The organism is Allobosea sp. 05L423 (genome assembly GCF_056397745.1).
The window spans coordinates 1-114321 of sequence record NZ_JBFTOA010000014.1; the positions used below are offsets into that span (position 1 = coordinate 1).

A 114321-nucleotide genomic window follows, 5' to 3' on the forward strand; every position below is an offset into this window, starting at 1 on the left:
GAAACGCCGACCTGCCCGGAGATCGCGTAGTCGGCCTCCGCGATGATCTCCTTCATGTGCTCGTCGCCGCGCGCGGTCCCATGCGTCAGCACAAAGCCATCAGGCAGCAGCGCACGCAGCCGGTCGGCCCGCTCGGGGCTGGTCATGTCGAGGAGGACGATGGTCTCGGGCATGGAAAGGTCCAGTCGAATGCTCAAGTCAGATGAGGAAAGGGGCAGTGCCGGGGCTTGGGGCAACGGTCGCCCCCTGCCCCGGAACGGCGACGCCGGGGCAGGACAGGGGATATCGGCGCGCTCCCGCGCCGGACATCAGCCCTTCTGCGCCAGCGCGTCGAGGACCATCTTGGTCGCGCCGGAGATGTCTCCGAGCTTCTCGCCGGCCTTCACGCGCTCCTGGTTGCGTTCACCACGCTCCTGCCGCGCGATGGCCGCGTCGGCGATCGCCTCGGCTTCGGCCCGCGGCAGCACCAGTACTCCGGATTCGTCGGCGAGGATGACGTCACCCGCCTTGACCGGCACGTTGCCGCAGGAAATCGGCAGGTTGAGTGTGCCACCGAGGTTGTAGAGCCTCGTGGTGATCGGCGACATGCCGCGGCACCACATCGGAAAATCGGAATCCTCGAGCTCGGCGAGATCGGTGCAGGGACCGTCGACGATCCCGCCGACCGCGCCGGCCGCCTTGGCCGCGACGGTGACGCCGCCGCCCCAGCAGGCATGCTTGTCGTCGCCGAGCCGGTCGACGACGAGGATGTCTCCGGGGCGCAACAGGCCGAGCGCGTGGTGCAGCAGGGTCGAATCCTGTCCCGGAATCGCCAGTGTCACGGCGGCGGCGGCGATGCGCTTGCCGCGCAGCAGCGGCTGGATGCCACGATCCATGAAACCCCAATGCTGCGAATGGCCGATGGTCGCGGTCTCGACCTTCTGCAGCTTTTCGACGAGCGCCGCCGGCAATTGCTCGGGCATGGGTTCGATGCGGTAGTCTGGCATGGATCTCTCCTATTTTCCGACGGCGCGGGCGACGCCGACGAGGCGTTCGACCACGAGGACGACGGCGAGCGTGGCGACGATGAGAACGACGGACAGAGCCGCGATCAGCGGATCGGTACGGCCTTCGACATAGCGGACCATCTCGACCGGCAGCGTCGAGGCGCGCGGCCCTGCGATGAAGAGCGAGATCACCGTCTCGTCGAAGGACAGCAGGAAGGACAGGCAAGCGCAGGCGATCAGCCCGGGCGTTGCCAGCGGCAACGTCACCCGGCGTACGACGCGCAAGGGCGAAGCTCCGAGCGTAGCAGCCGCCGCCTCGATATCATCAGGCAGGTTGGCGAGCGCGGTCGTCATCATGCGGATCACAAAGGGCACCGTCACCGTCATGTGGCCGAGGACGAGGCCAGGCAGCGTCGCCGTCAGCTTGAGGGGCGAGAAGAACAGCAGCAGCGCAAGGCCAGTGATCAGCGTCGGCAGCAGGAGCGGCGCCAGGAAAAAGCCGGTCAGCGCGTCCTTGCCGGCGAAGCGTCCTTTCGCGAGGGCGAGCGCCGCCGGCACACCGATCGCGAGCGAGAGCAGCGCCACGACCGCGGCGATCCGCACGCTCAGCCAGAGCGCCGCAAGCAGCGGCCCGTTGCCGGCGAGCTGCTGGTACCAGCGCAGCGAATAGCCGGAAGGCGGAAACAGGATGAAATTGTCCGCCGAGAAGGACAGCATGACGACGACGACGATCGGCGACAGGATCAGCACATAGACCAGCGCCGCGAAGCCGGAGAGAACGCGCCCTGCCCCGGTCATCGCTGCAGCCTCCGCGCCACCAGGTTGGACACAACGAGCAGGGCGAGCAGCAGGACGAGCGTGTAGATCGCCAGAACTGCCGCGACCGGCCAATTGGTGTTGGTCGTCGCCTGCTCGAAAATCTCGGTCGCCAGCACGAAGACCCGCCCGCCGCCGAGCAGCTTGGGCGTGATGTAGGCCGACATCGACAGCACGAAACCAAGCCCCGCCGCGAGCGCGATCGCCGGCAGGCTGAGCGGCAGGGTGACGCGCCAGAAGGTGCGGAACGGCGAGGCGCCGAGCGAGCGCGCGGCTTCCTCCAGCGTGCGGTCGAGCCGGCCAAAGCCGGCGAGCAGCGCCAGGATCATATAGGGCATGATGCTTTCGGCGAGGCCGATGGTGACGCCGGTCCAGTTGAATACGAGCTTCAGCGGCGTCGCGATCAGCCCCAGCGATTGCAGCGTGGTGTTGACCAGCCCGCGATCGCCGAGAATGGCGAGCCAGCCGAAGACGCGCACCACGCCGGAGACCAGCATGGGCATGATCGCGACGACCGCCAGCAGGCCGCGAAAGCGAGAGTCCGTCCTGAACAGGAAGAGCGAAACGGGATAGGCGAGGCACAACGCGATCAGCGTCGACACCGCCGAGAGCCAGAGCGAATTCAGCGTCAGTTCGAAGGTGAAGCTGTCATGGAAGGTTGCGCGCCAGGTTTCCAGCGACCAGGCCTCGACCATTGCGCCGGTCGGCCCGACCTCGTTGAAGGCGTTGCGGAACAGCCCGAGCGATGGCCAGACATAGATGACGAGAACGAACAGTGTCGCAGGGATCAGGAGCAGCGGCAGGCGCCGCGAGGCTGTCATGATGCCTCGCAGGCGAAGATGCGGCTCTCTCTGCGCGGCCAGACGACCGCCACCGCGGCGCCTTCGGTGGGAGCCGCGGTTCCAGACGGCATCTCGACCGTAAGTTGGCCGCCACCACCTTCGACAAGCACCTCGACATGGTCGCCCACATAGACGCTGCGAAGCACGCGCCCGGTCAATCGCGCCATGCCTTCCCCGCCGGGCTCGGAAGCCGGCGCGATCCGCATGCGCTGTGGCCTGACGAAGAGATCGGCATTTTCAGCCGCTTCCACCGGCACGGCCTGTCCCCATACGGTTGCCCGCCCCTGCGCGTCGCGCTGGATCGGCAGCACGTTGGCGCGCCCGACGAATTCCGCGACGAAGCGCGTCGCAGGCCGCTCGTAGATATCCTCGGCGCTGCCGATCTGCGCGATGCGGCCGCGATGCATCACGGCGATGCGGTCGCACATCGTCAGCGCCTCGACCTGATCATGCGTGACGAACAGCGTGGTGATGCCGAGCGAGCGCTGGATCGAGCGGATCTCGTGCCGCATCGCGTCGCGCAGCTTGGCGTCGAGATTGGACAGGGATTCGTCGAGCAGGAGGACGGAAGGCCGGATCACCAGCGCCCGCGCCAGCGCGACACGCTGCTGCTGGCCGCCCGACAGTTCCTTGGGACGGCGCTGGCCGAGCCCGGCAAGCCTGACGAGCGCCAGCGCCTCGTCGACACGCCTGACGATCTCCGGCTTGGCAACGCCCCGCTCCTCCAGCCCGAAGGCGATGTTGCGGGCCACCGACAGATGCGGGAACAGCGCATAGGACTGGAAGACATAACCCATGTTGCGCCGGTGCGGCGGCAACCGGGTAATCTCGGTGCTGTCGAGCGAGATCGCGCCCTGATCGGGCGCGACGAGGCCGGCGAGCATGCGCAAGGTGGTCGTCTTGCCGCAACCGGAGGGCCCGAGCAGCGCGACGGACTCGCCCTGCTCCACCGACAGCGACACGTCGTCCACGGCGACGGAGTTGCCGTAGCGCTTCTGCAGGCGGGAGAGTTCGAGATAGCTCATCGCAAACCGCTCAGCGCGCCGCCGCGATGACCTCGCGCCGCCAGCGATTGTTCCACTGGTCGCGCAGCTTCAGGATCTCGTTCCAGTCGACCGGGATCATGCGCGCGCGATTTTCCGGCGAGGCGGCCGTGCGTGCCAGGGCCTTGGCTTCGATCTCGGCCTTGCCGTTGGTCGGCGCATAGAACATCCGCTCGGTGAACGCCTTCTGCGCGGCCTGCGACAGGGCATGCGCCACGAAGGCTGCGGCTGCCGCCCTGTTCTTCGAGCCGGCGGTCAGGTTGATCGTGTTGACCTGGAAGACCGAGCCTTCCGGCGGGAGCAATGCGTTGATCTTGCCGCCGGTCTGGTCGGAATAGAGCTGGGCGCGGGCATTCCATCCGGTCGCCACCTTCGCCACGCCGTTGAGGATCAGCGAATAGCCGTCGGGATTGGGATCGAAGGTGCTCACGCCCGGTGCGAGCTCCTTGAGCTTCTTCATCGCGGCATCGATGGATTTGCGATAGTCGCCGCCTTCCATCTTCTCGGTCATCGCCGTCAGCGCCAGCCCCTGGATGTTCGGCGGCGCGGCGAGCGCGATCTGGCCCTTGAGATCAGGGCGCCAGAGATCGGCGAGCTTGGCGAGCTGCGGCTTCAAGGCTGCATCCTGCACGATGACGAGGTGGTCGAAGGTGACGGCAGGGCCGTACTCGCCGCCGGCGGCGCGGGCCTCCGGCAACAGCTCGTTGAGTACCGGGAACTCGGCGGGGGTCAGCTTCTCGAACAGCCCCTCGATGTTGCCGATGCTGGAGGTGGTGACGTCCATGATCGCCACGTCGGTCTGCGGATCGGCCTTCTGCGCCCGCACGCTGCCGACCATCTGGGCCGAGGTGCCCCCGGGCACGTAGTTCACCTTGACGCCGGGATGCGCTTGCAGAAACGGCTCGATCACCGCCTTGGTATAGTTGTCCTGGAAGATGCCGGAATAGGACATCAACGTGATCTGCCCCGACAGCGTCTGCGCCCTCGGGATGGCAGGCGCTGCGATGGTGGCGAGGCCGGATTGGACGACGAGACGGCGGGTGATCATCAGAACCTCCTGCTGGAGCGCCGCCCCGGCCGAGCGCCGGAGCAGCGGGCTGCGGTGGTGGGCGTGCCGCCGCTCAGGCCGGAACCTTGGCGGCGAAATGGGCGACGAAGCGGGAGACGATCTCGCTCAGCTTTTCGGCGAGCTTGGCTCCGGTCTCGGGCGAGCACAGCTTCGGATCGCCCTTGCCGACGCCGTCATGATAGACCTCGTCGTATTCGTGCGGCACTCCGACCTCGGCCCCTTCAAAGCTGGCGGTGCCGAGCCCGGTGAAGGGCAGATCGAGCACGGGATCGCGCTTCAGCGCCTTGCCAGCCGGCACGAAGTCGGGACGCATCAGTTCCGGGAAGAGATGCAGGCCGAGACTGGTCAGCGGATCGGCGCCATGGCCGGAGACCTTCGCCGACATCTCGGCGCCGACGATGCCCGGCAGCATGCCGTAGGCGATACGCCAGAGATAGAGGCTCGGCAGCACGATGCGCTCGCGCTGGTAGAGTTCGCGCGCGACCTCCGAGATCGGCCCGACATTGCCGCCATGGCCGTTGATGACGATGATCCGTGTCAGGCCGTTGCGATGCAGCGAGTCGACCATCTCGGCGATCACCGCCGTCAGCGTCGCCTGCGAGATCGCGATGCCGCCGATCATCGGCCCGAACCAGTCGGCGCCGCCATAGGGCAGCACCGGGGCGACAAGCGTCCGGACACCGGCCTTGCTCGCCTGGAGCGCGGCGAGCTCCGCGATCTTCTCGGCGAGCAGATAGTCGCCCATCGGGGCGTGGGGCCCCTGGTCCTCATGGCTGCCCATCGGCAGCAGGATCACCGGGTTGGACTTGAGCAGCTCACGCGCCTCCCCGCCGGTGATGGTGCCCATATGGACGAGAGGTTCGGTCTTGGCGGCCATGGCGAGGTCCTTCTCTTGAATTCGGTTGGTGTTCAGCGTTCCGCCGTGCGCGGATCGAGGATGTCGCGCAGCGCGTCGCAGAGCAGGTTCATCGCGAGGATGGTCAGCGTCAGCACGGCGCAGGGCCAGAGCAGCAGCAGCGGGGCCTGCTCCATCGTCGAGCGCGCCCCGCGGATCATCAGCCCCCAGGACGGCGCGGGCGGTACGACGCCGAGCCCGAGAAACGAAAGGCCGCTCTCGATCACCACCGCGGCCGCGACGGCGAGCGAGAACTGCACGAGCAACGGCCCCGCGATGTTGGGCAGCACGGTTCGGAACAGCAGATGCGTGGAGCTGGCGCCGAGCGCCCGCGTCGCCTCGACATAGTCGCGCCCCTTCACCGCCAGCACCTCGGCATAGGTCACGCGCGCAAAGCCGGGCAGATAGAGCACCGACAGGACCAGGATCAGCGTCGCGGCTCCCGGGCCGAGCAGCGTCACGACCAGCAGCGCCAGCAGCACCGGCGGAAAGCACATGATGATCTCGACGCTGCGCACCGTCAGGAACGCCCCCCAGCTCCTCGCCCATCCGCCGATCAGCCCCAGCGTGATGCCGACGAGCCCGGCTGCCAGCGCCGAGGCGAAGGCGACGGAAAGGCTGGTGCGCGCACCCCAGATCAGCCGCGAGAGCACGTCGCGGCCGAACTCGTCGCGGCCGAGCCAGGATCCGGTCATCGGTCCAGCCAGCCGGTTCGCGACGTCCTGTCGGATCGGATCGGGCAGCGGCAGCAGCGGCGCGGCAAGCGCGATCAGGACGATCAGCGCGACGCAGCCACCCGGCAGAGCCAGCTTTGTCAGGCCACGCCGTCTCATGCCGCCTGCACCCGCGGATCGATCGCCGCATGCAGCAGCTCGACGAGGAGGTTGATCAGCAGAAACAGCACCGAAATCGTCAGGATGATGCCGACGACCATCGGGTAATCGCGTCCTTCGACGGCCCGCAGCAGCGGCGTCGACAGCCCGGGCCAGTTGAAGACGTATTCGACGAGCACGGTGCCGCCGAGCAGCGTGCCCATCTGCAGGCCCAGCACGGTGACGACCGGGTTCAGCGCGTTGCGCAGCACATGCACGACCAGCACCCGCCGCGGCGACAGGCCCTTGGCGCGGGCTGTGCGGACATAGTCATGGGCGAGCGCATCGAGCGTCGCCGCCCGCGTCATCCGGAACAGGACGGCGGCGAGCCCCTTGGCGATGGCGATCGCCGGCAGGGTGAGGAGCTTGAGATGCTGCGCCGGGTCCTGCGCGAAGGGCACGTAGCCGCCCGCCGGCATCAGCCGCAGCATCTGCGCCAGCACGAGCACCAGCAGCGTGCCGACGACGAAGACCGGCACCGCCAGGAGCAGCGCCGTCATCCAGGAGGCGATGCGATCGAACGCTCCGCCGCGATGAACCGCGGCGTAGACCCCCGCGGGAACTCCGATCACGACCGCGATCAGTGCTCCTGCCAGGATCAACTCCAATGTGCGCGGCAGCCTGAGCGCGATTTCCTGCACCACCGGATAGTCGTCGACCAGCGAGGCGCCGAGATCGCCGCGCGCCAGGCCGCCGAGGAAATGGCCGTATTGCGCCAGCAGGGGCCGATCGAGCCCGAGCTTCTCGCGCAGCTCCGCCACCGAAGCCGGATCAGGCACGACGCCGGCCGTCGACAGCAGAAGCTCCGCCGGATCGCCCGGCACCATGTGAAGCGCCAGGAAGACGATCGTCGCCACCAGCCAGGCCGTCAGCAAGGTCAGGATCAATCGCCGTCCGAGCCAGGCCGCGCTCATCCGAAATAGGTCTCCTCGAGCATGTTGCCGGAGGAGTTGGAGAGCGCGCCGGGCAGGTTGGTGAACCCCTGCACGCTCTTGTCCATCCCGTAGCCCTGCTGCCGCCAGGCGAGGCCGACCAGCGGCACCTCCTCCAATGCGGCGCGCTGCATCTCCTTGTAGATGTCGATGCGCTTAGCCTGGTCGAACTCAGCCCGCCCCGCGGCGAGCGCAGCGATCGTGCGCGGCGCGTCCACCTTGAAGGAGCGGCCATGCGAGGGCGAGAGCGAGGTATCGAGCACGACGGTCAGCCCATCCGGGTCGTTGTTGTCGGAGGAGACGCCATGGATCGCCATGTCGTACTGCCCGCGCGAGCCGCGGCTCACCCGCGTCGACCAGTCCGGCAACTGCAGCTCCGCCTGGATCCCGATCGCCGCGAGATATTGCTGGACGATCTCGGCAGTATCCTTGTGCATGCCGAACTGAGCCGTGGCGAGGAGCGTCGTCTGGAAGCCGTTGGCGAAGCCCGCCTCGGCCAGCAGGGCCTTGGCGCGCGCCGGATCGTAGTTCCAGCCATGCGCCAGCTCCTTGTCGTACCAGGGCGTGCCCTCGGCGATCGGCAGCCCCTCGAGCGGCTTGCCGCGGCCGAAGAAGGCGACCTTGACGATGTCCTCGCGCTTCACCGCATGGGCCACGGCCCGGCGCACGCGCGGGTCGTTGAAGGGCGGCTTCGTGCCGTTGAACAGCACGTCCATGAACGGCCCTTCCTGATTGTCGAGCTTGAGCCGCGGATCGGCTTCGACCGCCGCCATCGACTGCCAGGGCACATACTCGATCATGTCGACATCGCCCGAGATCAGCGCCGCATTGCGCAGGTTCTCGTCGGCGTAGACGACGAACTTGATGCTCTTGAGCTTCGGGATGCCCGGCTTGTAGAACTTGTCGAAGGCGGCGAGCTCGAGCGAAGTGCCGCGCTCCTGCCCGACGAGGCGGTAGGGGCCGGCACCGATCGGCTCGTTCGGGCTCGACTTCCGCCAGATCACGAAGGTGTTGTAGTTGGCAAACCAGCTCGGCAGCGTCGCCTGCGGCCCTTTGGTGACGAGGCGGATCGTCTGCGGATCCGGAATCTCGATCCGCTCGACCAGCTGGAACTGCGCCCGCATATAGGCGGTCGATTTCTCGCCGGCGATCTGCTCGATCGACCACTTCACGTCGTCGGCCGTGACCGGCTCGCCGTTGTGGAAGACGCAGCCCTTGCGCAGCTTGAAGACCCAGGCGCCTTCCGCATCGCGCGACCAGGATTCCGCCAGCTCGCCGCGGAGCTCGCCCTTGGGGTCATAAGAGACGAGGCTGCGGTGGATCAGCATCTTCACAGTGCCCGCCGAGGCACCGGTCGAAACCCATGGCTGCAGATTGGGCGGGAAGGCGGAGAGCCCGTAGCGAATGATGCCGGAGGAGCGCTGGGCGCGTGCAGGACTGCTCAGGAAGGGCGAGGCCAGGAGTGGAACAGCAAGGCCACCACCAAGGACGGAACGGCGAGAGATGGTCATCGGCTGATCCTCTGCTGCTATGTCCAATGGCCCGCCGGACTATCCCGGCTCGTGACCTGGAAAGGGGACGAGTGGCGGAACCGCTCGGGCACGAGCAATTGCCGCGCCAGCGTTCCCGGCAGGCCGGACGAGGCCGAAATCTCGATCCGGAATCCGGCTTTGCAGCATCGTGAGAGGCAGCGCGGTCATAAGGTTCCCCGGCACGGCTTCGGCGCTTGGTCGCTCGATCCATGCTCTTGATGCGTCATGTATACGTGGCGGATTTTTTGCTGTCTACTGCCGACCTGCCCTATGCTGCACAGAATGAGGGCACCGACGATGAAGATGATCGAGCCAGATGAAACGACTGCCGCGCGCAGCAAGCCGACCCGCGAGCGGGTCTATCTCTATGTGCGGGAGCAGATCCTGCGCGGCCGCTTCCCCGGCGCCTCCTTTGTCGAGGAGGAGGAGATCTCCTCGGCGCTCGGCGTTTCGCGTACGCCGGTCCGCGAAGCCTTCCATCGTCTCGAAGCCGAGAGATTCATCGACCTGCTCCCGCGCCGCGGCGCGCTCGTCCGGCAGGTGACGGCGCAGGAACTGCTCGATCTCTACGAAGCCCGGCGCATGATCGAAGGACACGCGATCAGCCGCATCTGCCGGGAGGAGATTCCATTGCCTGCCGACATGCAGGCCATTCTCGACGAACTCGAACGCATGCCGCAGGACGATTATTTCAATCGGGTCGAGCTGAACCGCCAGTTCCATTTCATCATGGTCGCCGCCGTCGGCAACATCGTGCTCTCTGAACTCTATCAGTCGCTGGGCGCACGCCAGCAGCGCGTCGCGATGACCGCGATCCATACCGACCCCAGCCGCATCGCGCGCATCAGCAAGGAACATCACGCCCTCATCGCGGCGCTGGCCGAATGGGACGAGGAGAAGGCCCTCGCCATTCTGGAGCAGCATTTGCGGCCGATCGTCGGCGTGATCTCGCGCCTGCCGGATTGAGCCGCCCCCCCTCCGGCGCACCATCCGGGTGCGGCCGGAGAGCGGGGGCCACCCGTAATCGTCTGCTGCGGGACAGCTCGGCGCGGGTCGCCTCGCTACATCCGCGCCGACTGCGTCACCGGCCGGGTGATGACGCCGCTGCGCCGAGCGCGCGGCCCCTGATCCTCGACTACATTCGCGGCAAGCACGCACGGCTCTGCAACGTGATCCCGACGCTCGAGGACGGAACGCTGCCAGCACAGCAATTCCCGGATGGCACCTTCGCCACTGGCAATCACGGGCACGCCGCCAAGCCGCACTGCGGTCGCTGCCGAGCATATCGCTTACGCATTCCATGCAACAATTATATGAAGATAAAACGCACCTTAATTCAGATATGTTTTCATTTTCAAACCATTTTCTTTTCAAATACTTTCGTGATTTCAGGAACTGCGCGAAAATGCCATAATTATAATGTTGACATGAGATAATCTGTACTCAGAATATTGCGATGCAAGAAAAGCTGAGTTTGCGATTTTCTGACGCATGGTGGGCGCTATCTTGAACGAGTCATTGTCTGCGACCATTCATCGACTTCCGCGTCGCAATCGCTATGTGATTGCCGCGATCAGCGACCAGGATGCTCTCGCAGCCTCTCCGCTCCGCGATCTTCTCGTGTTTGTCGATCCGGAGTCTGACGCCGAAGAGCTGCGGGGCACGTTTCCGCTCATCGGCGTCGCGATTTCCGATGCTGGGAACAACGCACTGCGGGCCGCGCTCAAGCGGCTTCGCAAAGTGGGTTCCCTGCCCGATGTCCCCGTCGTCCGGTTGCAGGAAGCAGCGCTCGCGTCGGACGCGGAGCTCGTGGTGCAGGTGCTCGAAGGCGGCCTCGGGCGCCTGTCGCGCCATATGGCGAGCGCCAACACCGAGCTCGCGGCGCTACGGCGGGAGCGGGAGGCGCTCTTCGAAAATTATCGCGCTCTCGAGAACGCGTTTCATGTCCGCAATTGGGACACGGTCTCGGAGGTGTTCGGCCACGGACCGTACATCGACGCCAAGGACCAGGGGCTCGCAGCCTTGCTGTGCGAATCAGAGATCGTGCAGCTCTTCCCGATTTCGAGCTATGCGGTATCCGGCTTCGCTCTGCATTTTCGTGAAGTCCCGACGGACAAGACCGGCCGGCTCATCGTAACCCTCGATTACGTGGAGAGCAGCGAGGGGATCGCGGAATGGTTCATTCCTTATGCCAGTGTCACGCAGGGCTGGAACTTCTTCTCCTTGCCCAAGGCGTGTGACGGCAGCCCCCGCACGCTGCGGCTCAGAATCTCTGCCAGCGGCGGGCTGCCGCCCGAACTCTCTCTCGGCCACGTCATCACCAACGAGCGCTACGCCGCCCAGGCGCGGGCGCCGCATGCCGACCTCGACATGCGCCCTCTCGCCCTGCGGATTTTCACCGGGCTCCCGGGCGTCCGTCCCACCGCCCTGCCGAATGTCTTCGCGCCGTCCACGGTGATCTCCGGGCGGAAGGTCGAGGACTATCGACTCCCGGTCGAGTTGCTGCGCGCCGTCACCAATGTCTCGGCGAGCCCGATCGAGCCGAGCTTTCAGACTGTGCGCTTTCTCGAGCTCGAGGATGCGATCGGCTGCCATCCGCTCAGCGAGGGCATCACGGCCGGCGCCGTTCGTCGCGTCGTAGCGCCGGGCACGGCGCGCATCTCGGCGCGCGCCGTGATCGATCATCCCGAAGGCAAGCCCGCCACGGTCGGGCTGATGCTCGTCCCCTTGTCGGCGAATATCCGAAAGGAAATCGCGGCTCTCGCCGATGGCCGCGCATTGCCGCCCACGGCGTTCTTCAGCGGATGGATGGAAATCACGGCCGCGCAGCCGGTAGACATCAACTTCATGCTGGAAGCGCCGGCGCCGCGCACGATGGACCTGGTCGTCCTGAGCAAGGCTGCAACCAATTCGGTCGATTTCGCCTGGCTCAAGGTCTTCAATTTCCGACTGGTAAAGTATCTGGAGAACAGCCCGGCCCGGGAGGTCGCCAATGCGTGACGAGCCTCAGGATCTGGTCGCCATCGCCGTGCCGCTCTACGGCCATGCTGCGCTCGTGATCGAGGCGTTGGAATCCGCCTTAGCTTCGGTAACGGACTGCCGCCTCGCAATCGTGGTTTCGGTCGATGGCGACCCGCAGCATGAGGTGTTCGACCAGCTCACCCTCCATGCCGCGGCGCATCCGGAGGTCCATGTGATCTTCGGCGAGAATGCCGGCCCGGGCGGCGCCCGCAATCGTGCGATCGACTACATCCTCGAAGAGTTGCCGGAGACCAAGGCGGTCTATTTTCTCGACGCCGATAATCGCGTCCTGCCGAACACGGTCGAAACCCTCTATCGCCGGCTGAGGGCAAGCAAGGCTGGCTGGGTCTACACGAATATCGATACGTTCTCGGTCAATTGGCGGGCGCATTACGGTGACAGTTATTCGCGCCTGATTCACTGCATCAGCGACAATATCTGCGACACCGGCTCGATGATCTCGATCGACGTCTTCAGCAGCGGTGTCCGCTTCGAAGAAGATCGCCAGAACGGCTTCGAGGATTGGGAGTTCTGGCTTTCGGCCGTCGAAGGAGGCTTCGTTGGCGAGCCTTGCCATGACACCGCGTTCGAATACCGCCTGCGCGCGGAAAGCCGCTTCAAGGAGGCGAACCGCGACCGCTCGGCCTCGATGAGTTTCCTCCGCCGGCGGCACAAGGCGCTGTTCCGCCGGCCAACCCTGGTCGGCTTCGAGCATGAGGAAGCGCCGCGCTATGCTCTGATCCGCAGCGGCGAGGGTATGCTCGACGTCTTCACGGATCCGACGCTGCCACCCGGGCAGATGGGCTTCGACGAAGCGGTGCGGGCCTTCTGGGGCAATGCCGGCGAGCCCGACAATGTCCATTTCCCGCCCTTCATCGCCGCCAGCAGCAGCGAGACGCTCAAGCTCCTCGCCCGTTCGCGGCTCCTGCCGAACGTTCTCTGCCATCTCGAGACGTTTGCCGAACGGTGCAATGTCGTCTTCGTGGAGCTCTGCAACGTCGCTTCGCAGCGGAGCATCGAGTGGGAAATCCTCCCGTCCGGCGCTCAGCGCGGCGCAGCGGATCTGACCTTCGTCTCGACCGATCTGATCAGGAGCGTCATCAACGACGACGCGCTCGATTGGTTCTCATCGATTGGCCGCGAACAGGCGTGGCCGACATCGGCACGCCTCAAAGTCAGCTTCCCCTTCCCCAAGGCGCGGCAGCGCCGCTCGCTGATCCGGCCCGAGCAGGCGCTGCTCAATCTCGTCAGCGCGCTCACGACAAGCCCGCTGCGGCAGACAGCGTCGACGCGCTGGACATGGCGCCCCCGCCGGCTGCCTGCCCTGTCCGAGCTTTACAAGCTGCTCAGAACCGAGCTCGGCGGCTCCCCCGTGCTGCCGCTGGCGCACCATGCGGCAGCGCGTCGGACGGCAGCCGTGCTGGTGCCGAACGCCTCGTTCGGCGGAGCCGAAAAGGTCGCCTATGCGGCCGGACGGGAACTTAGGCAGAACGGCTTCGAGACCCATCTTTTCGTGCTCGGCTCCGGGCGGATGGAGGTGCTCGACGAGTTCGACCAAGCGTTCGACCATCTCCATTTCTGGAAGGACGGCGTGCCGGCCTGGGGCGCGAGCGGCCATTTCCTCGGTCAGGATTTCATCACCGACGAGCACGCCCTCGACTGGGCCGGGTTGAAGGGGCTGCTCTCGGGCTTCGACCTGATCGTCAACAACCATGTTATGGCGGCCCATCCGCTGATGGCGCAGTTCCGCTCTGCCGGAACCCGCACGGCCTGCTATCTCCATGTCGTCGATGAGACGGCGCTCAGGCGCCCGGCCGGGCAGCCCTATGCAGCCATCGCCTTCGAGCATGCTTACGACGCCTTCCTGACCTGCTCGGAACAATTGAAGAGCTATCTGCACAGTTTCGGCGTCCCCTTCGGCAAGATCTTCGCCGTGCCGAATGCGGCAAGCTTCTCCATCGACGCAAAGCTGCGGGCTCAGGTGACCGAGGCGCGCAAAGCCGGGCGCGGAAGCGATCCGCTCCGCCTGCTCTATATGGGCCGGCTCGATCGGCAGAAGGGCATCGACCGGCTGCACGGCACGCTCGTCCGGCTCAAGGAGCGGGATATCGCCTTCGAGGCCCGGGCCGTCGGCGGCGAGATCCTCTCCGACGACCCTAGCTCGTCCTGGATGACGCGCTTGCGCGATATCGACGTCGAGGTCGCACCGCCGGTCTTCGCCGCCAAGGATATCGCGGCTCATCTGGCTTGGGCCGACATACTGGTGATGCCGTCGCGCTGGGAGGGGGCTCCGCTGATGATCGCAGAGGCGCAGCAGCTCGGCTGCGTCCCGATGGCGACCGCAGTCGGCGCAGTCGAGGAATTGGTCGTCGACGGCCAGGACGGCGTGCTGATCGCGAACGCGGCCGACGCCCAGATCGTGGTCGAGATGGCCCGGACGATCGCCATACTCGCGCGGGACCGCGCAACGCTTGGCCGCTTGGCCGAAGGCGCGCTCGCGACGGCGGCGCAACGCTCCTGGAGCGCGTCCTTCGCCGATTTCATCGCCTGGAGCGACGCTATCGAACCCGCGGCCCCCGTCCGGCGCAACACCGCTTCGGGCGAGCCCACTGGTGACGTGTCCATGGCGGAGGCCGCTCTCTCCGCCCGTGCCGTCGCGTGACGATCAACGGAAGATCCTGAAGCCATGCCCCCCAGAATCCTTGTCACCGGCATACCGAGCCATCTCACCCGCCACATTCAGAAGGCAGAAGGCGCCCAAGTCTTCTATTCGGAGAAGCAGCCGCAGCCCGAGAGCAAGGAGGCCTTCCTCCGCGAGCTCAAAAACATCAGCAATACCGGGAACTACCTGATCGGCGAAGGCGCGCTGCGGGCGCTGTCGCCGAACGCGACGCATATCCCGTTCTGGCATCTGTGGAACGCCGTCAATAACGGCACCGGCCTCGACACGATCAACGATCGCTTCGATATCTGCGTCTTCACCTGCGCCAACCTGCTGCGCAAGGGCCTTTCGGCCGATGCCGAGGCGCTCGTGCTCTCGAAGCTCGACATGCCGGTCGTGATGCTCGGCATCGGAATCCAGAACCGGCCCGATCTCGAACAGTCCTTGCCCGAGGGGACGCAGCGCCTGCTGAAAGTCCTGAAGGAAAGGGAGCACTATTTCCTGACGCGCGGCGAGGAGACCGCTGCCTTCCTCAAGGACCAGGGCTTTTCCTTCGTCAGGCCGGTCGGCTGTCCCTCGCTCTATTTCATGCCGGCCAATGTACGGCGTGCGCTGCGCCGGCTGCCGGAGGTGAAGGTCGGCGAATGCCGCACGGTCTTCACCGGATATATGGGCGCCGAGCTCAACACGATCGGTGACATGAACGCGCTGTCTTCGAACGACGGGCGCTCATCCTATGTGGTGCAAGACGAGCTGCTGCATTTCGATATTCAGGTCGAGCCGGATGCGGATGGCCGCGTCTACGATTCCGCCTCGGGCGGAGTGATCGGGGACCTGACCTTCAAGGGCTCGGACGAGCTGAAGAAGAAGATCAACGTCCATGCCTTCTTCGACACCAACCAATGGCGGGCCTGGACCTCGTCGATGGACTTCGCCTTCGGCCGGCGCTTCCACGGCAACGTCATCGCGCTGCAGGCCGGCGTTCCCAGCCTGATCGTGGCGGTCGACGACCGCATGCGCGAGATGCTGAACTTTTCCGGGCTGCCCAAGCTCGAAGCCGCCGATTTCAACAACGCCAATGATCGCGCGGCCTTCGTCGCCGATCACCTCGCCGCGATGAACATTCCGCAGGTCATCGAGACCTATTCCGAGCGTGAGCACAATTTCCGCTCGGTCTTGAACGAGATCGGCATCGCCTGATGCCGTGTATGGCAAATCGGGACTTAAGGGCAGACTGACATGCGGATCATGGTCACGGGCATACCATCCTACCTGATGCGGACCGTCGAGAGCGCATCGGGAGCGACCGTCAGGCACCGCCCGTATTTCGAGACGGTGCGGACCAAAACGGACCTGATCGACCAGGTCAAGAAGATCGCCAACACCGGCAACTACCTGATCGGGGAAGGTGCCGCTCACAGCGTGCGCGGCCACGACGTAACCTACGTGCCGTTCTGGCATCTGGCGAACAACGTCAATTCGCCGGAAACCTACGAGAAGCTGAACCAGAGCTTCGATCTGTGCTTGTTCGCCTCGGCCAACCTGCTGCGGCCGGGCTATGCGGCGACGACCGAGTCCTTCGTGTTCGAGCGGCTCAACATGCCGATCGTGGTCATGGGTATTGGCATCCAGAAGAAGGAGAACCTCCAGGACGCACTGCCCGAAGGCACGCGCCGCTTCCTCAACGTGCTCAAGAAGAAGGAAAGCTTCTTTCTGACGCGGGGCCATTTCACGGCCGATTTCCTCAAGGCCGAGGGCTTGAAATACGTCCGCCCGACCGGCTGTCCGTCATTGTATTACGAGCCGGCCGCGATGAAGCGCTCGCTCAGCCACCTCGCCGATCCCGATCTCGCCGATTCCCAGAAGATCGCCTTCGGCGGCTATCTCGGCAGCGTGCCGGACACCATCGTCGATGCCCATGCCCTGCTGCGGCAGGACAGCGTCGCGAGCTATGTCATTCAGGACGAGATCACCGTCTACAACCTCAACATCCTCGCCGACGAGACCGGCGACGCCTACGACCAGGCCGCTGGCCGCATCATAGCCAGGACCGAGTACAAGCATTCCGAGAAATGGCAGCGGAACTGCGAGTTCCGCGTCTTCTTCGACACGCATAAGTGGCGCAGCTGGGTATCGGGACAGGATTTCTGCTTCGGCCGCCGCTTCCACGGTTCGATCATCGGCATGCAGGCCGGCGTGCCGGCGCTGATGATCGCGGTCGACGACCGCATGCGCGAGATGCTCGATTTCGTGGGCTTCCCCTATATCGAGGCGTCCGTCTGGAATCGCGAAGCGAAGAAGAAGGCCTTCCTGCAGGATTTCCTTTCCAAGATCGACGTGCCGGCTGCGATCCATCGCTACGCGGCCTGCGAGGAGAACTTCTACGCGGCGCTCAAGGATATCGGGATCCGCTGATGGCAGGAGGCGCGCGCGAAGCCATGCGGCGAAGCCGGCACGCCGGACGGCCGGCGCTGCTGCCCCGCCTGATCCCCTTCGTCGCGGCGTCGGGCCTGGCGGCGGCGGCTGCTCTCGCCGCGCCCGCCACCGCCCCCACGCAGTTCGGCGTCAACCGCGTCAATCTCGCTTGGCTCGATGCCGCCGGCCGCGAGAAGGTGCTGGATCAGATCGCGCAGAGCGGCATCCGCGCGGTGCGGCTTTCTCTCACGAATCCGATGGACGCCAGCATCGACGCCGTCCGGCTTGCCCATCAGAAGGGCCTCGCCATCCTGCTCGAGATTTCGCTCAACAACGCCGCCCTCTATCCCGAAGGAACGAAGCCGCGCTCCGGCCGCGGCCGCATCTGGGACATGTATCGCCTCTCCGACGTCTCGCCGGAGCTCTTCCGGGCGGCCCTGGGCGATGCCCTGCAACGGATCGATCGGCTCGGCGTCGCTCTCCTCGCCGTCGAACCCGGCAACGAGATCAATTGGGGCGCCTATAACGGCGATCTGGAGATCAGGCCCGAAGCCAATACGCGCACGGCCCGCTCGCTCCAGGATCTGGCGGATCCGGATGCGGTCGCACGCGGCGCGGCGAATTACGTCCAACTGCTGAAGGTCACCCGCGCGGAACTGGCGAAGACGAAGCTCAGTGCCGGCGCCAAGGTCGTCTCGGCCGGCCTCTCGGACATCCCGCCGGAGCATGCCGACCGGCGCGGCATCGATAGCATCGACCCGGCGAGCTTCACCGCGCTGATGCGCGAGCATGGGCTCGATCAGGCCGCCGATGGCTATGGCATCCATGTCTATCCCGGCGGCGATGGCTCGCCCGCCGCCCGCGAGCAGCATGTCGAGCAGGCCCTTTCGATCTGCCGCTCGCGCCCGGCGGAGGGCAAGCCCTGCTGGGTCACCGAATGGGGCTTCGCCAACACCGCAAAGACCTGCCCGGCAGACGACAGCCGCCGCGAGCGCCTGGTCAAGGCGACCCGCGAGCGCTTCGCGGACCTTATGCGCGCGGGGCGGATCGCGGCCGCCTTCTATTTCGACTGGGACGCGACCACCTATGGCATCTGGCGCTGCGGCGAACTTTCTTCCGCCGGCCGGGCCGCGGTGACGCCGTGACGCTGAAAACCCTGATCATCGGCGGTTCCAATACCGTCATGCAGCCCGGCTACCTGTCCTCGCTCTTGTCGGTCATGGCGCGGCGCGGCGTGGCGCTCGACATCGTCGCGGATCTCTCGGTCGGCGGCACGACCAGCGCCTTCGGCCTCCACCAGCTCAAGCTGCATGAGCAGGAGCTCGCCGATTGCGACCTGCTGCTCATCGAATATGCGCTCAATGACGCCTTCGTCTATGGCGACGAGCGGCGCCCGTTTCGGCACTGGGCCCGCTTTTACGAGGGCCTCATCCGCTTCGCCCGCGAGCGCAACCCCAAGCTCAGGATCGCCACCCTCATCTTCGGCGCCCGCAACGGTTCGTTCCTGACGTCCGTGCCCGCGATCGACGCGGGGATCGCCTATATCTCGCGCTGGTACGGGACGATCTGCATCGATGTCTCGCAGTTGCTGATGCAGCGCCTCGGGCGCGATGTCGTCGGCCATGCGAGCTTCTACTCCGATCAGGGCCATTATGCCCGGCCGGTGGCGACGACCATCGTCGCCAACCTGATCGCCGACGAGCTGGAGCAGGCCCTCGCCGCCCCTCAACGCCCCGCAGCGCTGCCGCCCGCGATCGATCCCGAGCATTTCGCCAACGCCCGCGCGTTCGATGGCGCCTGGCTGGCCAAGCGGCTCGGACGGCCCGTCGTCGAATATGCCAACCGCCGCTTCTCGGTGGCAGCCGTGGATCTCGGGCGGGACCGGCTCCGTTTCGACATCGACAAGGGCATGCTGCTCGCATTGAGCTATGTCTGCGAGCCTCGCATCCCGCCGCTTGATCTGCAGGCCGGTGACGAGATGCACCGCGCCGCGCTGCTCAAGGGCGGCGTGCGCGACGGCACCTACAAGTTCCTGGTCTCGATGCTCAGCTTCGAGTTTTTATATGGTCCAACGCTTCTCGACATGCAGCAGACGCGCGCGCTGACACTCTCCGGAGGGACCGCCGCCGCCGGGCACAAATTGCATGTGCCCAAAGACAGCGTTCGGCACGAAACCCTTCCAGCAGAGCCGGCCCTCCCCATTACCGGCATTCTCTTCACCGGAAACCTCAAGACCTGCGCCATCGAGAGATACGGCGCACAGCAGCCATCGACGGCCGACGGGCTTGCCGAGGCCGCGACGGCATAGAGGTGCCGGCCCGCACAGGCGTGCTGCGGCCGAGGCACACCCTGGTTAGGCCCGCATAGAGCGCCAGGCGCGAGTTGGAGATGACGAGGAGGCTCCAGGTCGCGCAGAAGACAAGCCCGTTCGCGCGCCTCGTTGCGGCCAATCATGCGACCATCTGGGACAAATCGGCTAACACTCCGACGACCGCGGAAAGTCGGCACGGCGGCTGTCCTCGCGGCAGCCCTCCATCCGCCGCAGGTGACCGGCCTAAGCCGGAGTTCCTGCCGCTTCGCTCTCTATCGCGCCGGAAGGGACGCGTAATAGGCAGCGAGAGCGGCGATTTCGGCCGTGGACAGCTCGCGAGCCATGTAGCGCATTTCCTTATGAGCGCGCTTGCCCGACTTGAAGGCCAATATCTGATTGAACAAGTAGCGTTCATTCTGCCCCGCCAGGTGAGGCACCTCGATATCTCGCGCGATACCATCTTCGCCATGGCATGCGGCACATTGCTCGATGGCGAACTGCCTCGGCTCCGAAAGCGCAGGACTGGCGACAAGGAGCGCAGTCAAAGACAAGCGAATGATCAAGTTCCAAGCTCCCGGCCTACGCGCCTGACGACGCCGCTGTGGTCAACTGTTCCGCCATCGCAATTGCCCGCGACCGAGCTTCCGGCGTCATCATCGGGGCAGGCCACAGCACCTGCACCCGCGGCGGAAGTGGTGGCTCATCATTCAGCCAATCGTGAACGCGGCTGATCCGGCCATTGCAGAACTGCTGCGCAAACCGGTCCGGCGCCAAGTTCACCTGCCGGAGCCCATAGCGAAACTGCTCACCGGTTATGTGCGCCGCCTTTGCCTTCGACGGCGATAGCTGAAATTTGGGGGCCATGTCTTGTGCTTAGCCTGTGTACCGCGTTTCCAGCAGGTCGATATCCCGGATCATCTTCTGGGCGGCCTCTTCGTGCAGTTCGCGACGGCGCGACAATCGGTAGATTTCGGCGCGTTCAGCGCGAAGCCCCGCCACTCTCAGCTTTCTCTCGATGGCCTCCAGGCGGCGACCATGAAAAGTTCCTTCGATATTTTTCGGGCGCCCTTCGATCCTTTGTCGATAAGTCTCCATCACGCGTAATGCGCCCTCCGTGTAGAGGTCAGCATCCGAGCGCCCGGCCGCCATTTCATGCTGGGCCCGCTCGATGGCTTTGATGGCCGCACGCGCCGCTCTGTCGCGGGCTTGGTCGATTTCCTCCTGATCGAAATCTTCGGCGGGAAGTTTGAGGTTTCTGAGGAGCGGGGGCAGCACGATGCTGGCCACGACCAGCGAAACCACGATAACCCCGGCGGCCAGGAAGATCGCGAGTTCTCTTGCCGGAAAGGGCGAGCCGTCGCGGAGGGCAAACGGCAACGTCATCACACCGGCGAGCGTGATAGCCCCGCGCACACCTGCAAGCGATGTCGCCGCGATTATGCGCCAGCCAACCAGAGGGATGGGCTCGCCTTTTCGCGAGGCCCTGAACATCGTGAAGCGAAGTGAGACCCAGACCCAGACGAAACGCAACACGCAAAGCGCCAGGCTGATCGCCAGAACGTAGCCTGCCAGCAGCAACGGTTGGTGGTGGCCGGCAGCTCGCACGGCGCTCACGGCTCCATTCAGAATTCCGGGCATCTGCTCCCCGAGCAGAACGAAGATCACGCCGTTGGCCGCGAACTGGATCATGTCCCAGACGGCCGCGCGTCGGATGCGGGTGACAGCGAGCGCCTGCCCGGTTCCTTCGATGAAACTCATCGTGATACCGGCCGCGACCACCGCCAGAATGCCGGAACAGTGGAAATGCTCGGCGACGAGATAAGCGCCGAAAGGGATGAGCACGCTGATCAGTATCTGCGAACTCGTGTCCTCGCCGACCCTGCTCGTGATCCATTGCTTGGCAGCGGAGACGGCCCAGGTAAGGCCGACGCCGATCAAAACCCCGCCAAGAGCGAGCCACACGAAAGTCGCGAGCGCCTCTTGCAGCGAGAACGTGCCGGTCAACACTGCCGCCACGGCAAAGCGCATGCAAACCAGGCCCGAGGCATCGTTGAGCAGTGCTTCGCCTTCCAGGATATGCATCAGCCGCTTCGGAATACGGGTGCGCGACGCAATCGCGGTGACTGCGATGGGATCGGTCGGTGAGACGATTGCGGCCAGGGCGAACGCCACGGCAAGGGGCATCGCAGGAATGAGCCAGTGGATCAGGAGGCCCACGCCCAATACCGTGAACAGCACGAGCCCGAGCGCGAGCTCAAGGATCACTCGCCTGTCGCGAACCAGATGCGCTTTCGGAATGCGCCAGCCGTCCAGAAAGAGGAGCGGCGGCAGGAAAAGGACGAAGAACAGATCCGGATCGAGATAAACGGTCGGCACGACCGACACGGCAATCACCGCACCGAGTCCGATTTGGACGAGCGGCAAAGGCAGCTTTGTCCAGCGAGCAAGGGAGCCGCTGATCACAACGGCTGCAAGCAAGGTCAGAACGGTAACGACAGGTTCCATGACTCGGCGCGCTTTAGACAATCATCAAGCGCCGGACCTTATCCCGGCCTCACACCACGGCGATAGCTCCGGTCGCACGCGTCGCAAGCGCATAGGCCTTTCGTAGCAACGGGCTTGACTGACGCTACGGCCGACAGGCCAAAGGTGGCCGAGCAAGGCGGGATCCGAAATGTCGAGAATTGCGAACGCGCCACTACGCGCGAAGGTGATGAGCGCGCAGGATGCGGCGGCACTCATCCAGAGCGGCATGACCCTGGGATTGAGCGGCTTCACGGGCTCAGGCTATCCGAAGGCGGTGCCGCTAGCGCTCGCCGAACGCATCGAAGCCGCGCACCGCGCTGGCCAGCCGTTCCGTGTCCGCGTCTGGACCGGAGCCTCGACCGGCCCCGAGCTCGACGGCGCTCTGGCCAAGGCCGACGGGATCGAGTTCCGCCTGCCCTACAATTCCGATCCCATCGCGCGCGAGAAGATCAACCGCGGCGAGATGGAGTATTTCGACATGCATCTCTCCCAGGTCGCGCCGATGGCCTGGCAAGGCTTCCTTGGGCCGCTCGACGTCGCGGTGATCGAGGTCTCCGGCATCCGACCGGACGGCTCCCTGATCCCCTCCTCCTCGATCGGCAACAACAAGACCTGGCTCGACAGGGCCGACAAGGTCATCCTCGAGGTCAATCGCTGGCAGAGCGCCGAGCTCGAAGGCATGCACGACATCTACTACGGCACGGCCCTGCCGCCGCACCGCGTGCCGATCCCGCTGGTGAAGCCGCAGGACCGGATCGGCGAGGCCTATCTGCGCTGCGATTCCAACAAGATCGTCGCGATCGTCGAGACCGAATCGCCCGACCGCAACCTGCCCTATGCACCGCCGGACGAGACGGCCAGCGCCATCGCCGGCCACCTCATCGAGTTCCTGCGCCACGAGGTCGCCCGGGGCCGGCTGCCCGCCTCGCTGCTGCCGCTGCAGTCCGGCGTCGGCAACATCACCAATGCCGTGCTCTCCGGCCTGCTCGATGCGCCCTTCGAGAACCTCACCGCCTATACCGAAGTCATCCAGGACGGCATGATCGACCTGATCGACGCCGGCAAGCTCGTGCTGGCGTCGGCGACCGCCTTTTCGGTCAGCCCGGAGGCGGCAGCGAAGCTCAATGCCGGCATGGCGCGCTACCGCGACAAGATGATCCTGCGGCCGCAGGAGATCAGCAACCACCCCGAACTAGTGCGCCGGCTCGGCTGCATCGCCATGAACGGGCTGATCGAGGCCGACATCTACGGCAACGTCAATTCGACCCATATCATGGGCTCGCGCATCCAGAACGGCATCGGTGGCTCCGGCGATTTCGCGCGCAACGCCTTCGTCTCGATCTTCATGACCCCGTCGACAGCCAAGGGTGGCGCGATCTCGGCCATCGTCCCGCAGGCGAGCCATGTCGACCACATCACTCAGGACGTGCAGGTGATCGTGACCGAGCAGGGCCTGGCCGATCTGCGTGGCCTCAGTCCGAAGCAGCGCGCCCGCACGATCATCGCCAACTGCGCTCATCCGGGCTACCGGCCCGCGCTGGAAGATTATTTCCGCCGAGCCCAGGCCGGATCCTACGGTCAGCAGTCGCCCTGCCTGCCCGGCGAAGCGCTGTCCTGGCACCAGCGCTTCATCGAAACGGGCAGCATGCGGGGCTGAGCAGCAGATTTGGAACTCCCGAAGCCCGGCATGCCGGGAGATCCACGGTCATCGTCAGTTTTGGCGTTGCCAGCTGCATCCGATATTGGCCCAGAAAGCGGACTCAGGGGCGACCGAAAGAGAGCTCTCCGCTCGGCGTAGGCTTTCATCCCCTCCCGAAAAAGACCCCGTGCCGCTCGTTTACGGGTCGTCGGGCGATGACGGATGCTTTCGCACACTTCCAGACGGTTTCCTGTCATCGGGAGCCTGACCGGCGCTGAGGACTTCTCCAAGCTTCGGTTCACCTTGACGCAAATCAAGGGAAAACGCTGCCCCGCAAGTTATGAGGGATGTCGAAAGGGCATCCCGATCATGGTTCACGCCAAAGACCTGCCATCCAGCTTCCGCCATGTGCGACTGCTCCTCGCGCGGGAAAAGGGCCATCCTTCCGGCGAGGAGGATCAAGGGTACGATCTCCTGGTTCCGCTGGACGACGAAAATCGTCTCGATCCGGTGGAGTGGAAAAATCATCAAACGGCATGTCGGGTGCGCCGGTTCGACGAGGGCCAGGAAGAAAAAATCGGTCGATTGCGGCGCAAGCCCGGCGGCCAATGGTATTTCGACTACGAAGCAGGAGAAAGCGACGACGAACTCGGCTTTCGTCTTGGCGAAGAACGTTTCCTGATCGGTGAGTACATCTCAATCGGCAGACGGCCGGATTACCATGTCTATCGGGTTGTTCGCGTCGAAAAGCCATAAAGCACCGTCCAGACCCTTCACGTATGCGGCCTCGCGTGAGGCATGCCAGTGATTTGCCCCGTCGGTCTGGAGCGCATGGGGAAACTTACGGAGAACAGGACATTGTCAAACACGCCGCACACACTTCGCGATGAATTTCCCGACCAGATGGATGCGATCCACGCCCTGAAGGTGAGCAGCCCGGAACTCTTGCGGATTCTGGAAGAGTACGACGAAGTGAACGACCAGATTCATCGGGCCGAGACCCGGATTGCAGCGCTCAGCGAGGACGCCGAAGCGGCGCTACGTAAAGAGCGGCTGCCCCTCAAGGACAGGATTGCCGACGCTCTGAACAAGGCAAGATAGGACCCACCGACCGGACAGCCTCGCTCTGAGGCGAGGCTGTCTGTTTCTGCCGTCCTGCGGCGACGGGGGCTGCCGACCGGCACTCCAGAGCCCGCGGCCATCGAGGCGGTGACGCCCGTCGTGCAAGAAATAGCCAAGGTCAGCGGAGCCGCCGGTTCAGCTCGAAGCCGGCTGAGCCTTGCCCGTGGCAGCGGCCTTTCGTCCCTTCAGCGCAGTCAAGATCTGCCAGCCGGTGAACAGCGCCAGCAGCGACAGCAGCGTTGCACTGATCGGATGCTCGAAGAAGGTCAGGAAGCTGCCGCGGCTCAGCAGCATCGAGCGTCTGAAGTACTCTTCCAGCATCGGCCCCAGGATGAAGCCGAGCATCAGCGGCGCAGGGTCGAAGGAGAGCCGCATCATGATGTAGCCGATCAGGCCGAAGGCCGCCGTCGTGTAGATGTCGTGGAGGCTGTTGTTGATGCTGAAGGTGCCGATGCAGCAGAAGAAGAGGATCGACGGGAACAGCACATTATAGGGAATCTTGAAGACGGAGAGCCAGAACCGCACCAGCGGCACGTTGAGCAAGAGCAGGAAGCAGTTGCCGATCCACATGCTCGCGACGAGCCCCCAGAACAGGTCGGGGTGCTTGGCGATCATGTTCGGGCCGGGCTGGATGCCCTTGATGATGAAGGCCGCCATCATCAGCGCCATCACCGCATTCTCGGGGATGCCGATGCTCATCAGCGGAATGAAGCTCGTGCGGGCGGCGGCTTCATCGGCCGCAGCCTGCCCGGCGACACCCTCGATCGCGCCCGAACCGATCTCGTCCCTGTATTTGCTCACCTTCTTGTCGAGGCCGTAAGCGGCGAATTGCGCGATCACCGGACCTCCGCCCGGCAAGATGCCGAGAAAGGAGCCGACGATGCTGCCGCGCAGCGCGCTCGGAATGATGCGCTTGAACTCAGGCCAGGTCGGCATCAGCTTGATCTTGCCGTTGAACGGCGTGCGCTCCTCTTTCGCATCGAGATTCTTGGTGATCTCGGCGATGCCGAAACAGCCGAGCGCCAGGCTGACCAGGCTGACGCCATCGATCAGCGAGGGCAGGCCCATGGTGAAGCGCTCCATGCCGGTTTCGAGGTCAGTGCCGACCTGCCCGAGCAGCACGCCGACCAGGCACATCGCCAGGCCGTTCAGCAGGCTGCCGGTGGTGACGAAGCTGACGCAGACGAAACCGAACAGCATCAACGCACAGTAATCGGTCGGGCCGAATTGCAGGGCGACGCTGCCGAGCAGCGGCGCAAGCGACGCCAGGACCACGATCGCGACGGTGCCGCCGATGAAGCTGGAGACGCCGGCCGTGAAGAGCGCGAGCCCCGTCTTGCCCTTCAGTGTCATCTGGTAGCCGTCGATGCAGGCCACGATGCTGGAGGCGTGCGGGATCTTCATCGTGATGGCGCTGACGCTGTCGCCATATTGCGCGCCGTAATAGATGCCGGCGAGCATGATCAGCGCTCCGCCGGTCGGGATCGAGTAGGTCAGCGGCAGCAGCAGGCTGATCGTCGCCAGCGGACCCAGGCCCGGCAGCAGGCCAACGAGCGTGCCGACGACGCAGCCGATGGCGCAGTAGAGCAGGTTTTCCGGGGTGAGCGCGTGGCTGAAGCCAAAGGCGAGGTTCTGGAGGACTTCCATCAGATCAATCTCAGATTCAGGCCGAGGAAGCGCTGGAAGACATAGGCCACCACGATCAGGCCGAGCGCGATCTTGATGTTGCGCATCCAGGAGTAGGTCGTCCCCGCGAGGCCGGCGACGAAGACCAGCACGATGATCCCGGCGATGGCGTTCACATATTCGGAGGCGATCACGAAGCCGACGAGGCTCGCCATGATCAGGGCGATGTTCTTCGGATTGAATTGCAGAGGCACCGGCTCGGAGAAGCGCGCCTGCAGGATGATGGCCCCGGCGATGATCAGCAAGGGCACGCAGATCAGAAGCGGAAACAGGCCGGGGCCGGCATGGGCCAGGTCACCAATGGGATATCGCAGTGCGTTCGAGGCGAAGAACAGCACCAGCGCAGCGAGGAAGAGGCCTCGCGCCACATTCTGGTTGAGCATTCGTTGGCCTACTCATGGTTTATGTCGTATCTTTATTAATTCGAAGGAACCAATCTGGCAACGGGCACGACGCCCTGCGTCAAAAGAATTTTCCGAGCCGGCTTCGCGCGCCCTCCGGCCGTGCCCTGCGGGCCAGAAACCGCGTGATGCCCACGATCAAATAGAGGAGGTTTCAGCCGGCGCAGCCCCCCGCGCAGAGCTGTTCGCGAAGGCGGCGCGGGCCCTACGACGACGGCTGTGAGGCATAGACTAAAGGATGATGAAAGACTCAGTGCAGACGGGCGCGCAGATATTTCATCATGACGGCAATCGGGCGCTCAGATCCGATCTAATCCATTAAATCGGGAGGATAACGATGCACCTGACCCGTCGCGGGTTTACGACCGTTCTCGCCGGTACCATTGCCGCCCCGGCCGTCATGCGGACCGCCTACGCCCAGGGCGCCACCGTCAAGCTCGGCATGGTCGTGCCGATGACCGGCGCCGCCGCCGAGTCCGGCTCTTTCGCCCAGACCGGCGCCAAGATCGCGCTCGAACAGGTCAACAAGGCCGGCGGCGTGCTCGGCAAGCCGCTCGAACTGATCTTCGAGGACGACCAGACCACCAATCCCGGCGCGGTCCTCGCCTTCTCCAAGCTCGCCAGCCAGCCCGACATCGTCGCCTTCCTCGGCTCGATCCGCTCCACGCAGATGCATGCGATGGCGCCCGACATGCTGAAGATCGGCAAGCCCGTCGGCTTCGGCGGCACCGACCCGAACCTGACCAAGCTCGGCAATCCCTGGCTCTTCCGCTTTCGGCCGAACGATTCCTATTCGGGCAAGGTGATCGCGCAGTTCGGCGCCAAGGAACTCGGCAAGAAGAAATGGGCGATCGTTCATTCGACCGACGCCTTCGGCACCGCCGGTGGAAAGGCCCTTGCCGATGCCCTGCCCGACAATGGCGCCACGCTCGCCCTCGACCAGGGCTACGCCAACCAGAGCCAGGATTTCACGCCGGTGGTTCTGGCGGTGCGGCAGTCGGGCGCCGATATCCTCGGCACCTATTTCACCTTCGAGACCGACCTCGGCATCTTCGCCCGGCAATTGCGCCAACTCGGCGTCAACATTCCCTGGGTCGGCTCGCCCTCGATCGTCAACGTCTCGGCGCTCAAGCTCGCCGGCCCGGCGCTCTACAACACCTATGGCGTCGCCGATTACGCCGAGGATTCGAGCGACGCCTCGAAGGCCTTCGGCAAGGCCTATCGCGACGTCCGCAAGGTCGCACCCGACAACCAGTCGTCCTGGACCTATGACGCCGTCACCTGCCTGGCCATGGCGATGAACAAGGCGGGCTCGACCGAACCCAACAAGGTGCGCGAGGCCATGCTGGCCATCCGCAGCCACAAGGGTGCCGAAGGCGAATACAACTTCGACAAGAACGGCGACGGCCTGCACGGCTACAACATCGTCAAGAACGAGAAGGGCGAGATCAAGTTCGACAAGCGGATCGACTTCCCGCCGAACCTGGGCTGATCCACGCCGGGCGCGCCGGCCTTCCGCTCGGCGGAGGCCGGCAATCGTGCCGGGGCTCGGCATGCCCCGCACGGCCTGAAGCGCCCGGCGCATCTCGTACCACGCCTTTTGCGGTGAACGGCCCGGCCGTTCACCCCGAAGGACCGATCGGCTCCACGCAAGCGCGGTAGACAGATGGATCTCGTTCTTCAGCTTCTTTTCACCGGGATCGGCATCGGCTCGGTCTATGCGCTCGTCGCGCTCGGCTTCGTCCTGATCTTCCGCGCCACCAATGTCGTGAACTTCGCGCAGGGCGAGTTCTCCATGGTGGCGGCCTTCCTGATGGTGGTCTTCTCGGTCAAGATCGGCCTGCCCTACTGGATCGCCTTTATCGTCGCGCTGATCGGCATGGCGGCACTCGGCGCGGTCTTCAATCTCGCGGTCTATTATCCGTTGCGCCACCGCACCTATCTGCCGGTCATCATCTCGACGATCGGCGCCTCGATCTTCATGGCCAACACCACGCTCGCCATCCACGGGCCGGAGCCGGAGGTGCTGTCGGGCTGGTTCGACACGCCGGGCTTCATGCTCGGCCCGGTCTATCTCGACAACCAGTACGTCCTGATCATCGTCGTGACCGCGCTCCTGGTCGTGCTGCAATACTGGTTCTTTGAGCACACCCTGCTCGGCAAGAAATTGCAGGCGACCTCGCAGGACAAGGAGATGGCCTCGCTGCTCGGGATCCCCGTCGCCGTGATGATCATGATCACCTTCGTCTATTCGGCGGTGATCGGCGGCATCGCCGGCATCCTCGTGGCGCCGGTGCTCTTCGTCTCGATCGGCATGGGCGCGACCATCGCGCTCAAAGCCTTCGCCGCCACGATCATCGGCGGGTTCGGCGACGTCACGGGCGCGATCATCGGCGGCCTCGCGCTCGGCGTCATCGAGACCTTCGGCGCCGCCTATATCTCGGTGCCCTACAAGGACGGCTTCGCCTTCCTGGTGCTGATCGCCTTCCTGATTTTCCGGCCGCAAGGCATCTTCGGCGAGCGCGTGGCGGAAAAAGCATGAGCACGACCGAAACCACCGCCACCACCGGGGATGCCCGGCCACGCCTGCGCTGGGGTATCCCGGCCTACATCCTGCTCGTCCTGGCTGCGATCGTTCTCGCCATCGCCCTGCCCAAGACCGGCTATGTGCTCAACATCTCGCTGCAGGCGACGACCTATGCCATCGCGGTCCTCGGCCTGACGATCGTGCTGGGCCTGTGCGGCCAGATCAATCTGGCGCAGGCCGCCTTCTTCGGGCTCGGCGCCTATGCGGTCGGCCTCGGCCAGACCGATTACGGCCTGAATTTCTGGATCTGCCTGTTGATCGGCACAGGCATCGCCGCTGTCTTCGGCGCATTGCTCGGCGCCTCGACGCTGCGGCTCGGCGGCCATTACCTCGCGATGGTGACGATCTCCTTCCAACAGATCGTCACCCTCGTCCTGATCAACTGGATCCCGGTCACCAAGGGGCCCGACGGCGTGCGCGCCATCCCGCGCCCGCCTCTCTTCACCGATGGCTCGGTCTATCTCGCGCTGTGCATCGCGGTACTCGCCGGCCTCGGCTTCCTGGTCTGGCGTCTGCGCGATACCCGCCTCGGCCGCGCCATGCGCGCGGTGCGCGACAACGAGCTCGCCGCCGGCGTCGCCGGCATCGACGTCTACCGTACCAAGGTCACAGCCTTCGCTCTGTCCGCCATCCTCGGCGGCATCGGTGGTGGTCTCTTCGCCGGCGGCTTCGCCTATGTCAGCCCGGACCAGTTCTCCTTCGCGGAATCGGTCGTGTTCCTGACCATGGTGTTGCTTGGCGGCGTCGCCTCGCCGATTGGCGCCGTCATCGGCACGGGCCTGCTGATCCTGATCCCGGAATGGCTGCGCTTCCTCAAGAGCATCCCCGGCCTCTACCTCGCAATCTATGGCGCGGCCGTGATCCTGATCGTGCTGTTCATGCCGGACGGCATCTGGGGCTTCCTGCGCGGCCAGCTCGACCGCTTCAAGCGCGCCGTTCTGCCGGGCCGCTCGGGCCAGACTCTCCAGTTGTCGGGGGGCGGCGAAGGCACCGAGACCGTCATGGAGGTGCGCGGCCTCTCCAAGCATTTCGGCGGCCTGAAGGCGGTCGACGAGGTCGATCTCACCATCAAGCGTGGCGGCGTCCATGCGCTGATCGGTCCAAACGGCTCCGGCAAGACCACGACGCTGAACGTCCTCTCCGGTCTTTACCGGGCGACCGCCGGGACCATCAAGCTCAACGGGCAGGACATCACCGACCTGCCGCCACATGCCCGCACCAAGGCCGGGCTCGGCCGAACCTTCCAGAATATCCGGCTCTGGCGTTCGATGACGGCGCTGGAAAACGTCATGGTCGGCGCCGAGCGTCCCGGAAATCCGGTCGGGAACGATCCTGCCGCCGCGATGGCGCGGGCACGCGCCGCGCTCGCCTTCGTCGATCTGGAGGACCGAGCCGGCGAAATCGTGGCGAGCTTCTCCTATGGCCATCAGCGGGCGGTCGAGATCGCCCGGGCGCTGGCCGGTGATCCGGTCCTGCTCCTGCTCGACGAACCGGGGGCGGGCCTCAACTCCTCGGAGAAGGTCGAGCTGCGCAACCTGCTCAAGCGCATCTCGGCCCGCGGCCTCACCATCCTGATCATCGACCATGACATGACGCTGGTGAGCGAGGTCGCCCAGCACATCACCGTGCTGAACTTCGGCCGCCGCATCGCCGACGGCTATTCCGCCGATGTGCTGAAGCATCCCGACGTAATCGCGGCCTATCTCGGAACGGCTCCCGATGTCCCTGCTTGAACTCAAATCCCTCATCGTCCGCTATGGCGAGATCGAAGCCGTCGACGGCATCTCGCTGGTCGTCGAGGCCGGCGAGGTCGTGACCCTGCTCGGCTCCAACGGCGCCGGCAAATCGACCACGCTGCGAGCCATTTCCGGCCTCGCAAAGCCGGCCTCGGGCGATATCCTCTTCGACGGGCAATCGATCGTGGGCCTCAAGCCCGAGGAGATCGTGCGCCGCGGCATCGCTCATGTGCCGGAGGGGCGCCGCGTCTTTCCGGGCCTGAGCGTGCGCGAGAACATCATGCTCGGCGCCTCGAACCGGCGCGGGCTGAAGACCGCGGAGATCAAGCGCGAGGCGGACGAGATGTTCGACCTCTTCCCGGACATCCGCCGCTTCGCCAACGCGCTCGGCTGGACGCTTTCTGGCGGCCAGCAGCAGATGGTCGCGGTTGCGCGGGGGCTGATGGCGAAGCCGCGCATCCTGCTGCTCGACGAGCCTTCGCTCGGCCTGGCCCCTGTCATCGTCCAGGCGGTCTTCGCGATCATCGCCGAGATCAGGCGGCGGGGGACGACCGTGCTGCTGGTCGAGCAGAACGCCCGGATGGGCCTCTCTGTCGCCGATCGCGGCTATGTGCTGGAAACCGGCAAGCTCGTGCTCTCCGGCACACCGGAACAGCTCTGGTCGAACGAGGAAATCCGCGCAGCCTATCTCGGCGGACGCACCGCGGCGGCCTGACGGCCCGCGGGAGGATCCATCGTAAACTGAGCGTGCAGTGGTGCCTGAGGCCGACGGCTCCGGCAGGCGGCAATCCCGCTGGAGGCTCGGTGTCAGGTCGGATTTCGCTCAGGCGCGGGAGCTGGGGTGCTGTAAGAATCCTGTAAGCGCAAAGTGCTCCAATGCCTCTCATCGGGTCGGGCAAAGAGTCTGCCGGACCGAAGGAGGAAATCTGACGATGACTAACGACACCGAACCGTCCGTTGCCCTGACCGATGCCKAGCTCGACACCGTTGCAGGCGCTGGCATCGCGAGCCAAACCGCCAAGGGCGTCGGCCTCATCGTTGGCGGCGTTTTTGTCACCGTCACAGGTGCAGCCATCCGCAATGACGGTGTCGCAGGTCACGGTCGCGACATGTTGGTCGAAGGAATTGGTCAGCTGACTGCTGCCGGGAAAAGCAGCTGACCGTGCAGGGCGCGAGGGGGCCCGATCAGCCGTTGCCGGCGAAGGCGCCTCCGCTCCCTGAGAGCAATTCATCGACGCCATACTTCTGCAGGATGGGATCGCACAGCGTCATGAAACGCCACCTATCCGCTCGAAGCTGATCGTATGCCGCAAAGGGTCAGCGGATGTGAGGCGGACCAGGATCCTGTCACCCGGCTTGTCGCCTTGCCCACGAACGCGCGCGGTCACGGGCACTTCGCAGAGCTGGATCCGCAGACCATGATCATCCATGTCGGTCACCAAAGCTTCGAACGACAGTCCCTCACTGCCCTGAAGCACCAAGGCTTCGGCTAGACTCACGACGGCCCGCTCGACTTGCCCGTCGCGGGCATCGGCCCGTCCCATCACGGCAGGCAGTGCCTCGAACGCGGCCGTCACCGCGGCCGGCACCGGTCGTCCGTTTGCTACCGCCAGGGCGGCGCGGATCACGTAGCGGTCAGCGAGGCGGCGCAGCGGCGCCGTGGCATGCGTATAGGTCGCCGCCATAGGCGCGTGCCAGGGCCGCACGCCTTCGCGATAGGGAACATAGCTCGCGCCGCCGCTGGCCCTGCGCACCGCCAGCATGAAGGCGGCATGGCTGCTGTCGGCGGGGTTCAGCGCCCTTTCGAACTGCACGAGTGTTGCTGTTTCCGGCCAATGCAGCCCCAGGGCCCGCGCGGTTTGGCGCAGGCGCAGGACGGCCTGCTGATCCGGGTCGGGCATGACCCGGAAAAGTCCGGTCCGGGCCGCCAGAAGCGCGTCCGCGATGGCGAGATTGCTGGCCAGCGACAGGGCCGCGTTATGGTCCTCGGCCAGTAGGCGCGGGCGGAAGAGCAACTGAAAATGGCCGCCTTCCACAGCCGCAACCTCCTGCTCGGGCGGATCCACGCGCGCCGCGCCGCGTCGGCTCTCGGCGGCTTCAATGCGGCGCGCCAGCTCGGCAAAATCGGGGGGCAGATCCGCGTCGCGGACACTGTCGTAGGCGAGTTTGGCGGTGTTGCGAACGATGGCGCGTTCGGCTCCGTCGAGATGAACGTTCCCGTCCGGGTCGATCCTGGTCGTGAAGATCACCGCCGGCCTGGGACCGGCGGGCAACAGGCTGGCCGCCCCCTCGGCGAGAATCGGCGGATAGAGCCCGGCCTTGCCGTCCGGCAGGTAGAGCGTCGTTCCGCGCTGCCAAGCTTCCTGGTCGACGACGTCGCCGTCGTCGACAAACCAGGCGACGTCGGCGATGGCGTAGTGGAGCAGCAGGTCGGCGCCGCTGCGCTCGACGGCGAAGGCCTGGTCGAGATCCGTTGATGTGGCGGGATCGAGCGTGACGAAGCGCCGATCGGTGCGGTCGACATGTTCGGTCGGCGCTCGCCGCGCCGCAACCTCCGCCGCCGCAAGGACGTCCGGCGGGAAATGCTCCGGCACGCCGAATTGCTGGCGTATCGCCGCGAGTCCGCCGATCAGCGCATTGGTGGAGTCGATGAGCGTCTTCATCGTTGGCTGCCGTGCCTCTGCCTTCAGTTCGGCTGGCCGCGAACGCGCCGGCACGATGACTCGCGAAATGCGATGAACACACTTGCACAGGCTTGGCATTCAGTGACAGCGGCCTGTCAAGTCGATCTCGCGCCCTGCCGGAGCGTTCCGCTCCAGCGCTCTTGTTGCGGCAGTAACGGGCTCGGGATCGGTAAGGTCGGTGTAAGGCAGCCCGGCCTAATGTCCGCTCACGAGAAGAGCCGATCGGGAGCCGGTCGGATGGATCGAGAGAGGACGAAGCCAATGACCAAGCAGGACCTGAACAACATCGCCCTGACCGACGAGGAGCTCGAAGCAGCTGCCGGCGGCGCGGGCCAGTGGGTGGCCCCCTCTCGCGGCTCCTGGTGGGTCTGGAAGGAGAGTGCGTCCTCCGTTTCAGGAGACGCCTCCTCCTTCCATCAACAGTCCAGCAGCTCGACCGGCACGGTGCGCAGTGAGCTCGCCGGAGGCAAGACGAACTTCTACAAGTTCGACGGCACCAAGGAGATCCTCGTCGGCAGTCGCTGACATATCGCGGGGACGTTTCATGATCGCCCGGTTCCGCGAGGAGCCGGGCGATTGCCGTACCGGGCGGGCAATGCCGCCGCTTCAGCCGGCCGGCGGTAGCCTGACGATGAAGGCGGTGCCTTGGCCGTCCGCCGATCGCAGAGTGATCGAGCCGCCATTCGCCTCTGCGACGCGCTGGACGATCGCCATGCCGAGCCCCGCGCCGGAACCGTCGCTGCGCTGACGTCGCCAGAAGCGCTTGAAGATATGCTCGTGGAGCTCTTGCGGAATGCCTGGCCCGTCATCCTTCACGGTCAGAATTCCATCGGCGCCGATCGCGACGTCGATCGAGGTACCTGGCGGCGTATGGCGGATCGCGTTTTCGATCAGGTTGCGCAACATGTGCCAAACGTCTTGCTCATGGGCGAGCACGAGCAGCGAGGATGTCCGCTCCGGCTCGGTCAGGCCAAGAATCTGCCCTTTCCGGATCGCCTCGATCGCGAGATCGCCGACGACTTCGCGTGCGACCGCCAGAAGATCCGTCTCGCCGCCCGTGGCGTCCGGCCGGTCGAGCTTGGCCATTTCCAGCAGTTGCCCGACGATCCGTCCCATCCGTCGCGCATCATCGAGCAGGGCAGCACGAGACTCGGATGTCGGCAGGTTCTGCAGGCGCGCGTCGAGCACGGTCAGCGGCGTGCGCAGCTCATGCGCCGCGTCGGCGGTAAATTCCTTCTGTAGCTGGTAGCTCCTTTCGACGCGTGCGAGCGCGGCGTTGAAGGCGTCTGCCAGCGGCAGGATTTCGGAGGGCAGGTTCGTGGTCGAGAGGCGCGCTTCAGCGCGTACCGCATCGAGCGCTTGCACCTGTCGCTTGACCTCGAGCACCGGCTGAAAAAAGCACCGCACCACCAGCGCGTTTAGCAGCAGCAGCAGGCCCAGCAACGGCAACGTGATGAACAGGGAGTTGCGCAAGAAATTGTGCAGCACATCGTCATGGATTACGTCCTCCTGACTGAGATTCCAGCCGAGCAGGATCCACAATGGGCGGTCTGCCACGGTCACGGGGAAGCTGACGGCCCGATACTGACGCCCATCCAGAGACAGGGAAGAGAAAGCTTCGCCATCGCTGCGGGCAAGCCCTCCGAGCAGCCGCTCTGCGAAGGGCGATGACGAAACCAGCTTTGCTCCCGACCCGTCAGCGACGACGTACCCGAATTCACCAGCCTCGCCCTCACGCGAAAAGCGGCTAGCCGACAGCGAAACCCCTCCGAATTGCGTGGTCTCCAGCGCTTCGGCGATCAGCCTCGCGCGGTCGGCGAGCACCTTGCGCTCGAAAAAGGCGGCTCGCTCTTGCAGCATCGTGTTGATGACGACCGGCACGGCCACCGCCGCCAGGCAGAGAAGCGCGGCCTGGAGCAGGAATATCCGCGAGAGCAGGCTCCGACCGAGGCGCCTCATGCCGAGGCCGTCAGCACATAGCCGACGCCGCGCACCGTCGTGATCGTCACTGCCGCCTGCCCGTCCTGCAGCCGCTTGCGGAGCCGGTGAATATAGACCTCGACCGCATTGGAGCCGAAATCGTCGTCAAGGCCGAAGAGGTGATCCTCGACGCTGCTCTTGGGCACCACCTTGTCGGCGCGCCGCATCAGCAGCTCAAGCAACTGCGCCTCGCGCGCCGAGAGCGAGACGGGGCGATCGTCCACGCGCGCTTGCTTGGCATGCGTGTCATAGGCGAGGTTGCCAACGGTGAGCTGCGCGCCCAGTAGCGCGCCCGGTCGGCGCAGCAGTGCTGCGATACGCGCCTTCAGCTCCTCGAAGGCGAAAGGCTTGGCGAGATAGTCGTCAGCACCGAGCTCCAGCCCCTTGACCCGCTCCTCCATCGCGCCGCGCGCGCTGAGGATGAGCACAGGCAAGGGCTGTTGCTTGCCGCGCACATGGCGCAGCACCTTGAGGCCGTCGCCGTCCGGCAGGCCGAGATCGAGGATCATCGCCGCGTAGCTGCGCGAATCCAGCACCGCGATCGCGTCGTCGACGCAATCGACGCGGTCGAGCCCGTAGCCACTCGCCTCGAGATGGCTGCCGACCAAGCCGGCGAGTTCGTCATTGTCTTCAATCAGCAGCAGTCTCATGGCCCTGGCCTTGATGGAAATGGGCTTCGGGAAGGGCGCAGATCACGTCACCTGGCGGCGGATCAGCCCGGCAAACACGCCGCCGGCGGCCGCCAGCGTCTCGTAGTCGCCGTGTTCGACGACGCGACCTTCCGACAGCACATAGATTCGGTCCGCGTACCGCACCGTGCTCAGCCGGTGCGCCACCACCACCCGCGTGACATTCATCCGCGCCAGCGTTTCCATGACATGGGCCTGCGCGGCGTTGTCGAGCGCGCTCGTCGCCTCATCCAGCAGCATGATCCGCGGCCGTCTCGCGATCGCGCGGGCGAGTAGGAGCCGCTGGCGCTGTCCGCCGGACAGCGTCGCGCCGGCATCGTCGACATAAGTGTGCAGCCCCATCGGCATCGCCGCGATGTCGGGGCCGAGGCCGGCGCGTTTCGCCGCTTCCCAGGCCTCCTCGAGGCTCAACGGAGCGGCACCTGCGATGTTGTGGTAGAGGCTGCCGGCCTCGATGCGGCTGTGTTGCAGCACCACGCCGAGCTGGCGCCGGACGGCACCTCGGTCGAGGTCGCGCAGATCGTGGCCGTCGAGCAGCACCGACCCGCTGTCCGGCTCGTCGAAGCCGAGCAGCAGCCGCAGCAGCGAGGATTTTCCGGAACCGGATGGGCCGACCAGCGCGACGAAGGCGCCGGCCGGAATGCTCAACGAGACATCGCTGAGCGCGGTCTGGCCGCCGGGATAGCTGAAGCTCACGCGGGACGCCTCGATCTCGCCTTGCAGCGTTCCGGGATCGAGACTGCCCGCGCTGTCCTCGGTCGGCTCCGCCAGGATCGGCCGCGCGCGCTCCCACAGCGGCAGCACCGTGGCCAGCGCGGGGATGAGGCCGGCAAGCGAGAGGATGGCGGAGACGAACTGGCCGGACACGCCGGAATAGGTGACGTAGTCCCCAAGTGACATCTTGACGCCGCCGAAGCCGACGAGCCCGATCAGCGCCGCCATGACGAGGATGTTCCAGCCCGCGCCGAAGGCGGTGACCGCGCTGCCGACGACGTTGGCACGGAAGTTCACCGCCTGGTCCACCGCGAAGAGATGTGTCCAACGCGCCAGGAAGCGGTTCTCGGCGGCGGCGACACGCAGTTTCGCGATACCCTGGAAGATCTGCACGGTGAGCGTCTGCATCGCCCCGCCATTGGCGAGCGCGCGCCGCTGCAGCCGCAGCTCGAACAGCGCCATGCCGAGCAGGATCACCAGCTGGACCGCGCAGATGGCGAGGGCGAGCAGGGCGGGCTTCAGCCCGTAGCTCAGGAGCACGACGAGATTGACGGAGGAGAACAGCACGCCGATCAGCGCCGTGATGCTGGCGACGCCCACGGTCCGGCGGATCTGGTTCACCGCATCCGCGCGCAGGGCAAGATCGCCGGCCCCATAGCGGCGGAAGAAGCCGGGCGGCAGCCGCAGCAGGCGGCTCCACAGCGCACCTTCGACGGCGGAGCCGAGCACGGATTCGACGCGCAGCACTGCAAGGCCGCGCACCAGCTCGAAACCCATCACCCCGAAGGCGACCGCGACCATCGTCAGGATGAGCTGCAGAATCTCGCTGCGCACCCCGTCCGGAATGACCGATTGCACAAGCATGCCGGAAAGGAACGGCGTCGCCATCGCGAGCAGCCCGGCGGCGAGGCTCGCCAGCGCGATCAGCGCCATCTCCCCGCGCACGATCGCGAAGACGAAGGCGGCGAGCGCCCGGCCGGGACGCTCCTCGCTGCCGGTAAAGCCGCGATAGAGCACATGGGCATGCGCAGCCAGCGAACCCGCGACGCTTTCATCGAGCCGGATGTGCTCGCCGCTGCCCGGGCGGACCATCCGCCAGCCGCTGCGCGCCGGAAGAAGCGCGACGGGCGTGCCGTCGCGCAGTTGCCCGATCATCGCCTCGCCCGCTTTGCGCCACCAGCCTTCCTGCAGCCGCAGCTCGCGCGACCTCAGCCCGGCCTTCGCGCTGTAGAGCGCCAGTGCGTCGCCATCCGCGCCAGCGGCACGGATGCGGCCGAAATCCGCCGGAAGCCTGACGCCCATCGCCTTGGCGACGGTTCTGATCGCGGCCGCGAGCGGCGGTTCCAGCCCCGGGCGGTCTTGTCGCGCGCCCCGTGCTCCGTGCCCGGCGAGCCTCGACATCGCCGCCGAGATTGCGGCAGCGTCCGCGTCCGCGGCGGCCGCAACATGCCGGCCAAGCGCCTCCATCCTGGCGCCGCACCAGGCCTGCAGCAGCCGGCCGAGAACGGCGTTGAAGCCAGCGAGCGCGGCAGCGAGCGAGCCCCCGCGTGCCATCGTGAAGCTGTCCGCCACCAGAATCTCGCTCGCGTTCTCGGCGTGAAGCGGTGCGCTGCGCAACACCGGCACCGGAAGATCATCCGGACCGGAGCTCCGCCCCCACATGTTCAAGCAGGCGCCCGCCTGCACATGGCACCAGAGCACGGCCTGCTGACCTTGGGGCAAGGCAGCTTCGCCCGCCGCCAGGCTCTTCAGGCCCGGCTCCAACCGCTGCGATGGCGGCAATTCGCCCGGAACGCCGGCATGCGCGACCTGCCCGGGAACGTCGGCGAAATGCCGTGCGCGTTCGGCGATCGCGGCGACCCAGGCCTCGGCGCAGCGCGCGAAGTCATCGGGCCGGCCCATCAGGGCCTGCAGGGAAATCGTCTCCACGGAGGTGCCGTCCTGCGGGATCAGGACGAGGCGCGTCCCCTTCCCCGCGATGCCGAAGGCCGCGGCGCCCGCGCCGAGCGTCGCGACATGGCGCAGGCTGCCGGCCTGGTCCTTCTGCTCGACGAAGAGCTCGGCTCCTGTACCGGCGAGCCGGTAGGCGAAGCCTTCCTCGCAGCCGATGCGCGCGGCCGGCCGGCTTGCGGAGGCGAAGGTTGCGCTTCGGGTCAGCTCACTCTGCACGGACCAGCTCCGCGTAACGGCCGCCGGCCAAGATCAGCGTCTGATGCGTGCCGCGCTCCACGACGACCCCGCGGTCGAGCACGATGATCTCGTCGCAGTCCCGCACCGTGCTCAGCCGGTGCGAGACCACGAGGGCGCTGACGCCGCGCCGGCGCAGATTGGCGAAGACCTCTGCCTCGGTCACGGGATCGAGCGCCGAGGTTGCCTCGTCGAGGATCAGGATGGCCGGATCGGTCGCGAGCGCGCGGGCGAGTTCCAGACGCTGGCGCTGGCCGCCGGAGAAGTTCAGCCCGCCCTCGGCGACGGTCGCGCCATACTGGCCGCGCCGGCGCACGATCTCCTCGTGAACGCCGGCATCGCGTGCGGCAGTGATGATGCGGGCATCGTCGAGCGAGCCGTCCCAGAGCGCGATGTTGTCGCGGACCGTACCCTCGAACAGCACGACATCCTGCTCGACATAGCTCAGCGAGCCGGCCAGCACGCGGCGCGGAACATCGCCGGCAGGCGTTCCATCGAAGAGGATGGTTCCCGCCGCCGGATGCAGCAGCCCGGCGACCAGCCGCGCCAGGGTCGACTTGCCGCTGCCTGAGCCGCCGACCACGGCGACCCATTGGCCGGGGGCGATGGTGAGGTCGAGCTTGTCGAGCAGCCCCGCCTGGCCGGGATAAGCGAAGCCGAGCCCGCGGATGTCGATGCCGCCGGAGAGCCGGCCGTGCTGCACCGGCCAGCCGGCCGCGATCTCCGCATCCCGCTGCAGGCGGGCTGCAGGCGCGTGGCGCATCGTGTCCTGCACGCGCTCCAGGTCCCCGCGCAGCTCCTGCAGCCCGGCCACCGCGCCGACCAGCGACTGGACCGGGGTGTGGAAGGCCTGGAGCACCGCCAGAAACGCGATCAGCGTGCCGACGGTCATCTCGCCGTCCATCACCTTCAGCGCGCCCCAGCCGAGCAGCGCCGCATAGGACAGGCCCTTGATCGCCGAAGGCGCGAGAGTGAGGAAGAGCGTGGAACGCTCCAGCTCCTGCATCATGTTGAGCAATTGGGCCTGCGCGCCCATCAACCGCGCGAAGAAGGCGTCCTCGGCACCGGAGGCCTTGATCGTCTCGATCGACTGGATGCCGCCGAGCGCGACGCTGGCCATTCGCGAGCGCTGCACCACCACCCGCCGGACGCCCTCGACGCGGATGCGGGTGATGAAGGCAATCGCAGCGACATCCGCCGCCGCGAAAGCGAAGCAAGCCAGCGCCATCGGCACGTCGTAGACCATCATGATCGCGGCGCTGATCAGCGCGCCCATGATGCTGAACAGCGCCGAGGAGATCGAAACCACCGCGCTGTGCGACAGGCGTCGCGCAGCCTCCATCCGAGAGGCGATGTCACCGACATGGCGCTGCGCAAAGAAGCCGATCGGCAGCCGCAGCATATGCGCCATCAGGCCGATGGCCGATTCCGTGCCCCGCCGCCGCTGCAGCCGCGCCAGCACCAGCCCGTGCAGCCAGGACAGCAGAATCGAGAGTAGCGCCGAGCCGAGCAGCGCCGTCAGCAGTGGGCGCAGCCAGCTGGTCGCGTGCTGGACCATTATGTTGTCGGCGAAGATCTTGCCGGCCGCGGGCACGAAGATCGGCGGCAGCACGTTGCAGAGCGCGATGATGCCGAGGAAGCTCAGCGCCGCTCGGGTCTCGCCGCCCTTTGGCAGCAGCGCACGCAGCAGGCTCGGCCGCTCGCCCGCGGGCCGGAACGCCGGGGTGGGCGCGAAGGTCAGCAGGATCCCGGTGAAGGCGCCGTCGAATTCCGACACATCGACGCTGCGCCGGCCATAGGCCGGGTCGTTGATCTGGACGCGTCCGCGCGAGACGCCCTCGATCACGACGAAATGGTTCATCTGCCAGAAGGCGATGGCCGGAAAACGGTGCTGCGCCAGCGCCACGGGTTCCACGCGCCAGCCCTTGGCCTCCATGCCGAAACCGCGCGCCGCCCGCAGAAGCGAGGCGGCCGTGGCGCCGTCGCGGGTGACCTGGCAGGCCTCGCGCAGCCGCTCCAGCGGCAGCCAGAGCCCGTGATAGGCCAGCACCATGCCGAGCGCCGCCGCGCCGCACTCGACCGCTTCCATCTGCAGGATGGTGGGCACGCGGCGGGGCCGGCCCGCGCTCGGCAGGGTCGGCGCGGCGGCGGCCGTTGTGGCGCTCTCAGCCATGGTCGATCGCGCTCATAACCCGGTCCAGCGGCGGAGCGCCGGAATGACCAGGGTGATCGGCGGTGCGCGCCGCACCGTAACGTTCGCGTTGAACAGCAGCCCGCTGCTGAGCGGGATCTCCTGTCCGCGCCGGGACGTCCAGGCATAGCCTCCGGTCTCTCCCGGGATGGTCTCGAGCGTCGCTCGCACTTCGAAGGGGGCGCCGTTGCGTGCCATCTGCCGTGCGAGATCCGGATTGCCGAGCCTCTCGGCGATCTCGGCCTGCCCCTCCGGCTGCGGCGACACCGAGACGACCTTGCCGACGACCATGCCGTATTCCTCGCGCGGCGCGATCGACGGCGAGATCCTCACTTCCATGCCGGGCGTCAGACGCTTGCCCATGTCGCCGGGCACGAAGAACAGGGCCTCCAGCCGCTCGCCACCGGTCTCCAGCGTCATGATGCGCTGCCCGGCCGCGACCAGGGCATTCATCGTCACGGGCACCAGCGCGACCATGCCGTCGCGCGGCGCCCGGATCTCGTCGGCGAGCTTGCGGCTCAACCTGGCCTGTTCGAGCTGTCCCCTGAGGTCGAGGATCTGGCGCTGGCTCGCCTCCAGCTCCTGGTCGCGCGTTCCGCCCAGCGCGAGGATCGCGCCGTTCAGCGCAGCCAGCTCCGATTGGGTGCGCGACAGGCTCGAGCGTGCCCCAAAGAGCCGCTCGCGCGCTTCCTGCACGCGATCTGTCGTGCCGGCGCCGCGCGAGAACAGCATCTCGCGATTGGCCAGCGTCGCCTCGGCCTCGGCGATCCGCTGGCGGGTCAGGTCGGCGGCCTCGTCCAGCTCCTCGCGCCGGCGCTGCTGCGCGGCCGTCTCGGCCGCGATGCGAACCTCGTAGCGCTGGGTGATGGCGGTGCGATGGTCCTCGGCCTGGTCGATGCGCCGCTCCAGATCGGCGATGCGGGCATCCTCCTCCGGCGTCGTCAGCGAGGCCACGATCTGGTCGGCCGTGACCTTCTGGCCTGCCGGCACAAGGCCGTCGATCCAGCCCGCTTTCGGGGCATTGAGCCCGATGAAGACGCCGCCGCCACGCACGAAGATGCCCGGGCCTTCCACGGTCTCACGATAATGCGCGAGGCAGGCCCAAACGACGACGGCGACGCAGAGCGCGAGGCACAGCAGGCCGGCAATCCACTCGACGCGGCCGACCACACGCAGCGGCGCGTGGAAATCCTCCGGCCTGTCGAGCTGCTGCAGGGACTGTTGCCGGAACAAGCTTCCGGTGCCCCGCTGCGTCGCCGGGGCTGGCTGAACCTCTGACATCCGCAGCGATCCTGAACTCTCTTTTTCCGGGCCAGCTAAGCCGGCCAAATGTTGAACATTCGCAAATGCCGGCCGTATTTCTGCCGGCGAAAACCGCTGTCAGGTTGATGTAAGCGGCCCTCGCTAGGGTCTCTCATCGAAACGGCGGGCACCGAGCCCCTGGAAGCGGAGAGATCAGATGAATACCCGGCAGAACGGCATCGCCCTGAACGACGACGCCCTCGAGGCGATCGCCGGTGGCGGCCTGAAGAACGCCCTCACCTTCGGCATGGCCGGCTCGCAGACGGGCGTCCTGGGCGGCGGCGTGGTTGGCGGCCCGGTCGGAGCGCTGATCGGTGGCGTGATCGGTGGCGTCGGTGGCCTCATCGGCGGCGCTCTGAGCAAGGACGATCCGAAGGGCGACATCCACGTCATGTACTGAGCGGCAAAGCCGCGCGTACCCGGCCCGCATCCCGCGCGGCCTCACGGAACTGCCGCCCGACGGCGTGCAAGCGAATCCGGGGCCGCCTGCGCTCCCGCGCCGCCGGAAAGGCAGATCGCAGCAGCGCCCGCCGCGACGCTGGCGAAGAACAGACGTCGCGAGGCTCTTCTCAGTATCGTCGCAGCTCGCCCTCCACTCGGCGGTGGGCAGGGCCACGATGCCGGGCCCCACCTGCCTCGCAGTTTCTCGGGTGCTCCACATCCGGGGACTAGAAACGCCAGGCCAGGCGGGCCGAACCGGTGTGGGACAGGAAGTCCCGGCCAGTCTGCGCCTGGTACTCACCCGTAAACTCCAGCCCCGTCCCGGAGCTGATCTGCAGGCCCAGGCCAAGGTCCACGAGCTTGTCCGGGATGCGCGACCGGCTCTCGAAGGTCCCGATCTCGATCGGCGCTCCAACCAGACTGGCGCGCGTCGTGAAGTGATCCGAAGAGAGGAGCGTGAAACCGACGCTGGCATAGGGCCGCGCCCAGTAGCCGGAGGCGATCTCGAAGCGGCTGCCGATCTCGATGTTCGGGTTGAACGCGAAGACGGTTTTCCGCTGGCTGAGGACACTCAGATCGAGTCCTGCCGCGCCATATTCCTGGAAGGAGGGCGTCCGCAGATGGAGCGCGTCCACGTCGAGATACGGACGGACATACCAGTTCGCGAACGGCAGCTCGTAGGCAGCGCGGAACCGCGCTCCGAGCGCCTCGACATGCGACTGGCTCATCGCCACCGCCGTGGAGGAGCTGATCGTCATCGCGCGCAGGTTCTGCTGCTCCGTCTTTCCGGCGGTCGCGGAGACCGCGAACAGCCAGTTCCCGAGTTGACGCTTGACCGCGATGGACGCGTCGTAGCTGTCGGTCTTGCTTCCCGTGATGCCGTCCGCATCATCCAGCTCGCCGCGGGTGAAGGACGCGGTGGCACCGACGAACCAGCCAGGCGCGAATTCCTTCTGCGCGCCCATCCGGTAGCTGGTCTGCCGCTGACGGTAGCCGCCTTCATCCTGAGAAGGCGACATCCGCGAATAGCCGCCGCTGATCCGCCCCCAGACGCACTCGCCTTCGCGCATGAGCATCGTCGCGCTCTCGAAGGCGGGGCAGCTCATGGCCGCCCGCATCGCCAGCCGAGCATCCTTGATCTTGGTGTTGGTCACATATTGCGTCGGCTCGAGCGAGAGCTCATCGAGCGCCGCGCCATACTGCGCTGGCGATGCGATGCCCAGGAAGCGCGGGAAGACGGTGGCCTGCGCGCTCGATGCGGCATTCCAGGCGGCTTGCAAATGCCGGGCGGCCTCCCCCTGGTCGCGGGTGAGTGTCACGCCCTCCGGATTGTCGAACCTCGCCCTCGGCGAAAGCGTGATGCTGCTTGCGTCGCGTGCGACGGACCAGAACATGGGTATGCCGTTTCCCTGCGGCCCGGCGATGGCGGGCAGGCCGGAAATGCCCCCCGTCGCGGAGATGATCCGATAGTCGCCCGGCAGGAGCCACGAGACGTTCGGTTCGATCGTCCCTGCAAGGCCGGCCTTGCCCTCGATCTGGACGCGCCCGTTCTTCAGCCCGTTGTTGGTGGCGGGGTTCATGAAGTTCACGATCATCCGGCCGCTGGCGGCCTGGTCGAAATCGCCGACCACGCGGGCAGCGCCACCAATGCCGAAGATGCCTTCGTTCACGAAGCTTCCGCCCTGGCCGACGTTCACATAGCCCGAGCTCGCGATGGTGTAGCGGCCGCCGAGCTTGTTGATGAACTTGTCGCTGGCGAGCTTGTCCGCAGGTGCGAGATCGACGGAACCGATGATTTCGCCCTCGTTCTCCACCCGGTCGGCGTTGACCGAGCCGATGATCGCCTTGTCGGAGATCGCGCTGAGGTGAGAGCCGCTCTTCAGGACAATCTTGTTCTCGCTGCCGCCGCCGTCGATCCGAATGCCTGCGCCCTGGCCCGAGCCTCCGATGATCGTTCCTTCGTGGACGATGCTGATCACACCGCCGCGACGGCTGCGGTCGAGCGTTCCGTCGGTCTTCTGAACGCCGCTTTGCAGGAAGATACCGTAGGCATCCTCGCCGAAAGCCAGAATCTGGCCGCGCGTGTCGAGGTTTATGGTCTCACCCGCGCCGACGGCCCGCGACCGCGTCTTGCCGTCATCCTTGACGAGGCCGGCCTTGCCGTTGACGTCGTAGGTCCAGCCACCGCCGCCGCCCAAGCTCTGGGCGAAGATGGCATGCGCGGCCTTGCCGCTCGTCGCCAGCGTGAACGAGCTCTCCGAATCGGCCATCCTGATGGAGATCTTGCCGCCGTTTCCGCTCGCCGCTGAATCCCTGACGAACTCGGCTTTGAGGCCGGGCGGCGCCTCATAGCCAACCCCGCTGTAACCGCCGCCGCCGCCGATCGACTGCAGGAAGACGGCGTGCGCCCCGGCCCCCTCCGTTCTGACGGATGCATTCGCGCCAAGCGTGAGCTCGATCTTGCCGCCCGCGCCACCGGCCCCGCCTTCGCCACCCATTTTCGTGGTCTGCTCGAGGAAGCCGCTGTTCGAAGCATCCGCGCTGAAGCCGCCTCCCCCACCGATGCTCTGCGCGAAGATGCCGAAAGCACCCATCCCATGCGTGGTGATCTTGCCAAAATGCGACAGTTCGACAGTGCCGCCGCCACCGCCCGCACCGCCCTTGCCGCCATACGCCAAAGTCGAGGTCGGCATGGGCAGAACGGTGGTCGAAACATCCTCCTCGCCGCCGCCGGCGAACGTACCGTCGCCCTTGATGATCCCGGCTTTTCTCAGCAGCTCATAAGTCAGGTCGAGCACTTCCTTCTCATCCGCGTCGGCGGCCAGGACCGATGAGGAGGTCGGGTCGGGACGGCTGAAGATGAAGGCGCCACCGCCGCCGCCGACGCTCTGAGCCACGACGCCGTGCGCCTCGCGGCCGCTTGTCTCGATATTGCCGGAATTGACGACCTTCACGCCGCCGCCGGGCGAGCTCTGCCCGGCGTCGCCGCCCATCCTCACATTGCTGGATATGGAGATCGAGTTTCCGCTCGCAGCGAGGGCCCCGGCGCCGCCGCCGCCGCCAACACTTTGAGCGAAAACGGCGATCGAACCGGCGCCAGCCGTCGCGATATCGCCGACGTTCGTGACCGAGACCTCGCCTCCCCGGCCGCCCTTTCCACCATCCGCACCGAACGCAAAAGTGGCATTGATATTGTTGTTGCCAGTAGCCACGCCGCTGCCGCCGCGGCCGCCGCCGCCGCCGATCGACTGCGCGAAGATGCCCCAGCTGTTGTCGGCCCGGGTCAGAATCTGGCCGAAATTCTCGACCTTGACGGTGCCGCCGTCGCCCGCCGTGCCGCCGGAGCCCCCGAAGGCGAGCGTCAGATCCACGTTCGGCAGCTCGACCTTCGACTTGGAACTGGCCTCCTTGTAGGCCGTCTTCAGTTCGGCCTTGAGTTTCTGGAGAGCGATGCCCGCAGCGATGAATCCGCCGGCTTTGACCGCGCGTTCGAGACGGCCCTCTTCCTTCTCAAAGATGGCGTTGATGACCTTGAGCACGTTCTTCGCATAGCCGATCCGCGTCTGCACCGGGCCCTTCTTGTCGAAGAACTTGTAGTCCTCGATTGCCTTTTTTTCACTGGGATCGCCAATCGCGTCGACGATCAGCCCGTCGATCTTGAGGAGATCGTCGACAATCTGCAGCACGAATTGCCCCGGCTTGTCGCCGAGTTCCGGAGCCTTCTTCGTCGTGCCGCTGAAGCTTCCGCCGTTGCCGCCACCGCCACCGACGCTTTGCGCGAAGATGCCGACCGTGCCGGCCCCGCCCAATTCGATGCGCGCGCCGTCCGCGTTGACCACGGCGACGTCGCCGCCCTTGCCGCCGGCTCCGCCACTGCCACCGATGGTCAGTTTACCGCTTAGCGTCCCCTTGCCGCTGGCCATGTAGCCGGCGCCGTTGCCGCCGCCGCCGCCGACGCTTTGGGCGAAAATCCCGAACGAGTTCTTGCCCGAAGCGGAAATGACACCGTGGTTCTCGACCGTCACGGCCCCGCCGACGCCGCCATCGCCGCCTGAGCCTCCCACTGCGATTCGAGCCGTGATCGAATCCGCGAGCGGAAGCGCCTCACTCGCGACGCTCTTGGCGATCTCGTTCCAGGACAGGCCCGGCGCGGCCATCGCCGAGCCACTGCCGCCATTGCCGCCACCGCCTCCGACGCTCTGCGCGATGATTCCGGTGGCAAAATCGCCGAGGGTGCGAACCGCGCCGTAATTGCGGACGGTGACCGCACTGCCGTTGCCGCCGCCGCCGCCGGAGCCGCCGACGGATACGGCGAGCCCGATGTTGAGGTAACCGCTGAGCATGTCGGCGGCCGTGGTCGCCGTACCGCCGGAACCGCCGCCCCCGCCGACGCTCATGGCCTCGATGCCGGTCGCGTCATTGCCGAAGGTCGAAATCGCGGTGCGGTTGTTGACGACGACCTCGTCGCCCCTGCCGCCCTTGCCACCCTTGCCGCCGACCGCGAAGCTCAGCGATACCGCAGGCAGGTCGGGTGGCGCGACCGCCAGGGCATAGCTGGAGGCATTGCCGGCATTGCCGCCGCCGCCGCCGACGCTCTTCGCCTGGATACCCAGGGCGGCGCGCCCGGTCGTAGAGATGATCGATTCATTGTCGACGACGACCCTGCCACCGTCGCCGCCATCGCCGCCTGCGCCCCCCACGGCGATCGACAGGCTCGCGACCACGCCGGCCGACGCAGCCTTCGCCGCACCTCCGACACCGCCGCCGCCGCCGACGCTCATTGCGATCACGCCGGTGGCGCCCGCACCGGTCGTGCTGATGGAGGGAGCCCTGGTGGGGTTGAAATCAAAGTCGGTGAAAGCGCCGGGAGAGCCCGAGACGACGACCTCGGCGCCGTTCCCGCCGCCGCCGCCATGCCCTCCCACGGCGATGCTGACACCAAAGCCCAGCGACTGTGACGACGAACCAGCGCCGCCACCGCCGCCGATGCTCTGCGCGAGCATGCCGTAGGCTTCCTTCCCGCTCGTCGAAATCGCCCCGAGATTGACAGCCCTGACGTTGCCGCCGTCGCCACCCGTGCCGCCATCGCCGCCCGAGCCGAAGAATGTGGAGCCACCCTGGCCGCCACCTGCGCCGCTCACGCCGGGCTTGATCTGCCCAAGCTGGAACGCCCCCGTCGCGTTGCCGCCTCCGACGCTCTGGACGACCATCGCGGTGGCCCCGAGCCCGTGGGTGTCCATGGTCCCATAGTTCGTGGCGTGAGCCTCGCCGCCGGCACCGGCCTTGCCGCCGTCACCGCCTCCGAACACGCCGCCGCCACCCTTGCCGCCGGTCCCTCCGAGCGACTGGGCCACAAGTCCAAACGAGTACTGGCCCCAGGTCGTTATCGTGCCGAGCTGCGAGACGCCAACACGGCCACCCTTGCCGCCCATGCCTCCCGGCTGGCCGCCGCTGTGATCCTGGTCGCCGCCATGCCCGCCGATGCTCTGCGCGAGGATGCCGGCCGAACTGGCACCGTTGACCGTGACCGTGCCCCGGTTCAGGACCTCGACCGTGCCGCCCCCGCCGCCATTGCTCGTATACGGACTGGAATAGAAGGCATTTCCGCGCTGCGAGCCCGCGCCGCCGAGCGACTCAGCGATAATGCCGGTTGAGCTCACGCCGTTGGTGACAATCGAGCCGGCGCGACCGATCTCGACGAAAACGGATCCGCCGGCGCCACCGGTCAGATCCGCGATACGGCCCTTCGTCGTTCCGCCACTCCCGGCATTGCCGCCGAGCGAACGGGCCCACACTCCAGCATAGTGCGAACCTCGCGTTTCGAGCGCGTTACGCAGGTCGAGGCTAACGGGTCCGCCGGCCCCGCCGCGTCCCATCGCCTCATTGGAAAGGCCGCCGTTCCCGCCCTGCGAATAGAGGATCAGAAGACCCGTGCCGCCCGCCCCCGCCCAGCGAGCATCCCGATGGAACCAGGGGTTGCCCCCCGACGTCGGCAGCGGCGGCCCGTTCTGATCGCCCGAACCGGCCAGCGATCCGGTCTGAATCACCGATACCGTGCCGCCTCGACCGCCATCAGCGCCATGAACATCGACAAAGGCCTGGGAAGGCCCCCCACCACCCAGCCCGCCGGTCGACCCAATGATGACCGCGCTTCCCTGGGCCGGGGCTGCGGTCGAGGAGAACGCGTTCTCGAGAAAAATGCCGGGCCCGTCCTCGCCCTTTGTCGCCTCTCGGTCGACGCTCAGCCAGCCGGCCTTGCCATCGATGCCGTCCGCCCCCCTGAGCATGCGCCTGTCGATCGAGACTTTTTCATGGGCCTGCTGAGCTGCCGCAGGCCCTGCCAACATCATCGGCAGAACGAACGGAGCCCAGCTGACACCGTAAAGGAAAGGTCGATCGAACCTCGCGCGAGCGGAAGCCGAACCTGCGCGTGTCTGATGACGGAGCTCGGACTTCACGACCATTCCCTTTGGAACGCAGCGGCGCTCGAAGTCAGGACGGATCGTCTCGACAGCCTCACCGATGGCGGACACACTCTTCGCTTGCGCCCCGCCCAGGGAATCCTGGGCCGGCTTCCTCGCGGCCCAGTTGCCGCGGCGAATCGCGCACGCCAGCAAAGGCTTACGGGTCGCACTGTTTCCGGGATAGAAACGAATAGGAACGCCCTGGAGCGATTTGGAACGGTTTGAAACGAAAACCGTCGCCAAATCATCACGCGCGCAGAAATACGATCGGTTTGCGCTCGTCCGCCTATGGTCGCCGCGAAACAATCACTTTTGTTAGACCGCCGTATGGGCTCGGCCTCGCCAATACTTACCTAAGGTAATCTATTGAGCGAGCGGAACGATCAGCCGCACCGTTGTTCCACTCCCCTCGGTACTTTCGATCGCCACGCGACCATTATGCGCCGCGACTATGCGTTGAACCAGGGAGAGGCCGAGCCCGGAACCGTCGATGCTGCTGGCATTCGAGCCGCGGACTGCTCGTTCCATGATGCGATCGATGTCGTTGACGGGGATTCCAATTCCACCGTCGGTGACAGCAATCTCGCCTTCATCGCCCGCTGCGCGGCAGCCCAGGATCACGCGCGGCCGATCTCCCGAGTTCGAGAATTTGACGGCGTTTTCCAGCAGGTTGATGATCGCGATCCCAAGCATCGGCATGTCCGCCATCAGATATGCTCTTTCCGCTTGCGGATCGATTTCAGTGATGATGTCGGCGGGAAAAAGATCCTGTGCCCGGAAGGCGGCGGATGAAACGACGTCGCACAAGAGAGTACACGCAAACTGAGGTGCGAAGCTGGGGCCCTGAAGGCGGCTGCGGCTCAGATTGAGCTCCAAGGTTTCGACCAGCCTGATAATACCGCGCCGAACGCGATCGAGCCTTTGGCGGTTGTCGATGTCGTCCTGCGGCAGGCTAAGACCGATGCTATCGACGTTGGACCGAATTGCCGCCAGCGGCGTGCGGTATTGATGTGAGATCACCTCCAGAAACTGCACTTGCTGGGCTTGCGATTCCAATTCGGTCTTGAGTGCATCCTCGGCGACTCGCTTTGCATCAGCGAGTTCGACCGTCCGCTCCCTCACCATGGCATTGGCGCGCTGTTCTGCAGCCTGCGCGGCGACGAGGGCTTCTTTGCTCATCGAGCGATTCATCGCCTCTGCGGCACGCAGGCGGACTGCCAGCGAGGCTGTCAGCAGAAGCGTTTGGATGAGGCAACTGACCGTGTAGCTGTGGGCTAGCCAGTTGGGCAGCAACCAATAGCCCGCGCGCTGCGTGACCGTCGCTACCAATCCGATCCAAACGATCAAGTAGGCGACGGCGCGCAGCACGGTCCCGGCATCGTCTCGGCGCATCTCCCTAAGGCCGAAGAGCATCGCCAGCGTGGCCAGGGCGAGAATAAAAAGACTGCCGTATGGAGCGAAACTCAGATTGGCATCGAAAGCGACGAAGATGATGCCGACGAAGCCGACGATAGAACCGCCAAGGAAGATGCGATGCAGCCAGGGGCTTCGCGCTCGCATTTCCAGGATGCTGCTTGCGGCCAATGGCGCAACCACGAGGCCGAGCCAAGCCGCACCTCCGGTGAAAAGATCGTTGCCGTTGCCACCGTCCGGGAAGAATAAAAGCCGCGAAAACCCGAGATTACCGACGTAAACCAACATCGCGGCAAAGGTGGAAAAGGCCAGCAGGAGATACGATGCCTTGCGCTCAAAATGATAAAACACCAATTGTATCAAGATCATCACCCCCATCCCTCCGAACCAGAGGGCCGCAGCAAAGCTGATGAGCGTGACGCGATACGTATGGCGAGCCGCGGAATAGAGCGCTGCCGAGATGTTGAGCGAGGAATTGACGCTCGCAATGCGCACGTAAACGATACCCTCTCGGTCTGCGCGCAGATTGAGGGGCACGACATTATCCAGCCCGGACACTTCGTCCGACGGGAACGGTCGGTGGTCGCCCATAGCGTAGTGCGTGAAATCGTCGACCTCGGGCTCGCCAGCGGCGTCCGCCACATGGACATCGATGAGGTCCACGAAATTCGGAGTTAGCGAAAGGAGCGCCTGTCCGCTCAGGGCATTCGGAATCCGGATGCGCAGCCAGGCCGCGTCGCGAACGTAGCCGAGGTTGACCCCGCTCCCTCGCACCGGCTTGAAGCGTTCGCCGGCGGCCAAAATATCCTTGAGCGCCATGTCTCGAGAGGGGTCGATGAGTACGGAGATGCGCCCGTCAAGCGGCAGCTCGTCCACGAGCCCGTTGGTCGCGAGCTCCTGCTCATGCGGACCGTTTTCGTGAGTCGATCCCGGCCGGGCCGAATTGGCTAGCAGGGTGATTGAAGCAATCAGAAGAACGACAATCAGCCCCCACCAGCGGTTCGCAAATTTAGCCAAGTCGTTCCCTCGGACTTCATCCACCGGTTCCGGCGGTATAAACACATTGTCGATTCGAGCACCGCGTCGTGCTTACCCGAGTCGTGACAAAAGCTGCTATGCCGCGAGAGATCGATTTGCCGCCTGAGAAGCTGGATCCCCCGATCCACGTTCTCCTTGTCGAGGATGACAATGACCTGCGCGCCGGATTGGCGGACTACCTTCGACTGAGCGGATTGAAGGTCGCAGAAGCCTCTTCGGGAATTGCTTTCTACAAGGCACTTCGGGCGGATCGCTTCGATGTGGCGATTATCGATATCAATTTGCCCGATACGAGCGGCTTCGAGCTCGCCCGCGATGCGGCTGATGAAGCGAACATGGGTGTTGTCATTCTAACGGCGCGTGCGGGGCGCGATGACCGTGTCAGGGGGTACGGAGAAGGTGCCGACCTATATTTGACGAAGCCGGTTGACGGGGAAGAACTCGTACTCGCCGTCCTCAACCTCGCCAGACGAGCACGAGCGATGGGGTCTCCGCGATCGTCTCTGGATCATCCAGCCTCATCTTTGCGCTCGGATTCGGCGTGGAGACTGGATGCAATGCGACAAGCGCTCTTGCACCCGAATGGCGCGCGACTGGCTCTCTCAGGACGCGAGATGATTCTCGTTGAGACGCTGGCACGCGCCGAAGGGGCTACGGTGTCGCGAAAGGAGCTTGCTCAGGGCCTGGGCTACGCCGAGGCGAATAGCGAAAGCCGTAGTCTGGACGCAGTGGTGCGGCGGCTTCGTCAAAAAGCCCAAGATGCAGGAGTCGAGCTTCCCCTCAAGGCGGTACATGCTGTTGGATTCCGGTTCGCCGCGCAGCTGACATTGATCTGAGTTCGGGATACGGGCGTTTCATGCGGCCGGCCCCGACCTCCGCCGGCGGTTGCGATAGCGATGGTCTTTCGAGAGGCGCTCTGCTGTGAACATTCTATACGACGGGCCGCAGCACGCAGGCGTGACGGTTTTGTTGGCTCACGGGGCCGGAGCTCCGATGGATTCTCCATCGATGGCGGCAGCCGCTGCCGCCTTGGCCAACCAAGATTTGCGCGTGGCACGCTTCGAGTTCGAATACATGGCTAGCCGCCGGATTGCATCGACGCGGAAGCCGCCGCCGCGCGCCGAGAAATTGATCCCGGAGTACCTCGCGGCCGTCGACGCCTTAAAGGCGGATGGGAAGCTGGTCATCGGGGGCAAATCGATGGGCGGCCGTGTTGCGAGCATGATCGCCGACGACCTCTATTCCGCCGGCACCATCAAGGGTCTGCTTTGCCTCGGGTATCCGTTCCATCCCCCGGGCAAGTCAGAGCAGCTCCGGACCAACCATCTCGCGGAACTCGCCACGCCGACCCTGATCGTGCAGGGGACACGCGATGTGTTTGGCGGCCGTGACGAGGTTGAAGGTTACTCGCTCTCGTCGCAGATCAGCCTGCTCTGGCTGGAGGATGGCGATCACGACCTGAAGCCACGCAAGGGCTCTGGCTTCTCGCAACTTGATCACTTCGCCACCATGGCCACCGCGGTCTCACGCTGGGCAATGGACCTCTGAGGTCTCTGCCGACTGAGGCAGCTCGACGTCGGATCCCTCAGACTGTCGCGGGTCCGCCTGTGCCGCCGCAACATGCCCCGATTTGGCCTCCTGCAGGGGCCTCTCGGATCGGCGGGCATGGCGCATCGCCACAGGAACAGAAGACACAGCCATCGGCTGTTGATCATGCCGCTCGCCCGTGCAATCCCGCTCTGAAGCGGCTAACGGACGACATCCTTGAGGGCGACGATTGCCTCGTTGACCTCATTGCCAATCTCATTCTTGATGCCGGTAAATGTGCCGACGACAGCTCCGAGGGCAGCGCCTGCGTATGAGCCGGCAGTGCCAGCCACATTGTCGCCAACGTCACGGCCCTTCAGAAAGCTGCTCTCGACAGAGTGGCCGAGCCTCGCCAGACCATCCACCACGCTGTACCCGCCGTTCACGTCTTCCAACGTCTCGTCGTTCAGCGGGACGTTATCTGGCTCCGCGCTCATCAACCTGCTCCTGCTCAAAGGGCAAAGCCCGTCGGTTCGGTGAGCAAGGTGTAGGCTGGCTGGCTTACAGAACGCTTACGCGCATGACGCGTGTTTTGGGCGGGAACCGGCATCGATCCGTCCAGCTAGGACTGTCCGACGCCGGGCGGCGAGCCAAAGTCCGAAACTCTTCACAAACTGGAAGCGGACATTCAACGCATCGGCATGCCAGCGTGGTCCTGCCGTTGAGGCGCCCCGTCCAAAATCGGGACGCCCCGCGTGCCGACGTTCAGGACGCCCCCATGGCTATCGCGTCAGCCAGGGCCACGACCTCTGACCTACCAGCTCGGGTGGCGCTCCGATGGTCTCGCCCGATGGCGCCACGGGATCGCCCGTGCAGGCGCGGCCGCTCCTGACGACCCAGTGACCCGCCTCCTGCTTCAGCCATAATTCGGTCTGGAGATCGTCGCCCTCGATACAGCCGACGCGCTTGCCATTCCGGTAGCGAGGCATCAGCACCGCCCAGGCGAAACCGGCCGCGACCTTCAACGTGACCACCTCGAAGACGATGTGCGGTGCGTCCTTGCCGAACAGGACGCGAGCAGCGTCGAGGATCGCCTTGCGCTCGGGCGAGCCCTGGGGTGGGGTTCTGACATCGCGGGCTGCGATCCGGGGCAGCTTGGGATAATCCTCGGCGCGGAGAACCTCGTCTATCTGCGCCTGGGACAAATCCCGCTCCGTCGCGCAGAGCGTCGAACCGACCGAGGTTTGGTTCAGCCAGCGGCGCTCATCCTCGCTCCAGTAGAACACGAGCTGCACGCCCGACCCGGCAAGGTTCTCTCCTGCGCAATTCGCCGTGTTCCAGCCGGACATGTCGCCGGAGGCATCGAGAGGCTGGAAGCGGATGTAGGCCAGCCCGCCGACGGAACGGATCGGCGGGAAGAAGCGGCGCTGGAAATCGAGGATCCTGACGGGCCCGATGCCATCCTTCACCAGATTGGACTGCTGATAGCGCCAGATGTCGAGCAACTGCTCGGCGCTTGCCTCGCGATCCCTGGGAAATTCGAAGGCGTGGGCAGGGGCTGTGGCGAGCAGCCCGGCCACCAAACACCGTGCCGTCAAGGACATGCGCCGACCCGCTCGCCCCTGATCGACATGGCCAATGCCGGCGTCTCGGGACGGGTCACGGTGATCGTTCCCTCATAGGACGAGCCCCGATAGGTCGTCCGCGAGGTCGTGACGACCGCCCCGGCGCAAGTCGCTGTGAAATCGACCTGCATTCCCTCTGTGCGAACCTCCCCGATCGCGCAGCCCTGCCAGGCCGGGTCGACCTCCAGCACCTTGCGTATGGCGCTGGCGGAGCCGTTCATGGACTGCGCCTCCTGGGTTGTGACACAGCGCGGCCCCGTAACCCGCCCCTTCTTGCCGCCGATGAACGCGGTCGATTGCCATAGGCCGGGCTCGAAGCGCTCGCCGGCATAGGCACCTTGCACCAGAAGGAGAAGGGAGAAGGCCGCAAAGGCTCGTTTCACGACGAATCCCTCAGCGTTTCACGAGTTCGACGCGACGGTTCCTGGACCGGCCGGGCTCGTCATCATTGGAAGCGAGGGGCGCCGCCATGCCCGCGCCGAAGGGCAGCAAGCGCTCGGTGGCCACGCCATGGGTCCTCGTCAAAACATCGGCGACCGCCCTGGCGCGCCGCTCCGAAAGATTGCGATTGTAGTCAAACGCACCCCTGCCGTCGGTGTGGCCGGTGACGACCAGTCGCAGGGACGGCTGCGCTTGCAGGAGCTTCGCGATCTCGCGCAGCGTCGGCGTCGATTCCGGTTTCACCTCAGCCTTATCGAAGTCAAACTGAATGCCATAGAGCGCGACGCGCCCACCGCTCTCCAGCCCGGCCTGCATCTGCCCGGCATCGATGAAGGCAATCTGGTCGCCTTGCATCGGCTTGCTTTCCACGACACGCAACGCGATATGCGTGGCGCCCAGACCCTTGCCGACCAGAAGTGCGACATGCACGTCACCCGAGGCGCGGCTCAGCCTGGCAAGACGATATGTCAGCGCCTGGCCGTAGTTGCCGTTGCGACGGCTGTCGTCGAGATAACCGCCAAGCTGGTAGAAGCCGCTGTCGCCTGAGACGCATTCGCGATCGGCGCAGGACAACAAGGTCTCGAACCCTTTTGCCTTCAGACTCTCGGCAAAATTCGCGTCGATCTCCAATGCCGAGCGGTCGGCCGGTCCGCGATAGACGATACCGAAGCTCCTGCCTTCCTGGCGCGTGCGCAGATCCTCGGGCAACGCCGTCGACCAGTCGAAGCGCCGTGGTACGGGCTTCGCCAGGAGATCGACGCGGTCGAAATCCGAGCTTTGGTAGACGATGATCTCCGAGCCCTTGTAACGCCCGACAAGCGGATGGTCGGCGGAGCCCGGAGCGTCCTTGGCCATGGCGGAGGACAAAAGCGGGATTACGAGACAAAGCAGAACCCCGAATGCGAGATGTCTCGCCATGCGCGGTAGGGATGAGCCGTTTGGCATGGCAAGTCTCTGCAGGTGAAAATCGGGAGGAGCTCTGTGTCGGAGCTTTACTCCCGCCTTCCGCTACGGAACATTCCCTGGGCGGGGAGGATTTTGTCACCGCGCCCGCCAGCGGAGCCCACGACATTCGCCGATGCCGAGACTGAACAAGCGCAAATGGCATGAACTCGATCTTCTGTGCCGGAGCGGAGCAGGGATCGCGGCGATCGCGCCGATGGCATGCCGGCTTCTGCGCGAGTTCGTTGGTGCCGATGCCGGGGCACTGTTCTGGATGGATGAGACTGGTCTGCCGGAGGGCTTCTTCCACGAGGATTCGCCAGCGAGTGCGCGCGATCTCTTCGTCAACGAATTCGAACGTCTGTTTCTGGGGCCGGAGGAGCTGAACGTCGCGGCGCTCGCCCATATGAAGGGCTCGGATGCTGGGCATCTGCTGGCGCCGCCGGCCTCCTATTATCGATCGAACACCTTCAACCTGCTGGTGCGCGCCAGCGGCCATCGGCATGCGCTCGACCTGCGGATCGACCATCAGGGCCGCCCGCGCGTGATCGTCCTGCTGTTCCGGACCGGTGCATACCCGTTCGACGAGGAGAACCTCGCCACGCTGAGGCTTGCCTCAGCGCCGCTCCGGCGCGCGCTGTCGGGAAACGGACGCGCAGCGCAATGGGAGCCGACTCCCCTCAAGGGGCATGCGCTGGTCGACGCCTCGGGCCAGACCCTCCTGATGATGAGCGAGGCCGCACAGCAGATACTGCAGAAGACGAATTCGGTCGGGCAGGATATCCAGCTCGAGGGGCCGATCACCACGCCGCCGCGGTTCATGCGGCATCTGTGCTCCGACATAGCGGCAGGACGCGAGGCGCGCGGCTTCGTCGCGATCCCGGACGGCCGGCTGGTCATCACCCCCGAACAGCTTCACACGCCCGTCGGAGGCCGCAGCGCGATCCTGATGACCATGCAGATCGAGCGGCCGCGCAATTTGCGACTTGTCGAGCGCCTGCTGGACCTCGCGCTGTCGCCGAAGCAGCGCGGAATTATGCTGGAGGCGGCGCTCGGCCATGCCCGTTCCGAGGTCGCCGCGCGCACCGGCACGGGCACCGAGGCCATGAAGAAGCACCTCGGCGCGATCTACCAGGCGACCGGGGCTCATTCCTGGGACGCGATGGCACGTCTCCTGGATTGATAGCCCGGACGCTGACTGCCATGCCGGAGACGGTGCCGAGAGGCCGGACGGAAAGCCGCGCCGCCCGAATCTGATTCCGAACTTTCGCCCCGGACCGGCGTTGCTAGCTTGCCCATATTCGCGGGGGGGGCCGTCGCCGGGAGAATGCGTATGCGGATCGCGCAGGTTGCGCCGCTATCGGAGGCGGTTCCACCCCGATTGTACGGGGGCACGGAAAGGGTGGCCTCGTGGCTCACAGAGGAACTCGTCCGACAGGGACATGATGTCACCCTGTTTGCCTCAGCCGATTCCCAAACCTCCGCCGAGCTGGTTGCATGTTGTCCGAAGGGCTTGCGGCTGGCAGGCATTCGCGATCACACGGCCAGCCATCTCGCCATGCTCGCCAGGGTCCGTGAGCGGGAGGCGTCATTCGACGTCATCCACTTCCACCTCGATCTGCTTCAGCATGCGATGTTCTCGGACCTGGCTCACAAATGCGTGACGACGTTGCATGGCCGCCTCGATCTGCCCGATTTCCTGCCTGTCTATCAGGCCTTTCCGCGGATGCCGTTGATTTCGATTTCCCAGGGGCAGCGGAAGCCGATGCCCGCCGCGGTCAACTGGCTGGCAACGGTGCATCACGGCCTAGGGCCGGGTCTATGCCCGTTCGATGCGAGGGGAGGAGACTATCTCGCCTTTCTCGGGCGGATCACGCCTGAGAAGCGACCGGACCGAGCGATCGAGATCGCCAAACGTGCGGGGATGGCCCTCAAGATCGCGGCGAAGGTCGATTCGGTCGATGAGGACTATTTCCGGAAGCGGATCGAGCCACTGCTCGACGATCCGTCGATCGAGTTCCTCGGCGAGATCGACGAGGCGCAGAAGAGCGCATTGCTCGGCGGTGCCCGGGCGCTGCTATTTCCGATCGACTGGCCGGAGCCGTTCGGCCTGGTCATGATCGAAGCGATGTCGGCGGGAACGCCCGTCATCGCCTGGCGCAACGGCTCCGTGCCCGAAATCGTAGAGGAAGGCGTGTCGGGGTTCATCGTCGACACCATCGCCGACGCCGTTGCCGCCTGCCAACGCAGTATCACCCTGGATCGCCGTCGCGTACGGGCTCATTTCAACAGTCATTTTACTGCCGCTCGGATGGCCCGCGATTATCTCGCGGCATTCGATCGCTTGCTGACGTCCCCACGTAATTATCGCGGGGCCGCAGAATAGACGCAGAGACGTGAACCAATCGCCTGAACGAGCCCCATGACCTCCGACGACGGGGAGCTTCGGATGCATGAACAGAATACTGTCCCAAGGCAGCCCGAAATAGCGGCGCCGCATGAGGCCGACAGGCTTCTTGATGCGCATCCATCCCTCGTCGAGCGTCCGCTTCGCACCTTGAAATCCGGAGACGCCTTCGCGGTTCTGGATAGCTACGGCGACATCGGGATTACCCCGAACACGTCCGAGGGGCTGTTCTGCAACGACACCAGGCATCTTTCGCGGCTGCAACTGTTCTTCGAGGACAAGCGCCCCTTGATCCTTTGCTCCGTGATCCAGGACGACAATATCGCCCTGACGGTAGACCTCGCCAATCCGGAAGTTACGCGAAGGGACGGCTCAACCGTCATCCCGCGTGACGCGATCGCAATTGAACGGACGACATTCCTCTGGAACGCGGTGTGCTTTGAACGCGTCGGATTGCGCAACTTTGATCGGATTCCACATGAATTCTCGATGTCGTTGTCTTTCGAAGCCGATTTTCGCGACCTCTTCGAAGTCCGCGGGATGAAGCGCGCCCGTCGGGGCGAGACGGAGATCCAGATCGATTCAGGAGCCGCGCGCTTCGCTTATCGTGGTCTGGACGACAGGGTGAGACGAACGGTCCTGCGTTTCAAACCAGAACCGTACCATGTGACGAACGGGTTCGCCTCGTTCCGATTCCGCTTGGAGCCTGGCGAGCGAACCTCGCTCCTTGTCACCATCGCCTGTGATCTCATCGATGATCCGGAACGGCAGGTTCATCCCTTCAGCTGCGCCTCCGGCGTACCGCCCCAGGATTTCTCCAAGGCCTATCAGGATGCCCGCCGTGGCCTTCGCGCGCTCACGGCCAACATATCCAAGGTGGGATCGTCGAACGCCCCCTTTACGGATCTGATCAACCGATCGACCTCGGACCTGTACACGCTCATGACCCGCGGGATCGATGGGCTTTATCCCTATGCCGGCATTCCATGGTTCTCAACGATGTTCGGCCGCGATGGGATCATCACCGCCATGATGCTGTTGTGGGCCGATCCGACCGTAGCGCAGGGTGTCCTGCTGCAATTGGCGCGAGCACAAGCCGTGGTCAGCGACCCCACCGCCGATGCGCAGCCGGGCAAGATTCTGCACGAACGACGAAGCGGAGAGATGGCCAATCTCGGCGAGGTGCCGTTCAGGTTCTACTATGGCTCGGTAGACGCCACTCCGCTGTTCGTCATGCTTGCGGGCCAGTATTTCGATCGGACTGGTGACCTCGCCATGATCGAACGGCTCTGGGATAACATCGAGGCTGCGCTCCTGTGGTGCGAGACGTTTGGGGATCGCGATGGAGACGGATTCGTCGAGTATTTTCGCGAAACGGAAAGCGGGCTGACCAACCAAGGCTGGAAGGACAGTCACGATTCGATTTCCCATGCCGATGGATCCCTGGCGCGAGGCCCGATCGCTCTCGTCGAAGTGCAGGCCTATGTCTATGCTGCCAAACGGGCCGGAGCGACCATGGCTCGCGCCCTCGGGTTCTGGGATCGCGCCGACGAACTGGAGCAGCAAGCGTCAATTCTGCAGGAACGCTTCGATCGCGCCTTCTGGTGTGAAGAGATCGGCTCCTACGCGCTGGCTCTCGACGGCGACAAGCGCCCCTGTCGGGTTCGCTCTTCGAACGCCGGACATGCCCTGTTTGGGGGCATCGCCTTTCCCGAACGCGCCGCGCGAGTCGCTCGCACCCTGATGAGCGAAGGGAGTTTCAGTGGCTGGGGCATCCGGACACTGAATGTGGGGGAAACACGCTATAATCCGATGTCGTATCACAATGGCTCGGTTTGGCCGCACGACAACGCCTTGATCGCGATCGGCTTTGGCAGCTACGGCTTCAAGTTCGAGGCGGCACGATTATTCGAAGCCCTCGCCAATGTGGCGACGTATCAGGAACAACAGCGCTTGCCGGAGCTGTTCTGTGGCTTCCTTAGGAAGCCGCGACGCGGACCCACCGCCTATCCCGTGGCCTGCTCGCCTCAGGCCTGGGCCGCAGCGGCTCCCTTCGCCATGTTGGCGGCTTGCCTCGGACTGCAACTTCCGGCGGGGGCAAACGAGATCAAGCTGGTCGATCCTGTTCTGCCATCATTCCTGGATGACGTGATCATTCGCGGCCTGACGCTGGGTTCTTCGCAATTCGATCTGCGCGTGCATCGCCACCAAAGCGACGTCACGATCAACATCCTGAAGCGCTGGAACGACAGCAACGCACAGGTAACGATGATAAAGACTAAGTAATTACTTTTGATTCCGGTGCCTATACCTGCATATCCATCGCGCTCCTGACGGCAATTATAGCTTGGCTTATTGACTTTAATCTACAATAAACCTTGATATAATCCAATAGAGCGACAGATAAAAATGTCCGGGAGACTTGAATGGAAATCCCGAAATTTAGTGTGCTGATCGCAAACTATAATAATGCGCGCTTGATTCAACAAGCGCTCGATAGCATCAAAGCGCAAACGGTTCAAAATTATGAAGTTATCGTTGTCGATGATGGATCTACAGATGGCAGCCATTCTGTTATCGAATTGGCGAAATTGAGCTTCGGTGGAAAGCTGAGGCACTCATTTCAGGACAATCGCGGTGTCGCGAGCGCAAGGAACGCTGCCTTGAAGATGTGCTCTGGGGAATATATCACATTTTTAGATCCAGATGATTATTGGCATGATCGGCGACTTCAGATTCATGAGTATGTATTGGATCGAAACCCGAATATTGGATTTTGCTGCAGTGACTTTGAGTTGCTTTATGAAGATGGCCGTTCTGAGCGTCATTTCGACAAATGGTTGGTGTTTCCGGATTTCCCCTTCGAGCGGGAAATCCCGCGAGAGGACGCGCTGCGATGGCTTCTGCGTGTCAATTTTGTAGGAACAAATGGCGCGACAATTCGAAGAAGCTGCGTTGAAAACGTCGGTCTATTTAAAGAAAATTATAGGCAATCTGAAGATTATGATTATTGGCTTAGATGCGCAGCGAACTCGGAATTTTATGTAATCCCGCAAGTTCTTCATACATACAGAATTCACCGAGGCGGATTAACCAATAATTATCTTGAAAATTGCGAATATAGTCAACGTGCCGTCCAGGAATGCGCAAAAGCTTATAGCGAATTCATACGATATCACGGCCTGCAACACGCGGTTAAAAGATCGATCTCGCGGAGATGGTATGAGATCGGCAATTTGAATTTCGAAAATGGATACCTGGGAAAAGCCTATGGATCGTATTTTGCCGGGTTGCAATCGGATATGTCAGTTTCAAATATTCTAGATTTTCTATCGGTCACATGCCGTAAGACGATCAGGCTTGCTGCGTTTGGTATTTGTTAAATGCGGCGTTTTGACTGTCGCCCCGAATGGGCCGGCGCATGCCCCTAGCTTGTTCCAACTGAGCGAGCGTCAGATGGCTTGGACATCGCCGTTCTTTCCCCTGGCACACGACGTGTCGATGGCCAGCGGGTTGTGAGCAAGATCTTGGCGATATCAATGTCGAGGGTCTCGATGGCCATCGCCGCTCGCCTCCGGTTGACAAGCCCTCAGCCTGCAAGGGGTAGAGAGAGCCGCCCCTACCATTAGCTGGCGCAAGGAGTTCTGTGGCCTGAAGAGTGGCCGGGTGAGCCGCATCCCCCAGCTCCGACGAGCCCTGCTGGCGTGATACCCATCGAACGATCTTGTGGGCCGCATCGCCACCGCGGTCAGCGCGTGCCCGGCTTGGCCGAAGCAAGCCGGGCAAATTGGAATGCAAGACAAAGAAGCTTAACTCGCCGAAGCCAGCCGCTCCCCTTCTGGCATGACGCCTGTCAGCCTGCCCGACGCATTGGCTCGCCGTTAAGCCGCGCTGCCATCTGACCGGCCATCCGACGCAATCCGACCGTCTTGTCTTCAGTTCGGAAGCTGGCGACGAGCTGGTTGAGCCGATCGATCTGATCACTGAGCGACGTTGCGCTCGCCGCACTTTCCTCTGCCAGGGCAGCATTTTGCTGCGTCATCTCGTCCATATGCGCGACGGTCTGGCTCATCTCGTCGATGCCATTCGCTTGTTCGTTCGACGCAGCCGATATGTCTGACACCGTTGCCGACACCTTGCGCGAGGCGTCCACGATGTGGCTGAGAACCTCACCGGCAGAGCGAACGAGCTCGACGCCCTGCTGGACCTCGCCAGCCGATTCCACGATCAATGCGGAAATGTCCTTCGCGGCTTCGCTGGACCTTTGTGCAAGCGTCCGAACCTCGGAAGCGACGACGGCAAACCCCTTGCCGGCATCGCCCGCACGCGCGGCTTCAACCGCGGCATTGAGCGCTAGAAGGTTCGTCTGGAAGGCAATCTCATCGATGACGGAAGTGATGTCTGAAATCTTGCGCGACGCCAATTCGATCCGGTTCATGGCGTCGACAGCATCATGGACAATGGCTCCGCCCCTTTCCGCTACTGTCATGGCCTCCTCGGCCATAGCAACTGCCTGACGCGAGGCGTGAGCCGAAGCTTTAACTGAAGCCGCGAGCTGCTCGGTAGTCGCGGCCGTCTCCTCAAGCGAGGAAGCCTGCTCTTCCGTTCTTTTCGACAGATCATCGGCGCCGATGTTGATCTCACGCGCCGCGGTGCCGACATCGACCGAAGTCGCTTGGATCGTTATGACCGTCTCCGCAAGACCGTCGATCGCGCGATTGAAATCGTTGCGCAGTTTTTCGTATTCGTCGGCGACCTCATCGGTGAGGCGACAGGTCAGGTCGCCTGCAGCCAAACGATCCAATCCTTCAGCCAACATCATGACGATCTGCTGCTGCTGCCGGGCGAACTCCATGCGCTCGGCCTCCGTGCGGTGACGTTCGGCCTCGTGCGCGTTGCGCTGCGCCTGCGCAGCTTGATCACGATCCAGCTTCTCCGATTCCATCCGGCGCATTTCGAGGCCGTTGCTTTTGAAGACCATGACTGCACGCGCCATGTCGCCGACCTCATCTTTGCGGTCGCCTCCCACGATTTCAGCCTCGAATTGCCCTTGCGCCAACTCGGCCATCGCAGCCTTCAGCCGCTGGAGAGGGCCGGTAATCGTTTTTGCAGCGAGGGCAACGGCGCCGAGAACGCCCAACAAGAGACCTGCGCCAGCTGTGATGAGCATGATCATCGTGGCCCGACTGCTTTCGGCAGCCAGTTCGGCCGAGCGACGATCGGTCTGTTGAAGCACACGCGTGTTGAGGTCTGAAATCGCGTTCACCAGATTCCGCAGTTTGCCGTCGAGCGTATCCATGACGGCAAGCGCCTTCTCGTTCTGGTCGCTTTCACCAAACGCAATAGCTTGTTTTACCGAGCCCTCCAGAGCGCGCGCATCGGCGGTGATACGTTCGATCGCGTCTTTTTCTGCGGGCAGAGCGATCTCTGCCTCTCTTAGAAAGGCGAGAACTTGCGAATATGAAGCGCTACCATCAGCCTTCGCAACTGCAATGCTCGGGGACCCCAGCGGATAGGCGATGATCTTGTAGGTCTGGGCGATCAGATTATTGGCGGCATGTGAGGCGCGCGCGGTTGCAAGGATGCCTTTGGGCCGCGTCTGCAGCATCTCTTCGTAATTTGCCTTGACGCTCATCAGCTGGACGCTGCCAAAGATTGAGACGCCGAGGCCAACGAGACTGGCGAACAAGACGGCCACCCCGATCTTGGTTCGGATTTTGATGTTACTGAATTTCATAGGGCGGCCCTGCAACGGGGAGAGGTGCAACGACAACTCGCATGCGCCCAGCATCACTAACGACACGCTAAAATTTTGATCGATTCTAAATTGCGTAGCCTTATGAAATCGCTGCGAAACTTGTAGTTGTGCAGCAGAGCAGATGCGATCATTTGGATCGACATCGGCAGGTCCCGAGTGAGCGGTCCAGGACCTGGTCCGGGCGGCGCGCCATTTTTCGGGCATCCTGCGCCTAGAGAAAGACGGATCTCATGTCGCGGAGCCGATTTAGCCGGCCGCCGGGCTGTGACGCGGCGGATCTGATCATCTTCTGGGCGAAGGCCGGGGGAATGCCGGTTTAGGGCCGACGAGGCGGCCTGGTTCAACGAGCGACGGCTGCTCGAGCGCCCCGGCAACATCCTGCTGGCCGAAGCCGAGGAACGCTACTGCGCGATGGCGGGCGAACCAGCGATGGCAGCATGGCTCAAACGAAATGGGCTCGGGAAATCCCGGGGCGATTCATCCGAGGAAACCGGGGCGGTTCAGAGCGTCGTTTGAGGCATCATCGCCCGGCGATCCGCCCGACAATCGCTGAAACCGATCGCGGAAGCGCGGCAGCGCCTCGGGGTTAACCAGACGGGGCGGAACCTTCCCTGTGAAGATATCGATCCATTGCTGCGCTGCCGCATGAGCCATGGTCCAATTCGATTCCTGCGTCATGGCGGCGATGTGCGGATTGGCGATCACGTTGTCGAACTGCATCAACGGGTGCGATGGCGGTGGAGGCTCATCGAGAAAGACATCGAGACCCGCCCCAGCAAGTTTGCCGGCTGAAAGCGCCCGCGCCAGGTCGTCTTCGCGATGGATGCCGCCGCGCGCCGTGTTGATGAAGAACGCGGTCGGTTTCATCATCTCGAATTCGCGCGTGCCGATACTTCCCAGCGTGGCCGACGTGCGCGGGCAGTGCACCGAGATGAAATCCGATTTGGCGAAGATCTGGTCGCGTGACGCCGGCACTGCACCGCGAGCGACGATCTCATTATCCGGCAAGTTCGGGTCGTAGGCGAGTACCTGCATATTGAAGCCGTAGCGGCAGATGCTGGCGGTAATTCTGCCAATCTGGCCCAGCCCGACGATCCCGACGATCTTGTTCTCTAGATTGTTCCCCAGCAGCGCGAAGCGGTCGGCATTTGGCCTGGACCGTACGAGTCGGTCACCGGCTGTGATCCGTTTCGACAGCGCCAGCATCAGGCCGAGGGCATGCTCTGCAACCGCACGCGCATTCGTGCCCGTTTGGTTGCAGACGAGGACGCCGGCCGCCGTGCAGGCTTCGACATCGATCACATCATAGCCCGCGCCTGTCGAGCTGACGGCCAGCAGGTTCGGGCATCGAGCCAGCAAGCTCGCATCGGCGAACCAGGGTTCTCGGAGTTCTACGCGCGAGGAGATCTGATACCCATGCGCGCTCGCCAAGGAGGCTCGGTTCAGATCTTCTGCATCGTCATATCGCAAGCGTTCGAGTTCAACGGAGGGATGTTGAGAGAACACGGCGTCTGCGGCTGAGTCGTCTGTCCAGCGTTCGAAGAAAGCAAGTCTGGGAGTCTGGAGCATCAACGGTCGCTATGAGCTGGCAAGTTGTTGATAGAGTACAACGAAAATCTATCGTCGTGGGCATTTTATGTCTATACGAATATGGATACTTCGAGGAGCGGAGGTCGCTCGGGCGATACGTTTGAGGGAGACAGTGAGCTTTGAGCAGTCAGGCGGCGATCGGCGAAGATGCTCAGGCGCGTTCCCAGATCCGATCCGGGAGTGATATCGCCGAGGCGGCTGCGGAAGTGGGTACGCTCGGCCAGCGCATCCATGCCGATCTCGAGGCGAAAATCCTGTCCGGGGAATGGCCGCCCGGTCACAGGTTGCCCTACGAGCACGAGCTGATGGCCCAGTATGGGTGTGCCCGAATGACGGTGAACCGTGCCATGACGGCCCTTGCGAGCGCAGGGCTGATCGAACGTCGGCGCCGGGCCGGGTCCTTCGTAGCTAAGCCGCGGATGCACTCGGCGATCCTGCAAATTCCTGACCTTGCAGCCGAGATCCGTTCGCGCGGGGCGACCTACAGCTATGAATTGATCTCGCGCAAGCGGCGAAAGGCAGCGAAGCGCGACACGGATCGGACGGCTTTTGCGCTCGGGACGCCGTTGATCGAACTGAGCTGTCGCCATCTCGCCGATGCAAATCCGCTTGTTTATGAGGAACGGCTGATCTCCGTGGAGATGGTGCCCGAGGCGGAGCATGTGTCTTTCGAAACCGTTCCGCCTGGCTCGTGGATGCTCGAGCATGTGCCCTGGACAGAGGCAGAGCACCGAATCTCAGCGCTAAATGCCGATGAGAGCCAGGCAGAGGCGCTGTCGATCCAGCCTGGCGAGGCTTGTCTGTGCGTCGAGCGCCGGACCTGGCGCTCGGGAAAGGCCGTCACCTTCGTGCGGCAGATCTTCGTGGGCACTCGGTACGATCTTGTCGCGCGTTTCAGCCCACGCTGAGGCTCATCCCTAGGCCTCGTCGCAGCCCTGTCGCTTCAGGATCGCATCGACCCAACTCCGGTCGACCTCGCCCGACGCGATCTCGGCCAGGAGCTCCGCTTCCTTCTTGCGGATACCTGTGACCGTTGCGAAGACCTCGTCCAGACTGTCGTGGGGGACGGCAACGAGCCCGTCCTCGTCGCCCAGCATGAGATCGCCCGGGGCAACAACCATGCCGCCAATCGCGATCGGCACATTGATCTCGCCTGGCCCGTCCTTGTAGGGGCCACGATGGGTCACACCCGCCGCGTAGACCGGGAAGGGGCCGGCGCCGATGACGGCGCTATCACGGATGGCCCCGTTGATGACGATGCCGCCGAAGCCCCGTAGCCGCGCATATCCCAGCATGATCTCGCCGAACAGTGCGTTGGTCAGATCGCCGCCGGCATCGACGACGATGACGTCGCCGGGCTCGGCTATGTTCATCGCCTTGTGCAGCATCAGATTGTCGCCTGGACGCGCAAGCACTGTCACTGCAGGTCCGATCAATCGGCCGCCGGCATGGTAGGGCCGCAAGCTTGTGCCGCCATGGCGCATGCGCCCCATGGCATCGCTGGCATGGGCGACGGCGACGTCGCCAAAGCGCGCGAGATTGTCGGCGGACAGACGAGGGCCACGCGGGTGGACCCGGAAACCGATGGGCATGGTAAAGCCTTGCGAGAATGCGTTCGGGGGGACGGGGCTAGAAGTCGTTGCGCTCGTGATAGGTCTGCAGGAACTGCTGGATACGCGGCTCGCTGGCTGCGTGAAGAATTTGTTGCGGCGTGCCGACCTGGACAATTCGGCCACCGTCTAGGAACGCGATCTTGTCAGCCACCTTTGCGGCGAAACCGATCTCGTGGGTGACCACGACCATGGTCATGCCTTCTTCCGCCAGGTCGCGCATGACCTGCAAAACTTCGCCGACGAGTTCGGGATCCAAGGCGGATGTCGGTTCGTCGAACAGCATGACCTGCGGATCCATCGCCAGCGCACGTGCGATCCCGACGCGCTGCTGCTGCCCCCCCGACAGGGCGGAGGGATAGTTCTGGGCCTTGGCTGCCAGGCCGACGCGCGCCAGCATGGCCTGCGCCTTCCCGGTTGCATCCGCCTGCGTGAGCCCGCGCACCCGCACGAGCGGCTCAGCGACGTTCTGCAAGGCGGTCATATGCGGCCAGAGATTGAACTGCTGGAAGACCATGCCGATCTGCTGGCGCATCGCTCGCAGGCGGCTTGCCTTCATCAGCTCCCGACGACCACCCGATTCGGTGAAGCCGATCGGCTGGCCGTCGATCTTGATCAGGCCCGCCGTATAGCTTTCGAGCATGTTGATGCAGCGCAGCAGCGTGCTCTTGCCCGAGCCGCTCGGACCGATCAGGCAGACCACCTCGGAGCGCTCGACGGTGAGATCGACAGCCTTCAGGACTTCGAGCGTCCCGAAGCTCTTCGATACACCCGACATTTCGATCATCGGTGTGCTCATCAAACTCTCGCCGCTCCAAGATGCCGTGTCACGCGCCGTTCAAGGAAGCGGCCGAGCGTGGAAAGGATTGCGATGATGGCCCAGTAGCAGAGCGCCAGGGCCAGTATCGCCTCAAAGGCGGCAAAGGTCTCGACCGCCATCTTTTGTATCTGAAAGGTAAGTTCGGCGACCGTGATGATCGAGAGGACCGCCGTTTCCTTGCAGATGATCAGAATCATGTTGACCAAAGGCGGCGTCGCCGAGACCAGCGCCTGCGGCAACACGATCCGCACCATGATCCAGGCCGGATGCATCCCGAGGCTGGCCGCCGCCTCGACATGACCGCGCGGGACGCCCGCCAAGGCGCCGCGGAATATCTCTGCGATATAGGCACTGCCATGGAGGCTTAACGCCAGGACACCGGCTGCCACGGGCTCGAGCACGAGGCCGATGGAGGGACCGCCGGCGTAGATCAGGAAGATTTGCACCAGCAGCGGCGTGCCGCGGAATATCTCGACATATCCCCGCAGCACGATCTGCAGAAGCCGCGATGGGATCTGCCGCAGGAGCGCCACCAACAGGCCGAGTACGCTCGCGCCGATCGAGCTCAGAATCCAGCACAGCAGGGTCAACTTGAGGCCGGTAACGAAATTGGGGCCGTAGGTCCGGAGCAGTTCGAGATCCATTCTCAGCCCCTGACGAAGCGCCGCTCGAGCAGATGGCCGGCAGACGAAATGGCAATGCTCAACACAAGATAGATTGCTCCGGCCGCGAGGTAGAACTCCATCGGCCTGAACGTACTGGCAGCGAAGGTCTGGCTCGTGCGCGTCAGTTCGGCCAGCCCCACGACGGAGATCAGCGAGGACGCCTTGAGCAGCAGGATCAGTTCATTGATCATGGCCGGCGTCGAGATCCGCAGCACCTGCGGCAACAGGATCGAACGCCAAAGATCGACGGGCGTGAAGCCCAAGGCGTGTGCCGCCTCGGATTGCCCGACCGGAATCGCATTGAGAGAGCCGCGCAGGATTTCGGCGATATAGGCGGCCCCGACAAGGCCCAGAGCGAGCACGGCCGAAGTCGTGCCCGACAAATTGATCCCCGCAAATGGCAGGAAATTGTAGAACAGCAGCAGTTGCACGAGGAGCGGCACACCCCGAAAGAAGCTCAGATAAAGCCGCGCAAACCCCGACAGCAGTCGCGAGCGTGAACTGTGCAGTAGATAGATCAGCAACCCGATGACGCTGCCGAGCGCCATCCCGAGCACGGAAATGGTCAGCGTGACGCCTGTCCCCTTGAGCAGGAAGGGGAACGCATCAATGACGGCTTGCACGCCGACCATGTCCGGTTACCTCGCTCGTGTCAGGCGTCAGAGAGCCGGCTCGGGCAACGTCGATGGAAGCTGCTCGGTGCGGCCGAACCACTTCATTTGAATGGCTGCCACGCGGCCGTCCGAGACCATCTTGGCGAGCGCCTTGTTCACGGCCTCGGTCAGGGAGGCGTCCTCGGGACCCTGGCGCATCACCCAGCAATAATAGGTCGGCGTGCCAAAACCGGGATTCACAACCTCGAGCGCGTCGGGACGCTTGGTAGCTGCATACGCAACGTTGGGGGTCGATGTCGCGGCGGCGGCGAGACGGCCCGATGCTACGTCCGCGAAGGCCTGAGTCGTGTCGCTGTATTCGCGGATATCGATCGGCGTCGGCAGCGTCTTGGAGAAGGCGTCGAGCTGCTTCATCGACGAGCTCGCCTTGATGGTGCCGACCGGCTTGCCGGCCAGATCCTCCGGCTTGGAGACAGCAGTGTTGCCCTTCTTCTTGATGAAGGCGTTGCCGGAATAGGCGAAGGGTGTCGAGAAGGCGTAGCGCTTGACCCGCTCCTTGGTGGCGTTGACCGGGGCGCCGACAAAGTCGAACCTCTTGGCTTCGAGACCCGGCAGGATGCTCGTCCAGGGCAGATCGACATACTCGACCTTGACGCCGATTTCCTTGCCGATCTCGTCGAGCAGGTCCTTGTTCACTCCGGTGTACTGGCCGTTCTCCATGAAGTCGAAGGGCGGAAACTGCATCTCGGTGACGACGACGAGTTTGCCCTCCGACTTGATGCGCTCAAGGGTGTCGGCCTGCGCGGCGGTCAGAGCCGCCGCCAGCATGGAGCCCGCCAGCAGCAAGCGGCCAAGGCCGCCGTTAATCCGTAGAAGTGATCCCGTCATGTCTGATCCCCTTTTTTGGTTTGTGATTGGTCTTGGTCGCGTCAGGCTCGATCGCCGGACGTGGAGGAGGCCGGTCTGCTCAAGGCTGCAGCCCGGTCGATGAGGCGTCTGGCCCGTTCGACAACGGGCCGGTCGATCATCGTTCCGTCGAGTGCCGCGGCTCCACCGCCAAGCGCGGTCTGAGCGTCGAAGGCCGCGACAACCCGCTTTGCTCGCTCGGTCTCTTGCTCCGTCGGAGAGAAGGCGGCGTTCAAGAGCGGGACCTGCGATGGGTGGATGCAAGGCGCCCCCTGATATCCAAACCGCCGCGAGCGCTCCAGCGTCAGACGCAGCGCGTCGAGGTCCCGATAATCCGCGAGCGTCCCGATGAAGCCGAGCGGTGCGATCCCCGCGGCTTTCGCAGCAAAGACGATCAGCTGCTTTGGGTGGAGCAGCGTCTCCGCTGTCGGCTCGATCCCGGCGGCGTTGGCGAAGTCCTCATCCCCGAGGCTGAGAGCCACAACGCGTGGATGGGCTCCTGCAATCTCCGCGGCCCTGAAAAGCGCCCCCGGGTCCTCGATCAGCGCAACGATGCCAATAGCGCCGGCGGCGAGGCCGCGCTCGGCTTCCAGCTCCGCGATGATCTCGGCTACCACCACGATATCGACTGCGCATGTCACCTTCGGCAGCACGATGGCCTTGACGCCGGCCATGATAGCAGCCTCGAGATCCCGGACCAGCAACCGCCAGTTACGGTTGACCCTGACAAGGATATCGGGACCGCCCTGCGCGGCGACTGCTGCAATGGCGCCGGCCAGCGCGCTGCGGGCGGCGGCTTTCTCGCCGAGGGGGATAGAGTCTTCCAGATCGAGAATCACCGCATCGGCGCCGCGTCCTCCGGCTCCGGCCACGAAACGCTGCGACGTCACGGGGACATAAAGCAGGGAGCGCCAGGCGGGAGAGACGGGGGCCATGTTCAGCTTGCCCGTGCCGCACCGGAGGCGATCATTGCGTCGATCGCAGCAGGCTCCAGGCCGATTTCCGTAAGCGCTTCCCATGTGTGTTCGCCGAGCTGGGGCGCCGGCATGCGCAGCGCCCCAGGCGTCCCCGAGAGGCGCGGCGCGATGTTGTGCATGGCGAGCGTGCCGAGTTCGGCATCGGGAACCTCGATCAATGTGCCACGCTGCTGAACATGGGGGTCGGCCAGAACCTGATCGACCTCGTAGACCGGCGCGACGGTGATCTCCTTCTCGCGGAAGAAGGAGAGCGCGTCATCGAGGCTCATCTTTCCGATGAAGTCGGCGATTGGCTCCTCGCAGGCATCGGCATTGGCGAGGCGCGATGAGTTCGTCGCAAACCGCGGATCGTCGATCATATCCTCGCGGCCGATGACCCGGAACAGGCGCTCGGCCATGCTCTTCATGGGCGCCGACAGCGACACCCAGCGGCCGTCGGCGGTGCGGAAGACGTTACGCGGCGCAGTGATTTCGGAGCGGCTGCCGTTGCGAGGCGGCACACGGCCGGTCTGGCGGTAGCTCTCGGCTTCCGGCCCGAGCAAAGTGATGACGGATTCGAGCAGGCTGAGATCGACGACCTGCCCTGGCGCACCCGCTTCCTGAGCCCGGACGGCGACCATCGTCGCGAAGGAACCATAGACGCCCGTGACGATGTCGGCGGTCGCCAGAGGCGGCAGGATCGGCGGCCGGTCGTCGAATCCGAGCCTGGCGGCAAGGCCCGACATACCCTCGACCAGGGTGCCGTAGCCGGGGTAGTCGCGATAGGGGCCATCCTGGCCGTAGCCCGAGACCCGAACGATAATCAGCGCCGGATTGATCGCCAGCAACTGCTCCGGCGAGAGATCCATCTTCTCAAGAGTGCCCGGACGGTAATTCTCGATGAAGACATGCGCGGTCTTGATCAGCGCCGTAAGCGCGTCGCGAGCTGCCGGCTGCCTGAGATTGAGCGCAAGGCTGCGCTTGTTTCGGGAATAAACCTTCCAGAACAACGGATGTCCGTTGACGAGCCAGTCGCGCAGGGCATCGCCGCCCTCGGTGCTTTCGACCTTGAGTACGTCGGCACCGAAATCCGCCAGCTGCAGACTTAGCACGTTTCCTGCAACCAAACGCGATAGATCGAGCACGCGCAGGCCAACCAGCGGGCCAGCCGCATCAGGTCGAAATTGGCGAGTCTGGATCATAGCGTCCCTTCGCATCTTCGACCTTCATATTGCAGATGCGAAAACATATGTCTATACGAAAGTGACGAATTAAGTTGGATCGCCTGTCATGGCGATCTCTTGTGCGGGGATAAATGCTGCGATGTCGGAGCTGCCCAAATCGGTTCGCCTCACGGAAGTCGGCCCCCGCGACGGCTTGCAGATCGAAGCCCGCATCCTAACGGTCGACGAGAAACTCGCGCTGATCGATGCGCTGGCCGCCGCCGGGTTGAGCGAGATCGAGGTCGGCTCCTTCGTCAACCCCAAGGCGGTGCCGCAGATGGCGACAACCGGCGAGCTCTTCCGGCGGTTGGTCAAGCGGCCCGGCACGTCCTATCGCGGCTTGTGGCTGAACCGCCGCGGCCTGGAGCAGGCGATCGCGACACCTCAGATCGACTTGCACGGCAAGCTTACGATCACCGCCAGCGAAACCTTCATCAGGCGCAACACCAACCGCTCGATCGACGAGGCTTTTGTCGAGATGGCCGCGTGGCTGCCGCTCTATCGGGAGGTTGGGGTGACCGACTGTTCACTGGGCGTCATGACGGCATTCGGCTGCACCTTCGAAGGTGACATCCCGGCTCAGACGAGCATCGCCCTGATCGCCCGCGCTCGCGATATCGTCGCCGACGGCGGCGTCAGGCTGACCGCGCTTGATCTCGCCGACACCACCGGCTGGGGAAACCCGCTGCTCGTACAGAGGCTGGTGGGCGGCATTCGCGAACGCTGGCCGGAACTGGCGATCAAGCTGCATCTTCACGATACCCGCGGGCTCGGCATCGCCAATGCGATTGCCGGCCTGCAGATGGGCGTCGCCGAATTCGACGGCTCGATCGGTGGGCTCGGCGGCTGCCCCTTCGCCGGATTGCGCGGAGCTGCGGGCAATGTCTGCACCGAGGATCTCGCCTTCGCCTGCGAGGAGCTCGGCATTGCCACCGGCATCGACCTCAACCAGCTCTGCGAAGCTGCGCGGCTGGCACAATCCCTGGTCGGTCGCGAGTTGCCCGGAAAGGTCTTCAGGGCCGGGCACAGACGCGCGAACTCGCAGTAAAGGCGCGCTTCAACGATCCCGTTCCTGCCATCGCTCTCCTAGGATGTCGTATCAGATGCCCGATTCCTTCATGGTCAATCCGAATATCCTAAGGGTCTCGCCTTACAATGCCGGGCTGAGCACCGCGGCGGCACGTCAGGCGAGCGGCAGGCAGGACATCGCCCGTCTCGCCAGCAACGAGAATCCATATGGCTGCTCACCGCTGGTCGTCGATGTGATCGCAGCCGCGGCGATTGAACCCTGGCGATACGCGGACCCGGCTTGCACGGCACTGCGCGGCGCATTGGGAGCCAGCCTGGATATCGCGACGGACCGCATCCTGGTCGGGAACGGTTCAGAGGAGCTGATCGCTGCAATCTGCCGCATGGCGCTCCGGCCCGCCGATGAGGTCGTCACGGTCGCGCCGAGTTTCGGCCTTCACGAGATCGAGCCGGTGGCCGCCGGCGCTTGTGTCCATAAGATCGCGATGACGGCCAGGCTGGACTTCGACTACGACGCGCTCGAACGAGCAATCGCACGCGGCCCGCGCATCGTTTTCCTGAGTTCGCCCTGGAACCCGGTAGGGACCGCACTCGACGCACAGCGCTTTCAGCGCCTTGTTGACGTGACCGGCCCGCAGACCCTGCTCGTGCTCGACGAAGCCTATGTCGAGTTCGTGTCGCCGGAGGCGGCGTTCGACAGCATCGCCATGCTGGACAAGGCAGCGGTGAACTATGTCGTGCTGCGCACCTTTTCCAAAGCCTATGGGCTGGCAGGATTGAGAGTCGGCTATGGGATCTTCTCCGACCCCAGGCTTGCCGGCCTCGCCGCTCGTGCCAAGACGCCTTTCAACGTCAACACCGCAGCCCAACATGCAGCGGTCGCAGCCCTCGCCGACGAGGCGTGGATGAAGGACGCTGCGGCGATGATTGTGGAGCAGCGCTTGATCATGGAACAGGCGTTGCTGGATGCAGGGTACAGGCCCGCTTCATCGGAGGCCAATTTCGTGTTTTTCGATTGCTGCGAGAACGCGGCTTCTCTCGCAGAACGCCTCCTGAAGGTCGGGATTATCGTGAAGCCATGGCGCGAGCCTGGCTTCGAAACGTTCATGCGTGTCTCTGTTGGACTGCCTGCGGAAAACCAGTTCGCTTTGGAGGCGATACGAAGCGTTCGCAGGCTGTGATCCACCCCCGTTGAATGGGGCCCCCTGCTGCATGTCTTGAAGCAGAGGGGAGGACCGGAATGCCGACGATCCGCGAGGACGTCGGCGACGTGCTGCTTGGCGATGTTGTCGCTGCCTGGGTCGAAGACCTGATGGAGGGCCGGGCAGTCGCGGCTACAAGGCCGCAAACGATCGCCGCCTGGCGCTGGAAAACGCACTTGAGCCGGCGGTCGAGGGTGATCGGATCGCGAAAGATCCGCTCCTGAAGGTGAAGAGCTGGCGCATCTGCGCGCAGCGCCGAGCTGGCGGTAACCGGCGCGAGCGACGCCGAGATCATGGCTCAGATCGAGCAGGCGCAGGGAAAGGCTGCCCGGATCCATCTATCGCCGGCAGACTGAACGGCGCAGGCTCGCTGACGACGGCCACGCGAAAGTCGACAACGTGATCAACGTTCCGGCCAAGCGGAAAGCGCAGAACAATGCGTAAATGGAAGGTGGTAAGCCGCCCTATGAACGGCGCTCTCTGGAGAGAGCTAAGTGATGGCGCGCCCGAAAGGATTCGAACCTCTGACCCTCAGATTCGTAGTCTGATGCTCTATCCAGCTGAGCTACGGGCGCGTCTCAGAACGTCAAGACGCTAGCGCGTCTGGCCTGATGAAGGCGGAGATAAAGGCTTCGTTTCGTCTTGGCAACCTCAAAATCGCCGAGACCGTCGAATTCTTCGCGGCTGTGGATAGCACGCGATCGCGCGTCGTTACGGTTGTGGTGCAAGCGGGGTAGAGCGCCGTCGTGGCGCTTTCCCGCGCTGCGCGTCACCTCTCTTGGGCAGCTTCTCGGCCATGCCGTACAAGCGCTCCCGGCGATCAAGCTCTCCCCAGATATCGGCCGGCTCAATGCCGAGGGCGGTCCAGAGCACGGTCAGATTGTAGATCAGGTCGGCGCTTTCGAGGATGGCGGCCTGGCGATTGCCCTGCAGCGCCTCCAGGCTCAGCTCGACAGCCTCTTCCGCAACCTTCTTGGCCATCTTGGGCAGGCCGTCGGCAAAAAGCTTGGCCGTGCGCGAGGTCGTAGGATCGCGAAGGCGCGAATCCAGGACGGCAGCATGGAGACGGCGCAGCGAATCGGACATTCAGGAAGGATTCGGCTGCCAGATGAGAGTTTGATGACAATCCCACCGGGGCACTTCGAGGCCCGATGCAGTTACAGCTGCCCTGCACCCGGACGGGCGCAGGGCAAGATGGCTGCCGAGACGTCGCTACTCTGTCAGTAAGAGGCCCGGCGCACCGCACGCGAGACGGAAGGACCGGTGACCGCACCGGCCGCACCGCCCACCACGGCCCCGACCGGACCGGCGACGACCGCACCGGTGCCGGCGCCGACCGCCGCGCCGCCGATGCGCTGCTCGACGGTGTTGCCGCAGGCGCCGAGCGTCAGCGCCGCAGCAAAAAGGGTCAGGATCGATAGGCGCATGTTCAAGTCCTCCGGATCAGGGGGCCGGGTGATTCCCGGCCGCGCTGCCGTCAAAGCAGGCACAGTCGGGCTTTTGCATGGCCGAGAGCTTCCGGAGCCGTGTTCGGACTTGCGGTCCGCGGAAAAATCCGTATACAGCCGGCATCGTATCAGTCGCACCATGGTCATGGGCGGCGAGGGCTCCCAAGCATCGGCCCGAAAAGTGGACCCCGGTTTTCGGGATAGCCGATGCTGCCAGAACCCGCGTCGCAGGCTGAAGGTTTTTGACCGGCGCGTTCGCGAGGACGGGTCGATGGAGTTGAGACAATGAAGATCCGCAATTCGCTGAAGTCGCTCCGCGCGCGCCATCGCGACAACCAGCTGGTGCGCCGCAAGGGCCGCGTCTACATCATCAACAAGGTCCAGAAGCGCTTCAAGGCGCGTCAGGGCTGAGCTTCTGCGCGACCTGGTCGCGCAGGGCCTGACCGGACTTTGCAAGGCGGGGCGCCAACCGGCGCGCCCGCTTTTTGCGTTGCGTGCTCGCCTCTGCGTGATTTGACCTGCGGGGCTCGGCGGCTACACTCCCCCACATGAAGCGCTTTTCCTCGCCTTCCGTCCTTGCCCTGGGGCTGGCCTTAGCGGGCGGCCTTGGGGCGAGCGCGGTCGTTGCTCAAACGACCGGCTCGCCGCGGCCCGGCGCAGTCGCGCCGTCCGACAAGGCCGATAATCCCGCTACGCCTTCAGCCCCGCAGCGCAGTCCGGCCGCGACACTCGACCGGCTGTTCGAGCGCCTTCATGACGCCGCGACGCAGGAAGAGGCCGAGGGTGTAGCCCGGCTGATCCAGCGTCGCTGGGCACGCTCCGGCTCCGATACGGCCGACCTCTTGATGAGTCGCGCGCAGCAGGCCTTGCAGGACAAGCAGACGGAACTCGCGATCGAATTGCTCGACCGCATCATCAGCTTGCAGCCGAACTGGGCCGAGGCCTGGAACCAGCGCGCCAACGCGCTTTATCTCGCCGGCGATTCGATCCGCTCGATGATCGATATCGGCGAGACGCTGAAGCGCGAGCCGCGCCATTACGGCGCAATGATGGGCCTGGGCATGATCCTGCGCCAGCAGGGCGACGACAAGGGCGCCATGATCGCCTTCCGCAAGGCACTGGCACTCTATCCGCAGTTCGATGCGGTGAAGAAGGCGGTGGACTCGCTCAAGAGCGAGGTCGACGGTCGCGACGCCTGACGCCCGGCGAGCCCGCCCTCCCCTCGCGGCTCATGCCTTCGCGACATGCTCCTGGCCGATGAAGGCGATGCGGACCATGTTGGTCGCACCAGGAGTGCCGAAGGGCACGCCGGCAACGACGATGATCCGGTCGCCGAGCTTGGCATAATGCTCGCGCACCGCGAATTTGCAGGCGCGGAAAGCCATGTCGTCGGCGTCGCTGGCGTCCTTGGTGACGATGGCGTGCACGCCCCAGACCAACGTGAGACGGCGCGCCGTGGCGCGGTTCGGCGTCAGTGCGATCACGGTCGAATTCGGGCGCTCCCGGGCGATGCGGAAGGCTGTGGAGCCGGATGAGGTCCAGGCGCAGACCGCCTTGAGGTGCAGGGTCTCGGCGATCTCGTGGGCGGCCTTGGCGATGGCGTCCGCGCCGGTGGCCTCGGGCTCGGCGCGCTGCGCCTCCAGGATCGAGCGGTAGACCGTCTCGCCTTCGACCTCCTCGGCAATGCGGTTCATCATCGTCACGGCCTCGACCGGGTACTGGCCGGCGGCGCTCTCGGCCGAGAGCATCACGGCGTCCGCGCCCTCGAAGACCGCGGTCGCGACGTCCGAGACCTCGGCGCGGGTCGGCACCGGGCTGGTGATCATGCTCTCCAGCATCTGCGTAGCGACCACCACAGGCTTGCCCTTGCGCCGCGCCATGCGGATCATCCGCTTCTGCGTGCCCGGCACTTTCTCGAGCGGCATCTCGACGCCCAAATCGCCGCGCGCGACCATGATGGCATCCGAGGCCTCGATGATCTCCTCCAGCCGCAATACGGCCTGAGGCTTCTCGATCTTGGCCAGCGCCAGCGCCCGGCCACGCACGATCTTGCGCAGCTCCGCCATGTCCTCGGGACGCTGCACGAAGGAAAGCGCGATCCAGTCGACGCCGACCTCGGCCGCGACCTCGGCGTCGGCCCGGTCCTTCTCGGTCATCGCCGAGACGGGGATGGTGGTGTCGGGCAGGCTGACGCCCTTGCGCGACGACAGGCGCCCGCCGACCGTGACGCGCGTGACGGCTTCCTTTTGCGAGGCCCTCTCCACGACAAGGCGCAGCTTGCCGTCATCGAGGATGAGGTTGTGGCCGGGCTCGAGCGCGCTCAGGATCTCGGGATGGGGCAGCTGGACGCGCTTGGCATCACCCGGCGCAGCGTCTGAATCGAGGGTGAAGATCGCTCCCTTTTCCAGCATCACACCGCCATCGCCGCCGAACTGGCCGACGCGCAGCTTGGGGCCCTGCAGATCGACAAGGATGCCGACCGGGCGCCGGAACTTGGTTTCCAGCCCGCGCAGCATCGCCACCTTCTCCGCCAGCGTCTCGCGCTGGGTGTGGCTCATATTGATGCGGAAGACATCGACGCCAGCCTCGAACAGCTTGGCGCACATCTCCTCGCTGGAGGAGGCGGGTCCGAGGGTGGCGATGATCTTGATCCGGCGTTCGCGCTTCATTGTCAGTCCCCGTAAGGCCGGGCCGTTTCCGCCCGGGCCTGTCAGCACCCGTGAATTCATCCGCGGGCCGGGCCGCCTGCGCGCTCTGCGGCGCTGGTCGCCCGTCTCCGCCTTCCCCAACCGGCCGACAAGGCCGGCTTCAATCATTGTCGCCGCAGCATCCCGTTCCGGTGTTCCCGTCAGGGGCGCGGCGATGCGGCTCCGCCTGTATCGGTGAGTTGGATCGTCCAGCTCTTCTGCTCGCCGGTATCGACTTCGAAGAAGCCGGCGCGGTCATAACCGCGAGCCAGGCAGTCCTCGATGCCGCGAATCGTGAATTCCTTGTTGCGGACGCACATGACGGATTTGCCGGTCCATTCGCCGCCTTTGTCGTAATCGAGAGCGTGGACGTAGTAGAAGCGCGCCGCCAGCGTGCCACGCAACAGCGTCTCGCAGCCGCGCGGGCTGATGTTCCACCAGCCCTCAGTCGTCCAGCCCTGCGCGTCACGGTAGCCGATCGCGACGCCGATGCGGCTCGAGGTCGTGTTGCACATGCGCAAATCGGCCTTGGCCGGCAAGGCGCTTGCGACGAAGGCGGCGGCGCAGCAGGCCGCCAGAAGGACCACTCGCTGGTTCAGGAGAAATCTCACGGCTCGATCAGGATTACGCGGCAGTCGTTGACATTGGTGAGCGTCGGTCCCGGCTGCAGCAAATCGCCCAGCGCTTCGAAGAAGCCGGTCGAGTCGTTGTCGGCGAGGGATCGGGCGGGATCAAGGCCGATTTCGGCCGCGCGCACCAAAGTTTGCGGGTCGATGAACGCGCCCGCAGGGTCGCTCGCCTCACCGCCGCCGCCATCGGTGCCGTCGGTATCGCCCGAGAGCGCGACAATGCCGGGCTCGCCGGCCAGCGCGATCGCCAGCGCCAGGGCATATTCCTGATTGGGACCGCCGCGGCCGGAGCCGCGCAGCGTCACGGTGAGCTCGCCGCCGGAGAGGATCGCGGCACGCCTGCCCTCGCGCTTCAGCCGCCGCGCTAGCTCCGCATGGCCCGCAGCAACCTCGCGGGCCTCGCCTTCCACGTCCGGGCCGAGATCATGGACCTCGTAGCCCGCCGCCTCGGCGGTGGCGCGAGCGGCCGCAAGCGCGTCGGCCGGACGGGCGATGATACGGAATTCGCTGTTCGCGAAGGCAGAATGGCCGGGCTTCGGCGTCTCGTTGGCGGCGTCGTCGAGCAGGGCTCGGGCGGCGGGCGGCAGGTCGAGCCCGTAGCGGGCGACGATGGCGCGGGCCTGCTCCGTCGTGGAGGGATCGGCGACGGTCGGCCCCGAGGCGATAGCGGTCGGCTCGTCGCCGGGCACGTCGGAGATTGCGAGCGTCAGCACCTTGGCAGGCGCGGCCGCCAAGGCAAGCCGGCCACCCTTGATCCGCGACAGGCGCTTGCGGACGATGTTCATCTCGCCGATCGGGGCGCCGGAGCGCAGCAGCGCCCTGTTGACCGCCTGCTTCTCGGCGAGCGCAAGCCTGCCTGCCGGGGCGACCCAATTGGCTGAACCGCCGCCGGAGAGCAGGACCAGGACGAGATCATCCGCCGTCGCGGAAGCGGCGAGCGCCAGGGCCTGTTCGGCGCTGTCGATGCTGCCCTGATCGGGCACCGGGTGGCCGGCCGCCACCATGGGAATGCGGCGCGTCGGCGTCGTATAGCCGTGGCGGGCGACCGCGTGGCCGAGAAGACGCTCGGGCGGAAAGCCGCCATCGAGATAGTGAGCTTCGGCAAGAGCGGTCATGCTGCCCGCAGCCTTTCCGGCAGCGAGCAGGATCAGGCGGCCAGTCGCCGGGGCGGGCGGAAGATGCTGCGGCAGGCATCCGGACGGATGAGCCCGCGAAACGGCGGCATCGTAGATCTTTCGCGCCGTCTCCCGCAGCTTCGCTGTCTCGGTCACAGGACTGTGCACGTTGCTCATTTCCACCCGGCGCTGCCGCTAGCCACAGCAGTTCTCTTGATCCTTCTTAGGTGCCGCGAAGGTCGGCGTCATCTGTCTTATGGCGATTAAGTCATACTTTTCTTCGGCGGTATCTCCGGATGGAATTGCGGCATCACAGCTGTTGAGGGCCGGGCGTTTGCGGCTTGACGCCCTGCCCCAATCCGGGCGAACGCTGCCCGCCGAATTTTCATACCCCGGAAGGATATCAGATGGACGATCCGGTTCAGGGCGATCAGCTCAAGAGCATTGTCGAGCGCATCGAGCGGCTCGAGGAAGAGAAGAAGACGATCGCCGACGACATCAAGGAGGTCTATGCCGAGGCCAAGGGCAACGGCTACGACGTCAAGGTGCTGCGCAAGGTCGTGGCGCTGCGCAAGCGCGATCTCGAAGAGCGCAAGGAGGAAGAGGCGATCCTCGACCTCTATCTCCAGGCAGTCGGCGAGACGGTCTGAGCCGGGGCGGCTGCGGACCGCGGCGAGCGGTCCTCAGCGGTTCCTATCCTTGCGCCAGGCGGCGAAGTCGATCTTCGTTTGCTCCTCCGTCGCGGGATAGAGGCCGAGAATCGAGCGGCCCTTCATCACCTCCTCGGTGACGAAATCCTCGAAGGCGGTCATCTCGACCGCCTCATCCGCCACCTCGTCGGCGAGATGAACCGGGATGACCACGACGCCCTCGCCATCGCCGAGCACGACGTCCCCCGGCCAGACAGCGACATCGCCGCAGCCGATCGGCACGTTGATGTCTACAGCCTGATGCAGCGTCAGGTTGGTCGGCGCCGCCGGCCGGTTATGATAGGCCGGGATGGGCAGCTGCGCGATCTCCGGGGAATCGCGGAAGCCGCCATCGGTGACGACACCGGCAACGCCCCGCTTCATGAGCCGCGAGACGAGGATGCCGCCCGCCGAGGCGGCACGCGCATCCTTGCGGCTATCGATCACCATCACCGCATCGGGCGGACAATCCTCGACTGCCTTGCGCTGCGGATGCGCCCGGTCCTGGAACACCGAGAGCGGATTCAGATCCTCGCGCGCCGGAATGTAGCGAAGCGTGAAGGCTTCGCCGACCATCGTGCCGGTATCCTGGCTCAACGGCCGGACATCCTGGATGAACTGGTTGCGGAAGCCGCGCTTGAAGAGGGCCGTGCAGACCGTGGCGACGGAGACGGCGCGGAGCTTGTTGCGTGTTTCCGGCTTGAGCTTGGACATCAGTTCATTCCCGAAGAGATGCGCCGCCCACTCGCGGCATCGACGCCCGAGTCGAAAGCGGTCCGGCGCCGGTTGCAGCACACTTCGACCAAACGCCTATAACTTGTAAAATAAGTTGTAAAGTAGCATCCTGAAAATGCATACCGGCTCTTGCCCGGCGGGAGTGCGATTGACGCGATGAAAAATGGCCCGCGGCGAAGACAATGAGCACCGGCAAGCTTGGCGACCGCGTCTACGAGTACATCCTGAGTCAGATCATGACCGGGGATTTCGCCGTAGCCGCTCGGCTGCCCTCCGAGAGCGAACTCGCCGAGCGCCTGGCCGTCTCCCGCCCGATCGTTCGCGAAGCGCTGGGCCGGCTGCGCGACGACGGCCTGATCGAATCGCGGCGCGGATCGGGCTCCTATGTCCTGCGCAGGCCAGCGCCCGATGTGCGTAGCTTTGCGCCGATCAACAGCATCGCCGACATCCAGCGCTGCTTCGTCTTCCGGATTGCCGTGGAAGGGGAAGCCGCCGCGCTGGCAGCGAAGATGTGCGACGAGGACGGCTTCCTGAAACTGCGCCACGCCTTCATCGCACTGGAGATCGTCGGCGAGCAGGGACGGCTCGGCGTCGAGGAGGACATCACCTTCCATCGCGCCGTCGCTGAGACGACCGGCAACCACTTCTTCGTGACGACGCTCAACGCGCTGCACGAGCAGATCGCCACGGGCATCAGCCTGAACCGCAACCTCTCGCTGATCCAGCCACGGTCGCGCCTGCTGACCGTCCAGCGCGAGCACAAGGCCATCCTCGATGCGATTGAGAGCCGCGACGAGGCTGCCGCTCGCCGGGCCATGCAAGTCCATCTCGAAAACGCGCGCAAGCGCGTCTTCGAAGGAAGCTAGCCCCCTCCGGTTCCTCCGGCCGCCCGCCGCGGCACGGCAACAGGCGCCGAAACGCATCTGGTTCTTCCCTCGCGGAGAAGGCGCAAGACGGGCCCCGGCTTCCGGGCTCCGGGTGACCCAACGCAACTATGCTGCTGCCACCTGACTGGGGTAGTATCCCGCCGCTCCAGATGAATGGACGATGTTGGAAGGAGAGAATGCCTTGCGCTTCTTGCCCTTCGCTTCGACCGAGGCAGGTGCCCGCGTCAACCGGCGCAACGTCCTCGCTCTTGCGGGCGGGGCGGCGGTGTGGGCCAGCCCGGCGCGGCCTCAGCAACCCGCAATGCCGCTGCTGGGCTATCTCGGTTCGGAAACCCCGGATCGCTACGCCAGCCGTCTTGTGGCCTTTCGCGCTGGGCTGGCCGAAGCTGGCTATGTCGAAGGGCGCAACGTCACGATCGATTTTCGATGGGCGGAAGGCGAGTACAAGCGCCTGCCGGCGCTCGCGCAAGATCTGGTCGGTCGCCAGGCGAACGTGATCGTCGCGCCGGGCGGCGCAGAGGTCGCGCTCGCGGCAAAATCGGCGACGGCCACGATCCCGGTTGTATTTGAGCTGGGCGGCGATCCCGTGGCACTCGGTTTGGTGGAAAGCCTGTCCCGTCCTGGCGGCAACCTCACCGGCGTCTCGAGCCTCAGCGTCGAAGTTTCGCGCAAGCGCCTGGAGTTCATGGCGGAGCTGCTCCCGAACGCCAGGCTCTTCGCCATCGCCGTCAACCCGGCCAGCCCGACCTCGAGCTCGCAATCGGCGAACCTCAACAGTGCAGCGGGCAGCCTGGGATTGGCTCTGCATCTGCTCAAGGCCAGCACGGAACAGGAATTTGACGCGCTCTTCGCCGGTGCGGCTCAAGCCGGTGCTGGCGGGCTCGTCTTCACCTCCGACCCCTATTTCGCTTACCGCAGCCCGCAGCTCGCCGCGCTCGCCGCCGCCCACGGCATCCCCGCGATCACCCAATCCCGCGACTTTCCCGTAGCCGGCGGATTGATGAGCTACGGCGGCGATTTCGAGCAGTCGCACCGTCACACGGGGGTCTATGCTGGCCGTATCCTCAAGGGGGCGAAGCCTTCGGAGCTGCCGGTCCAGCGCGTCACCAAGGTCGAGATGTTCATCAACCTGAAGGCGGCGAACGCCCTCCATCTGTCGATCCCCCCTTCGCTTCTGAGCAGCGCCGACTTCGTGATCGAATAACCCCGGCCGGTGAGCCGCCGAGCGAGCCAACGCGATGTCCAACCAGCCAGCGGCGCCGCGAAGATCGTTGTTCTGGAAGTACTTCCTTGCCCTGTTCGCTGCCGTCGTCGTGCCGTTGCTTTTTGCAGGAAGCGTCGAAGCATGGTTCGGCTATCGCGACCAGCGCACCGGGCTGAGCGATGTTCTCGATGCCGAGGCCCGAGGAGCCGCGTCCAGAATTCAGGATTTCATCGAGGGCATCCGCGATCAGCTCGGATGGGCGGTGCTGCTGCCCTGGCCCGACAGCGCGGATGAGAAGCGTAAGCTCGACGCCTACCTCGTGCTTCGCCAGGTGCCGGCCATCGAGAGCCTCAGCCTTGTCGACGCCGCCGGCCGGGAACGGCTGTTCCTGTCTCGCATCGGCCTCAACAGGGTCGAGAGCGGCAAAGACCAATCCGGGAATCCGGCCGTTGCGGGAGCGCGCTCGCATCGTGCCTGGTTCGGCCCGGTCACGTTTCAACGCGGCTCCGAACCCTTCATGACCATCGCGGTTGCCGGAAATCGCCCGACCGCGGGCGTCGCGATGGCCGAAGTCAATCTCAAATTCATCTGGGACGTGATCTCGGCGATACGCGTCGGGCGTACGGGGGAAGCCTTCGTGCTCGACCAGCCGGGCCGCCTCATCGCTCACCCGGACATCAGCCTGGTCCTGCGAGCCGATGAAACCGCCGCGAAGCCATTGCGGGACCTGCGAGCCTCCATCCTGACCCGCCCGGGGGAAGCGATCGCCGGCCGGGACGTCACGGGAGGCAGAGTGCTCGCCGCGATGGCGCCGATATCCGGCGTCGACTGGAGCGTCGTCGTCAAGCAACCCGTCGTCGAGGCCTTCGGCCCGATCTACGCTGCCCTGTGGCGCACCATGGCTCTGCTCATTGCCGGCGCAGGCCTCGCCGCCATGCTCGCCTACTGGCTCACCCAACGCATGGTCGAACCCATCGTCCTTCTGGAAGATGGCGTGGGCCGCATCGGCGCCGGACATTTCGAGCATCGGATTCACCTTGCGACGGGCGATGAGTTCGAACGGCTGGCGACCCGTTTCAACGAGATGGCGAGCGAGCTGGCGGTCTCGCAGGAACGCTCGGAGCGGATCAACCGCCTGAAGCGCTTTCTGGCCCCGCAGGTGGCAGAACTCGTGGAACGCACCGGCGACGATCACCTGCTCGACGGGCGGCGCGTCGACGTGGTCGTCGCCTTCTGCGATCTGCGCGGGTTCACCGCCTTCTCTGCCCGTGCGGAGCCCGAAACCGTCATCGGCATGCTCGGCCAATACTACACCGCTCTCGAAAAGGTGGTCAGCAGCCACGGCGCCACGCTGACGAACTTCTCCGGCGACGGCGCGATGGTGCTGTTCAATGCGCCGGTGCCCTGTGACGATCCCGCACTGGGCGCTCTGGAAATGGCGAGGGATATGCAGCTCGGCGTGCACGAGCTGTTGGCAAGCCGGCACAGCCTCGATCATCGACTCGGATTCGGCGTGGGCCTTGCAATGGGCCCGGCGACCGTCGGCCGGATCGGCTCGGAAGGCCGCCTCGACTATACCGCGATCGGCAATGTCGTGAACCTCGCCTCGCGCCTGTGTTCGATCGCGGATGATTTCGAGGTTCTTTGTGATCGCGCCGCGGCTCAAGCGGTGGGTTCGCGCCTGCCGCTTGTCGCTCTGGAGGCGCGTGTCCTGAAAGGATACGATCAGCCCGTTGCGGTCTATTCCCTCGTCATCGCCGGAAGAGCGTAGAACCGCTCAGGCGCTGTCGCGGCTGGGCTTGGCTGCCGCGATCTTCGCAAGCCTGCGAAACGCATCGATATCGAGGATCGTTAGACGTTCGCGCCCAAGCTCGATAACGCCCATCCGCTTCCAGCTCTGGAGCTGGCGGTTCACGGTTTCGCGCGTAATCCGGCTGAGGGACGCCAATTCGTCCTGCGTCGCGTGCACCTCCGCGCCGTAGTCGATCGCGAGCGTGAGGATGCGCCGGGCCAGCCGGGTCGCCGCAGGCAGGAAGGTTGTCTCCTCCATGCGCCGCAGGACGTCGCGCAGCCGCGCGCAAAGAAGCTCGATCAATTGCAACGAAATCGTGGGGTCGGTCGAAAGCAGCTTCATAAAATCCCGGCGGGGCAAAAAGAACATCTCCGTATCCTCCATGGCAACCGCATCCGCCGTTCGCGAGCGACCATCGAGAAGAGCGATTTCACCAAAGATGTCGCCGCCTCCGAGCAGATTGACCGTCATCTGCTGCCCCAGATCATTCGTTGTGCCGATGCGGATCAGGCCGCGACGGATCGCATAGAGGCCGTCGCCCGGATCGCCCTTCAGGAACAGGACCTCTCGCGCCGCCAGATGCCGAGGGCGACAGATGAGCGCGATCTCATCCAGCGTTCCCGGAAGCAAACCCGCGAAGAACGGGTTCACAGCCAGGAGGCTCGCGATGCGAAGAGGCCTATCGTTCATCTGGCGCCCCCCGACATTCGGGTTTCCGGAGCAGCCTGAGGCTATGTGATTCAGCGCACAGAACCTGCAGCGTGAACGGTAGAGAACTCCGTCGCCAAAGGCCGCCGCGACCGCATCCCGCGACCTCGGTGAGAGCCCGACCGAACGGAGCTCAATTGTGCACGACGCTCTGAACCTTTCTCATGCACTCTCAAGCCTAGCAGCTCAGGCTTCGCTGCGCGACCGGACGGCAGAAGTGTCGCCGGCGCCGCCGCCGGCACGCGCCGCCTCAGGTCTGCTTCGTTGGCTGATCCCGGCCCATATCCTATGGCGCAGCGAAGCTGATACGGCCCCTCTCGACGAACACACGTTGAGCGACATCGGGCTGTCTCGGATGGACATGCTCTACAGCGACCCGAAGAAATAGGTCGCAGGCGGCTCATGCCCGCGGTTCCCAGAGGTCGAATGGGCGCTCTTCCAGCCCGGCCCGGAACCTCATCTCGACAGATCGCTCCGCATCGGAAGACAACCGCCAGCGTTTTCGCTTCATGACCCAGGCACCGGTTCGGCAATGCTTGCGGTGGACCTCGCACCGCTCTCATGCCAGCATCCGGGGAGGCTTGATCCATCGTGGTGATCCCGGCCCTTACAGGGCCGGCTTCAGGTGTGAGAGCTTCTGCGAAGATGCAACGTCGTCTGGCCGCCATTCTCTCAGCCGACGTGGTCGGCTACATGCGCCTGAGCGAGGCGGCGGAAGAACCGACGCATCAACGGCTGATGAGCCTGCGCGCCGGCCTGATCGACCCTTGCGTGCGCGAGCATGACGGACAGATCGTCAAGAACACGGGCGACGGATTTCTGGCGACGTTCGATAGCGCGCCCGTGGCAGCCCGTTGCGCCCTGTCTCTCCAGCAGGCGCTTGCGGCAGCAACCGTCGATCAGCCCGCGTCCCTGCGGATCGCATTTCGGATGGGCATTCATCTTGCCGACGTCATCTTCGAGAACGACGACATCTTCGGGGATGGCGTCAATGTCGCGGCCCGGCTGCAATCCTACGCAGAACAGGGTGGGGTCATCGTTTCGGAGGCTGTTTTCGAGCAGCTCGACGTAGCGGAGAGGACGCAGGGCTCCGATATGGGTGAGATCTTCCTGCGCAATCACGAGCGGCCGGTGCGGGTCTTCGCTCTTCGTCCCGAGCCGGGGCATGCTCCCGTACGCAAGATCGGCGAGAGCCACGCCGGGACAGACGCAAGGGCCTCGATTGCCGTCCTGCCGTTCCGCATGAACGGCGCCCGATCGAACAAAGCCTCCATCGCCGATGGTGTGGTCGACTCGATCATTCAGTCGCTGTCGGGCCTCAAGGAACTGTTCGTCATATCGCGCGGGTCGACGCTGGAATTTGGCCGGCAGCGGATCGACCCGGTCACAGTCGGGCGCAAGCTCGGCGTCCGCTACGTCATGGACGGCACCGTCTCGCTGTCCCACAGCCGCGTACGCATCAGCACCGAGCTCATCGCCAACGAGAACGGGGCGGTGGTCAGCGCCGATCACTACGACGGCCAGGTCAACGAGCTGTTCGACCTCCAGGACCGGATCGCACTGGAACTTGTCAGAACTGTCGCGCCCCATGTCCGGGAACGCGAGCTGCGGCGTGCCTTGCGTCAGCACCCGCAGAACATGACCGCCTATGACCTGCTGCTCCAGGCGCTGGACCTGCTCTACAAGATGGACGCCGACAGCTTTGCCCGTGCGCGCGGGCTGCTGCAGCAGGCCATGGCGCTGGACCCGTCCTACGCGCCGCCCTTCACCTACACGGCTCTCTGGCATGTCTTCCGCGTCGGCGAACTCGGCTCGCCCGACCCGGATGGCGATGCGCAGGCAGCGGTCGATCGGGCGCGCGCAGCCATCGAGCGCGACGGAAACGACCCGCTCGCGCTCGCGATCTACGGCCATGTCCAGGCCTACTTCCTGCGCGACGCGATCACCGCACAGCGCTTCCTCGACCGGGCGATCGAGGCCGGGCCGAGCGTGGCGATGGCCTGGACGATGAGCAGCGCCGCACGCGGTTTCGCCGGCGACGGCCCATTGGCCGTCGAGCACGGCGAGACGGGACAGCGTCTCGCCCCCGCCGATCCCTACCGCTTCTGGCATGAGGGCATCCTGGCTCAGGCGCACTACATCAATCGCGACTACGATCAAGCGGTCGGTTGGGCGCGCAGTGCTGTTGCGCATAATCCCTCGATCCGCTTTACTTTACGTACGCTTGCCGCAAGCCTGGTCGCAGCAGGCCGCTCCAGGGAGGCAGCAAGCGCGGCTGATCGCCTTCTCTTGCTCCAGCCCGATTTTAGACTGACACCCTATGCGCCGCGCTGCCCGTTCGCTCCGCCTATTCTGGAGAAATGGATCGGGCACTTACGGGAAGCAGGCCTGCCTGACTGAGCCGACGCCTAACGAGTTTGCCGTAACAGCAACCGTGCGGGGTTCATGCGATGACCGGCAATACGGGCAATACCGGGAACACGGGTAATACCGGCAACACCGGAAACGCGGGCATCAGCGGCGACGCCGGCAACTGGTTCGTGCCCGACAGGGCGGATTTTCCGTTCTCGATGGAATCGACGGCGGCGGGCGGGCGGATCCGGGACCTCAAGAAATCGGTCCATATCCGGCTGGACCCGACGTCCGGACCGGTGAAAAAAGTCCTTTTCACAAATGCTGCCACCGGCGGGGAGCCGGCGACCTTCGCGGATCGCAACTGGGCCGCGCAATGGTATGCCTTCCGGGTGCTGACGGAGTTCGCCGCGACGAGCTGGAACACCGACCAGTTGAACAACGCCCTGGCGGACATCCTGATCGGCTTGAACGGCACGGAAGGGACGGAGACCAGGCAGGCGCGGGAGATCAAGAACCTGCTCGCAGCCGCGCGCGACGAGCGCGCATCGGCGCTGGGCGAAATCCTCGCGCAGGATGGCGAGTTCATCACCACCTTCATGGAAGCGCTGACGATGACGCCGGCCTCCCATCCGCGGACCTTCCGGGTCCTGCACATCGCCAGCCTGGTCGCGTCTTTCAGTGCCCTCTACTACAAGCAGGTTTTCCAGCGCCCGCGTCCATCCTGGGAATGCCCGGCGCTGATGCCCCCGATCCCCGTCCCCGGACATTCATCCTATCCCAGCGGCCATGCCACCCAGGCACATCTCATGGCGGCCTGCATGGAGCACATGTTGAAGATCGTGACTCCGGCATTGCCGCAGGCTGACCAGACCGCCGCGAAAGAAACGCTCATGGCCCTCGCGCGGCGCGTCGCGCGCAATCGCGAGATCGCCGGACTGCATTATCCGAGCGATTCCGCTGCCGGGGCGGCCCTGGCATTGGCGGCTTTCGCCAAATTGTCGAAACACACCGGCACGGGGCAAAACGCAGCTCATTACACGCTTAAATCATTCGGCGAGGCCGTGACGAAGGCCGCCGCCGAATGGAAAGCTGAGTGAGGAGGCGGCAATGGCCAGCCGCTCGCCCCACGGCACGACCAAGCCCCGCCCCCGGAACGGCGCCATCGCGCCCTATCCATTGCCACCGGAGACCTTCAATCCCGCGCATGCGAGCGACGAGGATTTGCAGCGGTTTGGCCTGCCTACCCCGGCGGAATTCAGGGGCAATCCGGCGGCCGCGGCATTTCGCCTGGCTTTCCTGCATCCGCGGCCGAACGCTCCGCCCTTGCAGTTCCTCAGCGTGCTGAAAGCCGCCGATGTGGCTCCGCCCACGGGCATCGTCCGCGTTGCCGCACAAGCCTCCTGGCCGATGCAGAAGAGCATGAACTGGTCGGGCGGTTATGTGACGCCCCGTGACGGCCGCAGTCTCGTCTCCGTCATGGCGAACTGGACTGTGCCCGCGGTCTCCGCGCCGCCCGGCGGAACGGAGCCGGAATACCAGAGTTCGACGTGGATCGGTCTCGACGGGCAGAAGCTCTATCTCGATTCCTCCCTCCCCCAGATCGGGACGCGGCAGCGCTGGCTTACGGGGCCCGCGCCGCATGCCGAGTATTTGAGCTGGTTCCAATGGTGGGCGCGGGGGCAGGATCTCCCGATTCAGGAGCTCGCACTACCTATCGATCCCTATGACGAGATCAGCGCGCTCGTCACCGTGCTCGACGAGACGACGGTGCGCTGCAATCTGAAGAATGTCAGCAAGGGCATCATCCTGCAGGCCTTCGACGCATCGGCGCCAGCGGGTTTGCGCATCAGCGGCGCCAGCGCCGAGTGGATCATGGAACGGCCAAGTCCGATGGGATCGGATGGGTGGGAACCCTACGCCTTTCCCATCTACACGCCTTTCGCCTTCACCCGTTGCGTGGCCGAATCTGCGGAGCCGGAGAAGCCCGATTTGTGGGAACACGACCTCGACAGCACGCGGCTGATCCGGATGTACGAAATCGACCGCAATCCGACGAGCGTCCGAACGATCTCGACCGCCCGCCGCATCCTGGAGCCGCCACAGCGCCTCGAACTGACCCGCGTCGCGCCCTGAGCCGGAGCCCGGACCACTTGCGCGGCGGACGGCGGCAACTACGCCGGTAGAGATAGCAACGCCTCCACCTCCGCAGCAGTCGGCAAGACCGCACCCCGGCGCGTGACCGAAAGCGCCGCCGCGGCGCTCGCATAGTTCAGCAGTTCGCGAACGGACGCGATATCGAGTTCGGCCAGTGCCGCCGGATGCAGCCGGCCGGTTTGCGCGAGCCGCGCCAGCAGCGCCGCGTGGAAGGCATCCCCAGCGCCGACCGTGTCGCAAACCGTGACGAGCCGCCCAGGCACGGAGATCCGTCCGGCAGCCGAGAAGGCCATTGCCCCTCGCTCCCCCTCGGTGATGACGACCAGTTGCGCGCCGAGATCGAGCCAATAGGCGGCGGCTTCGGCGATGGTGATCTGCCCATCCCAGGCGATCCGCACATCTTCCTCGCTGGCCTTGATCAGGTTCGCGGCGCGATAGAAGCGTTCGGCCGCCGCACGCCAGCCCGCCAGCCCGCCGAGCGCCGTCGGTCGCAAATTGGGGTCGACGCTGATGAACCGCCTGCCCTTCTCGCGCTCGGCCAGCGCGGCGAGGCTCGACCCCACCGGCTCGGCCGCCATGGTGTAGGACCCGAAAGCCAGTGCCTCGACGGCCCCGGGAAGCGTCGCAGGCAGATCGGACGGCAGCAGCGAGCGATCCGCGGCACCCTCGCCATGGAAGCTGTAGCTGGGCTGGCCGCTCTCGTTCGTCGCGATGACGGAGAGCGTGCTGAGCCGGTCCGTCCGGACCAGATAACGGCGATCGACTCCTTCCCGCGCCAGGATATCGGCCAGCAGCGAACCGAACGCGTCGCGCGAAATGCCTCCGAGGAATCCGGTTTCGACGCCGAGCCGCGCGAGCCCGATCACGACATTGAACGGTGAACCACCGGGAACCGCCCGCGCCGGCATCTCGCCACGCTCGGGCGCATCGACGAACAGGTCGATCAGTGCCTCGCCACAGACCAGAATCATGATGTTTCCTCAAATGCGACCTGCCGCAATCTACAGCACCTTTGAGAGTGAGAAGCTGAAAGTCGACGCCATGCGCCGCGCGGCACCTTGGTCTCTCTTGACGGCCGCCCCCAATTGCGGCGCTGATGATCGGGTCATTTCGCACACGCCTTCACGCGCTATTCCGGGACCCCTCCGGCGGCATGGCGCAGCCCGCTTTGACGCATCTCTGCCAGATCGAGACGATAAAGCACAAAACTCCGGGCAATCGGACAAGACGGCCCGGTGATGCCGTTGCAGATTGCAGCGCGTCAGGCGCTGCCGATCCGACGACTGGCATCGCGAAGAAATTCGATGGAGCCGATTGCGCCGGCACCGTCGACGCAAGGACCATGTTTGGCACACTGAAGGAGACTGACATGCCATTCGTCACAACCAAGGACGGGGTCGAGATCTTCTATAAGGATTGGGGACCGAAAGACGCCCAGGCCATCATGTTCCACCATGGCTGGCCGCTCTCCTCGGATGACTGGGACGGGCAACTGCTCTTCTTCCTGTCGAAGGGCTATCGCGTCGTCGCGCATGACCGCCGCGGCCATGGCCGCTCCTCCCAGGTCTGGGAGGGGCATGACATGGATCACTATGCGGCGGATGCCTCGGCGGTCGCGCAGCATCTCGATCTCAGGAACGCGGTCCATATCGGCCATTCCACCGGCGGCGGCGAGGTTGCACGCTATGTCGCCAGGCATGGCGAGCCGCAGGGGCGCGTCGCCAAGGCGGTGCTCGTCAGCGCCGTGCCGCCTCTGATGGTCAAGACCGACAACAACCCCGGCGGCCTGCCGCTGGAGGTTTTCGACGGCTTCCGCAAGGCGCTCGCCGACAACCGGGCACAGTTCTTCCTCGACGTCCCAACCGGCCCCTTCTACGGCTTCAACCGGCCGGGCGCGAAGGTCGATCAGGGCGTCATCCGGAACTGGTGGCGCCAGGGCATGGAGGGCAGCGCCAAGGCCCATTACGACGGGATCAAGGCCTTCTCCGAGACCGATCAGACCGAGGATCTCAAGGCAATCAGCGTGCCGGCCCTCGTCCTGCATGGCGAGGACGACCAGATCGTGCCGATCGGCGCCGCCGCGCACGAGTCGATCAAGCACCTCAAGAACGGCAAGCTGAAGACCTATCCGGGCTTCAGCCACGGCATGCTGACCGTGAATGCCGACGTGCTCAACGCCGATCTGCTTGCCTTCGTGCAGAGCTGACACCGAGCCTGCGGCTGGTCGATCTCGGCCCGCCGCAGGCCGGCACCGGCAAGCCTCGCCGTGCTTCAGTCTGCGGTATCTTCACGGGCCTCCCGGCGGCCCCGGAAAAGGCGCCACAACGAACGCCCGATAGGCTTGGACGTGAGATGGGCTCCAGCGGGGCGGCGTTCGAGCGTGATCTTCTGTTCGTGATAGTCTTCCAGCCCCGGGCGGTGCCCGACGCTGATGAGCGTCGCATCGGCCAGTTCGCCGTCGAACAGCCCGAGCAGCACTTCCTGGCTCTCCTCGTCGAGCGCGGACGTCGCCTCGTCCATGACGATGATGTCAGGCTTCTGGATCAGCAGGCGCGCAAAGGCGACGCGCTGGCGCTCTCCCCCCGAAAGGATGCGGTCCCAATCGTCTTCCTCGTCGAGCCGCCTGGAGAGATAGCCTAGGCCACAGCGCTGCAGCGCTCCGGTCATCGTCTCTTCGTCGACCGGGCGCTCCGAAGCCGGGTAGAGCAGGATCGAGCGCAACGTCCCGCGCGGCAGATACGGCTTTTGCGGGACGAAGGCGATCGATTGCCCTGCGGGCACGCGGATCGAGCCTGATCCCCAGGGCCAGAGCCCGGCCAATGCCCGGATGATCGTGCTCTTGCCGGAGCCGCTCTCCCCGACGATCAGAACCTTCGCACCGCGCTCGATGGCGACAGTCGCATCCGCGACGACGATACGGCCATTGCTATGGGCCAGCGACAAATTCTCGATATGGATCGCCTCGTCCTCGCTCTCCCCGAGTTCGATCTGCGTATCCGCCTCCATGATCGTGCCGACATCGAGCGCCTGCAGCTCCTCGACCAGTTCGTCGACGCGCGTGACGGAGGCGAACCACTCCGCCAGCCTGACGAAATTGTCGACGAACCAGATTAGCGCCGCCTGAACCGCACTGAAGGCCGCCACGACCTGCACGACCGCGCCGAGCGTCACGGATCCCGCCAGGAATTTGGGCGCGATGAGCAGAAGCGGCACGATCGGGAACAAGGCTCCGTTGGTATTGAGCACGAGGGCGATGATGCCTTGCTGGCGGATGATCCCGAGCCAGGCGGTGACGACGCGCCGATAGTTCTGGCCGGCCGTGCTCAACTCGTCGGCATCGCCGCGGATCAGCGCGATGCTTTCGGCATTCTCGCGCAGCCGTGTCATCTCGGCCCGGAACTGGGCTTCCATCTCGTTCTTGTGCGAGACGAGACCCACGAGCGGCCTGCCGTTCAGATAGGCCGCGAGCGAGGCGATCGCCGCATAGAGCACGGCAGCGAAGGCCATATAGCTCGGAATCACGACCGTGACGGTTCCCAGCGTCACCTCGGCCGAGCCCGCGACCTGCCAGAGGATGGCGGCGAAGGTCGCCGCCGTGATGAAGGCGCTGATCAGCCCGATCGCCAACTCGACCAGTGGCTCGATCGAGAGGCGAACATCCTCGGCGATCCTGTATTCCGGCGCCGTCAGCTTCTTGGTCAGGAACCCCAGGCGGTAATAGCGCTGATCGGCGATCCACCAGCCCGAGACGCGCCGGGTCAGATTCTCGCGCCAGCGCGTCTGGAGCAGCATGCGGCAGACCACAAGTCCCGACACCGACAGGGTCGATGCCACGACCAGAAGAGGCAGCCATCCCGTCGCCGACCATACGCCCGGGACGTCGCGCTTCTCGAGCGCATCGAAGAACAGGCGGTTCCATTCGTTAATGCCGACCGCGCTCGCCGTTTGCGCGGCAATGAAGAGCAGTACGGCGGCCGTCAGCCCCCAGGCCCGCCAGCGCGTCTCCCGGTCGCTCCAGTAGCGGAGGGCGACCCGAAAGAACTGGCGCATGCGTGAACGCTGGGAGGGAGGCGGAGCGTCGGTCATCTGCTGTCCCGCCCCGCGGAGGTCACGAACAATGTTTGGCGGCAAGGCGGGCGCGTTATCGCTCAAGCCCAATGCGCAAAGGGAGCGTCCTTGCAGCGGCGCAGGCGCGTTCTGCCCGGCGTCTCGAACGTCTCGCCATCGACGCGCGCAAGCGATGTTCCGTCGAGGAGGGTAAAGCGCGCGATCCCGTTTGCGTCAGACCACACCGCGACGACATATCGGTTCCCGTCGGAATCCTGGCATCGTTCATATCGCGCCGGAGTGACGCGGACGTCCGAACGGCGCAATTCCATCGCTCTCGAAGGCATGTCGAAACTTCTCCCGCTGCCTGCCTAAACGGTGAAGCCGCAGGCGGGGTTCCATGCCGGATGGTCGGAGCCGGTCGGTCGCGATGGAGCGAAATGAGGACCGGCGGCCGCGCATGCCTGCACCGGCAAGCTTGATCGCGCGTCTTCGAGCCGCGCGGCTTCAGCGTCCTTCCGGCTTTTCCAGCACTTCGGCCATGGCCTGATAGCCGCGCGCCCTGGCGTGCCGCAGCGGCGTGACGCCCTGCCCGTCCGCGATGGAGCGATCTGCTCCCGCGGCGAGCAGAGCACGGGCCGTCTCGACATGGCGTGGCCCGCCCGTCGCCCAGCACCACCGACTCCATCAGAGCGGTCCAGCCGAGATTGTTGATATGGTCGAGCGGCGCCCCGGCCTCGATCAGCGCGCGAACGACGCGATCATGGCCGAGATGCGCGGCCGCGATCAGCGCCGTGCCGTCATAGCGGCTGGTGATGAGCTTGGCCGAAGAGCCGGACGCCAGCAGCGCCTTCACCATCGGCACGTCGTCGCGCACCGCCGCGATCGTCACCGCGTCATAGCGCTGGTCATCGAGCAGTCCGGGCTTCGCGCCGGATGCGATCAGGAGGCGCGCCGCCTCGGCCCGGCCCTGGAAGGCCGCGACATGCAGCGGCGTGCGGCCATTGCCGTCGCGTGCGTCGAAATCGCTCCCCGCTGCGGCAAGCTGGCGGATGGCCGCGGCGTTGCCGGTCACGGCCGCCGCGTGCAAGCCGCGATAGGCTGCCAGCTCCGCCGGGCTCGGCGCCGTCTGCGCTTCGGCCTGACCCGAGCAGACGACGGCAAGGAGCGCCAGGGCGCCCAGCAGCATTCTCGGCATGGCCGTACTCCTCGAACGACAAGGCAGGCGGCCGCGCGAGCGGCCACCTGCCTGGCGATGACCGAAAGGCCGGGCTCAGCGCAGCTTCGCCTTCACCTTCTCGATGCCGGCATTGGCGCATTCCTCATCGAGATGGCCGCCGGGCGCTCCGCCGACGCCGACGGCACCGATCACCTCGTCGCCGACCTTGACCGGCACGCCGCCGCCGAGCAGCAGGAAGCCCTCGATCGAGGCCATGTGGCGCGCGGCCGGGTTCTTCTCGGCGCCCTCGGCGATCGCGCTGGTGACGTTGCGGGCCGAAGCCGCGGTGTAGGCCTTTTCGCGGCTTGCCGAGACGGTGTGCGGGCCGGCCCGGTCGGCGCGAAGCACGGCCCGGACAACGCCGGCGCGGTCGACGACCGTGGCGGTGACGTTGAAGTTCTTGGCAGCGCAGGCGTCGACGGTCGCCTGGGCGATTTCCTGCGCGACGGCGAGCGGCATGTTGCGCTCCTGCAGGACCTGGGCGCCGGCGACGGCCGGAATGATAGCGAGCGCTGCGGCGGCGGCAAAAACGACCTTGGACATGATCTCTCCGATGCGGGGCATGGGCGAGCCCTGAGCTCGACTGGGACCAAGCTACCGAACCGCGCAGCGAAAAAAGATCGGTGCGGCGCCGGAGACCTCTCCGTAATCCTACGGAGAGGTCTGCAAGCGCGGTCTGGTCAGCGGACCTGTTGAGCCGCTACCCTTCGAGGGCGATACGGACCATCTCGGCCACCGAGCCGGCGCCCAGCTTCTCGGCGATATTGGCGCGGTGGGTCTCGATCGTGCGCGGAGAGACGTCGAGCGCGCGGGCGATTTCCTTGGTCGAAAGACCATCGGCGACGAGGTCGAGGATCTCGCGCTCGCGCTGTGTCAGCTTCGCCAGCAGCGCCTCTCGCCCGGCACGCGCGGCCTGCGTCCGCCAGTGTTCGTCCAGCGCCGCGAAACCCGCCTCGATCGCCTCGAGCAGCACCTGCTCGTCGATCGGCTTGGTGAGGAAGTCGACGGCGCCGGCTTTGAAGGCGCGACGGCAGGCGGCGACATCGCCATGGCCGGTGATGATGACGGTGGGCATTCGCTCGACCTCGGCCGCCATGCGCTCCAGCAATTGCAGGCCGGATGTCCCGGGCATGCGGATATCGGCGACGACGCAGCCGTCCGGGCGCGCGTTCGGGCGCTCCAGGAAGGCCTGGACACTGGCGAAGGGCTTTGCCGCGAAGCCCATGGTGCGCAGCAAGAGCGCGAGCGCGTCGCGGACATCGACATCGTCGTCGATCAGATAGACCATGCGGGCGGCAGGCTTCATTCGGCCGCGATCCCCTGCTCGCCGGCGAGAGCCGGAAAGCGAACCGTGAACACAGCGCCCCGACCGGCGTCGCTGCGCACTGATATGCGCCCGCCAGCCGACTCGACCAGGCGCTCGCAGAGCGGCAGGCCGAGCCCCATGCCGCCGTTCTTGGTGGTGAAGAACGGCTCGAACAGCCGCTCCAGATCTGCCTCCGCGATCCCCGGACCGGTATCGCTCACGGCGATCTCGGCCTCGTGCTCGACGAGGCGGGTCGCGAGTGTGATCTCGCGCCGGCCTCCGGAATTGCTCTCCATGGCCTCGGCCGCGTTGCGGACGAGGTTGTGCACCACTTGCTCGATCGCGACCCGATCGACCCGCGCCTGCAGCGGCGACGGGCTGAGTTCCAATCGCAGAGCGATTCCGCGCTCCCGCAGGTCGCGCTGGGTCAGGGCGACGACGTTGCGGACGATCCGGTTAAGGTCGTGCGGCTGCGGCTGGGGCTCGCGGCGGGTCACATAGGCCCGCAGCCGCTCCAGGATCTCGCCGGCGCGCCGCGCGTGCCGCACATTCGCTTCGAGGACGCCGATCAGCTCGTCCGGCTTCGCCGCCCCGGAGCGCGCAAGCCGCAGGCCCGCCTGGCTCTGGCTCAGGATCGCCGTGAGCGGCTGGGTGATTTCATGGGCGATGCCGGACGCCATCTCGCCGACCGTGTTCACGCGCATCGCATGGGCCAGTCGCGCATCCTGTTGGTGCAGGCGCATGGCCTCGCGCGCCCGCTGGCTGGCGCGCCGTTCGCGCAGCACCGCCAGAAGGAGCAGCACGGCGAGCCCCGAAGCCACCGGCCAGCCGATCAGCAGCGCAGGCGGCAGGATCTCGGCGAAGGCCGGCCGCCGCTCCAGCGTCAGGACGAGCGGCTGGGAGCGGCTGCCCAGTGCCCGCTCGAAGGCGAGCTCAGGCATCGCCATGCCGGGCGGACGCTCCCTTCCCTGCTGGACGATCACGGCCCCGGAGCTATTGCGAAGCGTAAGCGCGGTCTCCTCCGGCAAGCCACTCTCCGGCTCGGCCATGCGCGTGGCGTCGATGACGAGAACCAGCGCCCGCGGCTCGGAACCGTTATCCGGTACACGTTTGACGAGGGCGTAGAAGGGCTTTCCCCCGCGGCTGGGCAGCGTGCTGGCTTGCCCCGGCGAAAGCTCCCGGATGCGCGCCGCGAGCGCGGCCGGATCGAAATCCTTGAGGTTTTCGACGGCTTTCCCGTCGAGCCCCTCCGGTGGAGCGCCAGATCCTGCCAGCTCGACGGCCGCGATACGCGGATAGAAGCGCTGCATTGCCTCGACGACCGCCCGGAACGTGGCGGAGTCCGCGGTCGAACTCGCCAGTACCGCCGCCAGGCTGGTGAGATGCGCGTCATGTTGCTCGGCGCGTTGCGAGATCACGCGATGAAGCGTCGTCCCCTCGCGCTGGAGCGCATCACGCGCACGAATGGCTTCGATCGCCGCTCCCAGTCCCAGGCCGGCGAGCGCGAGCGGAATCCACAGCAGCAGGAATCTGGCGAGTCGGGATTTCAAGGGCACGATCCGGTTCGCCCCGAGCCTACTGCGCCAGCCTGGTGCCGTCACCGTGCTCTGTCATCACGCGATGCGCGGAAGGTCTTGCCGCGGCAACCGCAGCTCAATAGGCTCCCTTCCGACGCGCCGATGACAGGCGCGCACCAGGGGAAACGCCTATGCCAAAAATGTTCAGCAAGCTGGCCGCGCTCGGTCTCGCCGCGGCCGCCTTTTCCGTGTTCGCCGCTCCTGCCTCGGCGCAAGCGACGCTCGAGGCTGTGAAGAAGCGCGGCAAAATTCTCTGCGGCGTCTCCCCGACGGCTCCGGGCTTCTCCTATGCCGACGACAAGGGCGTCCGTCAGGGCTTCGACAGCGATATCTGCCGCGCCATTTCGTCCGCCATCTTCGGTGTGCCGGACAAGGTCGATTTCGTTCCGCTCAACACCAATGTGCGCTTCCAGGGCCTGCAATCGGGCGAGGTCGACATCCTGTCGCGCCAGACGACGATGACCTTCTCGCGCGACACCTCGCTCGGGCTCGATTTCGCGCCGGTCGTCTTCTATGACGGCCAGGGGCTGATGGTTTCGAGCAAGCTCGGCGTGAAGAGCGCGGCTGAGCTGTCGCAGTCGGCCGTCTGCATCCTGCCCGGCACGACGACGCTCCAGAACCTCGAAGACTACTTCAAGCCGCGCAACATCAAGTACGAGGCGGTCGTCTTCGAGAATCCCGACGAGTGGCGCAACGCCTTCTTCTCCGGCCGCTGCGACGTCATCACCACCGACCGCTCGGACCTGGCCTCGGTGCGCGCGATCGCGAACGACCCGAAGCAATACGTCATCCTGCCCGAGACGATCTCGAAGGAACCGCTCGCTCCCGTCGTCCGCCAGAACGACAGCAATTGGCGCGATATCGTCTCCTGGACGGTCAACGCCCTGATCGCGGCCGAGGAATACGGCATCACCAAGGCCAATATCGACGAGCAGCTCAAGAGCAAGGATCCCGAGATCCAGCGCCTGCTCGGCGTCAACGGCGATCTCGGCAAGATGCTGAACCTCGACAACAAATGGGCCTACAACGCCATCAAGCAGCTCGGCAATTACGGCGAGCTCTTCGAGCGTCACCTCGGCGAGAAGACCCCGCTCGGCCTCACCCGCGGCCCGAACCAGCTCTGGACCAAGGGCGGACTGCTCTACTCCCCGCCCTTCCGGTGACCCCGGCCATCGCATCGGACCGGAAAGTGGCTTCCGCTTTTCGGAAAATCCGATGCAATACCAAATAAATAGATCGCCGTCGTCGCGTCCGGTGGGACGCGCGGCGATCTGGCGTTCCCTCGATTGACCTGAGACGCACCGGCCGCGGCGCGCGGCCGGTGCGTCTCCAGCACGGAACAGCCCGATGGCCTCTCCAGCATCCAGCCCCCTGCGGCTCATTTACGACGTGCGCGTGCGCGCCGTGCTCTACCAGGTCGTGGCCGTCGTCCTCGTCGTCGGGATCGGCCTCTATCTCTTCGGCACTGTCTCGCGGAAGCTCGCCGAACAGAACATCGCGACGGGATTCGCCTACCTCTCGCGGCCGGCCGGTTTCGTCATCAGCCAGTCCTTCATCAGCTACGAATCCAGCGACAGCTACGGCCGCGCCATTCTCGTCGGGCTGCTCAACACGGTCTGGGTCTCGATCTTCGCCGTCATCCTGTCGACGGTGCTCGGCCTGATCGTCGGCATTGCCCGGCTGTCGCGCAATCCGCTCCTGTCCTTCCTCGCCCTGATCTATGTCGAGGCGCTGCGCAATGTGCCGCTGCTGCTCTACCTCTTCCTCTGGTATGCGCTGATCGTCGCGGTCTTCCCGCCAGTGCGGGATGCCTGGCAGATCCTGCCCGACGTCTTCCTGAGCAACGGCGGCCTGATCGTACCCTCGCTGCGCTGGTCCGCAGCCCATACCGGCGTGCTCGCCTCCGTCGCAGTCGGCGTCGCGCTCGCCTTCGTCGTCGCGTCCATCCTGCGGCGCCACCGGGTCGTGTCCGGCCACGCCCGGGCCGCCTGGCCCTTCGTGCTGCTTGCCCTCTTCGCGCCGCCGCTGATCGGCCTGCTGCTGTTCCAGCCGGACCTCGTGGTGAACTGGCCGGAAAAAGGGCGCTTCCGCATTACCGGGGGCCTGCAGGTCACGCCCGAATTCACCGCGCTTCTGGTCGGGCTCGGCCTGTCGGCTTCCGCCGGCATCGCCGAGATCGTCCGCGCCGGCATCCTCGCGGTCGGCCGCGGCCAGTGGGAGGCCGCGCGTGCCGTCGGCCTGCACGACCGCCAGACGATGCGGCTCGTCGTGCTGCCGCAAGCGCTGCGCGTGATCATTCCGCCGCTGACGAGCTCCTATCTCTCGACCTTCAAGAACTCCTCGCTCGCCATCGCGATCGGCTATCCCGATCTGGTGATGGTCTCCAACACGACCATGAACCAGACCGGGCAGGCCATCGAGGGCATTGCGATCTTCATGCTGGTCTATCTCAGTCTGTCGATCACGATCTCGCTGCTCATGAACTGGTACAACGCGCGCGTCGCGCTGGTGGAGCGCTGAGATGTCCGAGCTCACCAACACGGCCATGCTCGGCGTCGAGCGCAGCGACCGGCCCCTGCAGGGCCGCCGCCTCTGGCTTTCGGGGCTGAAGCCCTTTGTCGGCTCCCCGCTCAACGCCGTCATCACCCTCGCCTGCCTCTGGCTGATCTACCGCCTCGTGACCGGCGCCTGGGGCTGGCTCGTCACCCGCGCGGTCACGGAAGGTGGGCCGCAGGCCTGCAAGGTCGGAAACGGGGCCTGCTGGCCCTTCCTGGCCGCGAAGCTGCGCTTCATGATCTTCGGTTTCTACCCTTACGAGGAGCATTGGCGGCCGGCGCTGGCGGTACTGCTGTTCCTTGCAGCTTTGATCATCTCGATGATCCCGCGCTTCTGGTCGCGGCGCCTGCTCTGGCTCTGGCTCGCGGTCGTGCTGGTCTGCGGCGTGCTGATGTATGGCGGCGTGCTCGGCCTCACCGTGGTGAGCACCACGAACTGGGGCGGACTGCCGCTCTCCTTCATGCTCTCCTCGATCGGGCTCGCCTTCGGCTTCGTGCTTGGCGTGCTGCTGGCGCTGGCGCGCTCCTCGAAGCTGCCGGCGATCCAGGTCATCGCCGTGATCATCATCGAAACGGTGCGCGGCGTTCCGCTGGTCTCGATCCTGTTCATGGCCTCAGTGATGCTGCCGCTGTTCATGCCGGATGGCGTGACCATCGACAAATTGCTGCGAGCGCAGGTCGCGATCATCATCTTCGCCGGCGCCTACATCGCCGAGACCGTCCGTGGCGGCCTGCAGGCAGTGCCGAAGGGCCAGCATGAAGCCGCCGCCGCGCTCGGCCTCGGCTATTGGCTGTCGATGCGCAAGATCGTGCTGCCGCAGGCGCTCAAGATCGTCATCCCGCCGCTGGTCAACATCTTCATCGGCTTCTTCCAGGACACGACGCTGGTCACCATCATCGGCCTGCTCGATTTCCTCGACACGGTGCGCTCGGCGATGCGCGATCCGGTCTGGCAGGGCATCGCCGTGCTGGAGGGCTATGTCTTCGCGGCGCTGGTCTATGCCGTGTTCAGCTACGGCATGGGCTCCTACAGCCGCTTCATCGAGCGCCGCCTGCGGACGGATCACAGCCATGGTCGGAGTGCCTGACGAGGCCGGAAACGTGTTCAGACCCTGATTTCGCGCAAAACCGGTCTCCCGGCCGGCAGCCGCGCAATGTTCCAGCAAGCCGGGACGCCGACCACTCCATGTGATTCACCATGGAGGGCGGACGATGCGTTCCAGCTCAGGCCACTCAGCGGCGCTCGCCGGCCGCGCGTTGCATAGCTATATCAACCTCGTGCAGCGAACCACCCGGTTCAGGCCGGTCATTCCCGGGGCCTGTCCGTGGGAGCGCAGCCGCGAGCCGTTCATCGCCCTGACATGGCATGGCCAGCAGATGCTGAGCCTTGCGGCGCTCGAGGGGGCATCGCGCGTGGCAATCCTGGCATCTCTGCATTTCGATGGCGAGGTCGTCGCTTCGGTTGTCGAGAGGGCCGGTTACCGGACCATCCGTGGCTCGGGAACTCAGAGCCGCCCGAAAATTCAGACCAAGCGGGCGATTCCCGCCTTCTTCGAGATGCGGGATGCCCTCCGCGACGGCACCAGCGTCGTTCTCACGGCTGACGTGCCAAAAGTGTCGCGCGTGGCCGGCAAGGGCGCCGTGCAACTCGCCCGCGTTACCGGCCGGCCGATCTATCTCTTCGCCGCCGTCACCAGCGCCCGCTTCGATCTGACCAACTGGGACCGAGCCAGCATCGCCCTGCCCTTCGGCCGCGGCTGCATCCTCTGGTCGGAGCCGCTCTATGTCCGAAAGGGGGCGGATGACCGCGAGGTCGGCCTCATCGCCATGGACATCTCCGCCCGCCTCGACGACCTCCACGCCGCCGCCTATCAATCGCTCGAGCGGGCACGCTAGAGCGTTCGAAGAAATGGACACCGGTTCGCGCGAAGAAAAGGCAGCAAAACAAAGGCTCGGAGCATTTCCGTGGTTCGGAGAAACGCGGAAACACTCCAGGCATGGTTTTGCCCCGTACCGTCAGGGACGGCCCGGCGGCGGACAATCAGCCGGATTGCCGCAGATGTTTGCCGGAGGGCGCAGGATCTCCGGCTCGCCCGCCGGCTCGATACGAATGCGGCTGAGATCGCCCGAGAAGCGCAGGCCGAGGCCTGAGGAAATGAGGACGATCCGCGCGCGCGGCGATGCGAGGATCGTCGCATTGGCGCCGGCCAGGAAATGGGCGCTGCCGCCGAGGCTGGCATAGTCCCCGAACACATCCTCCCGGCGGTCGAGCCCATAGACCAGCATGATCACCCGGCCGTAATCGGCGCCGAGTCCAATGCCGACCGACAGCGCCGACCAGATCACCGGCTCGGGAGGCCCGTCCGAGAAACGCAACTCGCCGCTGCCATGCCGCCCGCCGACAACGAAAGAGCCGCTCAGCTCGCCGCCGACGATATAAGCGTTGGGCTCGCCGAACAGGGCGAACGCCCGTTCGATCGGAAGGCTCACCGTCTTCGACGCAGTATCGAATACCCCCTCGACCAATCGCAGAATATCGTTGCGCGATGTCGTCGGCAGTTGGCCCGGCCGGATCTGTTCCTTCGCCGGCGGTTTGCCCTGTGCCCATGTGGTGGTTTCGATCGGCGCGGCCGCAAGCAGCGCCCCCAGCGCCCAGACCATGAAGCTTCCCATTGCCATGGTGCGCAACACAGACATCAGGTCGGCAGATCCATGGAAGAGTTGAACGGCAACGCTATTACGGTCCATGCAGAGCGAGACAGAGCAGCGCGCCCTGTCCCACAAGCCATACCCGCACAGAGGCTCCGTGACGACCCGCAACATTGAACCGATTTCCATGCGGCTGTCGGCGGCGGCTTCGGGCGCTCATGATCTTCGCGATAGCGGAGGCCTGTGGTGACCTCGCTGTCGCGCGCCCTCACGATCCGGCTGGGCTTGCTGGGCGTCGTCCTGTTCGCGGCCTTCATCGCGGCCGTCCTGGCCTTCACCTTCATCACCGAAGACCCCGGCGCCCTACGCAACGACGTCACCTCACAAATCATCCAGCAAAGCGTGCGGCCGTCGACGGGCAGCGCACTTCAGGTCGAGAAGACCGCCGGGCTCGTGCAGATCGAGCAGGCCAGCCCCCGTCTCTGGTATCTCGTCTCCGATGGACGTTCCGTCGTCGAGTATGCGCCAGAGTTGCGTCCGGGGTTGCCCATCGACATCCGATTGGATGGACCGACGATCGCGGCGCAGATGCGCGTCGGCGGCGACAACGCGCTCGCCTTCGACGTGATCGAGAAGGATGGCAGCCGCGTCATCGTCGCGACCGGCGGCGGCGTGCCGGGCTGGGACCTGATCCTCGGCTATTTCCTGCGCGCGATCGCCGGTCCGGCGTTCGCGATCTCGGTGGTCTTCGGCATCATGATCGCCGCCGCGATCGCGATGTCGGTCTCCTACATCAGTGCGCGGCTCCGCAGCGCCGCCGAAGCGGCGGCACGCATCGATCCGCGCGCGCCGCGCGGCTTGCTGCCGACAGAGGAGACCCCGGTCGAGCTCATGCCCCTGACGACCGCGCTCAATTCGGCGCTCGACCAGATCGCCGGCAACATGGAGGGGCAGCGGCGCTTCATGAACAATGTCGCGCACGAGTTGCGCACGCCGCTCGCGGTGATGCGCAGCCGGGTCGACGCGCTTCCGGACGAACCGGCGCGCCTGCAACTGACCACGGATCTGAGCCGGCTGACCACCATCGTCTCCTCCATGCTGCAGCTCGCGCGCCTTCATGCGACCGAGCTGCCTTTCGAGCCGCTGCAGCTCAACGCGCTCGCTCGCTCCGTACTGGCCGAGCTCGCGCCGCTCATCCTCAGCCATGGCGTGGATGTCGCCCTGGAGGAGGAGGGCGATCTGCACGCGATGATCGATGCCAATGAGCCCACGGTCCGGGCCGCGCTCGCCAACCTCGTCGACAACGCCCTGCGCCATGCCAAGGCCAGATCGATCATCCTGGTCCGCGTCCTCGACGCAGCTGTTCTGGAGGTCATCGACGACGGGGTCGGCATCGCCGCGACCAAGCGCAGCCAGGCGATGGAACCGTTCAACCGCATGTCGCAGGGTTCGACTGGGGCCGGCCTCGGCCTGACGATCGTGCGGGACATCATGGCCGCCCATGGCGGCTCCATCGCCATTCTCGGCAATGAGGGCGGCGGCACCACGGTGCGCCTGGCATTCCCGCCGGACGGCACCGGCAGCGATTGAGGTGCGCCAGAGCCGACTCCGGCTCTAGCGCACCGGCTCCATCGTCTTCAGCATGTAGCCGATGCCGCGCAGCGAGGTGATTTCGACCTGGGCGCCGGCATCGCGGAGCTTGCGGCGCAGGCGCGAGATCTGAGCTTCGAGCGTGTTCGATTCGATCAGGTCGTCGAAGCCGTAGACCGCCTCGATCAGCACGTCGCGGGTGACGACGCGGCCGACCCGCTGCACCAGCGCCTCGAGGATCAGCCCCTCGCGCCGGCGCAGGTCGAGAGGCTCGCTCCCGACGCGGGCACTGCGGCCCTCGAGATCGAGCGAGAGATTGCCCGCCGCAATGACCAGCGATCGCTTGGGGTGGCGGCGCCGCACGATCACCCGCAGGCGCGCAAGCAGTTCTCCCGGCTCGAAAGGCTTGACCAGATAGTCGTCGGCGCCGCCATTGAGGCCTTCGATGACGTCGGTCTTCGCGTCGCGCGCGGTCAGGATCAGGAAGGCCGGGCGCGCCTCTTCCGCGCTGAGCGCCTTGACGATGGAAAGGCCGTCCCCATCGGGCAGCCGCCGGTCGACGATGGCGATATCGAAGGGCGCCGTCCGCAGGGCCGCCAATGCGGCATCGATCGTCGTGGTGCGATCCACGATCAGCCCCGCATTGGTGAGAAGCGACGAGAGGAAGCTCATCAGATCCGGCTCGTCCTCGACGATCAATGCGCGCATGTCGATCCTGTATAGGTGCAGGGATGGAACGTGATGCCGGACAAGGGACGGGAATTCCAGACATCCCGCCCCATCCCTACCAGGGAACGGTCCGAAAAGGACCGAGGATCAGGGCAGGCTTCGCAAAGCCGGCCGCAATAACGAGGTCAGAAGCGGTAATTCAGGCCGGCCTTGACGAGATGCTCGGTGACGCCAATGCGGCTGCGGGTGTTGCTGAACTGGAAGTTCTGCTTGCCGAGCGAAACGTAGTTGTATTCCAGCTTGGCCGAGAGATGGTCGGTGATGGCGTATTCGGCGCCGGCACCGACCACATAGCCCATCTTGCCCTTGGTCTTCGAGAGCAGGCCGTCGCTGGCCTTCAGGCTGCCATAGGCCAGACCGCCCGTGCCGTAGACCAGCACGCGATCGAAGGCGACGCCGGCGCGCGCCTTCAGCGTGCTGACATAGCGCATATCGACGCTGGTGCCCGCCCCTCTCCCCCTGGAGTTGCTGCTCGTGCCGTTCATCGACGCGTCGCCCTCCATGCCGAAGACCATGTTGCCGAGCTGCACGTTGTAGCCGAGCTGGCCGCCGAACAGCACTGTGTTGCGGCTCTTCTTGGCGGCGCCCTCGAAGCGGTCGAAGGCCGCGCCGGAATGGATACCGGCATAGATGCCGTTCCAGTTATAGGTGCGCGGCGCAGTATAGGCCGGCCACTCCTGGGTGCGCGGCAGGGCGCGATCCGCCGCCGCTGCAGGCACAGCGAAAAGGGCCAGCAGGCCAAGACCCGCCGTGGGGATGGTGCGAGACATAACAACTCCTTGCGGCGGCATTCCCTGCCACCGACGCAACTGCCTGCGCCCTGTCTCCGCGGATCGGAGCGGGTCGGCATGCGCAGATTGCGAACGAAGATTACGGCAATGTTGCCCAAGGAAGAGGCAGCGGCGGCGCGCTCAAGCGCCCCCGCCCGGGAAGCCCCATCGCCCGGCATCTCTCGCACCGGGTCGGCAATATTGCGCCGCAGCAGGAGTTGTCAGAGTACGGGTTCGACCTGCTTTCCAAGCTCCTCCACCGGCGGAATCCGGCCGGCCTCGAACCAATAGGCCGCCGCCGCGCGGGACATCGCCGCACCGTCATGCCCGATCCCTGGCACCGTGACGAGCTGCCAGTTGCAGGGCACGCCGAGACGCGCGGCCTCGGCCCGAGCGAAGTCGAGCATGAAATGCGCGCGGCCATAGCGATGCGGCCCCTGCGCCAGCGCCTCGGCCTGCGCCGGCAGGTTCGGATCGTCGGTGACGATGTCGCGGTCGCCGGCGAAGAGCATCATGGGATAGGCGAGCCAGCGTGTGAGCGCACCACGGTCGAGATCGAGCCCGCCGAGCCCTTCCGGGAAGCGCCTATCGAGCGTCGGCAGCGTGTACCAGCCGGGGTTGGAGGCCATCGCCGCCGCGAAGAGCTCCCCACCCTCTGTCGCCAGCATGCGGTGCACGAACTGCCCGCCGGCCGAATGACCGAAGATGCGGATGACCGGGCGGTCGATCACCCCGCCGGCGCGCAAGGCGTCCAGCACGCGCTCGGGCACGGCGTAGAGCCATTGCTCGCGCGGAGCGATGGCATCGTCGGCGGAGACGATCAGGCCGTTGTTGTAGCCTTCGGCCTTCGGGAAATGCGCGTCGGGAAAGGTCGGCGCGACGATCAGCAGGCCGTGCTTCTCGGCCGCATCGACCCAGAAATCGCGATAGTCGTCGCCATTACGCATCATGCCGTGCTGCACGACGATAACGGGATCGTTGGGCTGATGGCGGGCCGGCCGGTAGAAGTTCACGACGAGCGGCCGGTCAGGATGGCGGCGGTCGATGAAAGGCAGCGTGCTGCGGCCGACCGGCGGGTTGAGGGTGGTGGTGGTCATGCGGCCTCCGGAGCCTTGTGCAGATGACATGCGGCGCTGCGCCCGGGCGCGATCTCGACGAGCTTCGGCTGAACCTCGCGGCAGACCGGCATCGCCTGCTCGCAGCGCGGATGGAAGGGGCAGCCGGGCGGCGGAGCCAAGGGCGAAGGCAGCTCGCCCTTGAGCGGCTGGAAAGCGCGCTTGCGCCGGGCCGCCGAGGGGATCGCGGCGATCAGCGCCGCACTATAGGGATGCGCCGGCTCGGCGAATATCTCGGTCGCCCGCCCGACTTCGACGATACGGCCGAGATACATGATCGCGACTCGGTCGCTGATATGCCTGACGAGGCCGAGATCGTGGCTGACGAAGAGATAGGTCAGGCCGTGTCGCTCGCGCACATCCATGAACAGGTTGACGACCTGCGCCTGAATGGAGACATCGAGCGCCGAAACCGGCTCGTCGCAGACGAGGAAATCGGGTTTCACGGCAAGCGCCCGCGCGATGCCGATGCGCTGGCGCTGTCCGCCCGAGAACTGGTGCGGGTAGCGCTCGCGATAGGCGAGGTCGAGCCCGACCTCGCTCAGCGCCTGATCCACCGCCTTGTCGATCTCGGCCCTGGGCAGCAGCTTGTGGACGCTCAGCGCCTCGCCGACGATTCGGCTGACCTTCATGCGCGGGTCGAGCGAAGCATAGGGGTCCTGGAAGATCATCTGGACCTTCAGCAGGAAATCCAGCCGCTCCTTGCCTTTCAGCCCCGCGACAGGCCGCTGCTCGTAGACCACCTCGCCCGCGCTCGGCTTGAGGATGCCCGTGACGACGCGCGCGAGCGTGGACTTGCCGCAGCCGGATTCGCCGACGAGGCCGAGCACTTCGCCGCGCTTGACGCTGAGGTCGATGCCGTCGACGGCGCGCAGCACCGGCGGCGCCTTGCCGCGGCCAGTCGCCATCAGGATCCGCTCCGCCACCGTCGGGTTGCGGCGAAAATGCTTGGTGACGCCCTTGAGCTCGATGATGGGCGCGCTCATGCCGCCTCTCCAAACGGGACCGGGTTATGGCAGCGGAAGCTGCGGGCGCCCTCGGCCGTCGTGGTCGGATCCTGCTCGGCGCAAACCAGCTGGACGCGCGGACAGCGCGGCCGGAACGGACAGCCGCTCGGGCGCGCATCGATGCGCGGCGCGACGCCGTCGATCTGGTTCAGCCGCTCGCCGGGCGCGACATTGGCGGCGGACGAGTTGAGCAGGCCGAGCGTGTAGGGGTGACGCGGCGCATCGAGAACCTGATCGACCGGGCCGATCTCGACCACGCGGCCGGCATACATCACCGCCACCCGGTCGGCGAGCTCGGCCACGACTGCGAGGTCGTGCGTGATCCAGAGCACGGCGGTGCCGGTCTCGCGGCTGAGCTTCTGCACCTCGAACAGGATCTGGCTCTGGATGGTGACGTCGAGCGCCGTCGTCGGCTCGTCGGCGATGATCAGGTCGGGCGCATTGAGCAGCGCGGTCGCGATGGCGACGCGCTGGCGCATGCCGCCGGAGAACTCATGCGGGAACTGCTTCAGCCGCGCCTCGGGCGAGGAGATGCCGACCCGCGCCAGCGCCTTCGAAGCCTCCGCCAGCGCCTCGTCGCGTGTGCATTGACGATGCTCCAGGATCGCCTCGCTCATCTGCTCGCCGATGCTGAGCACCGGGTTCAGCGTCATCAGCGGATCCTGGAAGATCATGGCGATGCGGTCGCCGCGCAGGTCACGCAGCCGCTCTTCCGAAGCGGCGCGCAGATCCTCGCCGTCGAAGCTGATCGTGCCGGCGACGATCTCGCCCGGCGGGTCGATCAGCCGAACCAGCGAGAAGCCGGTCACCGACTTGCCGGAGCCGGACTCGCCGACGAGCCCCAGCACCTCGCCGCGCGCGACGCTGAGATCGACGCCGTCGACGGCGGGCCAGGCACCGTCGAGCGCATGGAAGACGGTCCTGAGACCGCGGACATCGAGCAGGGCGTCGGTCATGAGCGCACGTTGAAGCTGCGGCGCAGCCGGTCGCCGACGAGGTTGAGCGAGACGATCAGCAGCACCAGCGCAATGCCGGGGAAGACCGCGATCCAGTATTCGCCCGAGAGCAGGAACTCGAAGCCGTTGGCGATCAGCAGGCCGAGCGAGGGCTGCGTCACCGGCACGCCGACGCCGAGGAAGGACAGCGTCGCCTCCAGCGTGATCGCGCTGGCGACGCTGATCGAGGCGACGACCAGCACCGAGCCGACAGAATTCGGCAGAAGGTGAGCAATCATGATGTGTCGGGTCGGCAGGCCGAAATTCAGGGCGGCCTCGATATATTCCTTGCGGCGCTCGACCAGCGCGGAGGCGCGCATCAGCCGGGCATATTGCGCCCATTGCACGAGCACGATGGCAAGGATGACCTTGTCCACACCGCGGCCGATCGAGGCGAGCAGCACGAGCGCGATCAGGATCGAGGGAAAGCCGAGCATGAAGTCGACAACGCGCATGATCACGGCGTCGACCGCGCCGCCGAACTGTGCGGCAAGAAGCCCGGCCGAAATGCCGATGAACAGTGCCCCCAGCGTTGCCGAAAGGCCTACCATCAGGCTGGTGCGCAGCCCGTAGAGGATGGCGCTCAGCATGTCGCGGCCCTGTGAATCCGTGCCGAGCCAATAGGTCATGCCGTTCATGCCGGCCTCGCCCGGCGGCAGCCGGTTGTCCATCACGCTGAGGGCGGCGAGGTCGTGCGGGTTCTGCGGCGCGATGAACGGCGCAAGCAGAGCGAGCAGGACCATGATGCCGAGCAGGATGGCCGCACCGCGCGTCGTCGGCCGGCTGCGGATGCGGCGCAGTACCTTTTCGCGCAGGGGCGTGTCGGCATAGGCGGGAACGGCGGGCGCCCTGGTCTTTGCGCTCATGCCATCTCTCCCGTCAGCTTCACCCGCGGGTCGAGCGCGGCATAGAGGATGTCGACGAGGAAGTTCACCGCGACGAAGAGCAGCGTCGCCAGCAGGACATAGGCGACCACCACGGGCCGATCGAGCTGGTAGACCGAATCGATCAGTAGCTTGCCCATGCCCGGCCAGGCGAAGACCGTCTCGGTGATGGTCGAGAAGGCCACGAGGCTGCCGAACTCGATGCCGACCACCGTGACGACCGGGATCAGGATGTTGCGCAGCACGTGGCGGCCGACGATGCGTCGCGGCCGCACGCCCTTGGCGCGGGCGTATTTGACGTAGTCTTGCGTCATCGTCTCGGTCGTGCCCGCGGCGACCAGGCGGATCATCAGCGCCATGTTGGGAATGGCGAGGTTGATCGCCGGCAGTGCCAGATGCTTCAGCCCGTCCAGCGTCAGCAGGCTGGTCCTGAAGCCGAGGACGGAGACAGTCTCGCCGCGCCCGGCCGTCGGCAGCCAGCCGAGCAGCACGGCGAAGAGCAGGATCAGCATCATGCCCTTCCAGAAGCTCGGCAGAGAAAAGCCGAGGATGGTGCTGCCCATGATGATGCGCGAGGGCCGGCTTTCCGGATCGAGCCCGGCATAGAGCCCGAGCGGCACGCCGGTGAAGATCGCCAGCGTCATCGCCAGCAGCACAAGCTCGAAGGTCGCGGGCAGACGCGCCAAGATCAGTTCGATCGCCGGCACGCCATGAACGAAGGAGCGGCCCAGGTCGCCTTTCAACGCGTTACCGATGAAGACGAAATATTGCTGCCAGATCGGCAAATCGAGACCGAGGCGCCGGATCAGCGCCTCGCGCTCGGCCGAGCTGACCGAGGGCGAGACCAGAAGCTCGATCGGATCGCCGATGCCGTAGACGGCGAAGAAGACGACGACCGAGACCGCGAGCAGCACGAGCACGCTCTGGATCAGCCGCTGCAGGACATAGGCGGTCATGGGGTGAGACCGGCTCCGCTACGTGTTGCGAACGGGCGGCCCTGGCGGGCCACCCGTCACTTTCGGGGGACTTGCCCGGCGAGGCTTACTTGGCGGCCGGCTTGACCGACATCGCCAGCATGTACTGGTCGGCGCGACCGGTGACAGCGAGGTTGGACTTGAAGGCCCAGACGCCGCTCTCGAAGTGCAGCGGGATGAAGGCGCCGTCGGCGAGCACGAGCTTGCCGGCCTCCTGCAGCAGCTCGGCGCGCTTGGCGTCGTCGAGCGTGGTCACGGCCTCGCGGATCACCTTGTCGAACTGGTCGTTCTTGTAGCCGCCATAGTTCGAGCCACCCAGCGTCTTGGTCTCGTTCGGGGTCGGCGGCCACTGGCGCAGGAAGGACGCGGCCTCGCCGGTGCCGGAGCCCCAGCCGCCGAGCGCAACGCTGAATTCCTTCTTGGCCCGGCGCGGGAAGTAGATCGCCCGCGTCATCGCGTCGACCTCGGTCTTGATGCCGATCTGGGTCAGGTACTGTGCGACCGCCTGGGTGATCTGGCTGTCGTTGATGTAGCGATCGTTGGTGGTCGACAGCGTGAGCTGGAAGCCCTTGGCATAACCGGCCTCGGCCAGCAGCTTCTTCGCCTGCGCGGGATCATAGGCCAGCTTCGGCGGGTTCGGCAGCGTGCCGAACATGCCGGTCGGCAGGTACTGGTAGGCGGGCTCGGCCGCGCCATCCATGATGCGCTTGACGATGGCATCGCGGTCGATGGCGAGCGACATCGCCTTGCGCACGCGCGCATCCTTCAGCGGGTTCTTGCCGTCCTCGGACTTGACGAAGGGGCTCTGGTCGCGAGCGACGTCGAGCTGGAAATAGATCACGCGGGTCGAGGGCGTGATGACATGGCCGAAGCGCTTGTCGTCCTTGATCCGGCCGAGGTCGCGCGCCGCCGGATTCTCGATCACGTCGTAATCTCCGGCGAGCAGGCCGGCGAGGCGCGGGCCGGCATTGGTCACCGGCAGCAGGCGCA

The 114321-nt window shown here is 65.2% G+C and carries 98 protein-coding genes, 1 tRNA gene and 1 pseudogene (1 of these 100 only partly in view); 43 read left to right on the top strand and 57 right to left on the bottom strand.

The annotated features are described in order from the left end of the window. Positions 1–308 precede the first annotated feature (308 nt). The 9 genes from AC1DNE_RS22895 to AC1DNE_RS22935 all read right to left on the bottom strand — a co-directional run bounded on the left by AC1DNE_RS22895 (position 309) and on the right by AC1DNE_RS22935 (position 8966). Positions 309–986 carry an RraA family protein gene (locus AC1DNE_RS22895; RefSeq protein WP_441469051.1) on the bottom strand — a complete coding sequence of 226 codons (678 nt, stop codon included), beginning with the start codon at positions 984–986 and terminating at the stop codon, positions 309–311. A gap of 9 nt (positions 987–995) precedes the next feature. Continuing rightward, on the bottom strand, positions 996–1784 hold the full coding sequence (locus AC1DNE_RS22900; RefSeq protein WP_441469052.1) for an ABC transporter permease: 789 nt from the start codon (positions 1782–1784) through the stop codon (positions 996–998). Then, entirely contained in the window at positions 1781–2623 is an 843-nt protein-coding gene (locus AC1DNE_RS22905) for an ABC transporter permease (RefSeq protein ID WP_441469053.1), read from the bottom strand. The genes AC1DNE_RS22900 and AC1DNE_RS22905 overlap by 4 nt, the downstream gene beginning before the upstream one ends. Beyond that, positions 2620–3669, bottom strand: coding sequence for an ABC transporter ATP-binding protein (locus tag AC1DNE_RS22910; protein ID WP_441469054.1), 1050 nt, complete (start codon positions 3667–3669; stop codon positions 2620–2622). The genes AC1DNE_RS22905 and AC1DNE_RS22910 overlap by 4 nt, the downstream gene beginning before the upstream one ends. A 10-nt stretch (positions 3670–3679) precedes the next feature. Then, the gene (locus tag AC1DNE_RS22915) at positions 3680–4735 is read right to left on the bottom strand and encodes an extracellular solute-binding protein (RefSeq protein WP_476765259.1); all 1056 of its coding nucleotides are present in this window, start codon (positions 4733–4735) and stop codon (positions 3680–3682) included. A gap of 73 nt (positions 4736–4808) precedes the next feature. Then, a complete protein-coding gene (locus AC1DNE_RS22920) occupies positions 4809–5633 on the bottom strand; it encodes a creatininase family protein (protein WP_441469056.1) in 825 nt (274 codons plus the stop codon). A gap of 32 nt (positions 5634–5665) precedes the next feature. Continuing rightward, positions 5666–6484 carry an ABC transporter permease gene (locus tag AC1DNE_RS22925; RefSeq protein ID WP_441469057.1) on the bottom strand — a complete coding sequence of 273 codons (819 nt, stop codon included), beginning with the start codon at positions 6482–6484 and terminating at the stop codon, positions 5666–5668. Next, on the bottom strand, positions 6481–7437 hold the full coding sequence (locus AC1DNE_RS22930) for an ABC transporter permease (protein WP_441469058.1): 957 nt from the start codon (positions 7435–7437) through the stop codon (positions 6481–6483). The genes AC1DNE_RS22925 and AC1DNE_RS22930 overlap by 4 nt, the downstream gene beginning before the upstream one ends. Continuing rightward, a complete protein-coding gene (locus AC1DNE_RS22935; protein ID WP_441469059.1) occupies positions 7434–8966 on the bottom strand; it encodes an ABC transporter substrate-binding protein in 1533 nt (510 codons plus the stop codon). Before AC1DNE_RS22935 ends, AC1DNE_RS22930 begins: the two co-directional genes overlap by 4 nt. 318 nt (positions 8967–9284) lie before the next feature. Here AC1DNE_RS22935 and AC1DNE_RS22940 point away from each other — a divergent pair, with 318 nt between their 5' ends. The 7 genes from AC1DNE_RS22940 (at position 9285) to AC1DNE_RS22970 (ending at position 19393) form a co-directional block, all read left to right on the top strand. Beyond that, positions 9285–9953 carry a GntR family transcriptional regulator gene (locus AC1DNE_RS22940; RefSeq protein WP_476841198.1) on the top strand — a complete coding sequence of 223 codons (669 nt, stop codon included), beginning with the start codon at positions 9285–9287 and terminating at the stop codon, positions 9951–9953. A gap of 525 nt (positions 9954–10478) precedes the next feature. After that, a complete protein-coding gene (locus AC1DNE_RS22945; RefSeq protein WP_441469061.1) occupies positions 10479–11987 on the top strand; it encodes a DUF6212 domain-containing protein in 1509 nt (502 codons plus the stop codon). Further along, on the top strand, positions 11980–14670 hold the full coding sequence (locus AC1DNE_RS22950) for a glycosyltransferase (protein ID WP_441469062.1): 2691 nt from the start codon (positions 11980–11982) through the stop codon (positions 14668–14670). The genes AC1DNE_RS22945 and AC1DNE_RS22950 overlap by 8 nt, the downstream gene beginning before the upstream one ends. A gap of 24 nt (positions 14671–14694) precedes the next feature. Further along, entirely contained in the window at positions 14695–15870 is a 1176-nt protein-coding gene (locus AC1DNE_RS22955) for a polysaccharide pyruvyl transferase family protein (RefSeq protein WP_441469063.1), read from the top strand. 39 nt (positions 15871–15909) lie between these two features. Next, entirely contained in the window at positions 15910–17085 is a 1176-nt protein-coding gene (locus AC1DNE_RS22960) for a polysaccharide pyruvyl transferase family protein (protein ID WP_441469064.1), read from the top strand. After that, positions 17085–18230: a glycoside hydrolase gene (locus AC1DNE_RS22965; protein ID WP_441469065.1), complete on the top strand. Its 1146-nt coding sequence runs from the start codon at positions 17085–17087 to the stop codon at positions 18228–18230. Before AC1DNE_RS22960 ends, AC1DNE_RS22965 begins: the two co-directional genes overlap by 1 nt. Further along, complete coding sequence (locus AC1DNE_RS22970) at positions 18227–19393, top strand: SGNH/GDSL hydrolase family protein (protein WP_441469066.1); 1167 nt, start codon at positions 18227–18229, stop codon at positions 19391–19393. The genes AC1DNE_RS22965 and AC1DNE_RS22970 overlap by 4 nt, the downstream gene beginning before the upstream one ends. A gap of 275 nt (positions 19394–19668) precedes the next feature. Here AC1DNE_RS22970 and AC1DNE_RS22975 read toward each other — a convergent pair whose 3' ends face one another. Together AC1DNE_RS22975 and AC1DNE_RS22980 are read right to left on the bottom strand one after the other, a co-directional pair. Next, complete coding sequence (locus AC1DNE_RS22975) at positions 19669–19959, bottom strand: c-type cytochrome (RefSeq protein WP_441469067.1); 291 nt, start codon at positions 19957–19959, stop codon at positions 19669–19671. 310 nt (positions 19960–20269) lie between these two features. After that, complete coding sequence (locus AC1DNE_RS22980) at positions 20270–21901, bottom strand: Na+/H+ antiporter (RefSeq protein ID WP_441469068.1); 1632 nt, start codon at positions 21899–21901, stop codon at positions 20270–20272. Positions 21902–22070: 169 nt separating this feature from the next. On the opposite strand from AC1DNE_RS22980, the gene AC1DNE_RS22985 reads away from it, so the two are divergent. From AC1DNE_RS22985 to AC1DNE_RS22995, 3 genes are all read left to right on the top strand, one after another. Further along, positions 22071–23579 carry an acetyl-CoA hydrolase/transferase family protein gene (locus tag AC1DNE_RS22985; protein WP_441469069.1) on the top strand — a complete coding sequence of 503 codons (1509 nt, stop codon included), beginning with the start codon at positions 22071–22073 and terminating at the stop codon, positions 23577–23579. A gap of 204 nt (positions 23580–23783) precedes the next feature. Beyond that, positions 23784–24317, top strand: a complete 534-nt coding sequence (locus AC1DNE_RS22990; protein WP_441469070.1) for a hypothetical protein — start codon at positions 23784–23786, stop codon at positions 24315–24317. Between the two features lie 102 nt (positions 24318–24419). Then, the gene (locus AC1DNE_RS22995; protein WP_476765261.1) at positions 24420–24662 is read left to right on the top strand and encodes an HP1242/YdcH family protein; all 243 of its coding nucleotides are present in this window, start codon (positions 24420–24422) and stop codon (positions 24660–24662) included. A gap of 156 nt (positions 24663–24818) precedes the next feature. Here the strand turns inward: AC1DNE_RS22995 and AC1DNE_RS23000 are convergent, their stop codons facing one another. Beyond that, the gene (locus AC1DNE_RS23000; protein ID WP_441469072.1) at positions 24819–26330 is read right to left on the bottom strand and encodes a tripartite tricarboxylate transporter permease; all 1512 of its coding nucleotides are present in this window, start codon (positions 26328–26330) and stop codon (positions 24819–24821) included. Beyond that, positions 26330–26752, bottom strand: a complete 423-nt coding sequence (locus AC1DNE_RS23005) for a tripartite tricarboxylate transporter TctB family protein (protein ID WP_441469073.1) — start codon at positions 26750–26752, stop codon at positions 26330–26332. The genes AC1DNE_RS23000 and AC1DNE_RS23005 overlap by 1 nt, the downstream gene beginning before the upstream one ends. Positions 26753–27107: 355 nt before the next feature. On the opposite strand from AC1DNE_RS23005, the gene AC1DNE_RS23010 reads away from it, so the two are divergent. From AC1DNE_RS23010 to AC1DNE_RS23030, 5 genes are all read left to right on the top strand, one after another. Then, positions 27108–28262 (top strand): ABC transporter substrate-binding protein, encoded by a 1155-nt coding sequence (locus tag AC1DNE_RS23010; RefSeq protein WP_476765262.1) that lies wholly within the window; start codon positions 27108–27110, stop codon positions 28260–28262. Between the two features lie 174 nt (positions 28263–28436). Next, entirely contained in the window at positions 28437–29312 is an 876-nt protein-coding gene (locus AC1DNE_RS23015; RefSeq protein WP_441469074.1) for a branched-chain amino acid ABC transporter permease, read from the top strand. Beyond that, on the top strand, positions 29309–31090 hold the full coding sequence (locus AC1DNE_RS23020; RefSeq protein WP_441469075.1) for a branched-chain amino acid ABC transporter ATP-binding protein/permease: 1782 nt from the start codon (positions 29309–29311) through the stop codon (positions 31088–31090). The genes AC1DNE_RS23015 and AC1DNE_RS23020 overlap by 4 nt, the downstream gene beginning before the upstream one ends. Next, a complete protein-coding gene (locus AC1DNE_RS23025) occupies positions 31077–31808 on the top strand; it encodes an ABC transporter ATP-binding protein (RefSeq protein WP_441469076.1) in 732 nt (243 codons plus the stop codon). The genes AC1DNE_RS23020 and AC1DNE_RS23025 overlap by 14 nt, the downstream gene beginning before the upstream one ends. 217 nt (positions 31809–32025) lie before the next feature. Then, a complete protein-coding gene (locus AC1DNE_RS23030) occupies positions 32026–32253 on the top strand; it encodes a hypothetical protein (RefSeq protein WP_476841199.1) in 228 nt (75 codons plus the stop codon). Positions 32254–32361: 108 nt separating this feature from the next. On the opposite strand, the gene AC1DNE_RS23035 is transcribed toward AC1DNE_RS23030, so the two are convergent. Continuing rightward, on the bottom strand, positions 32362–33756 hold the full coding sequence (locus AC1DNE_RS23035) for an RNB domain-containing ribonuclease (RefSeq protein ID WP_441469078.1): 1395 nt from the start codon (positions 33754–33756) through the stop codon (positions 32362–32364). Between the two features lie 282 nt (positions 33757–34038). On the opposite strand from AC1DNE_RS23035, the gene AC1DNE_RS23040 reads away from it, so the two are divergent. Then, complete coding sequence (locus AC1DNE_RS23040) at positions 34039–34302, top strand: hypothetical protein (RefSeq protein WP_441469079.1); 264 nt, start codon at positions 34039–34041, stop codon at positions 34300–34302. 81 nt (positions 34303–34383) lie between these two features. Here the strand turns inward: AC1DNE_RS23040 and AC1DNE_RS23045 are convergent, their stop codons facing one another. The 5 genes from AC1DNE_RS23045 to AC1DNE_RS23065 all read right to left on the bottom strand — a co-directional run bounded on the left by AC1DNE_RS23045 (position 34384) and on the right by AC1DNE_RS23065 (position 42819). After that, positions 34384–35658 (bottom strand): sensor histidine kinase, encoded by a 1275-nt coding sequence (locus tag AC1DNE_RS23045; RefSeq protein WP_441469080.1) that lies wholly within the window; start codon positions 35656–35658, stop codon positions 34384–34386. 74 nt (positions 35659–35732) lie between these two features. Continuing rightward, complete coding sequence (locus tag AC1DNE_RS23050; protein WP_441469081.1) at positions 35733–36407, bottom strand: response regulator; 675 nt, start codon at positions 36405–36407, stop codon at positions 35733–35735. Positions 36408–36449: 42 nt separating this feature from the next. After that, positions 36450–39329, bottom strand: a complete 2880-nt coding sequence (locus AC1DNE_RS23055) for an NHLP bacteriocin export ABC transporter permease/ATPase subunit (RefSeq protein WP_476765263.1) — start codon at positions 39327–39329, stop codon at positions 36450–36452. Then, a complete protein-coding gene (locus AC1DNE_RS23060; protein ID WP_441469083.1) occupies positions 39319–41520 on the bottom strand; it encodes an NHLP family bacteriocin export ABC transporter peptidase/permease/ATPase subunit in 2202 nt (733 codons plus the stop codon). Before AC1DNE_RS23060 ends, AC1DNE_RS23055 begins: the two co-directional genes overlap by 11 nt. A 12-nt stretch (positions 41521–41532) precedes the next feature. Next, the gene (locus AC1DNE_RS23065) at positions 41533–42819 is read right to left on the bottom strand and encodes an NHLP bacteriocin system secretion protein (protein WP_441469084.1); all 1287 of its coding nucleotides are present in this window, start codon (positions 42817–42819) and stop codon (positions 41533–41535) included. Between the two features lie 178 nt (positions 42820–42997). Here AC1DNE_RS23065 and AC1DNE_RS23070 point away from each other — a divergent pair, with 178 nt between their 5' ends. Then, positions 42998–43240 carry a hypothetical protein gene (locus AC1DNE_RS23070; RefSeq protein WP_441469085.1) on the top strand — a complete coding sequence of 81 codons (243 nt, stop codon included), beginning with the start codon at positions 42998–43000 and terminating at the stop codon, positions 43238–43240. 268 nt (positions 43241–43508) lie between these two features. Here AC1DNE_RS23070 and AC1DNE_RS23075 read toward each other — a convergent pair whose 3' ends face one another. Both AC1DNE_RS23075 and AC1DNE_RS23080 read right to left on the bottom strand, forming a co-directional pair. Beyond that, positions 43509–49568: an autotransporter outer membrane beta-barrel domain-containing protein gene (locus AC1DNE_RS23075; protein WP_476841200.1), complete on the bottom strand. Its 6060-nt coding sequence runs from the start codon at positions 49566–49568 to the stop codon at positions 43509–43511. Positions 49569–50108: 540 nt separating this feature from the next. Beyond that, a complete protein-coding gene (locus AC1DNE_RS23080; RefSeq protein WP_441469087.1) occupies positions 50109–52175 on the bottom strand; it encodes a sensor histidine kinase in 2067 nt (688 codons plus the stop codon). 98 nt (positions 52176–52273) lie between these two features. On the opposite strand from AC1DNE_RS23080, the gene AC1DNE_RS23085 reads away from it, so the two are divergent. Both AC1DNE_RS23085 and AC1DNE_RS23090 read left to right on the top strand, forming a co-directional pair. After that, positions 52274–53032: a response regulator transcription factor gene (locus AC1DNE_RS23085; protein ID WP_476765265.1), complete on the top strand. Its 759-nt coding sequence runs from the start codon at positions 52274–52276 to the stop codon at positions 53030–53032. An 85-nt stretch (positions 53033–53117) separates the two neighbouring features. Then, positions 53118–53744 (top strand): alpha/beta hydrolase family protein, encoded by a 627-nt coding sequence (locus AC1DNE_RS23090; protein WP_441469089.1) that lies wholly within the window; start codon positions 53118–53120, stop codon positions 53742–53744. 200 nt (positions 53745–53944) lie between these two features. On the opposite strand, the gene AC1DNE_RS23095 is transcribed toward AC1DNE_RS23090, so the two are convergent. The 4 genes from AC1DNE_RS23095 to AC1DNE_RS23110 form a co-directional block, all read right to left on the bottom strand. Beyond that, positions 53945–54220: a hypothetical protein gene (locus tag AC1DNE_RS23095; RefSeq protein ID WP_441469090.1), complete on the bottom strand. Its 276-nt coding sequence runs from the start codon at positions 54218–54220 to the stop codon at positions 53945–53947. A gap of 285 nt (positions 54221–54505) precedes the next feature. Then, positions 54506–55321: a hypothetical protein gene (locus AC1DNE_RS23100; RefSeq protein ID WP_476765266.1), complete on the bottom strand. Its 816-nt coding sequence runs from the start codon at positions 55319–55321 to the stop codon at positions 54506–54508. Beyond that, positions 55318–55731, bottom strand: coding sequence for a DUF3617 domain-containing protein (locus AC1DNE_RS23105; RefSeq protein WP_441469092.1), 414 nt, complete (start codon positions 55729–55731; stop codon positions 55318–55320). The genes AC1DNE_RS23100 and AC1DNE_RS23105 overlap by 4 nt, the downstream gene beginning before the upstream one ends. A gap of 10 nt (positions 55732–55741) precedes the next feature. After that, on the bottom strand, positions 55742–56734 hold the full coding sequence (locus AC1DNE_RS23110; RefSeq protein ID WP_476765267.1) for an OmpA family protein: 993 nt from the start codon (positions 56732–56734) through the stop codon (positions 55742–55744). 133 nt (positions 56735–56867) lie between these two features. Here AC1DNE_RS23110 and AC1DNE_RS23115 point away from each other — a divergent pair, with 133 nt between their 5' ends. From AC1DNE_RS23115 to AC1DNE_RS23130, 4 genes are all read left to right on the top strand, one after another. Then, positions 56868–57914 (top strand): helix-turn-helix transcriptional regulator, encoded by a 1047-nt coding sequence (locus AC1DNE_RS23115; protein WP_441469094.1) that lies wholly within the window; start codon positions 56868–56870, stop codon positions 57912–57914. A 150-nt stretch (positions 57915–58064) separates the two neighbouring features. Then, positions 58065–59117 carry a glycosyltransferase family 4 protein gene (locus AC1DNE_RS23120; RefSeq protein WP_441469095.1) on the top strand — a complete coding sequence of 351 codons (1053 nt, stop codon included), beginning with the start codon at positions 58065–58067 and terminating at the stop codon, positions 59115–59117. A gap of 36 nt (positions 59118–59153) precedes the next feature. After that, entirely contained in the window at positions 59154–61424 is a 2271-nt protein-coding gene (locus tag AC1DNE_RS23125; protein WP_441469096.1) for an amylo-alpha-1,6-glucosidase, read from the top strand. A 140-nt stretch (positions 61425–61564) separates the two neighbouring features. Further along, positions 61565–62521, top strand: a complete 957-nt coding sequence (locus AC1DNE_RS23130; RefSeq protein ID WP_476765269.1) for a glycosyltransferase family 2 protein — start codon at positions 61565–61567, stop codon at positions 62519–62521. Between the two features lie 470 nt (positions 62522–62991). Here AC1DNE_RS23130 and AC1DNE_RS23135 read toward each other — a convergent pair whose 3' ends face one another. Next, positions 62992–64875, bottom strand: coding sequence for a methyl-accepting chemotaxis protein (locus AC1DNE_RS23135; RefSeq protein ID WP_441469098.1), 1884 nt, complete (start codon positions 64873–64875; stop codon positions 62992–62994). 498 nt (positions 64876–65373) lie between these two features. After that, positions 65374–66465, bottom strand: a complete 1092-nt coding sequence (locus AC1DNE_RS23140; protein ID WP_476765270.1) for a hydroxyacid dehydrogenase — start codon at positions 66463–66465, stop codon at positions 65374–65376. Positions 66466–66653: 188 nt separating this feature from the next. Here AC1DNE_RS23140 and hutC point away from each other — a divergent pair, with 188 nt between their 5' ends. Continuing rightward, entirely contained in the window at positions 66654–67394 is a 741-nt protein-coding gene (gene hutC / locus AC1DNE_RS23145; protein WP_476765277.1) for a histidine utilization repressor, read from the top strand. Between the two features lie 9 nt (positions 67395–67403). Here hutC and AC1DNE_RS23150 read toward each other — a convergent pair whose 3' ends face one another. From AC1DNE_RS23150 to AC1DNE_RS23180, 7 genes are read right to left on the bottom strand one after another with little or no spacing between them, the layout of a single operon-like run. Further along, positions 67404–68078, bottom strand: a complete 675-nt coding sequence (locus tag AC1DNE_RS23150) for an RraA family protein (RefSeq protein WP_441469100.1) — start codon at positions 68076–68078, stop codon at positions 67404–67406. A 37-nt stretch (positions 68079–68115) separates the two neighbouring features. Continuing rightward, on the bottom strand, positions 68116–68895 hold the full coding sequence (locus AC1DNE_RS23155) for an amino acid ABC transporter ATP-binding protein (protein WP_441469101.1): 780 nt from the start codon (positions 68893–68895) through the stop codon (positions 68116–68118). Beyond that, positions 68895–69560: an amino acid ABC transporter permease gene (locus AC1DNE_RS23160; RefSeq protein ID WP_476765272.1), complete on the bottom strand. Its 666-nt coding sequence runs from the start codon at positions 69558–69560 to the stop codon at positions 68895–68897. Before AC1DNE_RS23160 ends, AC1DNE_RS23155 begins: the two co-directional genes overlap by 1 nt. A gap of 2 nt (positions 69561–69562) precedes the next feature. Then, a complete protein-coding gene (locus tag AC1DNE_RS23165; RefSeq protein WP_476765273.1) occupies positions 69563–70213 on the bottom strand; it encodes an amino acid ABC transporter permease in 651 nt (216 codons plus the stop codon). Positions 70214–70240: 27 nt separating this feature from the next. Next, positions 70241–71083: a transporter substrate-binding domain-containing protein gene (locus AC1DNE_RS23170; protein ID WP_441469104.1), complete on the bottom strand. Its 843-nt coding sequence runs from the start codon at positions 71081–71083 to the stop codon at positions 70241–70243. Between the two features lie 41 nt (positions 71084–71124). Further along, entirely contained in the window at positions 71125–72036 is a 912-nt protein-coding gene (locus tag AC1DNE_RS23175; protein ID WP_441469105.1) for an HpcH/HpaI aldolase/citrate lyase family protein, read from the bottom strand. 2 nt (positions 72037–72038) lie between these two features. Beyond that, entirely contained in the window at positions 72039–73274 is a 1236-nt protein-coding gene (locus AC1DNE_RS23180) for a CaiB/BaiF CoA transferase family protein (protein ID WP_441469106.1), read from the bottom strand. Between the two features lie 106 nt (positions 73275–73380). On the opposite strand from AC1DNE_RS23180, the gene AC1DNE_RS23185 reads away from it, so the two are divergent. The 3 genes from AC1DNE_RS23185 to AC1DNE_RS23195 are packed head-to-tail and all read left to right on the top strand — an operon-like array spanning position 73381 to position 75735. Continuing rightward, positions 73381–74328 carry a hydroxymethylglutaryl-CoA lyase gene (locus tag AC1DNE_RS23185; protein WP_441469107.1) on the top strand — a complete coding sequence of 316 codons (948 nt, stop codon included), beginning with the start codon at positions 73381–73383 and terminating at the stop codon, positions 74326–74328. A 55-nt stretch (positions 74329–74383) separates the two neighbouring features. Beyond that, positions 74384–75490: an aminotransferase class I/II-fold pyridoxal phosphate-dependent enzyme gene (locus AC1DNE_RS23190; RefSeq protein ID WP_441469108.1), complete on the top strand. Its 1107-nt coding sequence runs from the start codon at positions 74384–74386 to the stop codon at positions 75488–75490. 59 nt (positions 75491–75549) lie between these two features. Further along, entirely contained in the window at positions 75550–75735 is a 186-nt protein-coding gene (locus AC1DNE_RS23195) for a hypothetical protein (protein ID WP_441469109.1), read from the top strand. Positions 75736–76009: 274 nt separating this feature from the next. Here the strand turns inward: AC1DNE_RS23195 and AC1DNE_RS23200 are convergent. The 3 genes from AC1DNE_RS23200 to AC1DNE_RS23210 all read right to left on the bottom strand — a co-directional run bounded on the left by AC1DNE_RS23200 (position 76010) and on the right by AC1DNE_RS23210 (position 76938). Further along, a tRNA-Arg gene (locus tag AC1DNE_RS23200) sits at positions 76010–76086 on the bottom strand. Positions 76087–76222: 136 nt separating this feature from the next. After that, positions 76223–76597, bottom strand: coding sequence for a phosphoribosyl-ATP diphosphatase (gene hisE, locus AC1DNE_RS23205; RefSeq protein ID WP_441469110.1), 375 nt, complete (start codon positions 76595–76597; stop codon positions 76223–76225). 134 nt (positions 76598–76731) lie between these two features. After that, positions 76732–76938, bottom strand: coding sequence for a hypothetical protein (locus AC1DNE_RS23210; RefSeq protein ID WP_441469111.1), 207 nt, complete (start codon positions 76936–76938; stop codon positions 76732–76734). 306 nt (positions 76939–77244) lie between these two features. Between AC1DNE_RS23210 and ykgO the strand changes: the two genes are divergently transcribed. Together ykgO and AC1DNE_RS23220 are read left to right on the top strand one after the other, a co-directional pair. Further along, complete coding sequence (gene ykgO / locus AC1DNE_RS23215; protein WP_038363015.1) at positions 77245–77370, top strand: type B 50S ribosomal protein L36; 126 nt, start codon at positions 77245–77247, stop codon at positions 77368–77370. Positions 77371–77507: 137 nt separating this feature from the next. Further along, positions 77508–78158 carry a tetratricopeptide repeat protein gene (locus AC1DNE_RS23220; RefSeq protein WP_441469112.1) on the top strand — a complete coding sequence of 217 codons (651 nt, stop codon included), beginning with the start codon at positions 77508–77510 and terminating at the stop codon, positions 78156–78158. Positions 78159–78188: 30 nt separating this feature from the next. Here the strand turns inward: AC1DNE_RS23220 and pyk are convergent, their stop codons facing one another. The 3 genes and pseudogenes from pyk to AC1DNE_RS23235 all read right to left on the bottom strand — a co-directional run bounded on the left by pyk (position 78189) and on the right by AC1DNE_RS23235 (position 81567). Beyond that, complete coding sequence (gene pyk, locus AC1DNE_RS23225; protein WP_441469113.1) at positions 78189–79628, bottom strand: pyruvate kinase; 1440 nt, start codon at positions 79626–79628, stop codon at positions 78189–78191. 209 nt (positions 79629–79837) lie between these two features. Further along, a pseudogene (locus AC1DNE_RS23230) lies at positions 79838–80233 on the bottom strand (DUF1036 domain-containing protein); the annotation flags it as partial. A 20-nt stretch (positions 80234–80253) separates the two neighbouring features. Further along, entirely contained in the window at positions 80254–81567 is a 1314-nt protein-coding gene (locus AC1DNE_RS23235) for a glycerate kinase type-2 family protein (protein ID WP_441469114.1), read from the bottom strand. Positions 81568–81797: 230 nt separating this feature from the next. On the opposite strand from AC1DNE_RS23235, the gene AC1DNE_RS23240 reads away from it, so the two are divergent. Continuing rightward, a complete protein-coding gene (locus AC1DNE_RS23240) occupies positions 81798–82040 on the top strand; it encodes a DUF2312 domain-containing protein (protein WP_038363023.1) in 243 nt (80 codons plus the stop codon). 33 nt (positions 82041–82073) lie between these two features. Here AC1DNE_RS23240 and AC1DNE_RS23245 read toward each other — a convergent pair whose 3' ends face one another. Beyond that, positions 82074–82793: a ribonuclease activity regulator RraA gene (locus tag AC1DNE_RS23245; RefSeq protein WP_441469115.1), complete on the bottom strand. Its 720-nt coding sequence runs from the start codon at positions 82791–82793 to the stop codon at positions 82074–82076. Between the two features lie 203 nt (positions 82794–82996). On the opposite strand from AC1DNE_RS23245, the gene AC1DNE_RS23250 reads away from it, so the two are divergent. The 3 genes from AC1DNE_RS23250 (at position 82997) to AC1DNE_RS23260 (ending at position 86676) form a co-directional block, all read left to right on the top strand. After that, positions 82997–83680, top strand: a complete 684-nt coding sequence (locus tag AC1DNE_RS23250) for a FadR/GntR family transcriptional regulator (protein WP_441469116.1) — start codon at positions 82997–82999, stop codon at positions 83678–83680. Between the two features lie 202 nt (positions 83681–83882). Then, positions 83883–84905, top strand: a complete 1023-nt coding sequence (locus AC1DNE_RS23255; RefSeq protein WP_441469117.1) for an ABC transporter substrate-binding protein — start codon at positions 83883–83885, stop codon at positions 84903–84905. 34 nt (positions 84906–84939) lie between these two features. Further along, complete coding sequence (locus AC1DNE_RS23260; protein ID WP_441469118.1) at positions 84940–86676, top strand: cache domain-containing protein; 1737 nt, start codon at positions 84940–84942, stop codon at positions 86674–86676. A 6-nt stretch (positions 86677–86682) separates the two neighbouring features. Here the strand turns inward: AC1DNE_RS23260 and AC1DNE_RS23265 are convergent, their stop codons facing one another. Next, complete coding sequence (locus AC1DNE_RS23265; protein WP_441469119.1) at positions 86683–87348, bottom strand: Crp/Fnr family transcriptional regulator; 666 nt, start codon at positions 87346–87348, stop codon at positions 86683–86685. Between the two features lie 196 nt (positions 87349–87544). Here AC1DNE_RS23265 and AC1DNE_RS23270 point away from each other — a divergent pair, with 196 nt between their 5' ends. The 4 genes from AC1DNE_RS23270 to AC1DNE_RS23285 all read left to right on the top strand — a co-directional run bounded on the left by AC1DNE_RS23270 (position 87545) and on the right by AC1DNE_RS23285 (position 91893). Further along, entirely contained in the window at positions 87545–87793 is a 249-nt protein-coding gene (locus tag AC1DNE_RS23270; RefSeq protein ID WP_476841201.1) for a hypothetical protein, read from the top strand. Positions 87794–88050: 257 nt separating this feature from the next. Then, on the top strand, positions 88051–89805 hold the full coding sequence (locus AC1DNE_RS23275; RefSeq protein ID WP_441469120.1) for an adenylate/guanylate cyclase domain-containing protein: 1755 nt from the start codon (positions 88051–88053) through the stop codon (positions 89803–89805). A gap of 50 nt (positions 89806–89855) precedes the next feature. Further along, positions 89856–90857, top strand: a complete 1002-nt coding sequence (locus AC1DNE_RS23280) for a phosphatase PAP2 family protein (RefSeq protein ID WP_441469121.1) — start codon at positions 89856–89858, stop codon at positions 90855–90857. Positions 90858–90867: 10 nt separating this feature from the next. Beyond that, a complete protein-coding gene (locus AC1DNE_RS23285) occupies positions 90868–91893 on the top strand; it encodes a G1 family glutamic endopeptidase (RefSeq protein ID WP_441469122.1) in 1026 nt (341 codons plus the stop codon). Between the two features lie 38 nt (positions 91894–91931). On the opposite strand, the gene AC1DNE_RS23290 is transcribed toward AC1DNE_RS23285, so the two are convergent. Beyond that, positions 91932–92885: a carbohydrate kinase family protein gene (locus AC1DNE_RS23290; protein ID WP_441469123.1), complete on the bottom strand. Its 954-nt coding sequence runs from the start codon at positions 92883–92885 to the stop codon at positions 91932–91934. A gap of 398 nt (positions 92886–93283) precedes the next feature. Here AC1DNE_RS23290 and AC1DNE_RS23295 point away from each other — a divergent pair, with 398 nt between their 5' ends. Continuing rightward, on the top strand, positions 93284–94120 hold the full coding sequence (locus AC1DNE_RS23295; RefSeq protein ID WP_441469124.1) for an alpha/beta fold hydrolase: 837 nt from the start codon (positions 93284–93286) through the stop codon (positions 94118–94120). Positions 94121–94185: 65 nt separating this feature from the next. Here the strand turns inward: AC1DNE_RS23295 and AC1DNE_RS23300 are convergent, their stop codons facing one another. The 5 genes from AC1DNE_RS23300 to AC1DNE_RS23320 form a co-directional block, all read right to left on the bottom strand. Continuing rightward, a complete protein-coding gene (locus AC1DNE_RS23300) occupies positions 94186–96000 on the bottom strand; it encodes an ABC transporter ATP-binding protein/permease (protein ID WP_476765352.1) in 1815 nt (604 codons plus the stop codon). A gap of 55 nt (positions 96001–96055) precedes the next feature. Next, positions 96056–97159 (bottom strand): ankyrin repeat domain-containing protein, encoded by a 1104-nt coding sequence (locus AC1DNE_RS23305; RefSeq protein WP_476765353.1) that lies wholly within the window; start codon positions 97157–97159, stop codon positions 96056–96058. A gap of 75 nt (positions 97160–97234) precedes the next feature. Next, complete coding sequence (locus tag AC1DNE_RS23310) at positions 97235–97723, bottom strand: GlcG/HbpS family heme-binding protein (protein WP_476765354.1); 489 nt, start codon at positions 97721–97723, stop codon at positions 97235–97237. A 157-nt stretch (positions 97724–97880) separates the two neighbouring features. After that, positions 97881–98486 (bottom strand): response regulator transcription factor, encoded by a 606-nt coding sequence (locus tag AC1DNE_RS23315; protein ID WP_476765355.1) that lies wholly within the window; start codon positions 98484–98486, stop codon positions 97881–97883. Beyond that, entirely contained in the window at positions 98483–100036 is a 1554-nt protein-coding gene (locus AC1DNE_RS23320; RefSeq protein WP_476841202.1) for a sensor histidine kinase, read from the bottom strand. Before AC1DNE_RS23320 ends, AC1DNE_RS23315 begins: the two co-directional genes overlap by 4 nt. A gap of 167 nt (positions 100037–100203) precedes the next feature. On the opposite strand from AC1DNE_RS23320, the gene AC1DNE_RS23325 reads away from it, so the two are divergent. The 4 genes from AC1DNE_RS23325 to AC1DNE_RS23340 all read left to right on the top strand — a co-directional run bounded on the left by AC1DNE_RS23325 (position 100204) and on the right by AC1DNE_RS23340 (position 104514). After that, the gene (locus tag AC1DNE_RS23325) at positions 100204–101226 is read left to right on the top strand and encodes an amino acid ABC transporter substrate-binding protein (RefSeq protein WP_476765422.1); all 1023 of its coding nucleotides are present in this window, start codon (positions 100204–100206) and stop codon (positions 101224–101226) included. A 184-nt stretch (positions 101227–101410) separates the two neighbouring features. Next, positions 101411–102583, top strand: coding sequence for an amino acid ABC transporter permease (locus tag AC1DNE_RS23330; protein ID WP_441469130.1), 1173 nt, complete (start codon positions 101411–101413; stop codon positions 102581–102583). Between the two features lies 1 nt (position 102584). Then, complete coding sequence (locus AC1DNE_RS23335; RefSeq protein WP_441469131.1) at positions 102585–103706, top strand: amino acid ABC transporter permease; 1122 nt, start codon at positions 102585–102587, stop codon at positions 103704–103706. Positions 103707–103830: 124 nt separating this feature from the next. Next, a complete protein-coding gene (locus AC1DNE_RS23340; RefSeq protein WP_441469132.1) occupies positions 103831–104514 on the top strand; it encodes a lysophospholipid acyltransferase family protein in 684 nt (227 codons plus the stop codon). Between the two features lie 120 nt (positions 104515–104634). Here AC1DNE_RS23340 and AC1DNE_RS23345 read toward each other — a convergent pair whose 3' ends face one another. Continuing rightward, complete coding sequence (locus tag AC1DNE_RS23345) at positions 104635–105441, bottom strand: EipA family protein (protein WP_441469133.1); 807 nt, start codon at positions 105439–105441, stop codon at positions 104635–104637. Between the two features lie 72 nt (positions 105442–105513). Between AC1DNE_RS23345 and AC1DNE_RS23350 the strand changes: the two genes are divergently transcribed. Beyond that, positions 105514–106857, top strand: a complete 1344-nt coding sequence (locus AC1DNE_RS23350; protein WP_441469134.1) for a sensor histidine kinase — start codon at positions 105514–105516, stop codon at positions 106855–106857. 24 nt (positions 106858–106881) lie between these two features. Here AC1DNE_RS23350 and AC1DNE_RS23355 read toward each other — a convergent pair whose 3' ends face one another. The 8 genes from AC1DNE_RS23355 to AC1DNE_RS23390 all read right to left on the bottom strand — a co-directional run. After that, positions 106882–107565, bottom strand: a complete 684-nt coding sequence (locus AC1DNE_RS23355; protein WP_441469135.1) for a response regulator transcription factor — start codon at positions 107563–107565, stop codon at positions 106882–106884. 146 nt (positions 107566–107711) lie between these two features. Next, positions 107712–108356: an outer membrane protein gene (locus tag AC1DNE_RS23360; RefSeq protein WP_441469136.1), complete on the bottom strand. Its 645-nt coding sequence runs from the start codon at positions 108354–108356 to the stop codon at positions 107712–107714. 221 nt (positions 108357–108577) lie between these two features. Next, on the bottom strand, positions 108578–109453 hold the full coding sequence (locus AC1DNE_RS23365) for an alpha/beta hydrolase (protein ID WP_441469137.1): 876 nt from the start codon (positions 109451–109453) through the stop codon (positions 108578–108580). Further along, complete coding sequence (locus tag AC1DNE_RS23370) at positions 109450–110457, bottom strand: ABC transporter ATP-binding protein (RefSeq protein WP_441469138.1); 1008 nt, start codon at positions 110455–110457, stop codon at positions 109450–109452. Before AC1DNE_RS23370 ends, AC1DNE_RS23365 begins: the two co-directional genes overlap by 4 nt. Beyond that, entirely contained in the window at positions 110454–111434 is a 981-nt protein-coding gene (locus AC1DNE_RS23375) for an ABC transporter ATP-binding protein (RefSeq protein ID WP_441469139.1), read from the bottom strand. The genes AC1DNE_RS23370 and AC1DNE_RS23375 overlap by 4 nt, the downstream gene beginning before the upstream one ends. Beyond that, a complete protein-coding gene (locus AC1DNE_RS23380) occupies positions 111431–112339 on the bottom strand; it encodes an ABC transporter permease (RefSeq protein WP_441469140.1) in 909 nt (302 codons plus the stop codon). Before AC1DNE_RS23380 ends, AC1DNE_RS23375 begins: the two co-directional genes overlap by 4 nt. Beyond that, positions 112336–113313, bottom strand: a complete 978-nt coding sequence (locus tag AC1DNE_RS23385) for an ABC transporter permease (RefSeq protein WP_441469141.1) — start codon at positions 113311–113313, stop codon at positions 112336–112338. The genes AC1DNE_RS23380 and AC1DNE_RS23385 overlap by 4 nt, the downstream gene beginning before the upstream one ends. 85 nt (positions 113314–113398) lie before the next feature. Further along, positions 113399–114321, bottom strand: partial view of an ABC transporter substrate-binding protein gene (locus AC1DNE_RS23390; protein WP_441469142.1) — the 3' portion only. The gene runs 691 nt beyond the window's last position; only the last 923 of its 1614 coding nucleotides appear in the window; the start codon falls outside the window, past its right edge; the stop codon is at positions 113399–113401.

What these genes read in the sequence shown, in the direction of transcription:
- AC1DNE_RS23150 (WP_441469100.1), bottom strand. Translation starts at nt 68,078, where the DNA reads ATGCCCATCGGTTTCCGGGTCCACCCGCGTGGCCCTCGTCTGTCCGCC.
- AC1DNE_RS23005 (WP_441469073.1), bottom strand. Translation starts at nt 26,752, where the DNA reads ATGCTCAACCAGAATGTGGCGCGAGGCCTCTTCCTCGCTGCGCTGGTG.
- AC1DNE_RS23290 (WP_441469123.1), bottom strand. Translation starts at nt 92,885, where the DNA reads ATGATTCTGGTCTGTGGCGAGGCACTGATCGACCTGTTCGTCGATGCG.
- AC1DNE_RS23330 (WP_441469130.1), top strand. Translation starts at nt 101,411, where the DNA reads ATGGCCTCTCCAGCATCCAGCCCCCTGCGGCTCATTTACGACGTGCGC.
- AC1DNE_RS23335 (WP_441469131.1), top strand. Translation starts at nt 102,585, where the DNA reads ATGTCCGAGCTCACCAACACGGCCATGCTCGGCGTCGAGCGCAGCGAC.
- AC1DNE_RS22920 (WP_441469056.1), bottom strand. Translation starts at nt 5,633, where the DNA reads ATGGCCGCCAAGACCGAACCTCTCGTCCATATGGGCACCATCACCGGC.
- AC1DNE_RS23325 (WP_476765422.1), top strand. Translation starts at nt 100,204, where the DNA reads ATGTTCAGCAAGCTGGCCGCGCTCGGTCTCGCCGCGGCCGCCTTTTCC.
- AC1DNE_RS23305 (WP_476765353.1), bottom strand. Translation starts at nt 97,159, where the DNA reads ATGCCGAGAATGCTGCTGGGCGCCCTGGCGCTCCTTGCCGTCGTCTGC.
- AC1DNE_RS23095 (WP_441469090.1), bottom strand. Translation starts at nt 54,220, where the DNA reads ATGAGCGCGGAGCCAGATAACGTCCCGCTGAACGACGAGACGTTGGAA.
- AC1DNE_RS23000 (WP_441469072.1), bottom strand. Translation starts at nt 26,330, where the DNA reads ATGGAAGTCCTCCAGAACCTCGCCTTTGGCTTCAGCCACGCGCTCACC.
- AC1DNE_RS23365 (WP_441469137.1), bottom strand. Translation starts at nt 109,453, where the DNA reads ATGACCACCACCACCCTCAACCCGCCGGTCGGCCGCAGCACGCTGCCT.
- AC1DNE_RS23275 (WP_441469120.1), top strand. Translation starts at nt 88,051, where the DNA reads ATGCAACGTCGTCTGGCCGCCATTCTCTCAGCCGACGTGGTCGGCTAC.
- AC1DNE_RS22955 (WP_441469063.1), top strand. Translation starts at nt 14,695, where the DNA reads ATGCCCCCCAGAATCCTTGTCACCGGCATACCGAGCCATCTCACCCGC.
- AC1DNE_RS23185 (WP_441469107.1), top strand. Translation starts at nt 73,381, where the DNA reads ATGTCGGAGCTGCCCAAATCGGTTCGCCTCACGGAAGTCGGCCCCCGC.
- AC1DNE_RS23025 (WP_441469076.1), top strand. Translation starts at nt 31,077, where the DNA reads ATGTCCCTGCTTGAACTCAAATCCCTCATCGTCCGCTATGGCGAGATC.
- AC1DNE_RS22960 (WP_441469064.1), top strand. Translation starts at nt 15,910, where the DNA reads ATGCGGATCATGGTCACGGGCATACCATCCTACCTGATGCGGACCGTC.
- AC1DNE_RS23345 (WP_441469133.1), bottom strand. Translation starts at nt 105,441, where the DNA reads ATGTTGCGGGTCGTCACGGAGCCTCTGTGCGGGTATGGCTTGTGGGAC.
- AC1DNE_RS23180 (WP_441469106.1), bottom strand. Translation starts at nt 73,274, where the DNA reads ATGCGAAGGGACGCTATGATCCAGACTCGCCAATTTCGACCTGATGCG.
- AC1DNE_RS22980 (WP_441469068.1), bottom strand. Translation starts at nt 21,901, where the DNA reads ATGGAACCTGTCGTTACCGTTCTGACCTTGCTTGCAGCCGTTGTGATC.
- AC1DNE_RS23190 (WP_441469108.1), top strand. Translation starts at nt 74,384, where the DNA reads ATGCCCGATTCCTTCATGGTCAATCCGAATATCCTAAGGGTCTCGCCT.
- AC1DNE_RS22930 (WP_441469058.1), bottom strand. Translation starts at nt 7,437, where the DNA reads ATGAGCGCGGCCTGGCTCGGACGGCGATTGATCCTGACCTTGCTGACG.
- AC1DNE_RS22985 (WP_441469069.1), top strand. Translation starts at nt 22,071, where the DNA reads ATGTCGAGAATTGCGAACGCGCCACTACGCGCGAAGGTGATGAGCGCG.
- AC1DNE_RS23060 (WP_441469083.1), bottom strand. Translation starts at nt 41,520, where the DNA reads ATGGCTGAGAGCGCCACAACGGCCGCCGCCGCGCCGACCCTGCCGAGC.
- AC1DNE_RS23170 (WP_441469104.1), bottom strand. Translation starts at nt 71,083, where the DNA reads ATGACGGGATCACTTCTACGGATTAACGGCGGCCTTGGCCGCTTGCTG.
- AC1DNE_RS23300 (WP_476765352.1), bottom strand. Translation starts at nt 96,000, where the DNA reads ATGACCGACGCTCCGCCTCCCTCCCAGCGTTCACGCATGCGCCAGTTC.
- AC1DNE_RS23165 (WP_476765273.1), bottom strand. Translation starts at nt 70,213, where the DNA reads ATGGTCGGCGTGCAAGCCGTCATTGATGCGTTCCCCTTCCTGCTCAAG.
- AC1DNE_RS22900 (WP_441469052.1), bottom strand. Translation starts at nt 1,784, where the DNA reads ATGACCGGGGCAGGGCGCGTTCTCTCCGGCTTCGCGGCGCTGGTCTAT.
- AC1DNE_RS23295 (WP_441469124.1), top strand. Translation starts at nt 93,284, where the DNA reads ATGCCATTCGTCACAACCAAGGACGGGGTCGAGATCTTCTATAAGGAT.
- AC1DNE_RS23020 (WP_441469075.1), top strand. Translation starts at nt 29,309, where the DNA reads ATGAGCACGACCGAAACCACCGCCACCACCGGGGATGCCCGGCCACGC.
- AC1DNE_RS23075 (WP_476841200.1), bottom strand. Translation starts at nt 49,568, where the DNA reads ATGCTCAGGGGGGCGGACGGCATCGATGGCAAGGCCGGCTGGCTGAGC.
- AC1DNE_RS23380 (WP_441469140.1), bottom strand. Translation starts at nt 112,339, where the DNA reads ATGAGCGCAAAGACCAGGGCGCCCGCCGTTCCCGCCTATGCCGACACG.
- AC1DNE_RS23285 (WP_441469122.1), top strand. Translation starts at nt 90,868, where the DNA reads ATGGCCAGCCGCTCGCCCCACGGCACGACCAAGCCCCGCCCCCGGAAC.
- AC1DNE_RS23120 (WP_441469095.1), top strand. Translation starts at nt 58,065, where the DNA reads ATGCGGATCGCGCAGGTTGCGCCGCTATCGGAGGCGGTTCCACCCCGA.
- AC1DNE_RS23220 (WP_441469112.1), top strand. Translation starts at nt 77,508, where the DNA reads ATGAAGCGCTTTTCCTCGCCTTCCGTCCTTGCCCTGGGGCTGGCCTTA.
- AC1DNE_RS23245 (WP_441469115.1), bottom strand. Translation starts at nt 82,793, where the DNA reads ATGTCCAAGCTCAAGCCGGAAACACGCAACAAGCTCCGCGCCGTCTCC.
- AC1DNE_RS23125 (WP_441469096.1), top strand. Translation starts at nt 59,154, where the DNA reads ATGACCTCCGACGACGGGGAGCTTCGGATGCATGAACAGAATACTGTC.
- pyk (WP_441469113.1), bottom strand. Translation starts at nt 79,628, where the DNA reads ATGAAGCGCGAACGCCGGATCAAGATCATCGCCACCCTCGGACCCGCC.
- AC1DNE_RS23240 (WP_038363023.1), top strand. Translation starts at nt 81,798, where the DNA reads ATGGACGATCCGGTTCAGGGCGATCAGCTCAAGAGCATTGTCGAGCGC.
- AC1DNE_RS23015 (WP_441469074.1), top strand. Translation starts at nt 28,437, where the DNA reads ATGGATCTCGTTCTTCAGCTTCTTTTCACCGGGATCGGCATCGGCTCG.
- AC1DNE_RS22965 (WP_441469065.1), top strand. Translation starts at nt 17,085, where the DNA reads ATGGCAGGAGGCGCGCGCGAAGCCATGCGGCGAAGCCGGCACGCCGGA.
- AC1DNE_RS23160 (WP_476765272.1), bottom strand. Translation starts at nt 69,560, where the DNA reads ATGGATCTCGAACTGCTCCGGACCTACGGCCCCAATTTCGTTACCGGC.
- AC1DNE_RS23040 (WP_441469079.1), top strand. Translation starts at nt 34,039, where the DNA reads ATGACCAAGCAGGACCTGAACAACATCGCCCTGACCGACGAGGAGCTC.
- AC1DNE_RS23110 (WP_476765267.1), bottom strand. Translation starts at nt 56,734, where the DNA reads ATGCCAAACGGCTCATCCCTACCGCGCATGGCGAGACATCTCGCATTC.
- AC1DNE_RS23370 (WP_441469138.1), bottom strand. Translation starts at nt 110,457, where the DNA reads ATGAGCGCGCCCATCATCGAGCTCAAGGGCGTCACCAAGCATTTTCGC.
- AC1DNE_RS23210 (WP_441469111.1), bottom strand. Translation starts at nt 76,938, where the DNA reads ATGCGCCTATCGATCCTGACCCTTTTTGCTGCGGCGCTGACGCTCGGC.
- AC1DNE_RS23260 (WP_441469118.1), top strand. Translation starts at nt 84,940, where the DNA reads ATGTCCAACCAGCCAGCGGCGCCGCGAAGATCGTTGTTCTGGAAGTAC.
- AC1DNE_RS23280 (WP_441469121.1), top strand. Translation starts at nt 89,856, where the DNA reads ATGACCGGCAATACGGGCAATACCGGGAACACGGGTAATACCGGCAAC.
- AC1DNE_RS23070 (WP_441469085.1), top strand. Translation starts at nt 42,998, where the DNA reads ATGAATACCCGGCAGAACGGCATCGCCCTGAACGACGACGCCCTCGAG.
- AC1DNE_RS22950 (WP_441469062.1), top strand. Translation starts at nt 11,980, where the DNA reads ATGCGTGACGAGCCTCAGGATCTGGTCGCCATCGCCGTGCCGCTCTAC.
- AC1DNE_RS22935 (WP_441469059.1), bottom strand. Translation starts at nt 8,966, where the DNA reads ATGACCATCTCTCGCCGTTCCGTCCTTGGTGGTGGCCTTGCTGTTCCA.
- AC1DNE_RS23065 (WP_441469084.1), bottom strand. Translation starts at nt 42,819, where the DNA reads ATGTCAGAGGTTCAGCCAGCCCCGGCGACGCAGCGGGGCACCGGAAGC.
- AC1DNE_RS23360 (WP_441469136.1), bottom strand. Translation starts at nt 108,356, where the DNA reads ATGTCTCGCACCATCCCCACGGCGGGTCTTGGCCTGCTGGCCCTTTTC.
- AC1DNE_RS23235 (WP_441469114.1), bottom strand. Translation starts at nt 81,567, where the DNA reads ATGAGCAACGTGCACAGTCCTGTGACCGAGACAGCGAAGCTGCGGGAG.
- AC1DNE_RS22895 (WP_441469051.1), bottom strand. Translation starts at nt 986, where the DNA reads ATGCCAGACTACCGCATCGAACCCATGCCCGAGCAATTGCCGGCGGCG.
- AC1DNE_RS23035 (WP_441469078.1), bottom strand. Translation starts at nt 33,756, where the DNA reads ATGAAGACGCTCATCGACTCCACCAATGCGCTGATCGGCGGACTCGCG.
- AC1DNE_RS22945 (WP_441469061.1), top strand. Translation starts at nt 10,479, where the DNA reads ATGGTGGGCGCTATCTTGAACGAGTCATTGTCTGCGACCATTCATCGA.
- AC1DNE_RS23195 (WP_441469109.1), top strand. Translation starts at nt 75,550, where the DNA reads ATGCCGACGATCCGCGAGGACGTCGGCGACGTGCTGCTTGGCGATGTT.
- AC1DNE_RS23175 (WP_441469105.1), bottom strand. Translation starts at nt 72,036, where the DNA reads ATGGCCCCCGTCTCTCCCGCCTGGCGCTCCCTGCTTTATGTCCCCGTG.
- AC1DNE_RS22910 (WP_441469054.1), bottom strand. Translation starts at nt 3,669, where the DNA reads ATGAGCTATCTCGAACTCTCCCGCCTGCAGAAGCGCTACGGCAACTCC.
- AC1DNE_RS22940 (WP_476841198.1), top strand. Translation starts at nt 9,285, where the DNA reads ATGAAGATGATCGAGCCAGATGAAACGACTGCCGCGCGCAGCAAGCCG.
- AC1DNE_RS23375 (WP_441469139.1), bottom strand. Translation starts at nt 111,434, where the DNA reads ATGACCGACGCCCTGCTCGATGTCCGCGGTCTCAGGACCGTCTTCCAT.
- AC1DNE_RS23310 (WP_476765354.1), bottom strand. Translation starts at nt 97,723, where the DNA reads ATGTCCAAGGTCGTTTTTGCCGCCGCCGCAGCGCTCGCTATCATTCCG.
- ykgO (WP_038363015.1), top strand. Translation starts at nt 77,245, where the DNA reads ATGAAGATCCGCAATTCGCTGAAGTCGCTCCGCGCGCGCCATCGCGAC.
- AC1DNE_RS23385 (WP_441469141.1), bottom strand. Translation starts at nt 113,313, where the DNA reads ATGACCGCCTATGTCCTGCAGCGGCTGATCCAGAGCGTGCTCGTGCTG.
- AC1DNE_RS23135 (WP_441469098.1), bottom strand. Translation starts at nt 64,875, where the DNA reads ATGAAATTCAGTAACATCAAAATCCGAACCAAGATCGGGGTGGCCGTC.
- AC1DNE_RS22990 (WP_441469070.1), top strand. Translation starts at nt 23,784, where the DNA reads ATGCTTTCGCACACTTCCAGACGGTTTCCTGTCATCGGGAGCCTGACC.
- AC1DNE_RS23250 (WP_441469116.1), top strand. Translation starts at nt 82,997, where the DNA reads ATGAGCACCGGCAAGCTTGGCGACCGCGTCTACGAGTACATCCTGAGT.
- AC1DNE_RS23010 (WP_476765262.1), top strand. Translation starts at nt 27,108, where the DNA reads ATGCACCTGACCCGTCGCGGGTTTACGACCGTTCTCGCCGGTACCATT.
- AC1DNE_RS23085 (WP_476765265.1), top strand. Translation starts at nt 52,274, where the DNA reads ATGCCGCGAGAGATCGATTTGCCGCCTGAGAAGCTGGATCCCCCGATC.
- AC1DNE_RS22915 (WP_476765259.1), bottom strand. Translation starts at nt 4,735, where the DNA reads ATGATCACCCGCCGTCTCGTCGTCCAATCCGGCCTCGCCACCATCGCA.
- AC1DNE_RS23355 (WP_441469135.1), bottom strand. Translation starts at nt 107,565, where the DNA reads ATGCGCGCATTGATCGTCGAGGACGAGCCGGATCTGATGAGCTTCCTC.
- AC1DNE_RS23115 (WP_441469094.1), top strand. Translation starts at nt 56,868, where the DNA reads ATGCCGAGACTGAACAAGCGCAAATGGCATGAACTCGATCTTCTGTGC.
- AC1DNE_RS23155 (WP_441469101.1), bottom strand. Translation starts at nt 68,895, where the DNA reads ATGAGCACACCGATGATCGAAATGTCGGGTGTATCGAAGAGCTTCGGG.
- hisE (WP_441469110.1), bottom strand. Translation starts at nt 76,597, where the DNA reads ATGTCCGATTCGCTGCGCCGTCTCCATGCTGCCGTCCTGGATTCGCGC.
- AC1DNE_RS23140 (WP_476765270.1), bottom strand. Translation starts at nt 66,465, where the DNA reads ATGCTCCAGACTCCCAGACTTGCTTTCTTCGAACGCTGGACAGACGAC.
- AC1DNE_RS23315 (WP_476765355.1), bottom strand. Translation starts at nt 98,486, where the DNA reads ATGAAGCCTGCCGCCCGCATGGTCTATCTGATCGACGACGATGTCGAT.
- AC1DNE_RS23340 (WP_441469132.1), top strand. Translation starts at nt 103,831, where the DNA reads ATGCGTTCCAGCTCAGGCCACTCAGCGGCGCTCGCCGGCCGCGCGTTG.
- AC1DNE_RS23050 (WP_441469081.1), bottom strand. Translation starts at nt 36,407, where the DNA reads ATGAGACTGCTGCTGATTGAAGACAATGACGAACTCGCCGGCTTGGTC.
- AC1DNE_RS22925 (WP_441469057.1), bottom strand. Translation starts at nt 6,484, where the DNA reads ATGAGACGGCGTGGCCTGACAAAGCTGGCTCTGCCGGGTGGCTGCGTC.
- AC1DNE_RS23130 (WP_476765269.1), top strand. Translation starts at nt 61,565, where the DNA reads ATGGAAATCCCGAAATTTAGTGTGCTGATCGCAAACTATAATAATGCG.
- AC1DNE_RS22905 (WP_441469053.1), bottom strand. Translation starts at nt 2,623, where the DNA reads ATGACAGCCTCGCGGCGCCTGCCGCTGCTCCTGATCCCTGCGACACTG.